At 71.6% G+C, this 103791-nt stretch carries 79 protein-coding genes, 1 pseudogene and 1 riboswitch; of the genes and pseudogenes, 48 read left to right on the forward strand and 32 right to left on the reverse strand.

The annotated features are described in order from the left end of the window. Positions 1-424, forward strand: a 424-nt coding sequence (locus Voc01_RS36545; RefSeq protein ID WP_203932244.1) for a cellulose binding domain-containing protein, incomplete at its 5' end; no start/stop codon positions are given. Positions 425-494: 70 nt separating this feature from the next. Here the strand turns inward: Voc01_RS36545 and Voc01_RS36550 are convergent. From Voc01_RS36550 to Voc01_RS36575, 6 genes are all read right to left on the reverse strand, one after another. Further along, positions 495-1961: a non-reducing end alpha-L-arabinofuranosidase family hydrolase gene (locus Voc01_RS36550; protein ID WP_239160741.1), complete on the reverse strand. Its 1467-nt coding sequence runs from the start codon at positions 1959-1961 to the stop codon at positions 495-497. A gap of 11 nt (positions 1962-1972) precedes the next feature. Beyond that, positions 1973-3115 (reverse strand): glycoside hydrolase family 10 protein, encoded by a 1143-nt coding sequence (locus Voc01_RS36555; RefSeq protein WP_203932246.1) that lies wholly within the window; start codon positions 3113-3115, stop codon positions 1973-1975. A 180-nt stretch (positions 3116-3295) separates the two neighbouring features. Beyond that, the gene (locus Voc01_RS36560) at positions 3296-5338 is read right to left on the reverse strand and encodes a family 43 glycosylhydrolase (RefSeq protein ID WP_203932247.1); all 2043 of its coding nucleotides are present in this window, start codon (positions 5336-5338) and stop codon (positions 3296-3298) included. Positions 5339-5347: 9 nt separating this feature from the next. Continuing rightward, positions 5348-7669: a beta-L-arabinofuranosidase domain-containing protein gene (locus Voc01_RS36565; RefSeq protein WP_203932248.1), complete on the reverse strand. Its 2322-nt coding sequence runs from the start codon at positions 7667-7669 to the stop codon at positions 5348-5350. Between the two features lie 11 nt (positions 7670-7680). After that, positions 7681-9492, reverse strand: coding sequence for a family 43 glycosylhydrolase (locus Voc01_RS36570; RefSeq protein WP_203932249.1), 1812 nt, complete (start codon positions 9490-9492; stop codon positions 7681-7683). Continuing rightward, entirely contained in the window at positions 9489-9662 is a 174-nt protein-coding gene (locus Voc01_RS36575) for a hypothetical protein (protein WP_203932250.1), read from the reverse strand. The genes Voc01_RS36570 and Voc01_RS36575 overlap by 4 nt, the downstream gene beginning before the upstream one ends. A gap of 339 nt (positions 9663-10001) precedes the next feature. On the opposite strand from Voc01_RS36575, the gene Voc01_RS36580 reads away from it, so the two are divergent. The 11 genes from Voc01_RS36580 (at position 10002) to Voc01_RS36630 (ending at position 22932) form a co-directional block, all read left to right on the forward strand. Further along, complete coding sequence (locus Voc01_RS36580; RefSeq protein ID WP_203932251.1) at positions 10002-11645, forward strand: glycoside hydrolase family 27 protein; 1644 nt, start codon at positions 10002-10004, stop codon at positions 11643-11645. 90 nt (positions 11646-11735) lie between these two features. Beyond that, positions 11736-12812: a LacI family DNA-binding transcriptional regulator gene (locus tag Voc01_RS36585; protein ID WP_203932252.1), complete on the forward strand. Its 1077-nt coding sequence runs from the start codon at positions 11736-11738 to the stop codon at positions 12810-12812. Between the two features lie 38 nt (positions 12813-12850). Further along, entirely contained in the window at positions 12851-14299 is a 1449-nt protein-coding gene (locus Voc01_RS36590; protein ID WP_203932253.1) for a rhamnulokinase, read from the forward strand. A gap of 38 nt (positions 14300-14337) precedes the next feature. Next, a complete protein-coding gene (locus Voc01_RS36595; RefSeq protein WP_203932254.1) occupies positions 14338-15147 on the forward strand; it encodes a DeoR/GlpR family DNA-binding transcription regulator in 810 nt (269 codons plus the stop codon). Positions 15148-15389: 242 nt separating this feature from the next. Then, positions 15390-16472, forward strand: coding sequence for an ABC transporter substrate-binding protein (locus Voc01_RS36600; RefSeq protein ID WP_203932255.1), 1083 nt, complete (start codon positions 15390-15392; stop codon positions 16470-16472). Between the two features lie 67 nt (positions 16473-16539). After that, positions 16540-18105 carry a sugar ABC transporter ATP-binding protein gene (locus Voc01_RS36605; RefSeq protein ID WP_203932256.1) on the forward strand — a complete coding sequence of 522 codons (1566 nt, stop codon included), beginning with the start codon at positions 16540-16542 and terminating at the stop codon, positions 18103-18105. Further along, positions 18098-19057 (forward strand): ABC transporter permease, encoded by a 960-nt coding sequence (locus Voc01_RS36610; protein WP_203932257.1) that lies wholly within the window; start codon positions 18098-18100, stop codon positions 19055-19057. The genes Voc01_RS36605 and Voc01_RS36610 overlap by 8 nt, the downstream gene beginning before the upstream one ends. A 37-nt stretch (positions 19058-19094) precedes the next feature. Then, entirely contained in the window at positions 19095-20099 is a 1005-nt protein-coding gene (locus tag Voc01_RS36615) for an ABC transporter permease (protein WP_239160742.1), read from the forward strand. Beyond that, on the forward strand, positions 20096-21136 hold the full coding sequence (locus Voc01_RS36620) for a Gfo/Idh/MocA family protein (RefSeq protein ID WP_203932258.1): 1041 nt from the start codon (positions 20096-20098) through the stop codon (positions 21134-21136). Before Voc01_RS36615 ends, Voc01_RS36620 begins: the two co-directional genes overlap by 4 nt. Positions 21137-21139: 3 nt before the next feature. Continuing rightward, a complete protein-coding gene (locus tag Voc01_RS36625) occupies positions 21140-22198 on the forward strand; it encodes an aldose epimerase family protein (protein ID WP_203932259.1) in 1059 nt (352 codons plus the stop codon). A gap of 8 nt (positions 22199-22206) precedes the next feature. Further along, positions 22207-22932, forward strand: coding sequence for a hypothetical protein (locus tag Voc01_RS36630; protein ID WP_203932260.1), 726 nt, complete (start codon positions 22207-22209; stop codon positions 22930-22932). 77 nt (positions 22933-23009) lie between these two features. Here the strand turns inward: Voc01_RS36630 and Voc01_RS36635 are convergent, their stop codons facing one another. The 4 genes from Voc01_RS36635 to Voc01_RS36650 form a co-directional block, all read right to left on the reverse strand. Beyond that, positions 23010-23951: a sugar ABC transporter substrate-binding protein gene (locus Voc01_RS36635; protein ID WP_203932261.1), complete on the reverse strand. Its 942-nt coding sequence runs from the start codon at positions 23949-23951 to the stop codon at positions 23010-23012. A gap of 82 nt (positions 23952-24033) precedes the next feature. Next, positions 24034-24792 (reverse strand): ATP-binding cassette domain-containing protein, encoded by a 759-nt coding sequence (locus Voc01_RS36640; protein WP_203932262.1) that lies wholly within the window; start codon positions 24790-24792, stop codon positions 24034-24036. Further along, positions 24789-25826, reverse strand: a complete 1038-nt coding sequence (locus Voc01_RS36645; protein ID WP_203932263.1) for an ABC transporter permease — start codon at positions 25824-25826, stop codon at positions 24789-24791. Before Voc01_RS36645 ends, Voc01_RS36640 begins: the two co-directional genes overlap by 4 nt. 217 nt (positions 25827-26043) lie before the next feature. Further along, complete coding sequence (locus Voc01_RS36650) at positions 26044-26748, reverse strand: FadR/GntR family transcriptional regulator (RefSeq protein ID WP_203932264.1); 705 nt, start codon at positions 26746-26748, stop codon at positions 26044-26046. A gap of 318 nt (positions 26749-27066) precedes the next feature. Here Voc01_RS36650 and Voc01_RS36655 point away from each other — a divergent pair, with 318 nt between their 5' ends. From Voc01_RS36655 to Voc01_RS36665, 3 genes are read left to right on the forward strand one after another with little or no spacing between them, the layout of a single operon-like run. Further along, positions 27067-28386: an enolase C-terminal domain-like protein gene (locus Voc01_RS36655; RefSeq protein ID WP_239160743.1), complete on the forward strand. Its 1320-nt coding sequence runs from the start codon at positions 27067-27069 to the stop codon at positions 28384-28386. A gap of 25 nt (positions 28387-28411) precedes the next feature. Then, entirely contained in the window at positions 28412-29446 is a 1035-nt protein-coding gene (locus Voc01_RS36660; RefSeq protein ID WP_203932265.1) for a zinc-dependent alcohol dehydrogenase, read from the forward strand. Continuing rightward, positions 29446-30207: an SDR family oxidoreductase gene (locus tag Voc01_RS36665; RefSeq protein ID WP_275423788.1), complete on the forward strand. Its 762-nt coding sequence runs from the start codon at positions 29446-29448 to the stop codon at positions 30205-30207. The genes Voc01_RS36660 and Voc01_RS36665 overlap by 1 nt, the downstream gene beginning before the upstream one ends. Here Voc01_RS36665 and Voc01_RS36670 read toward each other — a convergent pair. From Voc01_RS36670 to Voc01_RS36695, 6 genes are all read right to left on the reverse strand, one after another. Next, positions 30156-30902, reverse strand: coding sequence for a FadR/GntR family transcriptional regulator (locus Voc01_RS36670; protein WP_239160744.1), 747 nt, complete (start codon positions 30900-30902; stop codon positions 30156-30158). The genes Voc01_RS36665 and Voc01_RS36670 overlap by 52 nt on opposite strands. A 7-nt stretch (positions 30903-30909) precedes the next feature. Next, positions 30910-32202: an enolase C-terminal domain-like protein gene (locus Voc01_RS36675; protein ID WP_203932267.1), complete on the reverse strand. Its 1293-nt coding sequence runs from the start codon at positions 32200-32202 to the stop codon at positions 30910-30912. Positions 32203-32408: 206 nt separating this feature from the next. After that, positions 32409-33587, reverse strand: a complete 1179-nt coding sequence (locus Voc01_RS36680; RefSeq protein ID WP_203932268.1) for a mandelate racemase/muconate lactonizing enzyme family protein — start codon at positions 33585-33587, stop codon at positions 32409-32411. A 29-nt stretch (positions 33588-33616) separates the two neighbouring features. After that, positions 33617-34432 (reverse strand): carbohydrate ABC transporter permease, encoded by an 816-nt coding sequence (locus Voc01_RS36685; protein WP_239160745.1) that lies wholly within the window; start codon positions 34430-34432, stop codon positions 33617-33619. An 11-nt stretch (positions 34433-34443) separates the two neighbouring features. Continuing rightward, positions 34444-35379, reverse strand: coding sequence for a carbohydrate ABC transporter permease (locus tag Voc01_RS36690; RefSeq protein WP_203932270.1), 936 nt, complete (start codon positions 35377-35379; stop codon positions 34444-34446). 17 nt (positions 35380-35396) lie between these two features. Beyond that, positions 35397-36611: a sugar ABC transporter substrate-binding protein gene (locus Voc01_RS36695; RefSeq protein WP_203932271.1), complete on the reverse strand. Its 1215-nt coding sequence runs from the start codon at positions 36609-36611 to the stop codon at positions 35397-35399. Positions 36612-36793: 182 nt separating this feature from the next. Between Voc01_RS36695 and Voc01_RS36700 the strand changes: the two genes are divergently transcribed. Further along, the gene (locus tag Voc01_RS36700) at positions 36794-37852 is read left to right on the forward strand and encodes a LacI family DNA-binding transcriptional regulator (RefSeq protein WP_203932272.1); all 1059 of its coding nucleotides are present in this window, start codon (positions 36794-36796) and stop codon (positions 37850-37852) included. Between the two features lie 17 nt (positions 37853-37869). Here Voc01_RS36700 and Voc01_RS36705 read toward each other — a convergent pair whose 3' ends face one another. Next, positions 37870-38730 (reverse strand): PaaX family transcriptional regulator, encoded by an 861-nt coding sequence (locus Voc01_RS36705; RefSeq protein ID WP_203932273.1) that lies wholly within the window; start codon positions 38728-38730, stop codon positions 37870-37872. Positions 38731-38833: 103 nt separating this feature from the next. Between Voc01_RS36705 and Voc01_RS36710 the strand changes: the two genes are divergently transcribed. Continuing rightward, positions 38834-40150 (forward strand): extracellular catalytic domain type 1 short-chain-length polyhydroxyalkanoate depolymerase, encoded by a 1317-nt coding sequence (locus Voc01_RS36710; protein ID WP_239160746.1) that lies wholly within the window; start codon positions 38834-38836, stop codon positions 40148-40150. A 55-nt stretch (positions 40151-40205) separates the two neighbouring features. Here Voc01_RS36710 and Voc01_RS36715 read toward each other — a convergent pair whose 3' ends face one another. The 3 genes from Voc01_RS36715 to Voc01_RS36725 all read right to left on the reverse strand — a co-directional run bounded on the left by Voc01_RS36715 (position 40206) and on the right by Voc01_RS36725 (position 46650). Further along, complete coding sequence (locus Voc01_RS36715; protein ID WP_203932275.1) at positions 40206-41528, reverse strand: ricin-type beta-trefoil lectin domain protein; 1323 nt, start codon at positions 41526-41528, stop codon at positions 40206-40208. Positions 41529-41553: 25 nt separating this feature from the next. Further along, entirely contained in the window at positions 41554-43029 is a 1476-nt protein-coding gene (locus tag Voc01_RS36720) for an arabinofuranosidase catalytic domain-containing protein (RefSeq protein ID WP_203932276.1), read from the reverse strand. A gap of 72 nt (positions 43030-43101) precedes the next feature. Further along, positions 43102-46650, reverse strand: coding sequence for a ThuA domain-containing protein (locus Voc01_RS36725; protein WP_203932277.1), 3549 nt, complete (start codon positions 46648-46650; stop codon positions 43102-43104). 404 nt (positions 46651-47054) lie between these two features. On the opposite strand from Voc01_RS36725, the gene Voc01_RS36730 reads away from it, so the two are divergent. The 6 genes from Voc01_RS36730 to Voc01_RS36755 all read left to right on the forward strand — a co-directional run bounded on the left by Voc01_RS36730 (position 47055) and on the right by Voc01_RS36755 (position 55191). Next, complete coding sequence (locus Voc01_RS36730; protein WP_239160747.1) at positions 47055-48575, forward strand: sugar ABC transporter ATP-binding protein; 1521 nt, start codon at positions 47055-47057, stop codon at positions 48573-48575. Further along, positions 48572-49558: an ABC transporter permease gene (locus tag Voc01_RS36735; protein WP_239160748.1), complete on the forward strand. Its 987-nt coding sequence runs from the start codon at positions 48572-48574 to the stop codon at positions 49556-49558. The genes Voc01_RS36730 and Voc01_RS36735 overlap by 4 nt, the downstream gene beginning before the upstream one ends. A gap of 2 nt (positions 49559-49560) precedes the next feature. After that, a complete protein-coding gene (locus tag Voc01_RS36740) occupies positions 49561-50532 on the forward strand; it encodes an ABC transporter permease (RefSeq protein ID WP_239160749.1) in 972 nt (323 codons plus the stop codon). A gap of 11 nt (positions 50533-50543) precedes the next feature. After that, positions 50544-51728, forward strand: coding sequence for a substrate-binding domain-containing protein (locus Voc01_RS36745; protein ID WP_239160750.1), 1185 nt, complete (start codon positions 50544-50546; stop codon positions 51726-51728). Between the two features lie 3 nt (positions 51729-51731). Further along, a complete protein-coding gene (locus Voc01_RS36750) occupies positions 51732-52583 on the forward strand; it encodes a sugar phosphate isomerase/epimerase family protein (protein WP_203932279.1) in 852 nt (283 codons plus the stop codon). 229 nt (positions 52584-52812) lie between these two features. Continuing rightward, positions 52813-55191: an RICIN domain-containing protein gene (locus tag Voc01_RS36755; RefSeq protein WP_203932280.1), complete on the forward strand. Its 2379-nt coding sequence runs from the start codon at positions 52813-52815 to the stop codon at positions 55189-55191. 8 nt (positions 55192-55199) lie between these two features. Here Voc01_RS36755 and Voc01_RS36760 read toward each other — a convergent pair whose 3' ends face one another. Further along, positions 55200-55964: a FadR/GntR family transcriptional regulator gene (locus Voc01_RS36760; protein WP_203932281.1), complete on the reverse strand. Its 765-nt coding sequence runs from the start codon at positions 55962-55964 to the stop codon at positions 55200-55202. A gap of 158 nt (positions 55965-56122) precedes the next feature. Between Voc01_RS36760 and Voc01_RS36765 the strand changes: the two genes are divergently transcribed. From Voc01_RS36765 to Voc01_RS36815, 11 genes are all read left to right on the forward strand, one after another. After that, on the forward strand, positions 56123-57367 hold the full coding sequence (locus Voc01_RS36765) for an ABC transporter substrate-binding protein (protein WP_239160751.1): 1245 nt from the start codon (positions 56123-56125) through the stop codon (positions 57365-57367). Positions 57368-57371: 4 nt separating this feature from the next. Continuing rightward, on the forward strand, positions 57372-58388 hold the full coding sequence (locus Voc01_RS36770) for a carbohydrate ABC transporter permease (protein WP_239160752.1): 1017 nt from the start codon (positions 57372-57374) through the stop codon (positions 58386-58388). Next, positions 58388-59209 carry a carbohydrate ABC transporter permease gene (locus tag Voc01_RS36775; RefSeq protein WP_203932283.1) on the forward strand — a complete coding sequence of 274 codons (822 nt, stop codon included), beginning with the start codon at positions 58388-58390 and terminating at the stop codon, positions 59207-59209. Before Voc01_RS36770 ends, Voc01_RS36775 begins: the two co-directional genes overlap by 1 nt. A gap of 1 nt (position 59210) precedes the next feature. Further along, positions 59211-60449 carry a mandelate racemase/muconate lactonizing enzyme family protein gene (locus tag Voc01_RS36780; RefSeq protein WP_203932284.1) on the forward strand — a complete coding sequence of 413 codons (1239 nt, stop codon included), beginning with the start codon at positions 59211-59213 and terminating at the stop codon, positions 60447-60449. 3 nt (positions 60450-60452) lie between these two features. After that, positions 60453-61289, forward strand: a complete 837-nt coding sequence (locus Voc01_RS36785) for an RNA polymerase sigma factor (protein WP_203932285.1) — start codon at positions 60453-60455, stop codon at positions 61287-61289. Positions 61290-61407: 118 nt separating this feature from the next. Beyond that, positions 61408-62811, forward strand: coding sequence for an endo-1,4-beta-xylanase (locus tag Voc01_RS36790; RefSeq protein WP_373873916.1), 1404 nt, complete (start codon positions 61408-61410; stop codon positions 62809-62811). A 149-nt stretch (positions 62812-62960) separates the two neighbouring features. Further along, on the forward strand, positions 62961-65783 hold the full coding sequence (locus tag Voc01_RS36795) for a PQQ-dependent sugar dehydrogenase (RefSeq protein ID WP_203932286.1): 2823 nt from the start codon (positions 62961-62963) through the stop codon (positions 65781-65783). Between the two features lie 29 nt (positions 65784-65812). After that, positions 65813-67516 carry a ThuA domain-containing protein gene (locus tag Voc01_RS36800; protein WP_203932287.1) on the forward strand — a complete coding sequence of 568 codons (1704 nt, stop codon included), beginning with the start codon at positions 65813-65815 and terminating at the stop codon, positions 67514-67516. Between the two features lie 20 nt (positions 67517-67536). After that, positions 67537-70386, forward strand: coding sequence for a glycosyl hydrolase family 95 catalytic domain-containing protein (locus Voc01_RS36805; RefSeq protein WP_203932288.1), 2850 nt, complete (start codon positions 67537-67539; stop codon positions 70384-70386). A gap of 128 nt (positions 70387-70514) precedes the next feature. Next, a complete protein-coding gene (locus Voc01_RS36810; RefSeq protein WP_203932289.1) occupies positions 70515-75443 on the forward strand; it encodes a diguanylate cyclase domain-containing protein in 4929 nt (1642 codons plus the stop codon). Between the two features lie 57 nt (positions 75444-75500). Continuing rightward, positions 75501-76508: an aldo/keto reductase gene (locus Voc01_RS36815; protein ID WP_203932290.1), complete on the forward strand. Its 1008-nt coding sequence runs from the start codon at positions 75501-75503 to the stop codon at positions 76506-76508. On the opposite strand, the gene Voc01_RS36820 is transcribed toward Voc01_RS36815, so the two are convergent. Together Voc01_RS36820 and Voc01_RS36825 are read right to left on the reverse strand one after the other, a co-directional pair. Then, the gene (locus tag Voc01_RS36820) at positions 76502-77509 is read right to left on the reverse strand and encodes a LacI family DNA-binding transcriptional regulator (protein WP_203932291.1); all 1008 of its coding nucleotides are present in this window, start codon (positions 77507-77509) and stop codon (positions 76502-76504) included. The genes Voc01_RS36815 and Voc01_RS36820 overlap by 7 nt on opposite strands. A 35-nt stretch (positions 77510-77544) precedes the next feature. Beyond that, positions 77545-78537 (reverse strand): coiled-coil domain-containing protein, encoded by a 993-nt coding sequence (locus Voc01_RS36825; RefSeq protein ID WP_203932292.1) that lies wholly within the window; start codon positions 78535-78537, stop codon positions 77545-77547. A gap of 10 nt (positions 78538-78547) precedes the next feature. Continuing rightward, a riboswitch (cyclic di-AMP (ydaO/yuaA leader) is annotated at positions 78548-78682 on the reverse strand. A gap of 246 nt (positions 78683-78928) precedes the next feature. On the opposite strand from Voc01_RS36825, the gene Voc01_RS36830 reads away from it, so the two are divergent. Continuing rightward, the gene (locus Voc01_RS36830) at positions 78929-80914 is read left to right on the forward strand and encodes a prolyl oligopeptidase family serine peptidase (RefSeq protein ID WP_203932293.1); all 1986 of its coding nucleotides are present in this window, start codon (positions 78929-78931) and stop codon (positions 80912-80914) included. Positions 80915-80929: 15 nt separating this feature from the next. Here Voc01_RS36830 and Voc01_RS36835 read toward each other — a convergent pair whose 3' ends face one another. Genes Voc01_RS36835 through Voc01_RS36850 form a run of 4 tightly spaced genes read right to left on the reverse strand, consistent with a single transcriptional unit; the run spans position 80930 to position 85135 of the window. Beyond that, the gene (locus tag Voc01_RS36835) at positions 80930-82150 is read right to left on the reverse strand and encodes an MFS transporter (protein WP_203932294.1); all 1221 of its coding nucleotides are present in this window, start codon (positions 82148-82150) and stop codon (positions 80930-80932) included. After that, complete coding sequence (locus tag Voc01_RS36840) at positions 82143-83780, reverse strand: HEXXH motif domain-containing protein (protein WP_203932295.1); 1638 nt, start codon at positions 83778-83780, stop codon at positions 82143-82145. Before Voc01_RS36840 ends, Voc01_RS36835 begins: the two co-directional genes overlap by 8 nt. After that, positions 83770-84924, reverse strand: a complete 1155-nt coding sequence (locus tag Voc01_RS36845; RefSeq protein ID WP_203932296.1) for an FxsB family cyclophane-forming radical SAM/SPASM peptide maturase — start codon at positions 84922-84924, stop codon at positions 83770-83772. Before Voc01_RS36845 ends, Voc01_RS36840 begins: the two co-directional genes overlap by 11 nt. Before the next feature lie 46 nt (positions 84925-84970). Continuing rightward, positions 84971-85135 (reverse strand): hypothetical protein, encoded by a 165-nt coding sequence (locus Voc01_RS36850; protein ID WP_203932297.1) that lies wholly within the window; start codon positions 85133-85135, stop codon positions 84971-84973. Between the two features lie 121 nt (positions 85136-85256). Here Voc01_RS36850 and Voc01_RS36855 point away from each other — a divergent pair, with 121 nt between their 5' ends. The 3 genes from Voc01_RS36855 to Voc01_RS36865 are packed head-to-tail and all read left to right on the forward strand — an operon-like array spanning position 85257 to position 87956. Continuing rightward, positions 85257-86516 (forward strand): DegT/DnrJ/EryC1/StrS family aminotransferase, encoded by a 1260-nt coding sequence (locus Voc01_RS36855; protein WP_203932298.1) that lies wholly within the window; start codon positions 85257-85259, stop codon positions 86514-86516. Beyond that, positions 86494-87225 carry a hypothetical protein gene (locus Voc01_RS36860; protein WP_203932299.1) on the forward strand — a complete coding sequence of 244 codons (732 nt, stop codon included), beginning with the start codon at positions 86494-86496 and terminating at the stop codon, positions 87223-87225. Before Voc01_RS36855 ends, Voc01_RS36860 begins: the two co-directional genes overlap by 23 nt. Further along, the gene (locus tag Voc01_RS36865; protein WP_203932300.1) at positions 87222-87956 is read left to right on the forward strand and encodes an amidohydrolase family protein; all 735 of its coding nucleotides are present in this window, start codon (positions 87222-87224) and stop codon (positions 87954-87956) included. The genes Voc01_RS36860 and Voc01_RS36865 overlap by 4 nt, the downstream gene beginning before the upstream one ends. Here the strand turns inward: Voc01_RS36865 and Voc01_RS36870 are convergent. Next, complete coding sequence (locus Voc01_RS36870; protein WP_203932301.1) at positions 87934-88824, reverse strand: dihydrodipicolinate synthase family protein; 891 nt, start codon at positions 88822-88824, stop codon at positions 87934-87936. The two genes, Voc01_RS36865 and Voc01_RS36870, sit on opposite strands and share 23 nt — an antisense overlap. 51 nt (positions 88825-88875) lie before the next feature. On the opposite strand from Voc01_RS36870, the gene Voc01_RS36875 reads away from it, so the two are divergent. Further along, a complete protein-coding gene (locus tag Voc01_RS36875; protein ID WP_203932302.1) occupies positions 88876-90099 on the forward strand; it encodes a response regulator in 1224 nt (407 codons plus the stop codon). On the opposite strand, the gene Voc01_RS36880 is transcribed toward Voc01_RS36875, so the two are convergent. Further along, positions 90089-91042 carry a helix-turn-helix transcriptional regulator gene (locus tag Voc01_RS36880; RefSeq protein WP_203932303.1) on the reverse strand — a complete coding sequence of 318 codons (954 nt, stop codon included), beginning with the start codon at positions 91040-91042 and terminating at the stop codon, positions 90089-90091. The two genes, Voc01_RS36875 and Voc01_RS36880, sit on opposite strands and share 11 nt — an antisense overlap. A 63-nt stretch (positions 91043-91105) precedes the next feature. Between Voc01_RS36880 and Voc01_RS36885 the strand changes: the two genes are divergently transcribed. Continuing rightward, a complete protein-coding gene (locus Voc01_RS36885) occupies positions 91106-92011 on the forward strand; it encodes an alpha/beta fold hydrolase (RefSeq protein WP_239160753.1) in 906 nt (301 codons plus the stop codon). Between the two features lie 8 nt (positions 92012-92019). Here the strand turns inward: Voc01_RS36885 and Voc01_RS36890 are convergent, their stop codons facing one another. The 3 genes from Voc01_RS36890 to Voc01_RS36900 all read right to left on the reverse strand — a co-directional run bounded on the left by Voc01_RS36890 (position 92020) and on the right by Voc01_RS36900 (position 95103). Further along, on the reverse strand, positions 92020-93078 hold the full coding sequence (locus tag Voc01_RS36890) for a dihydrodipicolinate synthase family protein (protein ID WP_203932305.1): 1059 nt from the start codon (positions 93076-93078) through the stop codon (positions 92020-92022). Further along, positions 93078-94040, reverse strand: coding sequence for an NAD-dependent epimerase/dehydratase family protein (locus tag Voc01_RS36895; protein WP_203932306.1), 963 nt, complete (start codon positions 94038-94040; stop codon positions 93078-93080). The genes Voc01_RS36890 and Voc01_RS36895 overlap by 1 nt, the downstream gene beginning before the upstream one ends. 106 nt (positions 94041-94146) lie before the next feature. Then, positions 94147-95103, reverse strand: a complete 957-nt coding sequence (locus Voc01_RS36900; RefSeq protein ID WP_203932307.1) for a Gfo/Idh/MocA family protein — start codon at positions 95101-95103, stop codon at positions 94147-94149. Between the two features lie 114 nt (positions 95104-95217). Here Voc01_RS36900 and Voc01_RS36905 point away from each other — a divergent pair, with 114 nt between their 5' ends. The 8 genes and pseudogenes from Voc01_RS36905 to Voc01_RS36940 form a co-directional block, all read left to right on the forward strand. After that, a complete protein-coding gene (locus tag Voc01_RS36905) occupies positions 95218-96465 on the forward strand; it encodes an extracellular solute-binding protein (RefSeq protein ID WP_203932308.1) in 1248 nt (415 codons plus the stop codon). Beyond that, complete coding sequence (locus tag Voc01_RS36910; protein WP_203932309.1) at positions 96465-97349, forward strand: carbohydrate ABC transporter permease; 885 nt, start codon at positions 96465-96467, stop codon at positions 97347-97349. The genes Voc01_RS36905 and Voc01_RS36910 overlap by 1 nt, the downstream gene beginning before the upstream one ends. Next, the gene (locus Voc01_RS36915; protein WP_203932310.1) at positions 97346-98218 is read left to right on the forward strand and encodes a carbohydrate ABC transporter permease; all 873 of its coding nucleotides are present in this window, start codon (positions 97346-97348) and stop codon (positions 98216-98218) included. The genes Voc01_RS36910 and Voc01_RS36915 overlap by 4 nt, the downstream gene beginning before the upstream one ends. After that, positions 98218-98922, forward strand: a complete 705-nt coding sequence (locus Voc01_RS36920) for an amidohydrolase family protein (protein WP_203932311.1) — start codon at positions 98218-98220, stop codon at positions 98920-98922. Before Voc01_RS36915 ends, Voc01_RS36920 begins: the two co-directional genes overlap by 1 nt. After that, positions 98919-99638 (forward strand): amidohydrolase family protein, encoded by a 720-nt coding sequence (locus tag Voc01_RS36925; RefSeq protein ID WP_203932312.1) that lies wholly within the window; start codon positions 98919-98921, stop codon positions 99636-99638. The genes Voc01_RS36920 and Voc01_RS36925 overlap by 4 nt, the downstream gene beginning before the upstream one ends. Then, positions 99635-100768, forward strand: a complete 1134-nt coding sequence (locus Voc01_RS36930; RefSeq protein WP_203932313.1) for a DegT/DnrJ/EryC1/StrS family aminotransferase — start codon at positions 99635-99637, stop codon at positions 100766-100768. Before Voc01_RS36925 ends, Voc01_RS36930 begins: the two co-directional genes overlap by 4 nt. 95 nt (positions 100769-100863) lie before the next feature. Then, positions 100864-103182 (forward strand): NHL repeat-containing protein, encoded by a 2319-nt coding sequence (locus Voc01_RS36935; RefSeq protein ID WP_203932314.1) that lies wholly within the window; start codon positions 100864-100866, stop codon positions 103180-103182. 335 nt (positions 103183-103517) lie between these two features. Further along, positions 103518-103791, forward strand: a pseudogene (locus Voc01_RS36940) (beta-xylosidase); the annotation flags it as partial.

A 103791-nucleotide genomic window follows, 5' to 3' on the forward strand; every position in this document is an offset into this window, starting at 1 on the left:
TTGCGCGTTCCAGGCCGGCAGCTTCCAACCGCAGCTGGCCTACAGCCTCGCCAACGGCGTCGCACCCCCGCAGGACGTCCCGACCGACCCGTCGAGCTCCTCGTCGTCACCGAACACCCAGCCGGGGGCGTGCGCGGCGACCTACCGGATCGACAGCCAGTGGAACACCGGCTTCGGCGCGACCGTGACCGTCCGTGCCGGTAGCACGGCCATCAACGGCTGGACCGTGCGGTGGACGTTCGCCAACGGCCAGACGATCACCCAGATGTGGAACGGCACCGACAGCCCGAGCGGCGCCTCCCACGCCGTGCGCAACGTGTCGCACAACGGCTCGTTGGGCGCCGGCGCCACCACCACGTTCGGCTTCAACGGCAACTGGAGCGGCACCAACTCCGTCCCCACGCTCACCTGTACGAGCCCGTAGGACACACTGAACGACAAGAGCGGGCGGGTGCCGGAAGGCACCCGCCCGCTCGCTCGTGTCGGAACCGAGGTCAGCGCCTCAGGGTGAGCAGGCCCGGCCGGTAGGGCAGGCGACCGTAGTCACCACCGGAGCTGGGGGAGCGGCCCTGGTACAGCAGTTGGAGGTTGCAGGCGTCGACGGTCATGGTCTGGTCGGCGTTGGTGCGGATCAGCTCTCCGTGGCTGATGTCGTTGGTCCAGGTGGCGCCGCTGTTGGCCTTGCCGGCGAACGGGTTGCTCTCCGACGCGGCCTGCGGGGTCCACGAACCGTTGAGGCTGCTGGAGGTGAACGAGCGGAAGTACCGCCCGTTGGCCCCGATCGCCTCGACGAGCATCAGGTACTGGTTCTGGCCCGCGATCTTGTAGACCTGGACCGCCTCGAAGAGGTTGTTCGTCGAGTCGGTCATGATGACCGTGGAGGTGGAGCCGAAGCTGCCGGGGAAGTTGCCGATGGGCATGCTGGCCCGGTAGATGCGGCCGTTGTCGCCGGCGAAGAACAGGTACATGTTCTGGCTGTCACCGATGACGGCCTGGTCGATCGGGCCGGTCTGGGAGTTGGAGATGCTGCCGGAGAACAGGGTCTGTGGCGCCGACCACGAGTTGACGTTGGTCGGGTCGGTCGACGTGCGGTAGGAGAACGCCGGGCCGCCCCACTGGTAGGCCAGCACCCAGATGTTGCGGGGGGCGAAGTAGAACAACGACGGTGCCACCGCGGCGAACGGCATCGCGTTCTGGCTGGCCGATGCCATCTCCGACCAGTTGGTGAACAGGCCGAAGTTCATCGAGCCCCACGTGGACCCGTTGTCGTGGTTCGTCGCGTAGACGAGCTGCCGGCCGTTGTAGGGGGCGTGGGTGAAGTCCTTGAGGGAGACCCATCCCGACCTCGGGTTCGCCAGAACCCCGGTGGAGTTCCAGCGGTACGTCGACGGAAGGGAGCACCCGGTTCCCGGGTCGGGGTTGGGGTTGCCGCTGCCCACCTGGACGAGCTGCCACTGCTGGTTGGCGCCGTTCCAGTCGGCGTACTGCACGATGTTGCCGCCGTCGGCGGTGGACGCGCCCTGTACCTCGAGAACCTTGTTGCTGTTGCGGTTGATGAACCGTACGTAGCCGCCGTCGGAGTCGGCGAGCCGGAACTGCTGGTTGGTGCCGTTGAGGTCCGACCACTGGACGATCGACCCGCCGTCGGCGGTGGAGAAGTTGTAGACGTCGAGGACCTTGCCGGAGTGGCGGGACTTGATGCGGTAGTAGCCGCCGCCGGAGTCGACGAACTGCCACTGCTGCTGGTTGCCGTTGTTGCGGGCCCATTGCGTGATGCGGGCGCCGTCGTTGGTGGCCAGGTTGTACACGTCCAACGCCTTGCCGCTGTTGCGGTTGACCAGGACGTACCAGGCGTTGGTGTCGACCGTGGCCGCCGCGGCCGGTGGGGCCTCGACCACGGCGACGACGCCGGTTGCCACGACGGCCGCCACGAACGGGGCGAGCCTTCGGAGGATCTTCATTGCTTTCCTTTCTATCCGACCCGGACGAGTTGCCATGGAGGGTTGGCGCCGTTCCAGTCCGGGTACTGGACGACGTTGGCACCGTCCGATGTGGACGTTCCCTGCACCTCGACCGGCCCCGGCGGGTCGGACGAGCCGCCGTTGAGCGCGTCGAGGGTCGCGGTGTATGCGGCCTTCCTGTTGCCGGACGCGTCGAACAGCAACGCGTTCTGGCCGGTGCGCCAGGAGTCGCTGTCACGGATGCCCGCGACGGTGATGCCGGTGCACCGTGACACGGCCAGGCACGCCCGGGTGACGTGGGCGTAGGCGTTGGCCTGGTCCGGGCCGACGATGTCGAGCGCGGTGATCTCCACGTCGACGCCGAGGTCGGCGAACCGCTGCAGGTTCGCCTGGTAGTCGCCCGGCGCGGAGTTGGTCAGGTGGGACTGGAACCCGACGCAGTCGATGGGGACGCCGCGGTTCCTGAAGTCGGCGACCATGTCGTAGACGGCGGTGCTCTTGGCGTTGACGCCATCGGTGTAGTAGTCGTTGTAGCACAGCTTCGCGGTCGGGTCGGCGGCCCGCGCGGCGCGGAAAGCGTCCTCGATCCAGTCGTTGCCGGTGCGCTGCAGGTTCGAGTCGCGCCGCGACCCGCGTCCGTCGTCGGCGAACGCCTCGTTCACGACGTCCCAGGCGAAGACCTTGCCGCGGTAGTAGGAGGTCACCTGCGTCACGTGGTTGTTCATCGCGGTGCGCAGTTGGCCGCCGGACAGGCTCCGCGTCCAGCCGGGCTGTTGCTGGTGCGAGAGCAGGACGTTCCCGCGGACCTTCTGGCCGCGGGCCAGGGCGCGGTCGACGATCTGGTCGGCGCGGGAGTATGAGAATCCGCCCCGGGTCGGTTCGGTGGCTTCCCACTTCATCTCGTTCTCGGCGGTGACCGAGGTGAACTCGCGGTCGAGGATGCCGGTGTAGCCACTGTCGCCGAGCCTGCCGGCGGCGACGGCGGCGCCGAAGTAGCGTCCCGTCTCCGCGGCGGAGGCGCCGAGCGTCGACGCGGCTGAGGCGGGTGCCGGCGCCACGACCGTGGCGCCGGCACCGGCCAACGCGGCTATCAGCAGTGGCACGGACGCCCGGAGCAGCGACCGTCTCCGGCCCGGTGGTGGCGACTGGGGCATGGGCTGGCCTTCCTGGGGGGAGTGGGACAGAGCCGCCCGCGCGACGGAGGTCGCGGTGCGGCGGTGAGATCCGGCCGCGCGGTCGGCGTCCGCGCGGCCGGATCGGCCGGTGCGCGGGCTCGCGCCGCGCACCGGGGTCCGGGTCTGCCGCCGCGCGTCCCACCCGCGCGGCGGCGAGGGTCAGGGCGTCGACTGGGTGAAGGACCGCACGGTGACCGCACCGCCCAGGGACTGGGTGGCGTAGTTGAACATCGCGTACCGGTAGCCCATGAAGAACTGCCAGGTGTTGTCCAGCGTCAACGCGTTGCCCAGCGACGTGAAGTTCACCCCGTCGGTGCTGTACGAGAACCGGGCCTGGCGCCCGGATCCGGGGCGGATGTCGGCGGTGGCGCGCAGCCAGATCCGGCCGCCGGAGATGTTCGCGCCGGCGATCTCGGTTCCGGTTCCGGTGGTGGCCCAGCTGCTGTTCATCGTGAGGCCGTTGGTCATCACCACGCGGGTGGCGCCGTTGTCGCGTTTGACGCCGACCCAGGCCGAGGTCTGGCGCAGCATCGCCAGGCCGGCGCGGTCACCGTTCTGCATCGTCGAGTAGTCGAGCTCGATCGTGGCCGTCGAGGTCGGTCCCTGGATGCGGTGGGTCAGGGTGTTGCGGGCCGCGTACAGGTCGTTGGTGACCGTCGCGGTCTGCAGCCGCAGGCCGTTGCCCGCCGACCAGCGTGAGTTGTCGGGGTTGTGGTTCCACTCCCACTGCGGTCCGAGCGCGGTGGTGGTGAACGTGTCGGTGCCGATCATCGGCTTGACGGTCTTGCCGTTGCTCGGGATGTTCGGCTTCGGGTACGTCTGGCCCCACCCGCCGTTCACGGTCTGGATGGTCGGCCAGCCGTCACCGGTCCACGAGATCGGCGCGAGGGCCGGCACGCGGCCGCCGGGGTAGGCGTCGACGAAGGACATGTAGTACCAGTCGCCGTTCTGCGTCTGCACCAGGCCGCCCTGGTGCGGCACGCCGCCGCCGGAGATCGGGCCCGGCATGTTCAGCAGCACCTGGCGCATCTCGTACGGCCCGAACGGGCTGCTCGACCGGAGCACGTACTGGCCGTTGGCGGGCCGCGTCAGCCAGATGTAGTAGTAGCCGTTGCGCTTGTAGAAGCGGGCACCCTCGAGCGTCCCGACGCTGGACGGGGTCTGGAACACCTGCTGCGCGCGGACCTGGCCGAGCCCGTCGGCGGTCAGCTGGGCGACGCTGATCGTGCCGTTGCCGTAGGCGACGTACATGGTGTCGTTGGTGTCGACGAGCAGCCCGGCGTCGTAGTAGCAGTTGTTGATCTGCGACCGCTTCGACCACGTGCCGTCCACCGCGGAGGCGGTGTAGACGTAGGTGCGGTTGAACTCGATGCAGCCCATCCAGTAGTAGGTGCTGTTGCTCGGGCGGTAGTTCAGGGTCGACGCCCAGATGCCCTTCACGTAGGCGCGTCCGCCGTTGAGGTCGTAGGCGCTGGAGCCGAAGTCCAGGCTCGGCACCGAGTGACCGGCGTACTCCCAGTTCACCAGGTCGTAGGAGCGCAGGATCGGCGCGCCGGGGGAGTAGTGCATCGTGGAGGCGGAGTAGTAGTACGCGTCACCGACGCGGATGATGTCGCCGTCGGCGAAGTCCTGCCACACCACCGGGTTGTTGTAGGTGCCCGGGTTGGGGTTGGGGTTGGTGCCACCCACCGGGACGAGCTGCCACTGCTGGTTGGTGCCGTTCCAGTCGCTGTACTGGACGATGTTGCCGCCGTCGGCGGTGGACGCGCCCTGTACCTCGACGGCCTTGTTGCTGTTGCGGTTGATGAACCGCACGTAGCCGCCGTCGGAGTCGGCAAGCCGGAACTGCTGGTTGGTGCCGTTGCCGTCGGCCCATTGGACGATGGAGCCGCCGTCGGCGGTGGAGAAGTTGTAGACGTCGAGGACCTTGCCCGAGTGGCGGGACTTGATGCGGTAGTAGCCGCCGCCGGAGTCGACGAACTGCCACTGCTGGTTGTTGCCGTTGTTGCGGGTCCACTGGGTGATGCGTCCGCCGTCGTTGGTGGCCGAATTGTAGAGGTCGAGGGCCTTGCCGCTGTTGCGGTTGACCAGCACGTACCAGGCGTTGGTGTCGACGGTGGCCGCCGACGCCGGCCCGGCACCGACGGTCACGACAGTGCCGGCGAGCATGAGCAGCGCGACGGCGAGGATGCGGAGTTTCATCTCGTCCTCCTAGCGGGTGAGTCGCCAGCGGGTGTCGGCGGCGCCGCTGTCGGGTTTCTGGACGGCCTGCGCGCCCCACGCGGTGGAACCGTTGAGGATGCCCAGGAGCTTGCCGCTGTTGGCGTTGCGGATGCGGTGGGTGCCGTCGCCGTTGTCGACAAGGGTCCAGCGGTGGTCGGCGGTGCCGTTGTCTGCCCACTGCAGGACGCGGGCGTTGTCGGCGGTGGACATGTTCTCCACGCCGAGGACCTTGCCGCTGTTGGCGTTGCGGAACCGCACGGCGGAGCCGTCGGTGACGATCTCCCAGTTGTGGTCGGCGGTGCCGGTGTCGCCCCACTGCACCGCAAGCCCGCCGTCGGCGGTGGACATGTTCTGCACGCCGAGCACGAGGCCGGTGCCCGCGTTGACGAGCCGCACCGTGCCGCCGGATCCGCCCGTGCCGGTGTTCCAGTAGACGGTGTAGTTGTGGCCGTGCGCGTCGTAGAACGGGCCGAGGGGGACGGTGGCGCCGTTGGCGGTGGCCGTGAACGCGAGGCTGCTCGTGCTCGTCCGGGTGACCGAGCCGGTGGTGAGGCTGGGTGGACCCGACAGGGTCGCGTTGCCGTAGTTGCCGCTGAGGACGACCGGTCCGTAGGTGAGCGCCGCCACGGCGGCGTTGTCGTTGGTGGGCCGGGTGACGACCTGCATCGGCAGCCGGACGGTCACGGTGTCGCCGTTGGACCAGGCGCGGGTGAGGGTGGCGTAGGTGCCCGGTGTCGTCGCGATGCTCTGCGCCGTGCCGTTGACGGCGACCGTCGCACCGGAGGTCCAGGCCGGGATGCGTACGCGCAGCGTGAACGTGCCGCTGCCGCCGACCGTCAGGGTGGTGGTGTCGGAGACGGGGTACGTCGTGCTCTGCGTCAGCGTGATGCCGCGCTGCGACCACGTGAGCACCGACGGGACGAACAGGTTGACGGTGACGACGTCGCCGTTGTGGAAGTAGACGGAGTCCATGAGCGCCGTGTTGACCTCGATACCGGTGCCCTGGCAGCACCAGAAGGAGGAGTAGTCGGTGCTCCAGGTGCCGCCGCCCCACGCGGGTCCCACCCCCCGCCGCCCGCCGGGACGCAGTGGGGTGAAGTACGTGATGTGCCCGTGGCCGTCGGCGGGGTTCTGCGCGCCGACGAGGTGGTTCAGCAACGCCCGTTCGTAGAAGTCGACGTACGCGACGCGGTTGGGGTCGAGCAGCCACAGCTCCCGGGTCAGCTTGAGCATGTTGTAGGTGTTGCAGTGCTCGCACGTGTCGTTGGTCAGGTAGCCCGCGATCGCGTTCGGCGGACGGAAGTGCTCGGCCTGGCTGTTGCCGCCGATCACGTAGCTGTGCGCGTTGACGGTGATGTTCCAGGCGTTGGTGGCGATGTCGCGGTACCGGGTGGTGCCGGTCGCCTTGTACTCGCGCGCCGCGCCGATCCACTTGGGTACCTGGGTGTTGGCGTGCAGGCCGTTGAGCTGGTCCTGGCCCGCGGCCAACGGGTTGAAGACGGCCGCGTGGTCGAACCGTTGCGCGACGGTGAGCCACCGTCCGTCGCCGGTCTGCTGGTAGATGTCGGCCAGGACGGCGTTCATCCCGCCGAACTCGGTGCCGAGCATCGACTGCATCTGGCTCGAGCTGAGCCGGGCGGTGCGGGTGTCGACCCACCCGGCCAGCGCCAGCAGCACCGTGCGGGCCTGCGTGTTGCCGGTGTACCGCCAGACGTCGAGCAGCCCGGCGAGCGTCTTGTGCACGCAGTAGTAGGGCACGTTGCCGTTGGACAGCGTCCGCGCCTCCAGGGCGGTGAAGTCCGACTCCGGGAAGCCGGACAGGTAGCCGGCGGTGAAACCGGCCGCACCGTTGTTGGCCTGACACTTCGCGAGCTCGGCCACCATGTAGGTGGCCTTGTCGCGGCACGTCGTGTCGCCGAGCACCGCGTAGGCCTGCGCCCACGCGGTGAGGAAGTGCCCCTGCATGTGGGTCCGGAACGGGAACGACGGGGCGTCCCAGCCGCCGTTGGACGCGGCGCCGTTGGTCGACAGCCGGTGGTTGGCGCGGAAGTTGTACAGGAGCCGGTCGACGTCGACGAAGCGGAGGTAGCTCAGCGTCCGCGTCTGGTTGTCGTAGAGGCGGCCGGCGGTGAGCCGCACCTGGCCCGGGTCGAACGGGTACGCCGACACGCCGATGTCGGCGCGGGCGGGTGGCACGACCGCCGCCGCGGCGGGGTGGCCTCCGAGGAGGGCCGACCCGCCGGCGGACGCGGCGGCGGTGACACCGGCGGCCTGGAGCAGCCGGCGGCGGCTGAGTGACGAGGATGACATGGTGGGATCCCTTACTGCATCGAGGCGTCGTCGACGAACAGGGAGTCGGTTCCGGCCGCCGTCTCGACGTAGACGGTGGCGCCGGTCAACGTCCCGGACCAGGAGACCGACGCGGTGCCGGTCAGCTGCGTCCATCCGCTCGTGCTGAGCGTGGCCGCCGGGGTCAGCTGCACGTAGCTGGTGGTGCCGTTGGCGGTCAGGGCGAGGGTCACCTTGGCGCTCGGTGTGCCGCTCTGCGCCCGCACCCACACGCTCGTCGTGTACGACCGGCCGTTGGACAGCTGCGCGGTGACGTTCTGGCTCGGGCCGTTCCACGACGCGGTGCGTCCGGTGATCCCGATCGAGCGGCTGCCGCCGTGGACGGTGCCGGTCTGCGACGTCAGGGTTCCGCTGCCGAACACGCCCCAGCCGGTGGTGCCGCCCTCGGCGTCGCCGTTGGTGAGGAGGTTCCCGCCACCGCCGGTGGAACCGGCGAACTGCCACCAGTTGACGTTGAACAGCGTGCCGCTGCCGCCGGCGAAGCGCAGGTACAGGTCGTGGGTGCCGGTGGCGCCGCTGACCGGGCAGGTGACGGTGGTCCAGGTCTGCCAGCCGCCGGTGGCGGGCACGGTGCACGTTCCGACGACGGTGCCGTTCACGCCGTCCAACCGCAGTTCGATGCGGCCGCCGGCGGCGGCCGACGCGACCCGCGCGGTGAACGAGGTGGCGCCGGCGCCGAACGCGGCGCCCTTGACCTTGATGTGGTCGCCGTTCTCGATCCAGCCGACGTTCAGGCCGCCCTCGGTGGAGACCTCGGTCTCGATGCCGGAGGACCAGGCGATCGTCTCGGCCTCCTGCCGAACGTACGGGTTGAGCGTGCCGACCTGCGGCGCCCCGGTGGTGGTCATGTTGATCGTCGGGATCGTGCCGTTGGCGTTGTAGGTGAACCGTTCCACGGCGACCGAGCGGGTGTACCCGCCGCCGCCGGGCAGCGCGCCGTTGTGGTAGAAGAAGTACGAGCCGCCGTTGAAGTCGATGACGCCTGCGTGGTTGGTGAAGCTGCCGCCCTGGCGGGGCATCACGGTGCCGCGGTAGGTCCACGGTCCGGTCGGCCCGGGCGCGGTCGAGTAGCCGATGAACTCCGAGCAGCACTCGGCGGCGAACACGTTGTAGTAGGTCCCGTTGCGCTTGTAGACCCAGGGCCCCTCCTCGTAGAGGGTGGGGCGGCTAGCGTTCCCGCTGCGGGCGCCGAATCCGGCCGTGGTCAACGGGATCTGGGTGGGCCCGCCGGAGAACGAGGTCATGTCGGCGTTCAGCCGCACGTACCAGAGGTTCGGGTTGCCCCAGTAGAGGTAGGCCTGCCCGTCGTCGTCGATGAACACGTTCGGGTCGATCTCGCCGTTCTCGACGAGCGGGCGGCCGATCGCGTCGCGGAACGGCCCGGTCGGGCTGTCGGACACGCCGACGCCGATCGCCATCCGTCCGGTCGAGCGGTTCTTGACGGGGACGTAGTAGTAGAACCGGCCGTTGCGGTACGCGACGTGGCCGGCCCACGCGTCGGCGCTGGCCCAGCTGAACGTGGCGAGGTTCATCGGGGAGCCGTGGTCGGTCCAGTTCACCATGTCGGCGGAGGAGTACACGCGCCACTCGCGCATGGTGAAGTAGGTGGAGCCGTCCTCGTCGTGCCCGGTGTAGAGGTAGACGCGTCCATTGTGGACGATCGGCGCGGGATCGGCGGTGTAGATGGTCTGCACGATCGGGTTGTCGGCTCGTGCGGCGACCGGCGACAGGGCGATCGCGCACAGAACGCTCACCGCGATGGCGATGATTCGTCTGGTGGTCACGGGGTCTCCTCGGCTGTGCCCGGGTGGGTGCGTGCGGCCTCGGCGGCGCGCGAGGGGCGGCCGGTGTCGCCGCGGCCGCCATCCGCGACGACGCCGGCCACAACCAGCAACAGCGGCACGGCGGTCGCCGCCGGGCCGGGTGAGGGTCCACCCGATCCGGTTTCCACCATGACAACCTCCGTGCTGTGTGCTGGCGGATCGTGTTCCGTGTACGGCGGAGCCACGTCCACTGCGGGACGTTGGCTATGTGAGCGTTAACAGACGAGCGTGGCGCGACGGTGGGGGACCGCGCGTCGGCCGGCTCGGTGGTGGGTGGCGGGAAGCCGGCTCCTCATGGACTGTTATCGATGATGGTCGAGCGCGTCAAGAGATGGCGACAATGTTTCGCGAAAGTGGCGTTGTTCAGTTCGGCGCTCCGGCGAAGTCTTCCATCGCGGGACTTGAATGTGTCAAGCCTGTTACGTACGATGGGCCACGAAATGTTATCGCTAACATTCGCGGAGGTGGCGATGCAACGCGCCAGTGCGACCCGAAGGACGGTGACGGCCGTCGCCGTGATGGTGCTCCTCGCCTGTTGCCTCGTAGGCCTGCGGGCCACTGCCGCCCACGCGCTGAACAACGGCGTGGCCCGCACCCCGCCGATGGGCTGGAACTCGTGGAACACCTTCGGCTGCAACATCAACGAGGCGCTGATCCGGCAGCAGGCCGACGCGCTGGTGAGCAGCGGCCTGCGCGACCTCGGCTACCGGTACGTCGTCGTCGACGACTGCTGGTTCAACCCGAACCGCGACTCCGCCGGCAACCTGCAGGGTGACCCCGGCCGGTTCCCCAGCGGCATGAAGGCCCTCGGCGACTACCTGCACGCCCGTGACCTGAAGTTCGGCATCTACCAGGTGCCGGTCGACAAGACCTGCGCGCAGTACTTCGGTTCCTACCCCGGCGCGACCGGCAGCCAGGGCCACGAGGCGCAGGACGCGCGGCAGTTCGCCGCCTGGGGCGTCGACTTCCTCAAGTACGACTGGTGCTCGCCCAACGGGTCCATCGACCAGCAGGTCGCCACGTTCGCGAAGATGCGCGACGCGCTGGCCGCGACGGGTCGCCCGATCGTCTACAGCATCAACCCCAACAGCATCCACGCCAAGACCGGCCCGCTGCGCAACTGGGGCGACGTCGCGAACATGTGGCGCACCACCGAGGACATCACCAACACCTGGAACTCCGGGCAGACCAACGGCTACCCGATGGGCGTCCAGAACATCGTCAACGTCAACGTCCCGCTGGCCTCCTACGCCGGTCCCGGGCAGTTCAACGACCCCGACATGATGGAGGTCGGCAACGGCGGGATGACCGACACGGAGATGCGCTCGCACTTCGCCCTGTGGGCCGTGATGGCGTCGCCGCTGATCGCGGGCAACGACATCCGCTCGATGTCGGCGCAGACGCTGGCGATCCTCAGCAACCGCAACCTCGTGACCATCAACCAGGACTCGCTGGCCCTGCAAGCGGTCCAGGTCTCCAACGACGGCACCCGGCGGGTCCTGGCCAAGCGCCTGGCCAACGGCGACGTCGCGGTCGCGCTGTTCAACCAGGGATCGTCCACCACCACGGTGTCGACCACCGCGGCAGCGGTCGGCAAGTCGGGCAGCTCGTTCTCGCTCCTCGACGCCTGGACGAACTCCACCAGCACCACCACCGGCGCGATCTCGGCGAGCGTCCCGGCGCACGGCACCGTCGTCTACCGGCTCTCCGGCGGCGGCACCACCGACCCCCAGCCGACCTCGTTCGCCCTGGCCAGCGCCGCCTCCGGCCGGTGCCTGGACATCCCGAACAGCGCCACCGCCAACGGCACCCAGCCGATCATCTGGGACTGCTCCGGCGCGGCCAACCAGCGCTTCACCCTCAACGGCCAGACCCTGCAGGTCCTCGGGAAGTGCCTGGACGCCCCGCTGAACGCCGCCGCCGGTGCGAAGGCCCAGCTGTGGGACTGCAACGGTGGCACCAACCAGCAGTGGACGCAGAACGCCAACGGCACCATCAGCAACAACCAGTCGGGCCTGTGCCTGGACGTCAACAACGCGGCCACGGCCAACGGCACCACCGTCATCCTGTGGACGTGCACCGCCGCGGCCAACCAACGCTGGACCCGGCGGTAGTCCTCCAGCCGCCGCGGCGCCCACTGGTGCCGCGGCGGCACCGACGGCGCGGACCTGCGTCCGACGGCTGCGCCGCCGTACACTCCGTTCGTGATCGAGGGGAGCGGACGGCGACCGCGCGGGGGAGCGCGCCGCGGAGACGTCCCGATCACCACCATCGCCGAGCTCGCCGGCGTCTCGCCTCCGACCGTGTCGAAGGTCCTCAACGGCCGGCACGGCGTCGGCCTCGAGACCCGGCGCCGGGTGGAGGCACTGCTGCGAGACCACGGATACCGCCGCCCGTTGCCGACCACGTCGACGCCGTGCGTCGAGGTCGTCTTCGACCGGATGCTCGGCTCGATCGCCGTCGACATCCTGCAGGGTGTCGGCGAGGTCGCGGGCGAACAGGACTGCACCGTCGGGTTCACCGACGTGCGCCGGCACCTCGACGCCGGCGAGCCGTGGCTCGACGCGCTGCTGCGCCGGCGGCCCACGGCGGTCATCACGGTGTGCTCCCTCGCCACCGTGGAGCACAGCGAGCGGCTGGCCGCCAGCGGCATCGGCCTGGTGGCGATCGACCCGATCGGGGAGCTGGCCACGACACCGGTGGTCGGGTCGAACAACTGGAGCGGGGCGCTCACCGCCGTGCGCCATCTGCTGGACCTCGGCCACCGGCGCATCGGCGTGCTGACCGGACCGGTCCGCGACCTGTCGGCCCGCGCCCGGCTCGACGGCGCCCGCGCCGCGCTCGACCACGCGGGCATCGCCGCCACCGACGAGCTCGAACGGCAGGGCGTGTTCACCGTCGACGACGGGCTGCGGCTCGGGGCGGAGCTGCTGGCCCTGCCCGAGCGGCCGACGGCGATCGCGTGCGGCGACGACCTGCAGGCCCTCGGTGTCTACGAGGCCGCGCGGCGGGCGGGCCTGCGCATCCCGGAGGACCTCAGCGTCGTCGGGTTCGACGACGTCGACCAGGCCGCGTGGACGGCGCCACCGCTGACCACGGTGCGGCAGGAGTTCGCGTTGATGGGCGCGACGGCGGCCCGGCTGGCGCTCGAGCTCGCCGCCGGCCAGCTGCCGGCCCGGCAGCGGCACGAGCTCGACACCGTCCTCGTCGTGCGGGGGAGCACCGCAGCGCCACCGGACCGGTCCGGCGGCACGGACCGAGCGGGCGGGTGCGCCGACTGATCGGGCGGCACGGCGGGCGGCGCGGCTAAGCTCTGGCGGTGCCCGTGTTCCTTGCCGTCGACCTCGGTGCGGAGAGTGGCCGGGTGCTGCGCGGCTCGCTCCGTGACGGCCGGCTCACGGTGCGGGAGGTCCGCCGGTTCGTCAACCGTCCGGTCGCGTTGCCGCAGGGGCTGCACTGGGACGTTCTGGCGCTGTTCGCCGACCTGTCGGCGGGGCTCGACGCGGCGGTGTCGGAGTCGGGGTCCCCGGCCGACGGTGTCGGCATCGACGCCTGGGGCAACGACTTCGCCCTCCTCGACCGGGACGGGCGGCTCATCGGGAACCCCTGGCACTACCGGGATCCACGCACGCGCGCCAGCACGGCGCTCGTCGCCGCCCGGGCCGGCGCGGGCGCCATCTACCGGACCACCGGCACCCCGCCGTTGCCGATCAACACGGCGAGCCAGCTCGTCGCGATGGAAGGCTCGCCGCAGCTGGAGATGGCGCGACGCCTGGTGATGCTGCCGGACCTGTTCGGCTACTGGTTGACCGGGCGGCTCGCCACCGAGCAGACCATCGCGAGCACGAGCCAGCTGCTCGACGTCGCGACCCGTACCTGGGCGGTCGACGTCATCGACAAGCTCGGCATCCCGCCCCGGCTCTTCGACTTCGAGGTGGTGCCCGCGGGCGTCCGCGTGGGTGGGCTGCGCGCCCATCCCGGCGTTCCACTGTGGACGGTGGCCGGCCACGACACCGCGTCGGCCGTGGCCGCGGTTCCGGCCGCGGCGCCGACGTTCGGCTACATCTCGTCCGGTACGTGGTCGCTCGTCGGGTTGGAGCTGACCGCACCGGTGCTCACCGACGCGGCGATGGCGGCCGGGTTCTCCAACGAGGCCGGCGTCGACGGCACGATCCGGTTCCTGCGCAACGGGACCGGCCTGTGGCTGCTCCAGCGGTGCCGGGCGGCGTGGGACTCGCCGCCGTACGCCGACCTGGTCGCCGCGGCGGCCGACGCACCCGCCTTCCGCGGGCTGGTCGACCCCGACGATCCGCGGTTCGTCTCGCCGGCGGACATGCCGGCGCGGATCGCGGCGAGCTGCCGCGAGACCGGTCAGCCCGTGCCGGACGACCGGGCCGCGGTCGTGCGCTGCATCCTGGAGAGCCTGGCCTGCAAGCACCGGTGGACACTCGAACGCGCCGAGGAGCTGTCGGGCCTGCGGGTCGACGTCGTGCACATCGTCGGTGGGGGCGCCGCGAACCCGTTGCTGTGCCAGCTCACCGCGGACCTGACCGGCCGGCCGGTGCTCGCCGGTCCGGTCGAGGCGACGGCGGTGGGCAACCTGCTCACGCAGGCCCGGGCGACGGGTGCGCTGACCTCGTTGACCGAGCTGCGCGACGTGGTGGCACGATCTCTCCCGCCGCGCCGGTTCGAGCCGCACGGATCCGACGCGGTGGAGACCGCGTACACGCGTTTCTGCGCGCTGCTGGACAGCGGTGACAGGATCTGACATATTTTGCCAAGGCGCGGACCGGGGAGGTGTCGTCAGTGCTGATCGCTGAGCGTCGGCGGCGGCTGCTCGAGCACGTACGCGACCGCGGCTACGTCTCGTTCCGCGAGCTCGCCGACGCGCTGCACATCTCCGAGTCGACGGTGCGCCGGGACCTGCGTTCGATGGTCTCCGACGGGCTGCTCACCGCGACCCGCGGCGGCGTGGGTCCCGCCTGGCCGGCGGCGGCGCCGCCCGGCGGTCCGACCGCGGTCCACGACCGTGCCGGCGCGGCCACGGACCCGCGCGGCGACGACGGTTCCGACCCGCAGCGCGCCGGGCGGGAGGCGATCGCCGCCGCGGCGGCGGCCCTGGTGGCGCCGGGCAGCGCGATCCTGCTCGGCCCCGGCCGGACGACCACCGCGCTGGCCCGCAACCTCGCCGCGATCAGCCACCTCACCGTCGTCACCAACTCGGTCACCGTCACGGACGCGCTGGTCCCGGCGCCGCAGATCGACGTGCTGCTGATCGGTGGCGCGCTGCGCCGCTCGATCGGCGCGGTCGTCGGGCCGATCACCGAGCAGGCGCTGCAGGGGTTGCGTGGCGCCCAGGTGTTCCTGTCCGGCGAGGGCGTCACCGCCGAACGCGGACTCACCACGCCGAACGTCTTCGCGGCCGCGACCGACCAGGCGATGATGGCCGCCGGCAGCCAGGTGGTGGTGCTGGCCGACCACACCAAGCTCGGCCGCGACACCATGTGCCAGACCGTTCCCAGCGACCGGATGGACATCCTCGTCACCGACGAGCGGGCCGACGGGGCCGTGGTGCGCCGGCTGCGGGCCGAGGGCATCGACGTCCGGATCGCCTGACCGCGGATCACCGGCCGGGGATCGCCGGCCCGACGATCCCCGGTTGCGGCGCCGCGCGGCCCGGGACGGCGGAAGTTCGTCGAATGTCCTGTCACCGGCGTCGACGCACTTGACAGAACTTGGCATCTTGCGACTACTATCCGACCACGTTCAGTCAAACTCTTTCATCTTGTGGCGTCGACGGCCCCTTCCCGCGGGCTGCGGCGCCCGCTCCGCCGTACCTATGGAAAGGGAGGCATCCGATGCCTCGGTCCAGACACCTCTTCCGCGGCACCGCCGTCGGCACCGTCCTCACCATGCTCGTACTCGGTGCCGGTGCCTGCACCAAGGGCGCCGACGACAACGAACAGACCGGCGCCCAGGGCGACTCGGCCCAGCAGGTCCAGGCGACCTCCGGGGCGAGCGGATGTACGCCGGACAAGTACAACGGCGGCGTTCCCAAGCTCGACCTGAAGAACATCACCGTCGGCTTCGCCCAGTCGGAGAAGGAAGCCAACCCCTTCCGGATCACCGAGACCCAGTCCATCAAGGACGAGGCGGCCAAGCGCGGCATCAAGCTGATCACGACCAACGCCCAGTCGGACCTCAACAAGGAGATCGCCGACATCCAGGGCATGATCGCGCAGGGCGCCAAGGCGCTGATCATCTCGCCACTGAACTCCGAGGGCCTCGACCCGGCGCTGAAGGCGGCGCAGGACGCGAAGGTGCCGGTCATGACGATCGACCGGTTGCTGACCACGAAGACCGCCTGCAAGGACTACCTGGGCTGGATCGGCTCGGACTTCGTCAAGCAGGGTGAGCGGGCCGCCGACGCGATGATCAAGGCGACCGGCGACCAGGGTGACGTGGCGATCCTGCTCGGCGCGTCCGGGGTCAACGTCACGGTCGACCGGACGAAGGGCTTCAAGGACCAGCTCGCCGCGAAGGGCTCCAAGCTGAAGATCGTCGCCGAGCAGACCGGCGACTTCACGCGGGAGAAGGGCCAGAAGGTCACCGAGCAGCTGATCTCGGCCAACCCGAACATCACCGCGATCTACGCCGAGAACGACGAGATGGCGCTGGGCGCCGTGGCGGCGCTCAAGGGAGCGAACAAGAAGCCCGGCGACGTCAAGATCATCACGATCGACGGTACCAAGGGCGCGGTGCAGGGCATCATCGACGGCTGGATCGCCGGGGTCATCGAGTCGAACCCGCGCTTCGGTCCCCTCGCCTTCCAGGCGCTCGAGGACTTCTACAGCGGCAAGGGCGTCGCGGAGAAGACCATCATCTCCGACAAGGAGTACACGAAGGAGAACGCGCAGGCCGAACTGGTCAACGCGTACTGACGACAGACCGTCCGCCGGACCGCGGCCTGTCCACGGTCCGGCGGGCTCGACGCGGAGCGTGAGCCGCATGACGACCCCCACCATCGACGTCCGGTCGGTGAGCAAACAGTTCGCCGGCGTGCGCGCCCTCGACGGAGTCTCGGTGCGGCTGAACGCCGGCGAGGTGCACGCGCTCGTCGGCGAGAACGGCGCCGGCAAGTCCACCCTGATCAAGCTCGTCACCGGGGTGTACCGGCCGGACGAGGGCGAGGTGCACTACCTCGGCGAACCGGTCGCGTTCGCCCGGCCCCGGGACGCGCAGGCCGCCGGGATCAGCACCATCTACCAGGAGGTGAACCTGGTGCCGCTGCAGAGCGTCGCCAGCAACCTGTTCCTGGGCCGGGAGCCGAGGAACCGGCTGGGCCTGGTCGACCGCCGGCGGATGTACCGGGACGCGCGGGACACGCTCGTCCGGTACGGCATCACCGTCGACGTCCGGCGCCGGCTCGGCGAGCTCGGGCTCGGCGTCCAGCAGATGGTCGCGGTGGCCCGGGCGCTGTCGACCGACGCCCGCGTGGTCATCATGGACGAGCCGACCTCGTCGCTGGAGCCGCGCGAGGTCGACCTGCTCGCCGGGCTGGTCGAGGTGCTGCGCCGCCAGCAGGTCGCGGTCCTGTACGTCACGCACAAGCTCGACGAGGTCTTCCGCTTCTGCGAGCGGGTCACCGTGCTGCGTGACGGCCGGCTGGTGCACACCGGCCCGGTCGCCGACACCACGCGGCTGCGGCTGGTGGCGACCATGCTCGGTCGCGACATCGACGAGGTACGCGAGCACGGCGCCACCACGTTCACCGACGAGCACCGCGACACCACCGGCGCGCCCGTGCTGCAGGCGGCCGGGCTCACCCGTCGGCCACTGCTCGACGACGTCACCGTCGAGGTGAGACCGGGCGAGGTCGTCGGCCTGGCGGGGCTTCTCGGATCGGGGCGCACGGAGACGGCGAAGGCGGTCTTCGGTGTCGACCCGGTCGACAGCGGGTCGGTCAGCGTCGGCGGACGCGCGCGGCGGCGGTGGTCACCGGCGTCGGCGATCCGTGACGGCCTCGGCATGATCCCCGAGGACCGCAAGGCGGAGGGCATCATCGCCGACCTGTCCGTGCGCGACAACATCGTGCTGGCGGCCCTGCCGCGGCTGACCACCGGTGGGTTCCTGTCCGAGCGGCGGCAGGCCGAGCTCGTCGACACGTTCGTCACGCGACTGCGGATCAAGGTGGCGAGCACCGACCAGAAGGTGCGCGAGCTGTCCGGCGGCAACCAGCAGAAGGTGCTGCTGGCCCGGATGCTGTGCCTGCACCCGAAGGTGCTCATCCTCGACGAGCCGACCCGTGGCATCGACGTCGGCGCCAAGTCGGAGATCCAGTCGCTCATCGACGAACTGGCCGAACAGGGCCTCGGGGTCCTGCTGATCTCCTCCGAGCTCGAGGAGGTCGTGGAGGGCGCCGACCGCGTGCTGGTCCTCCGCGACGGCGCGGTCGTCGGCACGTTGCGCGGAGACGACATCAGCGAGGACCGCATCATGCGCACCATCGCCACCGCGTCGCGGGCGGAGTCGTCGGAGGCTGAGTCGTCAGAGGCGGGGGACGACGATGACTGACAGCCTCGCGGCGCGCCGGAAGGGCGTCGACGTACCGGACCTCGTCCAGCGGACCGGGGTCTACGTGGCGACCGCGCTGCTGCTGGTCTTCAACCTGGTCTTCACACCGAACTTCGCCACGGTGACCAACCTGCGCCTGCAACTGGTGCAGGTCGCGCCGGTGGCCATCGTCGCCATCGGGATGGCGCTGGTCATCGCCACCGAGGGCATCGACCTGTCGGTCGGTTCGACGATGGCGATCAGCGCCGCGCTGCTGCCGCTGTACATCGGCTACGGCGTGTGGGCGGCGATCGCGGTCGCGCTGCTGGCCGGCGTCGTCGTCGGTCTGGTCAACGGGTCGCTCGTGGCCTTCGCCGGCATGCAGCCGATCATCGCGACGCTCGGCCTGCTCGTGGCCGGCCGCGGGCTGGCGCTGGTCTTCACCAACGGCCGGCTGACGGAACTGTTCGACCCGACCCTGGACTCGCTCGGCAACGCCGCGGTGCTCGGCGTCCCGATCAGCGTCCTGATCGTGGTGGTGGTCACGGCCGCCGCGGGGCTCGCGGTCCGCCGGGCCGCGTTCGGACGGCGCGTGCTCGCGGTCGGCGGAAACCGGGCGGCCGCCACGCTCGCCGGGCTCCCGGTGAAACGGACGCTGGTGACGGTCTACGTGGTGAGCGGGCTGCTCGCCGCCGGCGCCGGCGTCCTGAGCACCGCGCGGCAGGGCGCGAGCGACCCGTCGTTCGTCGGGCTGCTCATCGAACTGAGCGCCATCACGGCGGTCGTCGTCGGCGGCACACCGCTGTCCGGTGGCCGCGTCCGCATTCTCGGCACACTGATGGGAGCGCTGCTGATGCAGCTCATCACGGCAACGGTGATTCAACAGAACCTGCCGGACTCGGCGGCCCGCATGATCCAGGCGGGCATCATCGTCGCGGCGGTGTACGCGCAGCGCGGCCGGAGCCGGGCTTGAGGCCCCGCGTCCACCGGACCGGGTCCGGAGAGCACCCGTGAGCGCGGCCGAGACGGCGGTCGCGACCCCGCCCCGGCGGCTGGCCCTGTCGACGCACGGCCGGCGGTGGCCGGCCGAGCGCGCCGGTGCGCCGATCGTCCTCGCGCTGGTGCTGGTCGGTGGTTCGGTGGCATTCGGCGACAGCTTCGCCAGCGCGCAGAACCTCGGCAACATCGCGCTCGACGGCTCCTACCTGCTGCTGATCGCCATCGGGATGACGTTTGTCATCCTCAGCGGCGGCATCGACCTGTCGGTCGGCTCGCTGCTGGCATTGTCGGGCGTGCTCACCGCCTACGGCGCCCGCTGGGGCAGCGTCGCGGCCATCGCGTTGCCACTGCTGGTGTGCGCGGTCTTCGGTCTGGTCAACGGGACGCTGATCGCGCGGGCGCGGATCGCGCCGTTCATCGTCACGCTGGCCGCGCTGCTCTTCGCCCGGGGACTGGCGTTCGCCGTCGCCGACGAGGGGAACACGGTCTTCATCATCCCGGCGGACCTCACGCTGACGCGGCTGGGCCAGGCCCGCTGGCTCGGCCTGCACGCGCCGGTCTGGATCGCGCTGCTGGCGTTCGCGGTCGGTGTGGTCGTGCTCAACCGGACCCGGTTCGGGCAGTCGGTGTTCGCCGTCGGCGACAACCAGGAGGCGGCCGAGCTGATGGGCGCACCGGTCGCGCGGGTGCGGCTGCTGGTCTACGTGATCAGCGCGGTCCTGACCGGGATCGCCGGCGTCCTCGTGGCGGCGCAGACGCAGTCGGGGCTGCCGACGATCGGCGAGGGGCGTGAGCTGGAGGCGATCGCCGCGGTGGTGATCGGTGGGACGCTGCTGTCCGGCGGCGCCGGCTCGCTCAGCGGGACCCTCGTGGGGGTGCTGCTGCTGAAGGTGATCCAGAACCTGATCAACCAGGTCGGCACGCTCACCTCCTACTACCAGCAGGTCGTCAGCGGGACGTTCCTGATCGTGGTGGTGCTGGTGCAGTCGCGGCTGGCCCGGCGGAGGCCCCGGTGAACCGGGCCGCGGCGTACGCTCCCGGCGTGGTCCGGCGCGACCGCGTCACGGGCCCACCGGTGCGGGTCGCCGTCGTCGGAACGGGCGAATGGTGGGGACGCCAGCACGCGGAGCTGTTCGCCGGACGCACCGACGCGTCGCTGGTCGCGGTCGTCGGACGGGACCCGGCCCGCACCACCGCGCGGGCGCTGGAGTTCGGGACGCGCGCGTACGTCGACGTCGAGGAGATGCTCGACCGCGAACGACCCGACCTGGTGACGGTCTGCCTGCCGAACGAGGCCCATTTCGCGCCGACGCTGCAGCTGATCCGGTGCGGGGTGCCGCTGCTGGTGGAGAAGCCGTTGGTGTTCTCGGTGGAGGAGGCCGACGTCCTGGTCGCGGAAGCGGCGGCGCGCCGGTTGTTCGTCGGCATCAACTTCAACCACCGGTACGCCCGGCCGGTGCGGCTGGCGGCCGACGCCATCGCCCGCGGCGACCTGGGCCGGCTCGCGTTCGCCACGTGGCGTTTCGGCGGCGAGGCGGGCTCCGGCCGGCATCCGCACGCCAACCTCATCGAGACCCAGTGTCACGGCTTCGACATGCTGGAGCACCTGTGCGGACCGGTCACGTCGGTGATGGCGCAGCTGGCCGATCCCAGCGGGAACGGCTGGTCGACCCTGGCGGTCGCGCTGCACTTCGACAACGGCGCGGTCGGCAGTCTCATCGGCAGCTACGACTCGTCGTACGCCTACCCCGACACCCACGTCGTGGAGCTCAACGGCACCGCCGGGCGGGTGCAGATCCACGACACCGTGCGTCGGTTCAGCCTGCAGCGCGCGGGTGACGAGACCGCGCACGTCTGGCAGGCGGGATACTTCAACGACACCGACCGCAGTTTCCACGCTACGTTCGACCGGCACGTCGACGACGTGTTCGCGGCGCTGCGCGAGGGGCGGCAGCCTCCGGTGCCGATGGCCGCCGGACGGCGTGCCGTCGTCCTCGCCGAGGCGGTCGTCCGGTCCTTCGAGACGGGCACGCGGGTGTCCACTGTGGAGTAGCGCATGTACGCACGAGAAGACTTCGGCAGCACACCGGAGGGCGGGGTCGACCGGTTCACGCTCACCAACGGCAGCGGCACGCGGGTGCAGATCCTGACCTACGGCGGGATCATCCAGACGATCGAGGTCCCCGACCGGCGTGGCCGGATGGCCAACGTCGCGCTGGGTTTCGGCACGCTCGCCGACTACGTCGAGCGCAGCCCGTACTTCGGGTGCGTCGCGGGCCGGTACGCCAACCGCATCGCGCTGGGCCGGTTCACCCTCGACGGCGCCACCTACCACCTTCCCACCAACGACGGCCCGAACAGCCTGCACGGTGGCGCCGTGGGCTTCGACAAGCGCATCTGGGCGGCCACCCCGTTCGAGCGGGACGGCACGGTTGGCCTGGCGATGCGCCACACCAGCCCGCACCTCGACCAGGGCTACCCGGGCACGCTGACCGCGACGGTCACGTACACGCTCTCGCCAGACAACGCCCTGCGGATCGACTACGGGGCCACGACCGACCGGCCGACGGTCGTCAACCTCACCAACCACACCTACTTCAACCTCGCCGGTGAGGGCCGGGGCAGCATCGAGGGGCACGTGCTGCGCATCGACGCCGGCAGGTACACGCCGGTCGACGCGACGCTGATCCCGACCGGTGCGATCGACCCTGTCGCCGGAACGCCGATGGACTTCACCCGGCCGACCCCGGTCGGCGAGCGGATCGGCGCGGACTTTCCGCAGCTGGCGATCGGCCGTGGCTACGACCACAACTGGGTCCTCGACCGCGGTGCGGGCGCCGGTCTGGTGCCGGCGGCCACGGTGGTCGAACCGGAGAGCGGGCGCGTGCTGACCGTCCTGACCGAGGAGCCCGGGATCCAGTTCTACTCCGGCAACCTCCTGGACGGGACGCTGACGGGAACGGGCGGCGGCGTCTACCGGCGGCATGACGGGCTCGCTCTGGAGACCCAGCACTTCCCCGACTCCCCGAACCATCCGACCTTTCCCACCACGGTGCTGCGTCCGGGGCAGGTCTACCGGACCGCCACCGTCTACCGGTTCGGTACGAGCCGATAATCCAGGTCATGCTCGGACTGCTCGGTGACGTGCTCGGCTGGCTGGTCGTCGCGGGGATCGCGGCGGCCAGCGGCTGGGCCGCGCGTCAGGTCATCCGCGCGGTGGGTCGGGCACCGGGACGCAACGCGCTGATCCACGTGCACGAGGCGGGCGCGGTGGCGATCGCGGTCCGCGGGGTGATCGACGGCCCGCCCGTCGTGCGTGGGCCGCTGACCGGCGTGCCGTGCGCGCTGGCGACGGCGTCGGTCACCGCTGCCGGCGAGCTGCTTCCGGTGTGGCACCGGACGATCGCCGGGGACCTCCGGGTCCGGTACGACCACGAGATCCGCACCCGGCCGAAGCAGGTCACCGACCGGTCCGGGACGCTGACCGTGCGCGCCGACCGGATCGTCGTCGACGTGCCGGTGGGCCGCGTCACCGGGTTCCCGACCGACAGTGGCGTCCTGGACCGGCTGTCCGCGCTCGGGCTGCCCCCGGCCGTGCGCGGGCGGATCGACGCCGATCCCGGCCGCTTCGCGGTCGCCGAGCACGTCCTGTCGCCGGGCGAGGTCGTCCACCTGACGACCGGGCCGGCACCGAGCCTGCCCCCGGACCCGCCGTTCCACCTCTCGCCCGGCGCCCGCGGGTTCGTCGCGGCAGGTCTCGGAATCTTCACCTGGTTCCTGGTGGCGGTGGTGCTGTTCGGGCTGGCGTGCGCGGGGTCCATCGCGTTCGCGTTGATCACCGGGCAATAGGGGCAAGCGGCGATCCACTGTGGAGCGACGCGGACCCTCCCGGCCCGGTGGGTGCCGGGCCGGGAGGGGCGTCGGTCCTACTTGAACTGGCTGACGTTGTCCTTGGTGACCATCTCCGTGCCGGTGTCGACGGTCGCCGCGACCTGCTCGCCACGGGCGGCGGCGACGGCGGTCTCGATACCGAGGGAGCCCATCTTGGCCGGGAACTGCGCGACGGACGCGGCCTGCTCGCCGCTGGCGATCGCGGTCAGCTCGTCGGGGGAGGCGTCGAACCCGACCACGGTGATGGCACCCGGCTTCTTGTTGGCGGCCTTGACGGCCTGCAGGGCGCCGGTGATGGGCGGTCCGCAGGCGCCGTAGATGGCGGTGACGTTCGGGTTGGCGGTCAGGATGTCCTGCGCCGCGTTCAGGCCCTTGGTCTGGTCGCAGTCGGTGGCGGGCTCGGCGACGATCGTGGCCACGGTGCCCAGCCCCTGCTTGAGACCCTTGACGCGGTCGTCGAGCGAGGGGTTGCCCAGCCGGCCCTGGAGGATGGCGAGGGTGGCGCCGGGCGACAGCTTCTTCGCCAGCCACTCGCCGGCGAGCTTGCCCCCGGCGAGGTTGTCGGTCGCCACCACCGACGACTTGCCCTTCCAGCCCGGGATGTCGTTGTCGACGAGCACGACCTTGATGCCCGCCTTCACCGCCTTGTCGAGTGCGCCCTGGACGTTGGGGCTCGTGGGCGTCACGGCGATCGCCTTCACGTCCTGGGTGATCATGTTCTCGATGATGGCGATGACGCCCTCGTCGTCGGTGCCGCTCTTGCCCTGGCCGAAGACCACCTCGACGTCCTTGTGGTCGGCGTCGTACTTCTTGACCGCGTCGACCATGGTGTCGTAGAAGTCCACCGGGAACTTGGTGATGAACCCGACCTTGATCGAGTCGGAGCCGGCGGCCGGGTCGTCGGAGCCGCAGCCGGCCGACGCGAGGGTGACGGCGAGCATGAGGGCAGGCACAAGCAGGGATCGGATGCGTTTCATGTCTGTCGGTCCCTTCGGGATGACATGGGATGGGGAGGTGCCGCGGGCACTCGACGCGTGCCCGCGGGGTGGGGTGGTGGCGTCAGGCGCCGACGATCAGCGAGACGATCCGCTGACGGGTTTCCGGGTTGGGCACTTCCTCGCCGACCTTCCGTCCCCGCCTCATGACGGCGGCCCGGTCGGCGATCTCGATCACGTGGTCCATGGCGTGTGAGATGACGATGACCGCCCTGCCCTCGTCCCGGAGCCGGACGATCAGGTCGAGGACGCGCCGGGACTCGCGGAGTCCGAGCGCTGCGGTCGGCTCGTCGAGGATGACGATGCGGGAGTCGAACGCGGCCGCGCGGGCGACGGCGATCGCCTGGCGCTGGCCGCCGGACAGCAGGCCGACGGTCGACTGGCCGGCGTGCACCTGGACCTGCAGCCGGCTGAGGACGTCGGCGGTGGCCTCAGCCATCGCGCGCCGGCGCAGCACCCGTAGTCCGCGGGGAAGCCACCGTGGCCCGGCCGCCTCCCGCCCGGCGTAGAAGTTGGCCGCCGGGTCGAGGTTGTCGAACAGCGCCAGGTCCTGGTAGACGGTCTCGATGCCGTGCGCGCGGGCCGCCGCCGGTGAGTGGAGGTCGACCGGCGTTCCGTCGATCTCGATGCGTCCGGAGTCGAGCCGGTGCACCCCGCTGATGCACTTGATGAGCGTCGACTTTCCGGCGCCGTTGTCGCCCAGCAGGGCGAGCACCTCGCCGTGGTGGACCTCGAGGTCGACGCCGTCGAGCGCGACGACGAGCCCGAACCTCTTGACCGCGTCGACCACGCGGAGCGCCGGTACCCGGTCGGTGGCGGTCATGACTGCACCGCCCGCATCACCCGGAACCGCCGCTCCAGCGCGCCGCGGACGACGTCGAGCTCCACGGCGACCAGGATGACCACGCCGATGACGATCGGCTGAATGAAGGCGTCGACGTTCATGAGGTTCATGGCGTTGCGGATGACCCCGATCATGAAGGCTCCGACGAGCGCGTTGCCCACCGTGCCCCGTCCGCCGAGGAAGCTGGCCCCGCCGATCACGACCGCGGCGATCGCGTCGAGCTCGGCGAGCTCCCCGAACGTCGGTGACCCGGCGTTGAGCCGGCCCGAGGTGACGATCGCCGCGATGCCGGCGAACAGGCCGCTGAGCGCGTACACCGAGATGAGCACGCCGTTGACGGGGATCGCCGACCGGCGCGCGCCCTCGGGGTTGCCGCCGACGGCGTAGATCCAGCGCCCCCACACCACGCGCGTGGTCAGGAACAGCACCGCGAGGGCGAGCGCGGCGACGAGGAACGCCGAGTACGGCAGCCACCCGATCGAGCCCCCGCCGATCTGCTGGACGATGTCGGGCATTCCCCGGTGCGGCTGGCCGCCGGCGAGCCACAGCGCGAGGCCGTGCGCCACGCTCAACGTGGCCAGCGTGACGATGAACGGATGCGGCAGGCGGCCCCACACGAGCCCGGTGCCGTTGACCAGACCGACGGCCAGCCCGGTGCCGAGCATCGCGAGCACGACCAGCGGTGTCGACGCGACGGCCTCGAACGTGAGCGCGCCGACCACCGCCGCGAGGGCGATCGTCGAACCGACGGACAGGTCGATGCCCCGCGTGACGATGACGAGCAGTTGCGCGATCGCCAGGATCGCGATGACCGCGGTCTGCGCGAGCACGTTGCCGAGGTTGCGGGTGGTGAGGAAGACCGGCGACAGCGTGCCCGCCACCGCGATGACCGCGACGAGCATCAGCACCGGACCGGTGCGGATCAATGCGAGCGCGACGCTCGGCCAGGTGGGGCGCCGCGACGGCGGATCCGTCTTCGCGGCGGTGTCGGGTGGGGTGGTGCTCACGGCCATGCGTCCTCCTCGTCGCGGACCGCGCACGGCGACGGTGGGCACGGACGGACGGTGTGCCTCAACCCGCCGGATTGATAAGATGTTTTATACGCGGCGGGCGACGGGCCGTCTAGCCTCCAAAAGGCTCGGGCGACTGTTTTCCGAGTTCATAGCGCGGCAATGCGGGTCAAACGGTCAGTGAGTCTGGGGCGAGCACCTCCCGAGGGCGGCGGATTCATCAGATGTTCGAGCTGTCGATCGACTGTTCGCTGAGGACGGCGCGCAGCCACGACTCGGACGTGTTCACGTGGACCAGGGCGCTCGCCTGGGCCAGGAGCTGGTCGCGGGAGCGCAGGGCGCGATAGATGGCCCGGTGCTCGTCGAGGGTGACGTGGGCGGAGTTGGCCTCGATGAGCCCGCGCCACACCCGTGCCCGCACGGTGCGGTCGGACAGGCCGTCGAGCAGCGAGGTGAGCGTCTCGTTGCCCGTGGCGGCGATGACGGTGCGGTGGAAGGCGATGTCGTACTGGATGAGCAGCTCGGGATCGGCCGCGGCGGCGCGCATGTCCTCCAGGATCTGGCCGAGCTCGTCGAGGGCGGCGTCGGACATGCGGGTCGCGGCCAGCCCGGTGGCGGCCGGTTCCAGGAGCCGCCGGACCTCCACGACCTCCAGCAGCGTGTCGTCGCGCAGCAGCTCCACGGCGAAGCGGAGCCCTTCCAGCAGCAGGTGCGGGGCCAGGCTGGTCACGTACGTTCCGTCGCCGCGCCGCACGTCGAGCACCCGGGCCATCTCCAGCGCCTTCACCGCCTCCCGGACGCCGCTGCGCGACAGCCCGATCTGTGCGGCGAGCTGCTGTTCCGGGGGAAGCCGGGTACCGGGCGGCAGCTCGCCCGACCGGATCATGTTCCGGATCTTCGTGATCGCCTCGTCGGTCAGTGCCACGTGGTTCTCCCTCGGTGAGATCTGCCGAGACATCTTATCTTCGTGCGGTCCGGGTGGGTCTTCGGTGAAAGCGTTCCAGCACCGCTCGGCCGCACCGCATCGTTTATTCGCGGTCCTGAACAGCGGTTAACCCGTTTCCGGGGCGGTGGCGGCGCGGTTGGTTCTGGACAGCGACGTGGCGGTGGCCTATAAAGACATCAGACGTATCCCGAATCTACGCGGTGATCGACGTCGAGACCGGCCGGATCCCGCCGGGCATTCCACGGTTGCTGACCACCCTGTGTCCGACGCCGGACCCTACCCCCGCAGGAGTCGACGGTGACTGAGCTGATCTCGTCCATCGAGACCCATGACATCCGTTTCCCCACGTCGCGGGAGCGCGACGGGTCCGACGCCATGAACCCGTTCCCCGACTACTCGGCCGCCTACATCGTCCTGCGGACCTCCGACGGAGCCGAAGGGTACGGGCTGGTCTTCACCGTCGGCCGCGGCACGGAGGTGCAGGTCGCCGCCGTCGAAGCGTTGAGCGACCTGGTCGTCGGTCACGCCGTCGCCGACGTTCTGGCCGACCCGGGCGCCGTCGCCCGACGGCTGACCGGTGACAGCCAGATCCGGTGGCTGGGCCCGTACAAGGGCGTCGTCCACATGGCGGCCGGCGGCATCGTCAACGCGATCTGGGACCTCGCCGCGAGGCGCGCGGGCAAGCCCCTGTGGAAGCTGCTCGCCGACCTCTCACCGCGGCAGCTGGTCGCGCAGGTCGACTTCCGCTACCTCCGCGACGCGCTGACCGAGGACCAGGCCCTGGACATCCTCGAGGCCGCCGAGGCGGGACGGGCCGACCGGGAACGGTCGCTGCTGGAGGACGGGTACCCGGCCTACACCACGACCCCGGGCTGGCTCGGATACGACGAGGACAAGCTCGTGCGGCTGTGCCGGCAGGCCGTCGCGGACGGGTTCTCCCTCATCAAGCTGAAGGTCGGAGCGGACCTCGCCGAGGACCAGCGGCGGCTGCGGCTGGCCCGGGAGGCGGTCGGCCCGGACATCCGCATCGCCGTGGACGCCAACCAGATCTGGGGTGTCGACGAGGCCGTCCGGTGGATGGAGCAGCTCCGGCAGTTCGACCCCTACTGGATCGAGGAGCCCACGTCGCCCGACGACGTCCTCGGTCACGCCGCGGTCCGGCGGGCGCTCGCGCCGATCCGGGTGGCGACGGGCGAGCACGTCCAGAACGCGGTGGTGTTCAAGCAGCTGCTGATGGCCGAGGCGGTCGACGTGGTGCAGATCGACGCCTGCCGGGTCGGCGGCGTCAACGAGAACCTCGCGATCCTGTTGCTGGCGGCCAGGTTCGGGGTGCCGGTGTGTCCGCACGCGGGCGGTGTCGGGCTGTGCGAGCTCGTCCAGCACCTGGCGATGTTCGACTACGTCGGGGTCAGCGCGACGGTGCGCGACCGGTCGATCGAGTACGTCGACCACCTGCACGAGCACTTCGTGGATCCGGTGCGCATCCGCGACGGCCGCTACGTGACCCCCACCGCCCCCGGGATGAGCGCGCAGATGCACGCCGGCTCCCTCGACGCCTTCCGCTTCCCCGACGGTCCACAGTGGACATCGACGTCGCCGTTCGTACCCGCCGCATAGGCTGACACAGCTGAGGAGTTCCGACATGGTGCACGACGGCCGAGGTGCCTTCTACATCGGCGACCGGAACTTCGTCGTCAGGCGGGCCGAACCGGTGCCGCCGGCGGCGGGGGAGGTGCGGATCGAGGTCGCCTACACCGGGATCTGCGGTACCGACCTCCACATCATGCACGGGGCGATGGACGCTCGCGTGGCGCGGCCGGCGGTGCTCGGCCACGAGATGGCGGGCCTGGTGGCCGAGCTCGGCGACGGCGTGACCGGATGGTCGGTCGGCGACCGGGTGACCGTGATGCCGCTCGCGTGGTGCGGCGGATGCCCGGCCTGCCGCGCGGGACACACCCACATCTGCCACCGGCTGAACTTCATCGGCATCGACTCGCCGGGCGCCATGCAGTCGTCCTGGACCGTTCCGGCGGCGCGCCTGGTACGGCTTCCCGAGCACCTGTCGCTGCGTGACGGGGCGCTCGTGGAACCCACCGCCGTCGCGGTGCACGACGTGCGCCGGTCGCGCCTGCGTGCCGGCGAACGCGCCGTCGTGGTCGGCGCGGGACCCGTCGGACTGCTGATCGCCTGCGTCGCCCGGCAGGCGGGCGCCGAGGTCGTGGTCGTGGAGCTCGAACGGCACCGGCGCGCGGTCGCCGAGGAGCTGGGGCTGCGCGCCGTGGACCCGACCGCGACCGACGTCGCCGCGATGGTCCAGGAGTGGACCGACGGCGCCGGAGCCGAGGTCACCTTCGAGGTGTCCGGATCGGCCGGGGGCGTGCGGACGGCCGTCGAGACGCTCGGGGTGCGCGGCCGGCTGGTCGCCGTCGCGATCCACCCGAGCCCCCGCGAGGTCGACCTGCACCGGGTCTTCTGGCGCGAGCTGGAGATCATCGGCGTCCGGGTGTACCAGCACACCGACTTCGAGGAGGCGGTCCGGCTGCTGGCCGACGGCGCGGTCCCCGCCGCACGCCTCGTCTCGGAGGTGGTGCCGCTGGACGACGTCATGGCGGCGTTCGCCGCGCTCGAGAGCGGAACCGCCATCAAGGTTCTCGTCGACTGCGGGACCGGTGCGTGATGGATCTGTTCGACCTCACGGGACGGCTGGCCGTGGTCACCGGGTGCCGGCGGGGGATCGGCCTGGCGATGGCCGGGGCGCTCGCCGCGGCCGGTGCCGACATCATCGGCGTCAGCGCGTCGCTGGAGTCCGACGGCGGCGCCGCGGCGGAACGGGTCACCGCGCTCGGCCGGTCGTTCACCCCGTTCCGCGTGGACCTGTCGGACCGGTCGGCGACCGCCGCGCTCGTGGCGACCCTCGCCGCCGGTGGACGGCCCGTCGACATCCTCGTCAACAACGCGGGAACCATCCGCCGGGCACCGGCGGTCGACCACGGCGACGCGGACTGGGACGAGGTGCTCGAGGTCGACCTGTCCGCGCCGTTCGTGCTGGCGCGCGGGATCGGCCGGGGCATGGTCGAGCGGGGACGCGGGAAGGTCATCTTCACGGCGTCGATGCTGAGCTTCCAGGGTGGCATCAACGTCGTCGGCTACGCGGCGGCCAAGTCGGCCATCGCGGGCCTGACGCGCGCGCTGGCCAACGAGTGGGCCGGCCACGGCGTCAACGTCAACGCGATCGCGCCCGGGTACATCGCGACCGACAACACCAGGGCGCTGCGCGAGCAGCCCGAGCGCAACCGCGCGATCCTCGAACGCATCCCCGCCGGCCGGTGGGGGAGCCCGGATGACCTGGCCGGCGCCACGGTCTTCCTCGCCTCCGACGCGGCGGCCTACGTCAACGGCACGGTGCTGGCCGTCGACGGCGGTTGGCTGTCGAGGTGACCGCGTGACCCGGTCATCGCGCGCACCGCGTCCTCGACCTCGATGATGTGCGCCGCGGCCCGGAGGCGGGCGCGTTCGCTGTCCCCGTCGACGATCGCCTGGTAGATCAGCTCGTGTTCGGTGACGGTGCGCAGGTTCGCGGCGGGGTCGAGGCGGCCCCGCCACAGCCGGGCCCGCACCGTGTTGCCGGACATGTTCTCCACCAGCGCGGCCAGCACGGGGTTCCCGCAGCGCGACGTGATGAGGGCGTGGAAGGCCCGGTCGTTGGCCATCAGCCGGTCGGCGTCGATGGGGTCGGCGCGCACCAGGTCGTGCGCCTCCGCCAGGAGGTCGCGCAGGCCGGCGAGATCGGCCCCGGTCAGCCGGCGTACGGCGAGCGCGGTCGCCTCCGGCTCCAGCAACCGGCGGACATGCAGGAACTGCAGCTCGCCGTCCTCGCGGTGCAGGTCGGCGACGAAGGCCATGCCGTCGAGGAGAAGGCCCGGCTGCAGGCTCGTGACGTAGGTGCCGTCGCCCTGCCGCGTCTGCAGCACCTTGAGGGAGCTGAGCGCGCGGACCGCCTCGCGCAACGTGTTCCGTGACACGCCCAGGAGGGCGGCGAGGTCCTTCTCGACCGGCAGCTTGTCGCCGGGCCGCAGCTCTCCCTCGATGAGCATCCGCTTGATGTTCTCGATGGTCGTCTCGATGGCACCCACGCCGCTCCTACCGCCGGGTCGCGACCTGACGCCAGTGGGCGCCGTCGGGATAGCGGTACGTGGCCAGCGCCTCGGGGTGCATCCGGGCGCTGTAGCCGGGGTCGGTCGGCAGCCGGTACCACGCCCGGTCGACGACCGCGGGGCTGCTGAAGTGCTCGTGGAGGACGTCGACGTGCTCGACGAGCCGCCCGACCATGCTGCCGCTCACGCAGATGAAGTCGATCATGGCGATGTGCTGGACCAGTTCGCTCAGCCCGACGTCGCCGCCGGGGAAGCACACGGGAACGCCGAACTTCGCGGCGAGCAGCAGTACCGGCACGATCTCGTTGACGCTCACCAGCCGACCGGGGTCGATCCGGCAGTAGTCGACGGCGCGGGCCTCCACCATGCGCCTGACCGTGCCGTGGCTGTGGCAGCCGCCGCCCGTCGCCACACCGACCGCCGACAGGGCCGCCCGGATGGAGGCGTGCCCGGCGACGTCGTCCGGGTCCGTCGGCTCCTCTATCCACAGTGGACCGAACTCGGCCAGCTCGGTGCCGTGCCGGATGGCTTCGGGCACGTCCCACCGGTGCCGGGCGTCGACGAGCAGCGTGGCGTCGGGGCCCAGCGCCGCGCGGGCGGCGGCCAGTCTCCGCCTGGCGCTACCGACCGAGCCGCCGACCTCGACCTTGACGGCGTGCCAGCCGTCGGCGACCGCGGTCTCGTAGGACGCCCGCAGGTGCGTGTCGGTGTGGCCCGGCGGGCGCGGGAGGCTGGTGTACGCCGGATACCCGACGCGGGCCAGGTGCCGCACCCGCTGCGCGCGGGTGGGCGCGAGCCGCTCGAGCATCTCCAGCGCCTCCTGCCGGGGCAGCGCGTCGGACAGCTGCCCGAAGTCGCACGCCGCCACCAGGTCGGCCGGTTCCATCTCCGCGACCAGGCGCCACACCGGCTTCCCCGCGTGCCGGGCCACCAGGTCCCAGACCGCCGTCAGCACCGCCGTGGTGGCCGACCGGGACACCCCCGCGTCCGCGTCGGGTCCGCCGGCCCCGACGAGCCCGCGGTACGTCGGGCCCAGCGACGCGGCCACGTCGTCCACGTCGCGGCCCACCAGCGGCGCGGCGACCCGGCGCGCCGCCGCGACGCACCGCGGGTTGTCGCCGCCGGCCGTGGACGCGAGGCCGTGGCCGGCCAGGTCGGTGTCGGTCCAGACCGCCACGTACACGACGGAGTGCCCCGCGTCCGGATGCGTCGGTGGGGGTCCACTTCGGACGGTGGGAAGACGGACGTCGACGACGTCGACCGCGGTGATCGTGGGCATGGCGCGAACTCCGGTAGGTGCGCAGATTGATCCCATGAATAGGTCGACCGAACGCTATGAGGCGACGACCGAGACAGTCAAGCTGGCGCGGGATCCGTGATGAAACAGGGGCTTGCGGTGGCTGCCGGGCATCGGAACCGTTGCCGTTCCCGGCTGGACGGATGTAGACATGGGATGAATGTGGGCGTAGTTTCCGGGCGCGGCCGTCATCCCCGCCCGGCGCCGGTCGGCACGCCGCGGTCCGTGCGCGCCAGCAGCTGCCGTCCCGCCCCGTCGGGCCGTACCGACGGTCCGTCGCCCACCTCGTCGTGCGGCCGCGGGAACGTCGGGGCGATCGCGGCCTCGTCGACCCGGACGCCCAGCCCGGGCGTGTCCGACAGGACGAACGCGCCGTCACCGATCGACACGTCGACGGAGACACCGACCGGCGGTCGCAGGTCCTGGAGCTCGCTGACGAGGTGGTTCGGCGCCGACGTGGCGGCGTGCAGCAGGGCGACCGGTGTGTTGCCGATCGGACTCACCGGCAGGTCGTGGGCGTGTGCGAACGCGGCGACCCGGAGGAAGTGGGTGACGCCCCACACCGCGGCGATCTGGACCACGTCGACGGCGCCGGCGGCGACCAGCGGGCGGAACTGCTCCAGTCCGGTGAGGTTCTCACCCGTCGCGACAGAGGCGTGAACCGCCCGGCTGACCACCGCGAGGCCCTCGGCGTCCCAGCGCCGCACCGGCTCCTCGATCCAGGTGAGGTCCAGGTGCCGCTCGATCTCCCGGACGTGCCGTACCGCCTGCTTTCGGTTCCACGACTCGTTGACGTCGAGCATCAGGCTCGGCCGCGAGCCGTGCGCCGCGTCGGTCAGGACGTCGCGCACCAGGGTCAGCCGGTCGCGGTCGCGCTCGATGTCCAGGCCGCCCTTGAGCTTGGCCGCGCGCAGGCCGTACCCGGCGAACGTCTGGTAGAGAGAGGCGAGGTCGCTGTCGCTCAGCCCGATGTCGAGACCGGAGGCGTAGGCGGGGACGGTGCGGTCGCGTCCGCCGAGCAGGCGCCACAACGGCTCGCCGGCCGCCTGTGCCTTGATGTCCCACAGGGCGGTGTCGAAGGCGCCGATGGTGCCGAAGACGGCGCCGGCGTGCCCGGCCTTGAAGGTGCGCCGCAGCATGCGGTCGTAGAGCGCGGTCACGCCGCGCGGGTCCTCGCCGTCGAGGGCGGCGAACACCGAGTCCGCCTGCACGTGCGGGCCCAGGCCGACACCGGTGATGCCCTCGTCGGTGTCGACCAGGACGATCGGCACCGACACGGTCCCGTCGGCGTAGACGCCGTTGGCGTCGCCGATCGGCCGACCCCACTCCTGGACCGTGGTCATGGTCCGGTACCCGGTGATCCGCATGTCAGTCCTTCGGTGCGATGGGCAGGGCACTACTTGACCGCTCCGCCCGTGGCGCCGGCGGCGATGTACCGCTGGGCGACGACGAGCAGGACGACGGCGGGAATGGACGCGAGCACCGCGGTGGCCATCACGGCGCTCCAGTTGGACACGTGCGCGCCCAGGTAGGTGTAGATCCCGAGCGTGACCGGCACGACGGTGCCCTTGGTCGTCAGCGTCAGGGCGAAGATGAAGTCGCTCCAGGCGAACAGGAACGCGAACAGCCCGACGGTGATCAGCGAGTTGCGGCTGATCGGCACCACCACCGACAGGAACGAGCGGATCGGGCCCGCGCCGTCGACGCGGGCCGCCTCGACGATCGAGGGCGGCACACCGAGCATGAACGAGCGCAGGATGAGGATGCCGAACGGGATGGCGTTGGCGGCGTTCGCGACGACCAGGCCCGGAACGGAGTTCAGCAGACCGAGCCGCTCGTAGAGGGTGTACAGGGCGTTGGCGATCACGATGCCGGGGATCATCTGGGAGAGCAGCACGGCCAGCAGCGCCCAGCTGATCCACCGGAACCGGAACTGCGCCAGCGCGTAGCCGCACGGCGCGGCGACGGCCACCGTGAGCACCACGGTGCCGGAGGCGACCAGCAGGCTGGTCACCAGGTTGTGGCCCTGGTCCTGCAGCGCCGCCCGGTAGCCGTCGAGGGTCGGCTGCGCCGGGAACCAGGTGGTGGACAACGTGTTGCCGTTGGGCTGCAGCGAGATGTTCACCATCCAGTAGACGGGGAACAGCATGACGGCGAGGAGAACCAGGGCGACGGCGGTGCGGACGCCTCCGCGGACACGGTGCGCGGTCACGGATCTGTTCATCAGTCGTGGATCCGGCGTCGGGTGGCGCGCAGGTACACGACGGCGAACGCCAGCGAGATCGCGATGAGAATGTTGCTCAACGCGGCGCCCTCGCCGAACGCGAACTCGACGAACGAACGCTCGTAGGACTGGGTGGCGATGGTCTCGGTGGCGTTGGCGGGGCCACCTCCGGTCAGGCCGAGGATGATGTCGATCACCTTCAGGGTGTAGATGACGCCGAGCATCAGGACGATGGCCACGACCTCGCGCAGGTTGGGCCAGGTGATGTGCCGGAACGCCTTCCAGCCGGTCGCGCCGTCGAGGGCACCTGCCTCGTACAGCTCCGTCGGGATGTCCTGCAGGCCGCTGTAGAGCAGGGTGAGGTTGAACGGCACGCCGAGCCAGATGTTCACCAGGATCACCGTGACGAGAGCGACCTCCGGTGAGGTCAGCCAGGGGACCGGCGAGTCGATGACGCCGACGCGCTGGAGCAGGACGTTCAGGATCCCGCTGTCCTGGTCCAGGATCGCCCGCCACGCGGCGCTGCCCACGATCAACGGGATGAGCCACGGGAGCAGGAACAGCGCGCGGACCAACCGGTTGAGCGGAAAGGCGCGGTGGAAGAAGACCGCCAGCGCGAGGCCGATCACGAACTGGCCCACGATCGAGCCGGCCGTGAAGACGACCGTGTTGACGACGGCCCGGGAGAACACCGCGTCGTCGACGACAGCGGCGAAGTTGCGCAGGCCCACCCATGGCGCCTCGCCGGTGAAGAACGTCCGGAGGCTGTAGTCCTGGAAGCTCATGACCAGGTTCTTGGCCACCGGGTAGCCGAACAGGACGGCGATGGCCAGGGCGGCCGGCACCACGAACAGGATCTCGGCGACCCGCTCCCCGCGCCGGCCCCGGGTCGGGGCCGGCGCGGAGGTCGCCGGGGTGGCGTTGCGTCGGGTCATCTCGGTCACGGGACGGGCTAGCCGCCGGCCTTGGCCATCGCGTCGGCCGGAGCCGCCTGGCCGGTGAGGACCAGCTGCATCCCGGAGAAGATCACCTTCGCGGTGTCCGGCCACTTCTCGCCGAGCTTTCCGGTGCGCGCGCGGGCCTTCGCCACCGCGTCGGTGAAGCCGGCCATCGCCGGTACCTCGCTCTTGAACCTGTCGGCGAGCGCGAGCCGGGTGGGCACCAGGCCGCCGTCCTTCGCCCGGGCGAGCTGGTTCTCGTCGGTGTTCATGCACTTGACGAGCTCGGCCGCCTTGCCCATCCGCGCCTTGTCGCCGGTGAGCGGAACGGTCCAGGCCTCGCCGCCGAGCGGCGCGGTCGACGTCTGTCCGGGTGTGTTGACGGGGAACGGGACGACGCCGAAGTTGACCTTCGCCTTCTCCAGGGTCGGTATCTGCCACGGCCCGTTGAGCATCATGGCGGCCTTGCCGGCGATGAACTGGTCGTTGACGTCCGCCTGGGTCCAGGTGACGACGCTCTTGGACGTCACGCCGCTGTCGACGAGGTCCTTCCACAGCTGCAGCGCCCCGGCGACCTGCGGGCTCTTGAGGTTGGTCTCGTCGCCGCCGTTGGTCCACATCGGGGGAAGGAACTGCCAGGCACCCTCGAAGTCGGCGGTGGCGTTGAACGCGAAGCCGTACCGGTCGCCGGCGGTCAGGGTCTTCGCCGCGGTCTTCAGCTCCGCCCAGGTGGTGGGCGGGGTGACGCCGGCCTTCGCGAGGATGTCCTTGTTGTAGAAGATCGCGATCGTGTTTGCGGCCGGCTGCAGGCCGTACAGCTTGCCCTTGTACGTGGCGGCCGACACCGGACCGGCCGCGTAGCCGTCGGCCTTGATGCCGTAGTCCTCGAGCGGTGTGAGCGCGCCGGTCGCGGCGATCTGCTGGATGTCGGGGTTGTCGAGCATCAGCACGTCCGGCAGCGTCTTCGACGAGGCCTGCTGCAGCACCTTCTGGATCAGGGTCGGGCCGGGTACGGCGGTCCGTTCGACCTTGCCCACCCCGATCGCCGTGCCGCACTTGTCGAGCAGCGCGCGTACCTGGGAGGTCGTCGGTTCGTCGGTGTAGTAGTCCAGCACGGTGAGGCTGTCGACGGCGCCGTCGGAGGAGGATCCGTCGTCGTCGCCGCAGGCGGTGAGGGTGAGAGCTGCCAGGGTGGCCGCGGCCGCGACAGCCGCCATTCGTCTTCTCATCGGTACAGCTCCTTAGCTGACTCGATAGCACATCGGTATAGCGCTTAACCGCCTGGTCGAAGGGTGGCTTCAGAAATGGGGCGGCGGATGGTTAAGCGCTATACCTGACTCGCGGTAGAGTCTGGGAGCCAGCCGGAGGGTTGTCAACACGTCCGTTCGGACAGGAAGTCGGGGTCGCGCGAATGGCAGTCACGATGCGTGAGGTGGCGGAGGCCGCGGGGGTGTCGATCGCCACCGTCTCGTTCGTGGTCAACAACACCAAACCGGTGACCCCCGAGACCCGGCAACGGATCGAACGGGCGATGGCCGAGCTCGGCTTCCGCCCCAACGTCGTCGCACGCGCCCTGGCCAGTCGCCGGACCCGCATTCTCGCGCTCGCGACCCCGTTCTCGCGCCTGTGGCTGGGGGCCGCGACCCGGGAGTTCATCCTCGGCGCCGCCACCGCGGCCAAGGAGTCAGGGCACCACCTGGTGATCTGGCCGGTGGGCAACGACGGCGACGAGCTGGTCACGCTCGTCGGGCAGAAGCTCGTCGACGGGGTGCTGCTCATGTCCGTGGCGCTGGACGATCCGCGGGTCGAGGCGCTGCGCGGGTTGGACACCCCGTTCACGCTGATCGGCCGCACCCGCGACGTCAGCGGGCTGCACTACGTCGACATCGACATCGCCGCCTCGATGCGGGTGGCCATGGACCACCTCGCCGACCTGGGGCACCGGCACATCGCGTTCGTCAACGGCAACCGCGAGGAGGAGGGGGTCGCCGGCTTCGGTCCGTACGTGCGCTCCGAGGCGGCCTACCGGGAGCTGGCCGACGAGCGCGGCATCGCCCCGGTGGTGCTGTACTGCCGGTCGACCGTCGTCTCCGGCCGCGAGGCCGCCCGCGAGCTGCTGGCCGTGGCACCGGAGACCACGGCGGTCATCGTCCAGGACGAGGCGGGCGCCGCCGGTCTCGTCGCGGAGCTCAAGCGGCTCGACCGGCCGGTGCCCGGCCGCATGTCGGTGCTGTCGATGCTGAGCTCGGCCGACTTCGCCGAGATGTGGGACCCGCCGCTGACCACCATCAGCACGCCGGGCCTGGAACTGGGGCGGCTCGCCGTCGAGGCGCTGCTGCTGCGGCTGGACGACCGGCCGCCGGTGGCCGCCGCGCTGCGCACCGGTGCGCTCGTGCCCGGCGGAACCACCGGCCCGGCTCCCGCCGACGCACCGGTACCGGGGCGTTCGGCCACGCGCCGGAGGACATGACCCGCGACGGCCGACGGTCAGGGCCGGCCGTCGTCGACGGGGGCGTCGATGGAGTCGACCGCCCGCTCGGCGACCCGCCGGGCCCGGGGCTGCAGGCGGCCGTGGGTGCGGTGGAAGACCTCCTGCGCCGCGACCGCCGGCCAGTCGGGCGGCAGGTTGTGCAGGGGGATCCGCGGGTCGTCGCGCAGCAGCAGCAGCCAGTCGCTGAGCAGCAGGAGATGGCGGGTGAGGTCGTCGGTGGCGTCGGGCAACGGCCGCCGGGTGTCCCACCGGCGCAGGAAGTCGTGGTAGCGGGCGGCGATCGTGGGCAGGTCGTAGGCGTCGCGCACCATCCGGTCGGCGTCGACCGGCTCCACCGGCTCGGCCCGGAAGGCCAGCACGTGGTCGCGCAGCTGGGGGTCGGAGAGCAGCGGGGTGACGTCGACGGCGCCCGGCGCGATCCACAGCCCGCTACGCAGCATCCCGAACCCGGCCCAGCGCAGCCGCGAGCGCAGCAGGTGCCGTTCGTCGCGCCGTGACTCCGGCAGCGAGAACCCCAGCAGCGTCCAGTGGCCGCTGGTGTCCCGGTTGACCGCGCCCCAGCGCCACATGCGCTCCTCTCCCTCGCGCAGCACGGCGGCGGCGCGCGGGGTCAGGCCGAGGTAGACCCGGCGCCCGCGGCGGTGCCGGACCAGCAGGCCGCGGCCGACCATCCGGGCCAGCGTCGAGCGGGTCGCGTGCTCGGAGACGCCCAGGTTGCCCATCACGGTCACGAAGGTGCCCGAGAAGATCGCGAGGTCCCGGTCGAGCGCGGTGCTGCCGAGCAGCGTGAGCAGGAGCGTCTGCGGACGAACCTCCAGCGGCGTGCCCGCGGTCGTCCGATCGATCGTCGTCGTCACCCGCACAGGATAGGCAGTGCGCAAGACGATGTTGGGCATTCAATTGACGGTCGTCACTGTCATGCCTACCGTTGGACACTGATACCTATCGATGGAGGTAGCTATGAGAAGAACCAGGGCGGTGGCCGCGGCCATCGCCGGCGCCCTGCTCCTCGTCACCGGCGTGACCGTCCTGTCGCCACCGGCGGCCGCCGCGTCGTTGGTGGAGGTGACCGGCTTCGGCACCAACCCCGGCGGCATGCGCATGCACGTCTACGCCCCCGACACCCGCCCGGCCAACCCCGCGATCGTGGTGGCCATGCACGGGTGCGGCGGATCCGGTCCGGGCTTCTACTCGGGCAGCGAGTTCGCCTCGCTCGCCGACCGGTACGGCTTCGTCGTCATCTACCCGACCGCGACCCAGCAGGCCGGCTTCGGCAACTGCTTCGACGTGTGGTCCGACGCGTCCAAGCGCCGCAACGGCGGTAGCGACCCGGTGTCCATCATGTCGATGGTCACCTACGTCCAGCGGCAGTACGGCGGCGACCCGCAGCGGGTGTTCGCCACCGGCAGCTCGTCCGGCGGCATGATGACCCAGGCGCTGCTCGCCCTGTACCCGGACGTGTTCAAGGCCGGAGCGGCGTTCATGGGCGTCCCGTTCAACTGCTTCGCCGGCGCGGCCGACTTCCCGCCCTCGTCGAGCCGGTGCACCGGCGGCAGCATGAACCGGACCCCGCAGGAGTGGGGCGACGCGGTGCGCCAGGCGTACCCGGGCTACACCGGTGCCCGTCCGCGGGTGCAGCTGTGGCACGGGACCAACGACACGCTCGTCCCGTACTCGCTCCTGCAGGAGGCGATCGAGCAGTGGACGAACGTGTTCGGCCTCAGCCAGACACCGACGTCGACCGACACCCCGCAGGCCAACTGGAACCGGCGCCGCTACGCCGACGCGTCCGGAACCGTGCGGGTGGAGGCGTACAGCATCCAGGGCGCGGGCCACAGCCTGCCGAGCGGTGGCATGGCGCTGGCGGCCGTGCAGTTCTTCGGGATCGACAGGTCGACCCCGGGATCGCCGTCGTCCTCGTCGTCCTCGCCGTCGGCGTCGTCCTCGTCGAGCGCGCCGGGCACCGCCACGTGCCGGGTCGCCTACCGGCCGGACAGCTGGGGCAACGGTTTCACGGCGGCGGTCACCGTCACCAACGCCGGAAGCACCGCGATCAACGGCTGGACGCTGCAGTGGGCGTGGCCGGGGAACCAGCAGGTGACCAACTCCTGGAACGCCACCGTCACCCAGAGCGGCAACCAGGTCAGTGCCCGCAACGCCACCTGGAACGCCACGATCAACCCGGGGCAGAACGCGTCCTTCGGGTTCCAGGCCACCTACAGCGGAAGCAACACCGCGCCGACGCAGTTCGTGCTCAACGGCGCACCCTGTAGCTGATGTACGCGTACGGCCCGCGGCACACCGCCGCGGGCCGTACGTCGGGGGGTTTCCGTCAGGCGCGGGACCAGCGCTGGTTGGCGCCGCCGTGACAGGTCCACACGATCGCCGCGGTGCCGTTGGCGGTGCCGGCGCCGTTGACGTCCAGGCACAGCCCGGTCTGCGCGTTGGTGACCGCGCCGCCGGCGTTGAGGCTCCACTGCTGGTTGGCCCCACCGGTGCAGTCCCAGATCCGTACGCGCGTGCCGGCGGCGGCGTTGGCGGGCGCCTCGAGGCACTTGCCCATCACCTGCAGCGCGGCGCCGTTCTGGGTGAACTGCTGGTTGGGGTTGGTGTGGCAGTCCCAGATCTGGGCCTGGGTGCCGTTGGCGGTGGCGGAGTTGGGGATGTCGAGGCAGCGGCCGGAGGACTCGCTGCGCAGCCGGTTGCCGGTCGGTCCCGGATCCGGGGTGCCGCTGCCGAACTGCGCGATGAACCGCCACGCCTCGCCCTTGGTCCACGTCCGGGTGCCGTCCTCACAGCCGGAGCATCCGTCGACCGGACCGGGCCCGTGTCCACCGTCGAACGCGGCCCACTGCACCGGGTAGCCGGCCCGGCAGGAGTAGGTGGTCGTGATGTGCCGGCCGCTGCCCTGCGTCGGCTCGGGGGCGTTCTGCGCGGCGCAGCCGTTGTTACCCAGGAACCTGTCGCGCAGCGACCGTCCCTGCGAAATGTTGAGGACGTTGTCGGAGATTCCGTGGATCCCGAAGTACCCGATCGGCTGGGTGCCGCCGCTGCAGCCGCTCAGCTGTGCGCCGGCGTAGACCACGACGGCGCGGAAGACGGTGGCGCGGGCGCACGCGATCGCGTAGCTCATGCCGCCGCCGTAGCTGAACCCCATGGCGAACCGCTGGGTCGTGTCGACGCACAGCGCGTTGTCGATCAGCCGGTTCATGTCGTCGACGAACGTGAGGTCCTCACCACCGGAGTTGGCCCAGCCGTTGCCAAGGCCCTGCGGCGCCACGAGGATGGCGGAGTTGTTCGACTGCTCCTGCATCCCGTAGTAGGACCAGGAGCTGCCGCTGGTTCCACCGGAGGCGACGTCGTTCATGGTGCCGCCGCGCCAGTGGAAGCCGAAGATCAGGCGGTACTGGGTGCTGTTGTTGTAATTGGCGGGCACCCGCAGGATGAAGCTGCGTGACTTGCCGCCGCTCTGGATCGTGTGGGTGCCGCTGGCGAGCCCCGGCGCCCGGCCGCAGCCCGCCGTCGCGGCCAGGGTGCCGGCATCAGCGGCGGCGGGGGAGGCCGAGGCCGCCCCGGCGCCCGCGAGGCCGGCAGCGGCCAGCACAGTCGTGGCGGTGACGGCGAGGCCCGCCCACCACCGGTGATGATGTCTCATGTGCGTGCTCCAATCGGTTCGGGGGTCAGCGGTAGCCGGCGGCGACAATGTTGGCGTGCACGGCGTTGTCGGTGGCGTCGGACGGGTACCCGGCGACCATGGCGCCCTCGTAGAAGGTGCCGGCGCTGAGGTTGGCGCCACCACCGGGCTTGCAGCAGTCACCGCCGCTGCCGAGGATGATCGCGCCCTGCTTGCGCATGGGGCTGTAGCCCGACGGGAGCGAGCCGTCCCACATCGTGATCAGAGAGCCCGACTGGGCGTTGCTGCCCTTGATCGCGAAGCGCGTGGTGCCGTTGTTCTTCAGCATCGCCGTGACGAACTTGTGCGGCAGCGCCCGCTGGTTGGGGTTCCACGACTGGCTTCCGCCGGGGTAGAGGCCCCACTCCAGGTCGGCCTGGACCCAGGGGCCGCTGCCGGAGCATCCGCCGAACCAGCACTGGGTGCTGAAGTTGATGGCGTCCATCGCGCCCGCGGCGTCGGCCGCGCGGGTGGTCTCGCTGTTGCCGTAGTCGAAGCAGCAGCCGCTGTTGACGTGGGTGCCGCTGGTCACCATGTACATGCCCTCGGGCGCGCTGCCGGTCGGCACGCCGGTCAGGTGGCCGTCGCGCCAGTAGCTGTTGCCGGGGTTGATGTACAGGGAGTACGCCTTGCTGCCCCCGACCGTCAGCGACTCCGAGGTCGCCGACGCCGGCCGGCTCTGGGTCGATCCGGGTACCACGGTGGACCCCTGGTACCACAGGTCGTTCCCGCGACCGGACTGGTCGTAGACCACGGTGACGACGCACGACGTGCCGGCGCAGAACGAGTCCTGGGTCGCCGCGTTGGCGGTTCCGCCCGCGGTCAGCACGGCGATGTCGCGGGTCGTGTTGTCCGACGCGCGCCGGACCTGGTACAGACGGCCGGCGTAGGCGCCGTACAGGGCCCGGACGGTGCTGTGGGCGGCGATGCACGGCGTGCCGCCGGACGCGTAGATGTCGCACGGGGCGGTGCCGGAAGGCGTCGGCGGCGGATCGGTCGAGGGCGAGTCCCACTGCTGGTTGCCCTGGCCGTTGCACGACCACAGGATGATCCTGGTTCCGTTCGCCGTCCCGGCGCCGTTGGCGTCCAGGCACAGGCCGGACTGTACGCCGGTGATCGTGCCGTTGGAGTTGACCGTCCACTGCTGGTTGGTCTGGCCGTTGCAGTCCCAGACGATGACGGCGGTTCCGTTGGTCGTGCCCCGCCCGTTGGCGTCGAGGCACTTGTTGCCGTACACCATGAGCTGCCGGCTCGTGGTGTAGGTCCACGTCTGCCCGGTGGCGCTGTTGCAGTCGTACAGCTGGGTCTGTGTGCCGTTGGCGGAGCCGGGTGCGTCGAGGCAGCGGCCCGAGGCGACGCCCTTGATGGTGGCGCTCTGTCCGGGCTGGATCGGCGCGGCCGCCGCGACGCCGGAGACGAGGGTGAGCAGGACGGCGGCGCCGAGAACGGTCAGCCGCCTCAGGGGGAGGTGTGGAAGGGCCATGGGGGTCCTTACGTGTCGTGGGGGAGGGGGTGCCCGGCGAGGCCGCGCCGGGCACCCCGGGGGAGGCGCCGGCTAGGCGAGGGTGAACCGCCACTGCTGGTTCGTGCCGTTGTGGCAGCCCCACTGCAGCAGTCGCGCCCCGTCGGTCGTCGCGCCGCCGTTGACATCGACGCACTGTCCACTGACGACACTCTTCACGGTGTAGACGCCCGACGTGGCGGTCGGTACGACCTGGAACTTCTGCTGGTTGCCGTTGTTGCAGGTGAGCTGCTGCAGGAACGCGCCCTGAGCGGTGGACCCGTTGATGAGGTCGAGGCACTTGCCACTGTGGACGGCCCGCAGGGAGACCGCTCCGTTACCGGCGTCGACGGCCTGCCACTTCTGGTTGTTGCCGGTGGTGGCCGTCCACTGCACTACCTGGGCCGCGTCGGCGGTGGAGGCGCCGCTGACGTCCATGCGCTTGTTGCTGTGCATCGCCGTCACGGTCCAGGTCCGCCCGGCGACGCCTCCGTCGGAGACCGGTTGACCGACCCCGTTGCCGCCGAAGGTGAACGAGTCGAGGTCGAACCAGTTGTTCGAGCTGCCCTTGAACACCATGTACAGCGCGTGGCTCCCGGACAGGGCCGCCGTGCTCACCGGCGACGTGGACTGGTACGTGTCCCAGCCACCGGTGGCGGGCACCGGCGTGGTGGCCAGCAGCGTTCCGGTCGGTGAGTCGGCGCGCAGCTCGATCGTCCCGCCGCCGCCCGGCGACGACAGCCGGTAGCTGACGGAGGTGATGCCCGACAGGCTCATCGGGCTGAACGACACCCAGTCGTTGTTGGAGATGTCGCCGACGCGGTTGCCGCTCTCCGCGGCGGCCTGTGCGACGATGCGCACCCCGGACTGGCCGGTGTAGTACTCGGCCTGCTTGTGCTTCGGCTGCAGGACCACCTTGGCGTAGCCGGTGAGCGGTGCCGCCCCGCCCGCGCCGCCGCTGTCGGTGTACCGGGCGTTGAGGACGTAGTAGAGGTTGGCGCCGTCGGGGTGGCCGCCGAGGAGGTCGGTGGGGATGGTGCCCGAGCAGCCCGGGTAGTCCGTCGTCTCGTGCTCGTGCTCCGCGTGACCGAGGGCCGGGTTCACCAGAACCCTGCTGCAGTCGACGGTTCCGCCGTCCGGATCGGTGACCGTGACGGTGTAGGACACCCGGTCGCCGAAGTTCAGCATGCCCCCGTTGGGCGGCACGGTGATGGTGACGACCGGTGCGCTGTTGCCGACGGTGATCGGCACGTTGACGAAGGCCGTCTTGCCGCCGCTGTCGGTGACCCGTAGCTGTGCGGTGTAGTTGCCGTTGACGGTGTAGGTCTTCGACGGGTTGGCCGCCGTCGACGTGGTGCCGTCGCCGAACGTCCACAGGTAGCTGAGGGTGTCGCCCGGGTCGGGGTCGGTGGTACCGGCGCTGCTGAACTGGACTGTCAGCGGCGCCGACCCGCTGGTGGGTGTGCCGGTCGCCCGCGCGATCGGCGACCGTCCACCCTGGATGTAGTCGATGCGGTAGAGGCCGGAGTCGTTGTTTCCACCGCCGAAGCTGGAGCCCCACTCGAGCAGGTACAGGGAGCCGTCGGGGCCGAACTCCATGTCCATCGGCTTGTTGAAGTTGCCGCCGGGCAGGAACGGGTTGGTGCGGGTGACGGCCGTGTTCGAGTCGAAGTGGATTTCCTTGACGTACTTGCGTTCCCACTCGTAGAAGAAGTGGACGCCGTCGTAGTACGGCGGGAACTTCGTCTGCGACGGGTTGGCGGCGTTGTAGCGGTAGACGGGTCCGCCCATCGGCGCCGAGCCGCCGGTGCCGAGCTCCGGGAACGTCGGCGAGGCGCCGTAGCCGTACCACATGTTCGGCGCGACGACCGGCTTGAGGTTCGTCAGGCCGGTGTTGTTCGGGGAGTTGTTGACCGGCGCTGAGCAGTTGAACTTGGCGCCCACGACGCCGGTGTCGGGGTTGTACGGCGCGTACGGCTGGTTGTCGCCGTGGCAGAACGGCCAACCGTAGTTGCCCGCGGACTTGATGACGTTCAGCTCGACGAGTCCTTCGGGGCCGCGGTTGGTCGTGGCGCCGCCGCGGTCGGGTCCGTAGTCGGCCAGGTACACCCAGCCGGTGGCCGGGTCGATCGAGAAGCGGAACGGGTTGCGGAAGCCCATGGCGAACACCTCGGGCCGGGTCTGCGCGGTGCCCTGCGGGTACAGGTTCCCCGACGGGATGGTGTATCCGCCACCGGCCGAGGGCCGGATGCGCAGCAGCTTGCCGCGCAGGTCGTTGGTGTTGCCCGCGGTGCGCGCGGCGTCGAGGTTCGCCTTGCCCGACCGCCAGTCCAGCGGGGCGTAGCCCTGCCAGTTCGGGTCGAGGTTGGGCGGGGTGTCGTCGCCGGTGCCGATGTAGAGGTTGCCGTCCGGGCCGAACTTCATGTAGCCGCCGGTGTGGCCGGGTTCGGGGAACGTACGGTCCCGGTACGCCGGGATGTCGATGATCGTCACGGCGCTGGTCGCGATCAGCGAGTCACCGCTCAGCGTGTAGCGGGAGACCCGGTTGACGTCGGTCGTGCTGCTCGCCGGCGAGTGGTACAGGTACACGTAGCCGTTGCTGGCGAAGTTGGGGTCGAGTGCCAGCCCGGTGAGACCGTCCTCGCCGCCGGTGTAGACGCTGAGCGTCCCGGCGGTGACGGTCGAGTTCGTCGACGGCTTGAAGATCTTCACCTGCCCGCCGCGCTGGACGTAGAGCACGCGTCCGTCCGGTGCGACGGCGAGAGCCATCGGGTCGGAGGTGTTGTCGTCGAGGGTGCGCTTCTCGAAGTTGCTCCACACGGTGCCGCCGCAGTCGCCGGGCACGTTGCCGGCCGCCCACTTGACGCCGCCGAGGACGTGGTTGCGGAAGTTGGCCTCGCTGTAGGAGGCGATGGCGTGACCCATGCCGGTGGCCCACACCCGCCCTCCGGCGGTGTTGCGGCACCAGGAGATCGGGTGGTCGGGACCCATCGCGCGCGACCCCGGGTTGTAGGTGCGCTCGTCGGCGGTGACGAGGACATGCGCGTCACCCCGGATGTTGCGGTCGAAGTTGTACCACTCCTCGCTGCGGCTCCAGCGGGCCGGCAGACCGGCCGTCGACGGGTGGCTCGTGTCGGCCACGATCGCGGTGCCGGGCAGCACGCCGGGGGAGTGCTCCGGCATGTGCGCGCCGGCGTTGACGGTCTGGTCCCACCACGGGTACTCGCCCTCGATGCCCATGTCGGTGGCGTTGTGGATCGCGACGATGCCCTTGCCGCTGGCCAGGAAGCCCTCCACCGCCTGGCGCTGCGCCGCCGAGGTCCACACCATGCCCGAGGTCTGGAACATGATGAGCACGTCGAAGGTGGCGAGGTTGGCCGGGGTGAAGACGCTGGCGTCCTCGGTGTGCACGAGCTCGAAGTTGTTGGCGGCCGCCTGGTCCTGGAACATGCTGACCCCGGCCGGGATCGAGTCGTGGCGGTAGCCGGTCGTCTTGGTGAACAACAGGGCGCGGAAGGCCGGTGCGGCCGACGCCGGCGCGACGAGCGCCAGCGACAGCAGCAGGCCCGCGATCGCGCCAATGATCAGAGTCTTGCGACGCATGCCGTCTCCTCGTTCGGCGGGTAACGGTCCGCGACCACCGGCACGAGTCGGCGCCCGCGCCTGGCGCGGGAAAGCCGTTCGTGTGCCGTCAGATCGTCATGCCGTCCGCCGTGACGGGCAGTCAGGTCTCTCCGGGCAGCTCTCCGAGAAGGGCCGAAGCGTCACATCAGATGCGACTCGTCCGTGGTCTGCGGGGCAAGCATGCCGAAACATATCGGAAGAAGTCAATGCGACTCTCGTGGGAGGGGTCCCATAACACTTATCGCACAACGAGTTGAGCATTGCCGGCGGTCAGAGCGGCGTTTAGTCTCGATGCCGCGTACGCAGCTATTCGGCGACAGCTGCGGGCGGAAGCCCGTGCGATCAACCGATCCGTCGAATATATGCCACGTAGGAGCCCTTCCGTGTCCAGTCAGCTCCCGTCGCCGCTGCTCGCTGTCCGGGGTGTCGGCAAGTCCTTCCTCGGCGTCCGTGTGCTCGCCGGTGTCGACCTCGACGTGCGGCCGGGCGAGGTGCACGCCGTCGTCGGGGAGAACGGCGCCGGCAAGTCCACGCTCATGAAGGTGGTCTCCGGCGTGTACCAGCCCGACGAGGGCACCGTGGAGCTCGACGGGCGGCCGCGGGCCTTCCACGGTCCCCGCGACGCGCAACGGGCCGGCATCGGCATCGTGCACCAGGACTTCACGCTGCTCCCCGAGCGCACCGTCGCCGAGAACGTGTACCTCGGCCACGAGCCGCTGCGGCGCGGGTTCGTCGACCGCGGGGCCATGCTCCGGGGCGCGGCGGACCTCCTCGCCTCGGTCGGGGCGGGGTCGCTGCCGCCCGACGCGCGCGTCGGAGGGCTGGGGGTCGCGCAGCAACAGGTCGTGGAGATCGTCAAGGCGCTCGCTCTCCGCGCGCGGCTGCTGATCCTGGACGAGCCGACCGCCGCCCTCGCCGGCCACGAGGTGGAGCAGCTGTACGCGCTGGTGCGCCGGCTGCAGGAGCGGCGGATCGGGGTCCTGTACATCTCCCACCGCCTCACGGAGGTCTTCGACCTCTCCGACCGGATCACCGTCCTCAAGGACGGTCGCCGGGTGACCACAGTGGACACCGCGGCGACCAGCGCCGACGAGCTGGTGCGGCACATGGTCGGCCGGGAGGTGGCCCACTACTTCCCCGCGCGGGCGACGCCGGAGGAGATGGGGCCGGTGCGGCTCACCGTCCGCGACGGCGGCAACCGGAAGCTGCGCGGGCTCGGGCTGCGCGTGCGGGCCGGTGAGGTGCTCGGAATCGGCGGCCTGCAGGGCTCCGGGCGCTCGTCGCTGGCGCGCGCGGTGTTCGGCGTCGTCCCGTTCACCACCGGCGAGGTCACCGTCGACGGCACCGCGCTGCGGGTCCGGTCACCGCGCGACGCGATCCGGGCGGGCATCGCCTACGTCACCGAGGACCGCAAGGGAGAGGGCATCGTCGCGCGGCAGTCGGTCCTCGACAACGCGCTGCTGGCCGGGCGGGCCGTCGCGGGCGTCCGCGCCGGATGGGCCACCCGCGCCACCCGGGTCACGCGGGTCCGCGACCTGCTCGCCGCCGTCGAGGTGCGCGCGGCCGCGGACTCCCAGGAGATCCGCTTCCTGTCCGGCGGCAACCAGCAGAAGGTCGTCCTGGCCCGGTGGCTCGCGCTCGGTCCGCGGATCCTGCTCTTCGACGAGCCGACCCGCGGGATCGACGTGGGCGCCAAGGCGGCCATCCACGACCTCGTCCGGCGCCTCGCCCGCGACGGTGCGGCGGTCATGATGATCTCCTCCGAGCTGCCGGAGCTGCTCGGCATGAGCGACCGGATCCTGGTCATGCGCGAGGGGCGGGTCGCCGGCGAGCTGCCGGCCGGCGCGAGCGAGGAGGACGTCGTCGCGATGGCGGTCGGCGCCGGGCGGGACCGGGCCGCGTGAACGGCACACTGTCCCTGCCGCGCCGGCCGGCCCTGCCGGCCGGGCTGCCGGGTGTCTTCCCCGCGCTGGCGCTCACCCTGGCGACCGGCTGGCTCGTGGTCGCAGTCTCCGGCGGCCAGCTGTTCAGCGTGCCGACGACGGTCAGCCTGCTGCACGTCGCCACCGGTCTCGGGCTGGTCGCCGTCGGTCAGACCCTGGTGATCATCGGCGGGTCGCTGGACCTGTCCGTGGCGTACGTGGTGAGCCTCAGCACCCTCGTCGCCGCCGAGACGATGAACGGCAGCGACGGCGCGATGCTCGCCGGTGTGGGGCTGGCCCTGGCGGTCAGCGCCGCGATCGGGCTGTTCAACGGGCTTCTGGTCACCCGGATGCGGATGAACGCGTTCATCGCGACCGTGGGTGTCGGGCTTCTGCTCAAGGGCTACCTCGACAACGGCTACGACGGCCCCGCCGGGAAGACCGCACCGGCGCTGGTGCAGACCCTCGGGTACCAGCGCGTCGGGCCGGTTCCGCTGGCCTTCCTGCTGCTTCTCGCGGCGGCCGTCGCGGCCGGGATCGCCCTGACGCGTACCCGTTTCGGCCACCACCTGGTCGCGGTCGGCGGTGACCCGGAGGTCGCCCGGCTCTCCGGGGTGCGCACCGGACGGGTTCTCGTCACCGCACACGTGCTGTGCTCGGTCTGCGCCGGGCTCGCCGGGATCTACCTCGCCAGCCGGCTCGGTTCGGGCGCTCCGCGGGTGGGCACCGAAGGGCTGTTCGACCTCGAGTCGATCGCCGCCGTGGTGCTCGGCGGCACCGCTCTCGCCGGCGGGCGCGGCGGCGTCGCCGGCACGGTCGGCGGGGTGCTGCTGCTCGCCAGCATCGACTCCATCTTCAACCAGCTCGACGTCGACACGTTCTTCAAACAGGTGGTCCGCGGGGTGGTCATCATCGGTGCCGTCGCCGTCTACGCCCGGCGGGCATCGCGACGGACGGGGTGGTAGCCGTGCGGAGCACCGTCGTGGCGCGGCTTCCGCGCGTACGCGCCGGCGGCATCCTGCCGATCGTCGCCGTTCTCGCCGTCCTGCTCGTGCTGATGGCCGTCCGTCAGCCCGACTTCCTCGCCCCACCGTCGCTGATGTCGTTCCTGGGCCGGTCGACGCCGATCGTCCTGCTGGCCGCCGGCCAGTACTTCGTGCTCGTCTCCGGCGAGTTCGACCTGTCCGTCGGCTCCCTGGTGACCGCGCTGGTGGTGGTCGCCGCGCGGCTGATCGACAGCCAGCCCGCACGCACCTGGCCGGTGGTCGCGCTGCTGCTCGCCGGGGGCGTCGCCGTCGGTCTCGTCAACGGCCTGGTGACGACGCGGCTGCGGGTCCCGTCGTTCATCACCACGCTCGGCATGTTCCTGATCCTCGTCGGCGCCGTGTACCTGTGGTCGGACGGGTCGCCGAAGGGCGGCCTGTCCGAGGAGTTCCGCCGGTTCGGCCGGCGGGCGTTCGAGGACGTGCCCGTGCTGGGCCGCGTCCCGTACGCGCTGCTGGTGCTGTCGGCGGCCGGGGCGCTCGCCGTCGTGGTGGCCCGGTCCGACTTCGGCCGGACCCTGGCGGCGGTCGGCGGCAACCCGCGGACCGCGCGGCTGAGCGGCGTGCGGGTGTGGCGGGCGAAGACCCTCGCGTTCGTCCTCAGTGGACTGTCGGCGGCACTCGCGGCGATCCTCCTCGGCGGGTACAGCGGCGTGTCGTTCCAGGCCGGCGCCGGCCTCGAGTTCGCCGCGATCACCGCGGCGGTCCTCGGCGGCGTCGCGCTGGGCGGCGGCCGCGGGTCGGTGGTCGGCGCGATGCTCGGCGCGCTGACCCTCGAGACGCTCTTCGCGCTCATGAACTTCTACGGCGTCTCCGGCGCCTTCAGATCCACCGTCCAGGGCGCGATCATCCTGCTCGCCGTGGCGGTCTCGTCCGCGCGTTCCTCATCGACGTAAAGGGAGAACCCATGAGACGTTCCATGACGGCCGTGGCGGCGGCAGCCCTACTGCTGCTCGCCGGCTGCGCCACCGACGACCCGACCACCGCCGGCCCGGGCACCGCGTCGCAGTCGGCCGGGTCGGGCACCGGCAGCCAGTCGAAGTTCTTCGTCCAGGCCGACTACGACCGGGAACTGGCCCTCCTGGACGCGACGCCGACCGGGCCCGCCGACAAGCCGTGGGAGCAGGCGCTCAACCCGGCGATGGTCGACACCGCGAAGTTCAGGAAGCCCGGACCGTACAAGCTCTGCTTCTCCAACGCGGGGCTGAACAACCCCTGGCGGCAGGTCGGTTTCAAGACCATGCAGGCCGAGGTCGAGACGCACGGCGGCGCGATCAGGGAGTTCGTCCACGTCGACGCCGAGGGCAAGGACCAGAAGCAGATCGCGGACATCAACGACCTGCTGGGCAAGGGCTGCGACGCGCTGATCGTCTCGCCGAACACGACCGCCACGCTCACGCCCGCCGTCACCGCCGCCTGCCAGAAGGGGCTTCCGGTCATCGTGTTCGACCGCGGGGTCGACACGACGTGCCCGGTGACGTTCATCAACCCGATCGGCGGCTACGGCTTCGGCCACGTCGCCGCCGGGTTCGTGACGGAGAAGATGAGGCGGGGCGGCAAGGTGCTGGCGCTGCGCATCCTGCCCGGCGTCGACGTCCTGGAGACCCGGTGGTCGGCGGCGAAGGTCGCCTTCGACAGGGCGGGCGTGAACGTGGTCGGTGTCGAGTTCACCGACGGCGATCCGGCGAAGACCAAGAAGATCGTCGACGACTACATCCAGCGGTACGGCACCATCGACGGCGTCTGGATGGACGCCGGGGCGGTCGCGGTGGCGGCGGTCGAGGCGTTCGTGGACGCGGGCAAGCCGGTGCCGCCGATGAACGGCGAGGACCAGCTCGACTTCCTGAAGGTATGGAAGGAGAAGAAGCTCACCGCGATCGCGCCGACGTACCCCACCTACCAGTGGCGCACCCCGGTGATCGCCGCGTTGAGGGTGCTCGGCGGCGAACCGGTGCCGAGCCCGTGGAAGCTGCCGCAGCCGACCATCACGGCGGACACCCTCGACGGGTACGTCGACCCGACGATGCCGCCGCTGCACTACGCGATGTGCGGCTGTACCAAACTGCCCGGTTACCCGCAGCGCTGGAAGTAGAGCGTGCGCACCATCGGCGTCAACCCGTGGGTGTGGGCCTCTCCGGTCGACGACGGGGCCCTGGCCGAGCTCGTCCCGCGCATCGCCGCGTTCGGGTTCGACGCCGTCGAGCTGCCCATCGAGCGGACCGGCGACTGGGATCCGGCCCGCACCCGCGACCTGCTGGCGGCGCACGGGTTGGCCGCGGTCGGCGTCTGCGCGGTCACCCCGCCGGGACGCGACCTCGTGTGCGCCCCGCCGGACGTGGTCGAGGCGACCGCGGCCTACCTGATGTCCTGTGTGGACAGTGCGGCGGCCGTCGGCGCCGGCTGCGTCGGTGGTCCGGTGTACGCCGCGGTGGGACGGACCTGGCGCATGACGGCGGGGGAGCGGGCGGCGTGCTACGCGGAGTTCCGCCGCGCCCTGCGGCCGGTGGCCGACCACGCGGCCGAGCGGGGCGTCAGCATCGGGGTGGAGGCGCTGAACCGGTACGAGACGAGCGTTGTCAACACCGTCGAGCAGACGCTGGATCTCATCGACGGGCTGCCCGCGAACGTGGGTCTGATGCTCGACACGTACCACCTGAACATCGAGGAGGCCGATCCCTACGCGGCCGTGGCCGCGGCCGGTGAGCGCATCACGCACGTCCAGGTGAGCGGGACCGACCGCGGCGCTCCGGGCGCCGACCACTTCGACTGGCCCCGATTCCTCGCGGCCCTGGACGCGACCGGGTACGCCGGCGCCGTGTGCATCGAGTCGTTCACGGCGGACAACGAGACCATCGCCACCGCCGCGTCGATCTGGCGCCCGCTGGCCCCGTCGCAGGACGCCCTCGCACGGGACGGCCTGACGTTCCTACGGCACGTCATGCGCTAAATCGACGGGGGTCACTTGACGAAGAGAACGTTAACATTCTAAGGTTTGCACACGCTTTTCGTAATACGTCATATGAATCTGCCTCCCGCTCGTCGCCAGTCGTGGCCGCCACCGCGACCGGTCGATCACGCCCGACGGTCGGATGGATCGCCGACCATCCGATCGTCGGTACCGGGACTCCGTCGCCGGGTCCCGTGATCACCCACCCCCACCCTGGTAGGAGGATTCCGTGTTCGTATCGTCCTCCGCGGTACGACGGCGGCTGCTGGCCGCGACCGCCACCGCGGCGGTCGCCACCGCTACCGTCCTGACCCCGGCCGTCCCCGCCTCGGCGGCGGTCACCACCCTGTACGTCGCGCCCTCGGGCACGGGCACCGCGTGCACGAGCGCGCAGCCGTGTTCGTTGACGCAGGCGCAGTCGAGCGTCCGGTCGCTGAACGACGCGATGTCCGACGACATCGTCGTCGAACTCGCCGACGGCACGTACCGGCTGTCCGCACCGATGCGGCTGACCGCCGACGACTCCGGATCCAACGGCCGCACGGTGATCTGGCGCGCCGCGGCGTCGGCCCGCCCGGTCATCAGCGGATCCCGGGCGGTCACCGGATGGTCGGTGGCCGACCAGGGCCGCAACATCTGGCGTGCCAGCGTCACCCCCGGGTTCGACTCCCGTCAGCTCTACGTCGACGGTGCCGTCGCCACCCGGGCCCGTACCCAGGTGAACCGCGCCGACTTCACCGCCTCCAGCACCGGGATGCGGTTCACCAACAGCGCACTGTCGTACCTGAACACCGTGGCCAACCAGAACCGGGTCGAACTGGAGGCGGTCAACTCCTTCACCGACCGGTACTCGCCGGTGCAGAGCATCAGCGGGAACTTCCTGACCATGCAGCAGCCGGCGTGGAACAACAACAACTTCGGCTACGACACCTTCACCAGCCCGCACCGGGCCGGTCCGATGTACCTGACCAACGCCTACGAGTTCCTCGACGCGCCGGGCGAGTGGTACCTGAACCCGGTGACCGGGGTCCTGTACTACATCCCGCGGTCCGGCCAGAACATGTCGACCGTCTCCGTGGAGCTGCCGGCGCTGCAGTCCCTGGTGAGCATCGGGGGCACCTACAGCGCGCCGGCCCACCACATCACGTTCAGCGGCATCACGTTCAGCGGCACGAGCTGGCTGGGACCGAGCAGCAGCCAGGGCTTCGTCGACCAGCAGACCGGCGCCTACATCTCCGGCACCTGGAGCTGGCCGGCGTTCACGGCGTGCCACAACGGATGCCCGCAGTTCGAGGCGACCCGGCCGAACTGGTCACAGATGCCGGCCGCGGTGCAGATCTCGGCCGCCAACACCGTGACCCTCAGCGACTCGCGCTTCGTCAACCTCGGGCAGACGGCCATCGGCATCGGCAACGACGCCAACGGCCACACGAGCGGTGTGGGCCTGGGCGCCAGCGGCATCACCGTGACCCGCTCGGAGATCGCGCAGAGCTCGGCGGGCGGCATCGTGGTCGGCGGCGTGCGCGCCGACGCGCACCACCCGGGCGACCAGCGGATGGTCAACCGGGACATCACGATCAGCAACAACCGCATCCACGACCTCGGGCTGGAGTACCGGGGCATCGTCTCGGTGCTGGCGACCTACGTCACCAACGCCACCATCTCGTACAACGAGGTCTACAACCTGCCCTACACCGGCATGTCGATCGGGTACGGCTGGGGCTCCAACGACGCCGGGGGCAGCAACCACTACGCCGACCGCGGCCTCTACAACTACCAGCCGCGGTACTCGACGGCGACCACCGCGTCGAACAACCGGCTCGTCGGCAACTACGTGCACGACGTCATGCAGCAGATGAACGACGGCGGGTGCATCTACACGCTGTCGGCCAACCCCGGCGCGGTCATCAGCGACAACTACTGCCTCCGTACCAACGGCTACTTCGGGATCTACTTCGACGAGGGCTCGCGCTACTACACCGCGACCCGCAACGTCTTCTCGTCCATCGGCACCTGGGCCACCGCCAACTACTGGTTCGCCGAGAACATGGGCAACTTCACGGTCACCGGCAACTGGACGACGAACGGCAGCACGAACGTCACCAACGGCGACCGCGGCAACGTCGTCAACAACAACGTCACCGTGACCAACGGCGCCTGGCCCGCGGGTGCCCAGTCGGTGATGGCGGGGGCCGGACCGCAGGGCGGAACCCCGCAGCCGTCGGGCAACCGGGTGGTGGGGGTGGCGTCCGGACGCTGCCTCGAGGTCCCCAACTCGGCCACCACCAACGGCACGCAGACCCAACTGTGGGACTGCTCCGGCGGCGCCAACCAGAACTGGACCTACACCTCGGGCAGGCAGCTGATGGTGTACGGCACCAAGTGTCTGGACGCGAACGGGCAGGGCACCACCAACGGCACCACCGCGATCATCTGGGACTGCAACGGCCAGCCGAACCAGCAGTGGAACGTCAACGCCAACGGCACCATCACCGGCGTGCAGTCGGGGCTGTGCCTGGACGTGAGCGGCGCGGGCACGGCCAACGGGTCGAAGGTGCACCTGTGGGCCTGCCACGGCGGCACGAACCAGCAGTGGACCCGTCGGTGAGCGACGGGTCAGCGCCGCAGCCGGGTCGGTTCGTCCGGTCCGCTGCGGCGCACCACCCACGCCTCGGTGATGTGGGTGAACATCGCCGCCGCCGCGCCGTCGGGGTCGCCAGCGGCGATCCGCTCGTAGATACGCCGGTGGCCGCGGTTCGAGGCCACGCAGAGCGCGCGCTCCGTGCGTCCCATGTAACGGGCGGTGTGCGCGACCTGGCTCTCCAGAGCGCGCACGACGGCGCGGGCGACGCGGTTGCCCGAGGCCTGCATGACGGTGTCGTGGAAGAGGCGGTCGCGCTCGTGGTAGGCGGCAGGGTCGTCGACGAGCTCGTCCATGCGGTCGACCAGCGCCCGCAGCTGCCCGACGACGTCGGCGTCGGCCAGCCGCGCGGCGACGTTGGCCATGTCGGACTCGAGCACGCGCCGGGTGACGACGACGTCGTCGAGGATGTCGAGGCTCTCCTCGACGGCGATGGTGGCGCCGAGCACGAGCTCGTCGAGCATGTTCCACATCGCCGGCGGGGTGACCATCGTGCCGCTGCCCTGGCGGACCTGCACGAGTCCCTTCTCCTGCAGGATCTTCACCGCCTCGCGGACGACGGTGCGGCTGACCGAGAACGTCGAGCACAGCACCGGCTCGGTGGGCAGCGCCGTGCCGGACGGATGGACGCCGCGGACGATCCGCTCGACGAGCTCCGCCGTGACCGCCGCCGCCAGGTTTCCCGGTCGCCGGGTCCAGGACGGGGACGCGTCGGCGCCCGGCTGCGCTACTGCCGTCATTTCACCCTCCGGGGACTGCGGGCGACCACGAGCGCCTACAGCCTACAGGGGGCCGTCCGCGGCATCATACGTCATACCATTGAAGGTGATCGATCCCCCTCCGGAGGGTGGACATGAAGCAGCGAGCACCACGGCGGGCAGGACGGTCTGCGGTCCTGATGCTGGGCGTGGCCCTGGGTGTCGCCCTGACGGGCTGCGGAAGTGCCGCCGGACCCGACGCGTCACCGAAGTCGGGCGGCCGGCTCGTCGTGTGGGACTGGAAGTCCGGCGAGTCCACCGCGGCGTCGTACATCAGCAGGGCGAAGGCCGACTTCGCCAGGAAGCACCCCGATGTGACGGTCGAGTTCGTCGCGCAGCCGTTCGAGCAGTACTACACGCTGCTCGGCGCCGCGGTACAGGCCGGCAAGGGGCCCGACGTCATGCTCTTCAACGGCGGCGGACAGATCCGCGACCGGGCCGACTCGCTGGTGCCGCTCGACGGGTACGTCGGCGCCGACCGCCAGCGCCTGGCCGGCTGGGCGGCGTTCACGAAGGACGCCAGGACCTACGCCGCCCCCGTGACCCTGCAGGGACATCCCGTCTACTACAACAAGGCGCTCTACCGGAAGGCGGGCCTCGACCCGGAGCGCCCCGCCGGCACCTGGGCCGAGTTCCTGTCCAACTGCGAGACCATCGCCAGCCGGACCGGCGCCAGATGCTTCGCGCAGGGCAACAAGGAGGGCATCGGCATCCAGTTCTTCCTCTCCGGATTCGGGTCGGGCATCCTGTCGCCGCAGGAGTACGACGACTGGGTCGCCGGGAAGCGCAACTGGGCCTCACCGAACGTCAGGAAGGTCTTCGCACTCTGGAAGGAGATCGGCGACCGCGGCCTGAACAACGACGGCGCGAACTCGACGGCGATGTTCAACGACGCGTTCGCCGTCTTCAACTCCGGCAAGGCCGCACACGTCATCGGCCTGATGTCGGACGTCGGGCACTGGAAGGACTTCGCCGAGTTCATCGGCGCGGGCGACGTCGGCGTCACGAAGGCACCGGTGGTGACGGCCGGAGCGGCGCCGAGCCTGCCCTACGACGGCGGCATCGGCTACGCGGTCGCGAAGTCGGCGAAGGACCCGAAGGTCGCGGCGGAGCTGGTGCGGTCGCTCACCTCGACCGACGCGTTGAAGGCCTTCTACGGCGACGCCGGCGCGATCGCCGCGGACACCACGGTCGACGTGTCCGGCGCCGGGCCGGCCGTCGCCACCATCGTGTCGGAGACGAAGGGCGGCAAACCGGCGCTGCACGTGGCCCTGTCCTCGAAGACGATCGACCTGATGGGCCGGCTGTCGCAGCAGTTGCTGAGCGGTTCGGTCACGGTGGACCAGGCGGTCGACCAGTTGGCGAAGTCGGACCAGGCGGGCTGACCCTGTGGCGATCCAGGGCCGGTCGCCGGTCGCCGGTCCCGCCGGCGGGGGGCCGGCGGCGATGTCGGCGGACGCCGTGCCGGCGGACGCCGTGGCGGACCGACGCGGCGACGTTCGGCGCGCCGGCCCCCCGCGGGCGCCGGGCCGGTTCGCGGCCGGTCGGCGCGCCGAACGGTTGGCGCCCTACGTCCTGGTGGCGCCCGCCGTCCTCGTGATCGTGGCCCTGCGGTTGTGGCCGTTGCTGCTCGGGGTGAACTTCTCCTTCACCGGGGACGGAGACCGCAACGGCACCGCGGTCGGCTTCGACAACTACGCCGAACTGTTCGGCGACCCGCTGTTCCGTACGGCGCTGCGCAACGTGGGCCTGCTCGTCCTGCTGCTGCCCGTCGCGGTGGCGATCCCGGGCGCGCTGGCGACGTTCATCTACCTCCGGGTTCCCGGACACCGCCTGTTCCGCGGCGTCTACTTCTTCCCGGCCGTCCTCTCGCCGGTGATCATCGGCGCGATCTTCAACCTGCTGCTGGCATTCGACGGCCCGCTGAACAAGCTCCTCGGCGGGGTCGGCCTCGGACCGGTCGACTGGCTCGGCGACCCGCGGGTGGCGATCTTCGCGGTCGTCGGCGTGCACGTGTGGGCCACGTTCGGGATGGCGCTCGTGGTGTTCCTGGCCGGCTTCGCCACCCTCGACAGCGCGCTGCTCGACGCGGCCCGGGTCGACGGCGCCTCGCTGGCGCAGACCGTGCGGCACGTCATCGTCCCGGGCCTCACCCGGACCATCCAGTTCGTGTTCGTCACCACGATGATCGGGATGCTGACGTCGATGTTCGGGCTGCTGTACGTCATGACCGGCGGCGGCCCGGAAGGGTCGACCTACCTCCCCGAGTACTACATCTGGATCCAGCAGGGCCAGATGAACCGGCCGGCCCTCGCGTCGGCGGCCTCGACGGTGCTGTTCCTCCTCATGCTCGTGGTCGGTCTGCTCCAGATCGCCGTGCTGCGCCGGGCCGGGAAGGAGGACTGATGCGCCGCTGGAGCGGGTGGCTGATGGCGGTGCCGATGGCGGCGCTCGCCGTGGCGACGGTCTACCCCCTGCTGTTCACCGTCAACGTCGCGATGAAGACCCGCCGCGAGTACGTCCTCGACCGGTTCTCCCTCGCCGCCGATCCCCGGTGGGACAACATCGCGACCGCGTGGACGGGCGTCGGCATGGCCCGGTACTTCCTGAACTCGGCGGTCGTCGTCGGGTGCTCGGTGGCGCTGCTGCTGCTCATCGGCTCCATGGCCGGGTTCGCGTTGAGCCAGTTGCGCTTCCGGGGCTCCACGACGCTGTTCCTGGTATGCCTGGCGGCGCTGTTCGTGCCGTTCCAGGTCATCATGGTGCCGCTGGCGCGGATCCTGGCCGACGCCGGACTGGTCGACACCTACCCGGGGCTCGTGCTGGCCTACGTCGCGCAGTTCCTGCCGTTCACCGTGTTCCTGATGACCAGCTACTACCGGGGCGTACCGACCGAGATCGTCGACGCAGCGCGGATCGACGGGAACACCCCGTACGGCGTCTACCGGCGGATCATGGTGCCGATCGGCGCCCCCGCGCTGCTGTCGGTGGGCATCCTCGACGCGTTGTTCTGCTGGAACGACGTGCTCATCGCCCTGCTGCTGATGCCGTCGGCCGGGCACCGGACGGTCATGGTCGGCGTGACGTCGCTCCGGGGCCAGTACTCGGCCGACATTCCCACGTTCGCGGCCGGCGTCCTCATCGCGGCGGTGCCGGTCCTGGTCACCTACCTGTTCCTGCAGCGGCAGATCACCGACGGCGTCACCGCCGGTTCGACGAAGGGCTGACATGCGGATCACCGGATACCGGACGTTGACGACGGTGCAGGACTGGGGACGGCCGGTCGGCGACGCCAACGGCGTCTACGCCGACGGCGTCGTGCCGGTGCCCGTCGTGGTCGTCGAGACCGACGAGGGCATCACCGGCATCGGCCTCGGGCCGCACGTGGAGGCCGACACGGTCTTCGCCGCCCTGGACGGTCAGGACCCGCGCGCGGTCGTCTCCCTCTACGACCGCATGCTGCGCCAGACCTTCAAGGCCGGCCACGCCGGCGTGGTCTTCGGCACGATCGGCGCGTTCGACACCGCGCTGTGGGACATCAAGGCACAGGCGGCGGGCGAGCCGCTGTGGCGGCTGCTGGGCGGCAACGACCGCGTCGTCGAGGCGTACGCCTCGGGGCTGGACATCGACCTGACCGACGAGGAACTGGTGGCCACCTACGAGGTCTACGGTGCGCGCGGGCTGCGGGCGGCGAAGCTGAAGGGCGGGCTCGACATCGAGCGCGACCTCCACCGCCTGACCCTCGTGCGCGACGTGCTGACCGACGCGGCGCACGGCGCGCGGCCGGGGCTGATGCTGGACGCGAACGAGGCGTGGAGCCGCAAGCAGGCGGTGCGGCACGTCCGGGAGATCGAACGGGTGCTCGATCTCACCTGGATCGAGGAGCCGGTCCGGCGCTGGGACGCCGACGGCCTGGCGGTGGTCAGCCGGGGCGTGCGGGCATCGGTCGCGAGCGGGGAGAACCTGACCGGGCTGGAGCAGTTCCGTCCACTCATCGCGGCCGGCGGGCTCGACGTCGTCCAGACCGCCGCCGTCTGGGGGATCACCCACTTCCTGCGGGTGGCGGCGCTGGCACACGCCCACGACCTCCCGGTCAGCCCGATCGGCAACACGCCGGTCGCCCTGCTGCACGCGGCGACGTCGGTGCCCAACCACATCGCGAGCGAGCTGCAGAACCTGCGTCCGCCGACCGGGCTCGTCCTCGACGTGCACGTCGAGGACGGCACGTTCGTGCTCGGGGACTCGCCGGGGCTGGGCGTGCGGATCGACGCGGCGGCGATGGACGCGGCGGCGGTCGGCGCGCACCGGCCCGTACCCGGGACGGACGGGCCGCACGTGCGGCCCGAGCAGGCCGGCCGGAGGTTGCTCGCGGTGTCCAACGGTGGCGGCGCACCGGTGCCGCGCAACGCCGTCGACGTCGGACCGGCTCTCGCTGCCGTCGAGACGCCGCCGGCGGTGCGGGGGTGACGCGTGACGCCGCTCGCTGGTACCCACGAGCTCGGCCTGCTCGCCGCCGCCCAGTCCGGCGACCGGCGCGCGCTGACGGAGCTCGTCACCACGTACCTGCCGGTGGTGTACACCACCGTGCGCAGGGGACTGGGTGGCCTGCCGGACGTCGACGACGTCGTGCAGGAGACGATGCTGCGGGTCCTGCGGGAGCTGCGGTCGTTGCGTACGCCCGAGAGCTTCCGGCCCTGGCTGATGGCGATCGTCATGCGCCAGGTCAGCACGTTCCGCCGCCGGTGGCGGGCGGAGACCGACCGGACCGTCGCCCTCGACGAGGCACTCGACGTGTCCGTGGCGGCCGCCGAGGACGTGGCCCTGCTCCGCCTGGAACTGTCGGTCCAGCGGCGGTACCTGGCACGCGCCGGTCGGTGGCTCGACCCGGACGACCTCGTGCCGCTGTCGTTGTGGTGGCTCGAGGGTGCCGGCCGGCTGACCCGCGGCGAACTGGCGTCGGCGTTGGGAAAGAGCGTGGCGCACGCGGGGGTGTGCGTGCAGCGCACACGCGACCGGCTGATCCTCAGCCGGTCCGTCGTGGCCGCGCTGGACGCGTCGCCCCGGTGCGGTGGTCTGGTGGCGACGCTGGAGGGCTGGGACGGCGTGCCCGGCCCGCTGTGGCGCAAACGGATCCTGCGGCACGTGCGTGTGTGCTGCGCCTGCGAGCGGGCGTCGGCGCGGTTGCCGCCGCCGGAGCTGCTGGTCGAATGTCTCGCGTTGCTCCCGGAAAACTGTTATCCGGACGCGTTTCCGGAGTCCGGCGGTGGGTGCGGTCCGCACGCCGAGAATGACATGCAACATCGATAAATGTTTATTGATTGTGACGAAACAATCTGGCAATCTGCGTTACATCGAAGGCTAGCGCTTCCACCCGCGGGCCTCCATCGGGCCGGACCTACCGGCCCGGTTTCCAGAGAGGTGCACCATGAGCTTTTCCAGCGGGTCGAGACGCTACCTCCGCCGGGTGTCCCGGCCACTCCTGGCCGTCGGGCTGCTCGCGGCCGGCATGACCGCGGCCGTGGCGAGCCCGGCCGCCGCCGGCACCACGCTCGGCCAGGCGGCGGCGGAGAAGGGCCGCTACTACGGTGCCGCGGTCGGCACGTACAAGTTCAACGACACCACCTACATGAACCTCGTCAACCGCGAGTTCAACAGCCTCGTGGCCGAGAACGAGATGAAGTGGGACGCGACCGAGCCGCAGCAGGGCCGGTTCACCTACACCAACGGCGACCGGATCGTCAGCCACGCCCTGTCGCGCGGGATGACGGTGCGCGGCCACACGTTGCTGTGGCACGCACAGCAGCCCGACTGGGCGAAGAACATGTCCGGGTCGGCGCTGCGCAACGCGGCGATCAACCACGTCACCCAGGTCGCCACCCACTTCCGGGGGCAGATCTACGCGTGGGACGTGGTGAACGAGGCGTTCGCCGACGGTGGCAGCGGCGGCCGGCGCGACTCCAACCTGCAGCGCACCGGCAACGACTGGATCGAGGCGGCGTTCCGTGCCGCCCGTGCCGCCGACCCGAACGCCAAGCTCTGCTACAACGACTACAACACTGACGGGATCAACGCGAAGTCGACCGGCATCTACAACATGGTCCGCGACTTCAAGTCCCGCGGTGTGCCGATCGACTGCGTCGGCTTCCAGTCGCACCTCGGCAGCTCCGTGCCGGGTGATTACCAGGCCAACCTGCAGCGCTTCGCCGACCTCGGCGTCGACGTACAGATCACCGAGCTCGACATCCTGCAGGCCAACGCGAACGCCTACGCCGCCGTGACCCGGGCCTGCCTCGCGGTGTCGCGGTGCACCGGCATCACCGTGTGGGGCGTGCGTGACTGCGACTCCTGGCGCGGTGGCGACAACGCGCTGCTGTTCGACTGCTCGGGCAACAAGAAGGCCGCGTACAACGCCGTGCTGGACACGCTCAACGGTGGCATCACCCCGACCCCGACCGGCAACCGGCTGCGCAGCGAGGCCTCCGGACGCTGCCTCGACATCCCGAACTCGACGACGACGAACGGCACCCAGGTACAGATCTACGACTGCCACACCAACGCGAACCAGCAGTTCACCGTGAACGGCTCGGCGCTGCAGGTACTGGGCAAGTGCCTGCAGGCGCCCGCCAACGCCGCTGCCGGCACCCGCGTCCAGATCTGGGACTGCAACGGCGGCGCCAACCAGCAGTGGACCCTCAACTCCAACGGCACCGTGAGCAACGCACAGACCGGGCTGTGCCTGGACGTCAACGGCGCCGGCACCGCCAACGGCACCGCCGTCATCGTCTGGTCCTGCCACGGCAACGCCAACCAGCGGTGGGCGCGGGTCTGAGACCGGACCACCACCGGCGCCGCCGCGACGGCGTCGTAGCAGTCACCCCACCTGGAACGTGCCCCTGACCGGCACGTTCCAGGGCTGCCCCGGGGCCGCGGTGCCCCGCGCACGAATCCCCCAGCCGACGACAAGAGGTGTGACAGTCCATGAGAAACCGTGTGATGGCGGCGATAGCGGCCGCCGTCCTGTCGACCGCCGGGTTGGCGGTCCCGATCGTCGGACCGGCGTCGCCGGCCGCCGCGCACCCCGTCAACGCGTCCGACTTCAACCAGGTCGAACTCGCCCGCGGGGTGTCCGAAATGGGGGAGCCGATGTCGATGGCGGTCCTCCCGGACCGCTCGGTCCTGCACACCGCCCGCAACGGCGTCCTCCGCCGGACCACCGCGGCCGGCGTCACCAGCGTCATCGGCACCCTGCAGGTCTACACTCACGACGAGGAGGGTCTGCAGGGCGTCGGGGTGGACCCGGGCTTCGCCACCAACCGGTACATCTACCTCTACTACTCGCCGCCGTTGTCGACCCCCGGCGGTGACGCGCCGGCCACCGGCACCGACTTCTCGGCGTGGAACGGCGTGAACCGGTTGTCGCGCTTCACGCTCAACTCCGACTTCACCCTCAACACGGGCAGCCAGGTGACCGTGCTGGAGGTGGCCACGAACCGCGGCATGTGCTGCCACGTCGGCGGCGACATCGACTTCGACGCGGCCGGCAACCTCTATCTGTCCACAGGGGACGACTCGAACCCGTTCGACTCGGGCGGTTACACGCCGATCGACGAGCGCACCAACCGCAACCCCGTCTACGACGCGCAGCGCACCGCCGGCAACACCAACGACCTGCGCGGCAAGGTGCTGCGCATCAAGGTGAACGCGAACGGCACGTACTCGATCCCGTCGGGCAACCTGTTCCCGGTGGGCACCGCCGGTACCCGTCCCGAGATCTACGCGATGGGCCTGCGCAACCCGTTCCGGCTCAGCGTCGACAAGCCGACCGGCATCGTCTACGTCTCCGACTACGGCCCGGACGCCGGAACGTCCTCGTCCACCCGCGGACCCGCGGGCCAGGTCGAGTACAACCGCATCACGTCCGCCGGCAACTACGGCTGGCCCTACTGCACCGGCTCGAACACGACGAACGAGACCTACGTGGACTACACGTTCCCGTCCGGGCCGTCGGGGAGCCGGTTCAACTGCGCCGCGCCGGTCAACAACTCCCCGCGCAACACGGGGCTGACCAACCTGCCCGCCGCGCGCGCGGCGTGGATCAAGTACGACAACTGTTCGCTGGCCGCCTTCGGCTGCGGCTCGGAGTCGCCGATGGGCGGCGCCGTGTACCGCTACGACGCGGCGAACCCGTCGACGGTCAAGTTCCCGTCCGCCCTCGACGGGCACTACTTCGCGATGGAGTTCGGCCGGCGCTGGATCAAGACCATCGACGTCAACTCCGACGGCTCGGCCGGGCAGATCAGCGAATTCCCGTGGCGCGGCACGCAGATCATGGACAGCGCGTTCGGTCCCGACGGTGCGTTGTACGTGCTGGACTACGGCACCGGATGGGGGAGCGGCGACGCCAGCTCGGCCCTGTACCGCATCGAGTACAACCAGGCCGGAAACAACCAGGCGCCGATCGCCCGCGCGTCCGCCAACCGCACGTCCGGTGCGGGACCGCTCGCCGTCGACTTCTCCTCGGCCGGCTCCTCCGACCCCGAGGGCGGTGCCCTGACCTACGCGTGGAACTTCGGTGACGGCGGCACGTCCACGTCGGCCAACCCGAGCCACACCTTCACCGGCACCGGCCAGTACACCGTTTCGCTCACCGTGAGAGATCCCGCCGGGCTCACCGCGACCGCGTCGATGGTCGTCACGGTCGGAAACACCGCACCGACGGTCGTGCTGAGCGCGCCGGCCGACGGGAAGTTGTTCAACTTCGGCGACACCATTCCGTACACCATCACCGCGTCGGACCCCGAGGACGGCACCATCGACTGTTCCAAGGTGAAGCTGAGCTACCTCCTGGGCCACGACGAACACGCGCACGCGATCACCTCGAGCACCGGATGTTCGGGGACGTTGACGATCCCGGTGGACGGCGAGCACGACGACGCGGCGAACCTGTACGCGGTGTTCGACGCGGAGTACACCGACCGGGGCGCCAACGGCCAGCCCGCGCTGACCACGCACACCCAGCAGGTTCTGCAGCCGCGGCACCGGCAGGCCGAGCACCGTAGCACCCAGTCGGGCACCGCGCTCTACAGCAAGACGACCGCCGAGGGCGGCCAGACCGTCGGCGACATCCAGAACGGCGACTGGATCGCGTTCCAGCGGTACTCGCTCGCGGGCGAGACCGCGTTCACGGCCCGGGTGTCCTCCGGCGGTTCGGGCGGGACCATCTCGGTGCGCGCGGGATCGGCCACCGGCACGGTGCTCGGCTCCGTCACGGTGCCGGTCACCGGTAGCTACGAGACCTTCACCAACGTCTCGACGACGCTGTCCGGAGCACCGGCCGGCACGACCACGCTCTACCTGACCTTCTCCGGCGGCTCCGGGACCCTGTTCGACATGGACGCGTTCACGTTCGGCACGGCACCGAGCACCGGCGGCACCGGTCGGATCGTCGGCGCGAGCGGTTCGTGCGTCGACGTCAACGGGGCCAGCTCCGCCGACGGCGCGAAGATCCAGCTGTGGACGTGCAACAGCGGCACCAACCAGCAGTGGACCCGCAGCGGCAACACGTGGCGGTCACTGGGCAAGTGCATGGGCGTCACCGGCACCGCCGACGGCAGCCTCGTGCAGTTGCAGACCTGCAACGGATCCGCCGGCCAGAACTGGACGACGGGAGCCAACGGATCCGTGGTCAACGCCCAGTCGGCCAAGTGTCTCGACGCCAACGGCGGCAGCTCGGCCAACGGAACCCAGCTGATCGTCTGGACCTGCCACGGCGGCACCAACCAGCGCTGGACCCTGCCATGAGAGACCACGCCCTGAGAGGAACCCCGGCCATGCGACAACTCACACGCAGAGCCCTCGGCGTCGCGGCAGCGGCGTTGCTGATCCTGGCGGGCTCCGGTGGCACACCGGCGAACGCCGCCGACGCGCCGTACGACGTCCTGGTGTTCTCCAAGACCGCCGGCTTCCGGCACGACGCGATCGCGGTCGGTACCCAGATGATCCGGGACCTGGGCGCGGCCAACAGTTTCACGGTGACCGCGACCGAGGACGCGAACCAGTTCAACGCGACGAACCTCGCCCAGTTCGAAGCAGTCGTGTTCCTCAACACCACCGGCGACGTCCTCAACTCGACCCAGCAGACCGCCTTCGAGAACTACATCCGGGCCGGCGGCGGCTACGTCGGCGTCCACTCGGCCTCCGACACGGAGTACGACTGGCCGTTCTACGGTGAGCTGGTCGGCGCGTACTTCTCCTCGCACCCGGCGATCCAGGCGGCCACCGTGCGCACGGAGAACCGCGCCCACGCGGCGACCGCCGGGCTGGGCCCGACCCAGACGCGGACCGACGAGTGGTACAACTTCCGCACCAACCCCCGGTCGAGCGCGCGGATCCTGCAGACACTGGACGAGTCGAGCTACAGCGGCGGCTCGATGGGCGGGGACCACCCGCACACCTGGTGCAAGACCTACCAGGGCGGACGGTCCTTCTACACCGGCGCCGGGCACACCCAGGCCAGCTACACCGAGGCGGGCTTCCGGGCCCTGGTCCTGGGCGGCATCCGGTACGCGGCCAACCGCACGAAGGCCGACTGCCGGCCGGAGACCGGCTACACCACCCTCTACAACGGCTCCACCACCGGCTGGTCGCAGGCCGGACCGGGCAGCTTCACCAACAGCAACGGCACGTTGACGTCCACCGGTGGCCCCGGCCTCCTGTGGTACAGCACCAAGGAGTTCCGCTCCTATTCGCTGAAGCTCGACTGGATGATGCCCGGCGACGACAACTCCGGTGTGTTCGTCGGGTTCCCGGCCAGTAGTGACCCGAACTCGGCCCACAGCAACGGTTACGAGGTGCAGATCGACGCGACCGACTCCGCGGGCTGGACCACGGGTTCGGTGTACGGGGCGAGGCCGGCCGATACCGCGGCCCGCGACGCGGCGCTGAACCCGCCGGGTGAGTGGAACACCTTCGAACTGCTGGTCGAGGGGGAGAGGCTGCAGGTCTTCCTGAACGGGGTCAGAATCAACGACTTCACCAACACCGATCCGGCGCGGTCGTTGACCTCCGGATACATCGGCATCCAGAACGACGGTGCCGGCAACGACGTGTCGTACCGCAACATCCGGATCAAGGAGTCGGGCGGGACGACGAACCCGCGGGTCGGCCGGATCACGTCGGCCACCGGCAAGTGTGTCGACGTGGCCGGCAACAGCTCCGCCGACGGCACGAAGATCCAGCTCTGGACCTGCCACACCAACGCCAACCAGCAGTGGACGGTCAACGGCAGCACCCTGCGCTCGCTCAACAAGTGCATGGGCGTCGCCGGCGGCAGCACCGCGAACGGCGCGCTGGTGCAGCTGTCGACCTGCAACGGCTCCGGTGGACAGAACTGGACCGCGAACTCCAACGGCTCCCTGGTGAACCCGCAGTCCGGGAAGTGCCTCGACGCCAACGGCGGCAGCTCCGCCGACGGGACCCAGCTCATCATCTGGACCTGCCACGGCGGCGCGAACCAGCGCTGGACCCTTCCGTAGGCGTCGCAGGGAGACATCACATGACCGACATGACACGCCGGAGACTGCTCGCCGCCGGGGCCGGGGCCGCTCTCCTCCCGACGGGCTGGACCGCGGTCGCCCGGGCCGGCTCGGTACCCCCCGCGGACGTGCTGGCCGCCGGGGACCTGGCGCTGTGGTACGACGAGCCCGCGGGAACGGACTGGCTGCGGGCCCTGCCGATCGGCAACGGACGGCTCGGTGCCATGGTGTTCGGCAACATCGACACCGAGCGGCTGCAACTGAACGAGGACACGGTCTGGGCCGGGGGTCCCTACGACTCGGCCAACACCCGCGGGGCGGCCAACCTCGCGGAGATCCGGCGACGGGTCTTCGCCGACCAGTGGACCTCGGCACAGGACCTCATCAACCAGACGATGATGGGCAGTCCCGGCGGGCAGCTGGCGTACCAGCCCGTCGGCAACCTGCGGCTGGCGATCGGCAGCGCCAGCGGGGCGTCGCAGTACAACCGGACGCTCGACCTGACGACCGCCACGGCCACCACCACCTACGTGCAGAACGGGGTGCGCTACCAACGGGAGGTGTTCGCGAGCGCACCCGACCAGGTGGTGGTGGTCCGGTTGACGGCCGACCGGGCCAACGCGGTCAGCTTCACCGCCACGTTCGACAGTCCACAACGGACGACGGTGTCCAGCCCGGACTCCGCGACGATCGCCCTCGACGGCATCTCCGGTTCCATGGAGGGCATCACCGGCTCGGTCCGCTTCCTCGCCCTGGCGGGCGCCAGCGTCACCGGGGGAACGGTCAGCAGCTCCGGCGGCACGCTGCGGGTGTCCGGTGCCACGAGCGTCACGGTGCTGGTGTCCATCGGCTCCAGCTACGTCAACTACCGCACGGTCAACGGCGACTACCAGGGGAAGGCGCGCCAGTACCTCGCGGCGGCCCGGACCGTGGGCCTCGACCAGCTCCGGGCCCGGCACGTGGCCGACTACCAGGGGCTGTTCAACCGCGTGACGATCGACCTGGGCCGCACGTCGGCGGCCGACCAGACCACCGACGTGCGGATCGCCCAGCACGCGAGCGTCAGCGACCCGCAGTTCTCGGCCCTGCTGTTCCAGTTCGGCCGGTACCTGCTGATCTCGTCGTCACGGCCGGGCTCCCAGCCGGCCAACCTGCAGGGCATCTGGAACGACCAGATGGCGCCGTCCTGGGACTCGAAGTACACCATCAACGCGAACCTGCCGATGAACTACTGGCCGGCCGACACGACGAACCTCTCCGAGTGCTTCCTGCCGGTGTTCGACATGGTCAGGGACCTCGCGGTGACCGGTGCCCGCACCGCACAGGTGCAGTACGGCGCCGGTGGCTGGGTGACCCACCACAACACCGACGCGTGGCGCGGTTCGTCGGTGGTCGACGGCGCCTTCTGGGGCATGTGGCAGACCGGCGGTGCCTGGCTCGCCACGATGATCTGGGACCACTACCTGTTCACCGGCGACGTCGAGTTCCTGCGCACCAACTACCCGGCGATGAAGGGCGCCGCACAGTTCTTCCTCGACTCGCTGGTCACCCACCCGACGCTCGGGTACCTGGTCACCAACCCCTCCAACTCGCCGGAGCTGGCCCACCACGCCAACGCCAGCGTGTGCGCGGGGCCGACGATGGACAACCAGATCCTGCGGGACCTGTTCAACGGCGTCGCGCGGGCCGGCGAGGTCCTCGGCGTCGACGCCACGTTCCGCACCCAGGTTCTGGCGGCACGCGACCGGCTGGCGCCGACGCGGGTCGGCTCACGCGGCAACATCCAGGAGTGGCTCGCCGACTGGGTGGAGACCGAGCGCACCCACCGGCACGTCTCGCACCTGTACGGCCTGCATCCCAGCAACCAGATCACCCGGCGCGCAACGCCCCAGCTGTACCAGGCCGCGCGTCAGACGCTGGAACTGCGTGGCGACGACGGCACCGGGTGGTCGCTCGCGTGGAAGATCAACTACTGGGCACGCCTGGAGGACGGCGCACGCGCGCACAAGCTGCTCCGCGACCTGGTGCGGACCGACCGGCTGGCGCCGAACATGTTCGACCTGCACCCGCCGTTCCAGATCGACGGCAACTTCGGCGCCACGTCCGGCATCGCGGAGATGCTGCTGCACAGCCACTCCGGTGAGCTGCAGGTGCTTCCCGCACTTCCCGCGGCGTGGCCCGCGGGAAGCGTGTCGGGTCTGCGGGGCCGGGGCGGACACACCGTCGGAATCACGTGGACGGGCGGCCGGGCCACGGAGGTCACCGTGCGCCCCGACCGCGACGGCACCGTCGTGCTGCGCGCCGGCCTGCTCGCCGGCGAGTACACGGCGGTCGACGTCACCGACGGCTCCACCCCCGCGGCCACCCGGGTCGACACCGACGCCGTCCGGTTCACGGTCCGGGCCGGTCACACGTACCGGGTCCAGGGCAGCGGGATCCCGCAGCCCAGCGGGTACGTGAAGCTGGTCAACCGCCACAGCGGCCGGGTGCTCGGTGTCCAGAACGCGTCGCTGGCCGACGCCGCCGTGATCGTCCAGCAGACCGACACCGGTGCCGCCAGCCAGAGCTGGCAGGTGGTCGACGTCGGCGGCGGCTACGTGAAGCTGGTCAACCGCAACAGCGGCAAGGTCGTCGACGTCAACGGCGCGTCCACCGCCGACGGCGCGGCGGCGATCCAGTACCGCGACCACGGTGGCGCCAACCAGCAGTGGCAACTGGTCACCGGCGACGGCTACACGCGGCTGAGGAACCGCAACAGCGGCAAGGTGCTCGACGTGTACCAGCTGTCCACCGCCGACGGCGCGGCCATCGTGCAGTGGACCGACAACGGCGGCGCGAACCAGCAGTGGACCATGCCCGGTACCGGTTGAGGTGGGTGGTGAGCCTGGTGCCCGACCCGGTCGGGCACCAGGTGCCCACGGCCGCCACGCCGAATGACGAAGTTTTCGCCGCACCGCGTCGATGGGTCGTCAGGAGCGCGGCGTGAGCGGGGTGGGAGATGGCCGGCGGCGACGGCACGCATGCGGCCGACCGGGAGTGGTCCGGCGCGGACGAGACCCTGGTGCGCGAGAGCCCGCGCAGCCGGGTCACGCGGGTGCGGTTGCGGTCGGGCGGGCTGGTGATCCGCAAGCGACCGGTGGGTCCGGACGCCGCGCGGCGACTGCGGCACGAGACGGCGATCCTCACCCGCCTCGCCGGCCTCGACGGCGTACCCCGCCTGTACGAGGGCGACGGGCCGGCCGACTCGGTGGTCATGGTCGACACCGGCGGGGTGGCGCTGGCCGACCTGCTGCCGATGGACCCCGGACGGGTGCTGCCTCTGGCGCTGGACCTGGCCCGGGTCGTCGCCGGCGTGCACGGGCGCGGGGTCATGCACAAGGACATCAACCCGGCGAACGTCATCCTCTCCGGCGCACCGGCGCGGCCGGCGCTGGTGGACTTCGGTCTGGCCGTCACCTTCGCCGAGGACCGCCCGGAGTTCACCCACCAGAACGAGATGGTCGGGACGCTGCCGTACCTGGCGCCGGAGCAGACCGGCCGCACCGGCCGCCCGGTCGACCAGCGCGCTGACCTGTACGCGCTGGGCGCCACCCTGTACGAACTGGCCACCGGCCGGCCGCCGTTCGGCACCGGTGACCCGCTGCGCCTCATCCACGACCACCTCGCCCGGGTGCCGGCGCCGCCGCAGCTGTCGAACGCGGCCGTCCCGCCCGGGTTGTCCGAGGTGATCCTGCGGCTGCTGGAGAAGGAACCCGACCAGCGGTACCAGAGTGCCGACGGGCTGGCCTACGACCTGTCCCGCGTCATCGAGCTCGGCCGGCCGCTGGACCTGCTGGGAGAGCGGGACTTCCCGTCGCGGCTCGTCCCGCCGTCGCGGTTGGTGGGACGCGACCGCGAGGTCACGGCGCTGCGCGAGGCGTTCGCCGCCGCGTGCGGGGGATCGGCCGGCGTGGTCCTGGTCAGCGGCGCCCCCGGAACCGGCAAGACGGCCCTGACCGACGAACTGCGCGCGGTCGCCGCGGCCGCCGGCGGCTGGTTCGTCACGGGCAAGTTCGACCAGTACCGCCAGGACCAGGACAGCGACGCGGTCCGGCAGGCCTTCCGCGCCCTCGGCCGGCTCCTCCTCGCCGAGCCGGCCGCCGAGCTGGACCGGCTGCGGCCGCACATCCTCCAGGCCCTCGGCGCGAACGCCGGCCTGATCACCGCCGTCCTGCCGGAGTTCGCCCTCCTGCTCGGCGACCAGCCCGAGTTCGTCGAGACCGAACCGACGAGGACCGCGCAACGGCTGGCACAGGCCGCCCTCGACCTGCTGCGGGCCATCGGTTCGCCGCAGCGGCCGGTGGCCCTCGTCATCGACGACCTCCAGTGGGCCGCCGCGACGCCGATCGGGCTGTTCGACGTCGTGCAGAGCGACCCCGACCTGCGGGGCGTGCTCCTGGTCGGCACCTACCGGGAGGCCGAGGTCGACAGCACCCATCCGCTCGGCGCGCTGCTGACCCGCTGGACCGAGCTGGGGATCGCCGCGACCCGGATCCGGCTGGCGAACCTGCCCCCGGACGACCTGACCACCCTGCTGGCCGACATGCTGCGGCTCCCCCCGACCGGCGCCGCGGCGCTGGCCGGCGTCGTCGGGCCGCGCACCGGCGGCAACCCGTTCGACACCGTCGAACTGGTCAACGCCCTGCGCCGCGACGGCGGGCTCGTCCTCGGCCCCGACGGCTGGCTCTGGGACGCCGCCGCGGTGCGCCGGTACCTCGGTGACGGCGACGTGGTCGACCTCGTCGCCGCCCGGATCGACGAGCTGCCGGGACCGACGCAGCGGGTCCTCGGAATCATGGGCTGCCTCGGCGGCGAGGTGCGGCTGGACCTCCTCCGGGCCGCGACCGGGCTGGACAGCCGGTCCCTGGCCGACCAGCTGCGCTTCGCCTACGAGGACGGGCTGGTGGTCCGGGAGGCCGGCGCCGGCGCCGCGGTGCGGTTCCGGCACGACCGCGTCCAGCAGGTGGCACACGCCCGGCTGTCCGGTGCCGGGCGGGACATCCACCTCGGGCTCGCCCGTCGCCTCGCGGCGGCCGGGCACACCATCGCGGCCGCCGAGCAGTACCTGCCCGCGCTCGACATCGTCGGTGACCCGGACGAACGCCGGCAGGTCGTCGGGCTGTTCCGCGCCGCCGCCGCGAACGCCCGGCTCATGACCAACCACGCGGTCGTGGAGCGGTTCCTCACCGCGGCGATCTCGGTGCTGGACGCCGAGGGCACCGACGACCCGGACGGCCGGCTCGACCTGGAGCTCGACCGGCACGTCGCCCGGTACAGCCTCGGCCGGCTCGACGACGCCGATGTCAGCTACCGGCTCATCACCGACCTGCGGCCCGGACCGCTGCCGCTGGCCCGGGCGGCCGAGACCCAGGTCAGCAGCCTCACCAACCGGGGCCTGTGCGCGGAGGCGGTGGCACTGGGCCGCGACGTGCTGCACCGGCTGGGACACGGGGTGCCGGCCGACGACGAGCTCGGCGCGTCGATCGGCACGCTCCTGGCCGGCCTGGACGCCTGGATCGCCACCGACCCGGACGCGGTGGACGGGGCCCGGCCGGAGATCACCGACGAGCGCACCCTGGCGGTCGTCGGGCTGATCAACCGCATGCTCCCGCCGGCCTACTTCAGCCGGCCCGTGGTCATGGCCTGGCTGGTCCTGGAGTCGGGACGGCTGTGGGCGACGCACGGCCCGGCCGCCGCCCTGGTCGGTCCGCTGAGCCACGCGGCGTTCGTGACCTGCGCGCTGCGGGCCGACTACCGCACGGGCCGGCAGGTGGTCCGGCACGTCCTCGCCGTCAGCGCGGCGCGCGGGTACGAACCGGGCCGCTTCCAGGCGCAGTTCCTCTACGCCCTCGGCACGGTCGCCTGGTTCGAGTCGCCCGCGGAGTGCATCCGGCAGGCCCACGAGGCCCGCGACGGTCTGGTCCGCGGGGGCGACCTGCAGAACGCCTGCTACACCTACTTCGCGTCGCTGCCCCACTCGGTGGACTGCGCGCCGACGCTGGACGACTGCGCGGCGGAGGTCGAGTCCGCCCTGCGGTTCGCGGCCCTGACCGGCAACGCCCACGCCGCCGGCGTCTTCGGAGCCTTCCAGACGCTGGTGACGGCGTTGCGCGGCGCACCGGTCGAGCGGGTCGAGCCGCCCTACCGGGAGGACGACCTGACCGCGGTGGCGAACGACTCCGCCGCCCGGGCGCTGGTCGCGGCGATCTTCTCCCGACCGGCCGACGTCGTCCGCTACGCCGCGCGCGGGTTCGCCGTCTGGGAGTCGGTCCAGAACACGTACCCGACGCTCAACCTGCACCTGTGGCGGGCGCTGGCCGCCGCGCACGAGGTCCGGGCGGCCGGTCCCGACGACCACCGGCCGGCCCTGGAGACGCTGGACCGGTGCCGGGAGTGGCTCGCCGCGCGCGCAGCCGACAACCCGGACAGCTACCGACACCTCGTGCACCTGGTGGACGCGGAACGGGCCTGGGCGCTCGACGACTTCCGTGCGGCCGCCCGGGCCTTCGACGCGGCGCGCCGCGAGGTCCAGGACCGGGACCGGCCGTGGCACCGGCCGTACATCGCGGAGCGGGCGGCCCGGTTCCACCTCGACAACGGGCTCGACCACGGCGGTCGGGTGCTGCTCGCCGAGGCGCGGCACGGCTACGGCGTGTGGGGCGCGGCCGCCAAGGTCGACGCCCTCGACGCGGAGTTCCCCTTCCTTGCGGCGGGGTCCGGGCCCGGAGAACGGCCCGTGCCCGTGCCGGTCGGCTCGCCCGCCGACGCCGCGCACCGGCGGACCAGAATGTCCACCGACACGATCGACCTTCTCGGCATCCTCGACGCCGCCCGCGTTCTCAGCTCGGAGACCACCGTCGACCGGCTCCGGACCCGCGTCGTCGACGTGCTGAGCGTGCTCACCGGTGCCACGGCGGTCGGAATGGTGCTCCGCGACGACGACGGACAGGGGTGGCACCTGCCGGCCCCGGACGACGGCGACGGCACCGGACGGCCACACGTCGCGATCGCCGACGCCGGGTCGCTGGTGCCGCTGTCGGCGGTGCGCGTCGTGGAGCGCACCCGGGAGCCGCTCGTCGTCGACGACGCGACCGGGGACCACCGCTTCTCCCGCGACCCCTACTTCCGCGGCGTCGACCGGTGCTCGCTGCTCGTGGTCCCGATCGTGGCCCGCGGCGTGCCGCTGGCCATCGTGGTGCTGGAGAACCGGCTCAGCCGGCGGGCGTTCACCGCCGACCGCATCGACGCCGTCATGCTGGTCGCCGGACAGCTCGCCGTGTCGCTGGACAACGCGCTCGTGTACGCCTCCCTGGAGCGCAAGGTCAAGGAGCGGACCGCGGACCTGGCGCTGGCGAACGAGCGGCTGCGGGCGGCCAGCCTGACCGATCCGCTCACCGGCCTGGCGAACCGTCGGCGTCTCCTGGAGGTCCTGCACACGGAGTGGGCACGGGCGCAGCGGTCCCGGACACCGGTCGCCGTGGCCATCGTCGACATCGACCACTTCAAGCTCTACAACGACCACTACGGCCACCTGGCCGGCGACCGGTGCATCCGACGCGTCGCCGAGGTTCTGGTGCAGGGCGTGCGTAGCGGCACCGACCTCGCGGCCCGCTACGGGGGCGAGGAGTTCGTGCTCGTGCTGCCCGGTGCCGACGTCGCGAACGCCCACCGGGTCGCCGAGCGGATCCGGGCGGCGGTCGAGGCGCTGGCCGAGCCGCACGAGCCCAGCCCGTCGGGCCTGGTGACGGTCAGCATCGGCGTCTGCGCCGCGACCGTCGACGAGGGCAGCTCCCCCGACAAGGTGCTGGCCGCGGCGGACGCGCGGCTCTACACCGCCAAACGCGGCGGCCGCAACCAGGTGGCGGGTCACGCCCTCCTGAGCCGGTGACCAAGTCGTAAGCGCTTACGTGCCAACGGAAGGCGCGTCGGTGACCAGAATGGCGGCATGGAACACAGGTGTCTGGGTGCGAGCGGGCTGCTCGTCAGCGAGTTGTGTCTCGGCTCGATGACGTTCGGCGGCGAGGCCGACGAGACGGCGTCGCGGCAACTCCTCGACCACTACGTCGACGCGGGCGGCAACTTCATCGATACCGCCGACGTCTACGGGGGCGGAGTGTCCGAGGAGATCATCGGCCGGTGGCTGGCCGGCCGTGACCGCGACGCGCTCGTCATCGCCACGAAGTTCTTCTGGCCCACCGGCGGCGGCCCGAACGACCACGGCGCGGGCCGCAAACACATCGTCGCGGCGCTGCACGCGAGCCTGCGCCGGCTCGGAACCGACCACGTCGACCTGTACCAGGTGCACGCGTTCGACGAGACCACCCCGCTGGAGGAGACGCTGTCGACCCTCGACGGACTGGTGCGCGCCGGCACCGTGCGGCACCTGGGGGTCAGCAACTACGCCAGCTGGCAGCTGCAGAAGTCGGTGGACGTCGCGCGGCACCGCGGCTGGGAGCCGTTCGTGGCGTCGCAGCCGCTGTACAACCTCATCGACCGGGACATCGAACACGAGCTGATGCCCGTGTGCCGCAACGAGGGCGTGGGCGTCATTCCCTGGGCGCCGCTGCGCGGCGGGTGGCTGACCGGCAAGTACCGCCGCGGCATGGCCTCGGCACCGCCGGACACCCGGTGGGAGGCGGACAAACAGCCGTGGCTCGGCGACTGGGCGAGCAGCGTCGACGAACGCACCTGGACGGTGACCGACGCGCTGTTCGCTGTCGCCGAGGAGGTACGGCGCAGCCCGGCACAGGTGGCGCTGCGGTGGCTGATGCAGCGCCCGGGGGTCACCGCGCCCATCGTCGGTGCCCGGACCGTCGCCCAGCTGGACGACAACCTGGGCGCGTCGGGATGGTCGCTGTCCGACAAGCACATGCAGACCCTCACCGAGGCCGGCACCCAGCCGCCGCCGTACCCCCACGGGTACCTGGCCAACTCGCCGCGACGGCGTCAGTAGCGCCGCCCGGTCGCGACACCGGCCGAGCTGTCGCGCACCTGGAGCGTGGCGGGGAACACGCGCCGCCAGCCCGGGGCGAGGTCCCGGTCCAGGAGAGCCCGGGTGGCGGCGGCCGCCATCGCCTCGACCGGCTGGTGCACCGACGACATCGGCGGCACGGTGCAGACGGCGATCACACTGTCGTCGAAGCCCACCACCGCCACGTCCCGGGGCACCCGCCGGCCGAGGTCGGCCAGCGCCTGCATCGCCCCGGTCGCCATCAGGTCACAGGCGACGAAGAGCGCGTCGACGTCGGGGTTCCGTTCCAGCAGCCGCACCGTCAGCTCGTAGCCCGCCTCGCGACGGAGCTTGCCGACGGCCGAGATGTCGGCGAGACCGAGGTCGCGGACGGCGCTCAGGTAGCCCGCCCGCCGGGCGTCGGCGCACGGGTTGCCCTCCTGCCCGTGCAGCGCGGCGATGCGACGGCGGCCGGTGTCGCGCAGGTGCACCACCGCCGCGTACGCCCCGTCGGCGTTCTCCATGTCGACGAACGGAACGCCCGGGGCGGACGGACCCATCGACACCACCCGGTCACACCGCGCGTAGAACTCCGCCGCGAGCGCCGGCGACACGTTGATGAGTACGACACCGGCGCTCACCGAGTCGGCGATCTGCGCCAGCCGGTCGGCCGCGTCGGGCTTCTCGACCACGTGCACCCGCAGCTGGGCCTCACCGCCGGCCAGTTCCCGCAGGATCCCGGCGGTCACCCGCCCGTAGTAGGGGCTGTTGCCGAACGTCGCGGCGTCGTCGACCACGACTAGCTCGACCACGCTTCCATGGCCGAACGCCAGCGCCCTGGCCGCCGGATCGGGACGGTACCGGAGCCTGTCGATGACCTGCCGGACGTGCGCGCGGGTCTCGGGCGACACGCCGGGTGCGTCGTTGATGACCCGGGACACCGCCGCGGTGGAGACGTGCGCCGCGGCGGCGACATCGGCCAGGGTCGGCCGCTTCCCGGACATCTACGCGTTCCCGGACATCGACGAACGGGCCCGGATCAGTTCACCGACAGATGGACGTGGTTCGTGTGGTCGCAGCTCGGGTTGCCACACTGGCCGCCGTAGGTCTTCCAGCTCCCCGTCGCGGTCTGCCAGATGCGTCTGAACCAGATGACGTACAGCACGTTCAGTGACCGGGCGTTGGCGATGTAGAAGTTCGCGAGCCGGTCGCCGTAGTCCTTGTCGCCGCCGGAGGCGGTGCCGCCGAAACCACCCGAGCTGGCGGCCCAGTCGCAGGCGCGGCCTCTCGGGTGCTCACCACCGTCCTCGGCGCTGCGGTAGCACTTCACGTAACGGGTGAAGCCGGCCGCCTTCGTCTGGTTGTAGGCGTAGAGCAGCACGTTGGTGACGCAGCCACCTGTTCCGGACGGGTCCTTGTTGCTGCACGAGCCGGACTTCCCGCCCGGACCCGGTGGAACCTTCGGACCGGATCCCGATGCCGCCTGGCCCGGACCGCCACCCACCGCGGCCTCGGCCTCTTTCTTCTTCTTCTCCATCAGCACGAGCTGCTGTTCCTGCACGGCGATCTCGGCGTCGAGCGACTTCTTCTGCTCCGCCAGCTCGCGGTTCAGGTCGTTGTACGCGCGGATCTGCTTCGCGTTGTGCAGCGCCAGACCGTTGGCCGCGGTGGCCCGGTCGATGAACTGGGTCGTCGTCGCGCTGGACAGCAACTGCGCGGTGGTCGCCAGGCCGTTGTTACGGTAGGCGACCACGAGCAGGCCGCGTGTGGTGACGGACAGTGCGTCCACCCGCTGCTGGGTCTCGGCGATTTTGGCGGTGAGCTCGTTCTGCCGGACGCGGGACGCCTCCAGCGCGTTGCGCGCGTCGACGAAACCACGGTTGGCGGCCTCCAGGGCCGCCCTCAGCGAGTCCGGGGTAGCGCCGTTCTCGTCGGGTTCGGCCGCGGCGGGAGCCGCGACGAACACCGCCAACAGCGCGGGGAGAGCGGCGACCAGCCACCATCGCCGACTGCGTTTGTCGGTCAACAACATCCGGTGCAACTGTTCCTTCCGTCGGCCGCCGACCAGGTTAGCTGACGGGTTCGGGACGGAAGGGTGTCCCTACCACTCGCGCGGATTCACCCCGGTGGTTCCTGGGTCCCCGGCTCGCCCGCAGGCGATTGGGCGGCAGCTACCACCGGCACCGGAGGGCGCCGCCGAGCGGTAGCCGGGAGCCAGATTAACGAAGGTCGAGCCGCTAGTGCACCCCGGGCATCCCACTGCTACCGCGAGAAAACACAACGACACGAACCGTTACCGAACGCCTCACCGGCTGGCGTTCGGTCGTTACCGATGGTGACGATCGGGGATGCGGGCCGCGCGTCTCACCGCATACGGTCGGGAAGCGCGTGGCGAGCCCGATGCCGAACCGTAGGGTGGGTCGATGCGGGATCCGTACGAGTGGCTGGAAGACGTCGACGGCGAGCGGGCGCTGGCCTGGGTCGGTGCCCGCAACGCCGAGACACCGGCTCCGCCACCCGACCTCGTCGCCGGTGTACGCGCGATCCTCGACGACCGGCGGCGCGTCCCCCGGCCGACCTGGCACGGCGGGCACCTGTACAACCTGTGGCAGGACGCCGACCACCCGCGCGGGCTGTGGCGACGCACCACAGTGGACGGTTACGCGCTCGACGACCCGCCCTGGGAGGTCCTGCTCGACCTCGACGCGCTCGGCGCGGCCGAGGGGGAGAGCTGGGTCTGGGGCGGCGCCACCCACCGGCGGCCCGCCTACGACCGCTGCCTGGTGGAGCTGTCGCGGGGCGGCTCCGACGCGGCCGTGGTCCGCGAGTTCGACCTGGCCGCGCGGGCGTTCGTCGACGACGGGTCCGGAGCGGCCTTCACGCTGGCCGAGGCGAAGAGCGACGTGTCGTGGATCGACGCCGACACGGTCTACGTCAGCACGGAGCTCGACGGGGGCGGGCTGACCGCGTCGGGCTACCCGCGCACGGTGCGCCGGTGGCGCCGGGGCACGCCGCTGGCCGACGCCGAGCAGGTCTACGAGTGCGGGATCGGCGACGTGTCCGTGCGCGCCTGGCACGACCCGACACCGGGCTACGAACGCGGGTTCGTCGGTCACTACCGCGACTTCTACACCCGGCCGACGTTCCTCGTCGACGCCGACGGCAGCCTGCGCAAGCTTGACCTGCCCGAGGACGCCGACTGGAGCGCGCGTCGCGAGTGGCTGCTGGTCAAGCCGCGCGAGGCGTGGACGGTCGGCGGCGTCACCCACCCGGCGGGCGCGTTGCTGGTCACCCGCTTCGACGACTTCATGGCCGGCGACCGGTCGTTCACCACCCTCTACACGCCCGACGAGCGCAGCGCCCTGGTGCTGTGGCGCTGGACCCGCGACCACCTGCTGCTGGTCACGCTCGAGGACGTGCGGTCCCGCCTGACCCTGCTGGTGCCGGGCGAGTGGGCGCCCCGCCCGGCGTCGGCCGGCCCCGCCGGTCCACTCGACACGGTCTTCGTGACCGCGACCGAGCCCGACCTCGGCGACACGGCCCTGCTGTCGTCGATCGGCTTCCTGCGCCCGGAGACGCTGTCGATCGGCGAGCGGGTGCTGAAGCGGGCGCCGGCGTTCTTCGACAGCGGCGGCATGACCGTCGAGCAGCGCTTCGCCACGTCCGATGACGGGACCCGGGTGCCGTACTTCCTCGTCGGGCACCCGGACGCGACCGGTCCGGCGTGGCTGACCGCCTACGGCGGCTTCGAGGTCCCGAGCCTGCCCTCGTACGACGGTGTCGTGGGCCGGTTCTGGCTGGAGCGCGGCGGCCGCTACGCGGTGGCCAACATCCGCGGCGGCGGCGAGTACGGGCCGCGGTGGCACCTGGCGGCCCGTCGGGAGAAGCGGCCGCGCGCGTTCGAGGACTTCGCGGCGGTCGCCCGCGACCTGGCCGACTCCGGCGTCGCCCCGCCCGGACGGATCGGCGTGAGCGGCGGCAGCAACGGCGGCCTGCTCATGGGTGCCATGCTGACCCGCTATCCGGAACTCGTCGGTGCGGTGGTGGCGATCGCACCGCTGCTGGACCTGCGCCGGTTCCACACGCTTCTCGCGGGCGCCTCGTGGATCGGCGAGTACGGCGACCCCGACGACGAACGGGACTGGGCGTACCTGCGGACGTTCTCGCCGTACCACAGCCTGCGGCCGGACCGCCGCCACCCGCCGGTCCTGTTCCTCACCTCGACCCGCGACGACCGGGTGCACCCGGGGCACGCCCGCAAGATGCTCGCCCTCCTGCGCGAGCACGGGCAGGAGGGGTGGCTGTACGAGAACGTCGAGGGCGGCCACGGCGCGGCGGCCGACAACGCCCAGCGGGCGTACATGCTCGCCCTCGAGATCGACTTCTTCCGGCGGCACCTGGACCCGTGACCCGGAGCCGCCGCCTCACGGCACCGGGACGGCCGCGCGGCGGCCGGCCGCCAGCGCGCGGTGCCCGAGGAGGCAGGTCACCACCATCGCCCCGGCGAGCGCCCACCCGGTCACCCGGCTTCCCGCGGCGGCCAGCAGGTACCCGACGACGACCCCGCCGAGCGGGCCGAGCCCGTCGGTGACGAGGGCGACCGCGCCCAGCATGCGTCCGAAGGTCTCCTCGGGCACGGACCGCAGCCGGATGACGGTCATCGCCACGCTGCTCACCGCGCCGATGCCACCCACCGCCGCCCACGCCGGCGCCAGCGCGTACGGGTGCGGAACGGCCGCGACGACCACCAGCGCCACCGCCCAGCCCCACAGCGACAGCGCGTACACCCGCTCCGGCCCGAACCGGCGCAGCAGACGCGGGGCGGCGGCCGCGCCGAGCACGCCGCCGACACCGCTCGCGGCGAGCACCGCCCCGAGTCCCCATCCGGACTGCCGCTGCTCGGTCATCACCACGATCACGAGCAGGATCACGCCCTGGAACAACGCGTTGGTCAGGCCGGTGACGAGGGTCGAGATCCGGATGAGCGGCACCGCCCACATCCACCGGAAGCCCTCGACGACACCGGCCACCAGGGGCGTGCGCTCCCGCCGCGTCCGGGCCGCGAGCCGCCGCCGCGGCAGCGCGAGGAGGGCGAGCAGGCACACGACGTTCGACACCGCGTCGACCAGGAACGGCACCGCCCGGCCGACGGTCAGCAGGCCGCCGCCCAGGGTGCGGCCGAGCATGACCGCGACCGGTGTCTCCGCCTGGTACCAGGCGTAGGCGGTGGGGCGCTGCGCCTCGGTGGTCACGTCGCGGACGGCGGTGTACTCCGCCATGTTGAAGAACGTGGACGCCAGGCTGTCCAGGAACGCGGCGACGAACAGGACGGCCAGCGCCGCACGCGCGTCCACGAGAAGCGCGACGGCGGCCGAGACCGTCGCGACCAGGCTGAGCGCGCGACACGCGAGCATCGTCCGGCGACGGTCGACGAGGTCGGCGACCAGCCCCGCCGGCACCTGGCCGAGCAGCGCAGGCAGGCCGACGGCCAGCGCCATCCAGCCCGCGGTCGCCGGTGACCCGGAGATGGTCAGCGCCAGCACCGGACAGGCGACGCGCACGGCGGCCGTGCCGACCTCGGACAGGCCGTTGCCGCACCAGAGGATCAGGAATTCGCGGTTGCGCAGGACGGAGCGGTCATCCATCGCCGGTCGTGCCCGCGAACCAGCCGAGCAGCGCCGGCAGGTCGGCCGGTTCGCCGAGCCCCGCGTTCACCGCGCACACCACGTCGGCGCGTTCGCGCAGGACGGCCAGGGCCGGCTCCGGGACCACGTGCGCGACGGTGAGGGCCAGACGCGCCCACGCCGCCGGGTCGTCGGACCGCCCGGTCGGCGTCGTCGGATCGGTCGGCGTCGTCGGCTCCGGGCGCAGGAAGCCGGGTGTGGCGTCGACGCGGAACTCGCGCGGGACGTCGAGCCGGTCCCGCAGCCGCGGCTCCGGTAGCGGGCCCGGTGGGCGGCCGGCGCGCCACCGGTCCACGAGGTCGGCGACGGCGGCCGCGTCGACCGTGCGGTTGCGTACGCACCACGCCACCCGGTGGGCCAGCGACGAGTCGTCGGCGACGGTCGCCGCGTGGTCGGGCACCTTCTCGTCGCGGAACCGCGCCATCGACTCCGTCATCGCGGCGACGAAGACCCGGCCGGCCGGCGTCAGCAGCGGCGACGTGCGGACCTCGTCGAGCGCGCGGTCGACCTGGGCCCGCCACCGGGCGAACTCGACGTCGGCCGTGGGCGAGTCGTCCACCTGGCGCATCGCGCACCAGAACCCGGTGACACCGATGTGCGCGTAGATGCCCTGTAGGAGGCCGACGAGCGGGCGCGGGTCGTCGCGCCACGGCGCGTAGAGGTGCCGGGTGGCGTCGGGCTCGTGCAACCGCACCAGGTCGGTCAGGGCGGCCAGCTTGCCGTGCTGGAACTCGTGGATGAGGGCCAGCGCGAACTGCGCCCCGCCACGGGCGGCGCTCATGTTGACGCACCCGAAGGCGTCGTAGGAGGTGAAGCTGACGCCGACCGGGTGGGGGTCGGCGGTCAGCGGGACGACCGTGGCCAGGCCGGCCCGCATCGCCGCGGCGTAGGCGGGGAACCGGTCGAGCAGCAGCCGCCAGCCGGCGGCGAAGTGCTCCTGCCACGTCCGCGCCTGCGCGTCGGTCAGCCGGGGCGGATCGGCGCCGACCTGGCGGGCGCTGTACGGGTCGGACAGGTCCCGGTACGGGTCGAGGTCGTCGAGGACCACCTCGACGGTGCCGGCCGTCAGGCGGCGCAGCGGGAGGGTCTCCGCGCCGCCGTCGGCGGGCCGCGCCGTCGCGTCGTCGCCGATGACCAGGTCGGTGACGCCGTGCCCGGTGCCGGCGACCCGCAGCCCGGCGATGCCGGGCAGCAGCACCAGCCCGTCGCGGACGACCACCCGCACCGTGCCGCCGCGGCCGGTGGTGAGCCGGTGGGCGGCGACGAGCCAGCCGAGGTAGCCGAGGTCGACCCACAGCGGTGTCGCGTCGTCGTCGCCGTGCTGCGCGCGGTGCAGGGTCCGGGCGAGCCACGGGCCGACGTTGGGCCACCGCAGCACGGTGGCGATCTCCGCGGGCGGCAGACCGCGCAGGTGGTCGAACGCGGTGGCGAAGCCCGACGCGGCGACCGCGTCGGGGTGCCGCCGTCCCGCCGTCAGGTGCAGCACCCGCAGCAGGGCCAGCCGTTTCGCGTCCTGGCCGTCCCGGAGAGCGGCCATCGTCGCCGGGGTCTCGCGGCCGAGGCCGACGTCGTGTACGAGGTCATGCGACATGGGTTCGCCGTTTCCGCAGGATCGGGTCCAGTTCCGCCCGCACGGTCGCGCCGATGTGCCGGATGAGCGTCATCAGGTCGGGGCAGAAGACGGACGGGTTCCGGAAGCCGGTCGCCGGGTCGTACCGGTGGGTGTAGTTGCCGCCGCCGCAGACGTCGCGGAGGTCGCACGGGCGGCACCGGTCACCGAGCGCCGCCGCGCCGATCTGCCGGGCCACGATCGACGGCGCGGTCAGCGCGGCGTCCAACGGGTTGCCGCCGCCGCGCAGCGTCAGCCGGGTGGCGCCGGCGTAGGTCGTCTTCAACGCGTCGACCTGCTCCAGGGTGCCGTCGGTCTCGATGACGGCGACCCGCACCGGCGCCAGACCGATCGCCTCGGTGTCGGCCCGGCCGCCGAGCAGCAGCGTGAGGATCTCCTCGAACAGCCGGACCCGCGGCCGCGGCGCGTCGGCGCGGTACCAGCGGTCGAAGACCGTGACCAGCCACCGGCCGAACGCACCGGCCGGCCCGGGCGGGGGAGCGGCCCAGTTCGCGTGGGGCAGCAGGAAGTCGACGACCGGCGGGTTCAGCGCGGCGAGCGCGTCGTACGTCGTCACGGGGTCGTTGGACAGGTCGATCGTGCACAGCAGCCCGCCGAGCAGCCCGGCCTCGGCGAGCGCGGACACCCCGGCGACGGCCCGCCCGTAGCTGCCGCCGCCCGCCTTCGTGACGCGGTGCCGGTCGTGGCCGGCACGGTCGCCGTCGATGCTGACCGCGACCCGGATGCGGTTGCGGGCGAAGACGTCGACGAACGCGGGCGTGACGAGGACGCCGTTGGTCTGCAGGCCGAGCCGGAGCGACGTGACCGGCCCGACGATCCGGCGGGCCGTGGCGGCGAAGCGGTCCAGCCGCGCCGCGCCGGCCAGCAGCGGCTCACCGCCGTGGAAGACCAGCCCTGTGGCCGGCACGGCGTGCCGCTGGACGTGGTCGCGGATGCGGGTGCACGCCTCGGCGAACACGTCGTCGGCCATCACCGGTGGCTGCCCGCGCCAGCCCTGGTCGACCGACTCGTAGACGTAGCAGTAGTCGCAGGCGAGGTTGCAGCGGCTGTGCACCTTGACGACGAACTGGTTGAAGGCCGACGGGTGCCACCCGCCGGCCGTCAACGCCGTGACATCCAGCCCGTCGTCGGGCCAGGGGATCGGGGCCCCGTCAGCTGTCGTAGTCGACGAACGAGTTGAACCCGAGACCGCGCGACTCCCGGGCCTCGGGGGACGCCGCGCGCTCCAGGGCGTCGCGCAGCCCGGGGCTGGCGACGGCCATCAGCTCTTCCAGTTCGGCGTCGGTCAGTTCGGGCAGTGGCTGCACCGTCTCCATGTCATTTCTCCCCGTCGATGCATGAGGTCGGAAGCGTATCACCGCCGGCCCGACGCGTCCGTTGACACGGTGCCGCGCTGCGGGCTAATTTCGGCCCCGACCCAAATCTGAGGCGGTGGACATGACGCTCGCGCGCGACGGCGGGACGCCGGTGCGCGACACCCCGTTCCCCACGTTCGCCGACGCCTCCGGCCGGACGTTCGGGCCGGAGGAGGTCGCCGCCCTCGCCGACGTCGTCGGGCGGGGCACCCTGTGGCGGGTCGGCGGGGTCGAGGTCGCGGCGCTGGAGCGGGAGTTCGCGGCGTTCCTCGGCCTGCCGCACGCGGTGGCGAGCACGTCCGGCACGGCCGCACTGCACCTCGCGGTGGCGGCGGTCGACCCGGAGCCGGGCGACGAGGTCGTCGTCCCGCCGATCACCGACTTCGGAACGGTCATCGCGGTACTGGCCGCCGGCGCGGTGCCCGTCTTCGCCGACGTCGACCCGGTGACCGGGTGCCTGACCCCGGAGACGGTCGAGGCCGCGATCACCGACCGGACGCGGGCGGTCATCGTGGTGCACCTGTTCGGCGGGCCGGCGCCCGTCGACGGGATCGCCCGGATCTGCCGCGCCCGGAACGTCACGGTCATCGAGGACTGCGCCCAGGCGTATCTCACGGAGAGCCAGGGCCTCGCGGGTCTCACGGACAGCCGGGGCCTCGCGGGCACCCGCGGCGACATCGGGTGCTTCAGCCTGCAGCAGTCCAAGCACATCACCGCCGGCGACGGCGGCCTCACCGTCACCGCCGACCCGCACCTGGCCGGGCGGATGCGGTTGTTCGCCGACAAGGGCTGGCCCCGCGACACGAACGAGCGCACGCACCTGTTCCTCGGCTTCAACTACCGGATGACCGAACTGGTCGGCGCCGTCGCGCGGGTCCAGCTGACCCGGCTCACCGGCGTCGTGGACGCGCGGCGCGCCGTCGCCCGGCGGCTCAACGACGGCCTCGACGGCCTGCCCGGGCTCACCACCCCCACGCTCGACGGGCACAGCTTCTGGCTGTATCCGCTCGTCGTCGACCCGGCGGTCCTCGGTACCAACAGGGAGTTCGGCGCCGCCCTGGTCGCGGAGGGCCTGCCGGTGACCCCCGGCTACCTCGACCGGCCGGTGCACCTGGTGCCGGCGCTCACCGAACGCCGCACGTTCGGCACCTCGGGCTTCCCGCTCACCTCGCCGCCGGCCAGCCGCGACATGCGCTACGCGCGGGGCGACTGCCCGGTGGCCGAGCGCATGATCGACGAGACGCTGCTCGTGGTGGCCTGCAACGAGCGGTTCACCGACACCGACGTCGCCGACCTGGTCGAGGGGATCACCAAGGTCCATGCCGCATTCACCACGAACTGACCCGATCGCCCTCGACTGCGACGTCCTCGTCGGGGCGTGGCCGCCGCGGGCCGACCTCGACCTCTCGCCGGAGACGACGGCGACGACCCTGGCGCGCGCCGGAATCGCCGGTGCCCTGGTCTGTTCCGGCCGCGGCGCCTGGTTCGACGACCGGGGCGGCAACGACGAGACGATCGCCGCCTGCGCCACGCAGGGCTGGCTGCCCGCCGGCACCATCGACCTGCGCAACGCCCTGAACGCCGAGGCCGAACTCGACCGCCTGGTGCGCAACGACGTGCGCGCCGTGCGGCTGTTCGGCCCGCTGCAGGGCTGCGAGCCCGGCTTTCCCGGCTACTCGCACGTGATCGACGCGGCCGTACGGCGCCGCATGGTGCTGCTCGTGGAGGGTGACCTGCGCCTGCTGTGGCGCGGGTTCGCCGGCCGGGGCGCCACCGTGGTGTTCCTCGACGCCCACGCGTACCACGTGGCCGACTTCGTGCTGGCCGCCCGCGCCGAGCCGGGGTTCCTCGCGTCGACCCGCCTGCTCAACGCCCCGGACTCCATCGAACGCGTCGTCGGTGAGGTGGGCTCAGCGCGTCTCGTATTCGGTTCGCGGACGCCGGTGAGCGACACCTCGCCGGCCGTCCTGCGGATGCGCCGCGCCCGGTTGTCCGCCGCCGACTGGGCCGCCGTCACCGGCGGCACGCTCACCGCGGCGCTGCGCCGATGATCATCGATGTGCACGCACACTGGGGCCCCTGGTTCTTCCCGATGGACGTCGGCGACGTGGCCACCAACCTGCGGGTGATGGACGAGTGGGGCATCACCCTGCAGATCGTCTCCGCCGTCGAGGCCGTGGTGTACGACGCGCCCGGTGGCAACGCGAAACTCGCCGAGGTGCTGAGAACCGAGCCGCGGCTGCGCGGCTACGTGGTCGCCAACCCCAACGACCCGGCCGCCGCCGAGGCCGACCTCCGCCGGTACCTGCCGCGTGCGGAGTTCGTCGGGGTGAAGGTGCACACGACCTACCCGGGCCGCGCGATCGCCTCACCCCAGATGCGCGACCTGTTCGCCCAGCTGAACGAGCACGGAACCACAGCGCTTGTCCACACCTGGGGGCCCGACGTCCTCGACCTCGTGCCGCTGCTGGAGAACAACCCGAACGTCCGGGCGATCGCCGCGCACATGGGCGCGTTCCGGTTCGACCTCGCCGCCGAGGCCGCCCGCGCCTGCGACCGCCTCTACCTCGAACCGTCCGGCTCGATCGCCGACGCCGGCCAGGTCGCCCACGTCGCGGCCCGCGTGCCGGCCGGGCAGTTGCTGTTCGGCACCGACGCGACGCTCATCGACCCGGCCGTGTCGATCGGCCTGGTGACCGACGCCGACCTCGACGCGGCCACCCGCGAACGCCTGTACTGGCGCAACGCGGCGGACCTGTTCACCCTGCACGGAGCGCTCTGAGGACCCGCTCCCGGTCGTCGGCCGGAAGCGCCGGACCGTGCCGGTCGACGGCGTGGTCCGGCGGAATCCGGCCCTCTTCGGCCGCGATCCACAGCATCCGCTGCACGTAACCCTCCATCGGCTCGGTGAACGTCACCGCCGCCAACCGGTCCAGCCGCACCGAGGCGGTGACGAACCGGTCGAAGTCACCCCGGGCGAACGCGTCGAGCACCGCACCCGTCACCGGCACCGCCGCGGCGGCGAGCCCCACCAGCGCCGCCTGCGCGCCCCACATCAGCGACGGCCCGAACATGCGGTCCTCGCCGGTGACCGCGAGCCGGTCGGCGCCGGTGGTGGCCGCGATCGCCTCCTGGCACGCGATGGCGTCGCTCAGCAGCGCCACCTTGAGGCCGGCCACACCGGGATGGTCGAGCAGTTCGGCCCGCACCGTGGCCGGATACGGCCGCGTGTACAGGTCGAAGGCCAGCATCGGCAGCCCGGCCGCGCGCCACAGGGCGTCGTGGTGGGCCAGCGGGTCGGTTCCGGCCGGCGCGAACACGAGCAGGCCGTCGGCGCCGAGGTCCGCCGCCCGCTCGGCGTCGCGCGCGGCCGCCGGGCCGTCTCCACCCGTTCCCACGATCACGGGGACGCGCGTGAGCACGGCCCGGCGCACCACAGCTTCGCGGACAGCCGGGTGGAGGTAGGGCCCACGGCCCGTGTGGGCCAGGACGGCCAGCGCGTGCGCACCGTCGGCCACCAGCGAGCGGAGGTAGGCCTCCAGGACCGCCCCGTCGACCCGCCCGTCGGGGTCGGCCGGGGTGGCCGCGGCGGCCACCAGGCGCCAGCGCAGCCGGTCGCGCAGCGCCGCGGCCCGGTCGTCGAGCGTCATCTACCAGCACCTGCCTTTCGGGTTTACCGGCCCCGACCGTAACCTGTTCCCGTGGGTATCGAGATCGGCGTCGTCGGTCCGCACGATCTGGTCGACGACGTCGCCGCGATCTGCGAGGAGCAGCCGGCCGTGGTCGCGCACCGGTTCGACTACGACCACGAGTCGCAGGCCGTCGGTCTCGTCGAGGCGCGGGCCGGTTCGGTCGACGCCTGGCTGTTCACCGGCGTGGTGCCGTACACGATGGCGAGCGAGGCCGGTGTGCTCACCCGGCCGGCCACCTTCGTCGACTACACCGGCGCGACGCTCCTGCAGGCGATGGTGCGGCTGTTGCGCGACGGGCACGACGTCAGCCGCATGTCCATCGACACCGTGCCGTCGGCCGACGTCACCGCGACGCTGCGCGAGGCGGGCGTGCCCACCGCCGGCGTCCGGACGCTGCCCTACCAGAGCGGCGTCGACTCGGCCGACGTGGTCGAGTTCCACCGGCGGGCCCGCCGCGGCACGCGGGGCACCCACGTCGCCGTCACCTGTCTCAGCTCGGCGTACGAGGTGCTGGTGACGGAGATGCCGGCGCTGCGGCTGGTGCCGTCGGCGCACTCGGTGCGCATCGCCGCCCGCCAGCTGATGCTGCACGCCGACAGCCAGGCCCAGGAGGACGCCCAGCTCGTTCTCGGCCTGGTCGAGCTGCCCGGCGGCGACGACGGCCTGTCGAAGGAGGCGAACGCGCTCGCCGGGAGCGTGGCCCGCTACACCGGCGACACGTACCTGCTCGTCACCACGCGCGGGCCGGTGCACGCCGTGACGGGCGGGTTCACCTCGCTGCCGATGCTGCGGCGACTGGCCGACCGCCACGACGTGGTGCGGGTCGGGTTCGGTCTGGGGCGCAGCTCGGCCGAGGCGGAGACGCTGGCGCGGCGGGCGCTGGCGCGGGCCCGCCGGCTCGGCGACGTGGCGGCCGTGCTGTCGTTGCGCGGCGAGGCCGACGTGGTACTGGAGTCGGCGATGCCGGTCTCCGCCGGTGAGACCCGGCTGCCGGTGCTGGCCCAGCGGGTCGGCATCTCGGTGTCGACGCTGGAGCGGCTGATCGCCGCGCAGGAGGCGGCCGGTTCCGAGCCGCTGACCACCCGGGAGGTGGCGGCGCGCCTGGCGGTGCAGCAGCGCACCGCCCGCCGCATGCTGCACCGGCTGGAGCTGGCCGGGCTGGCCGAGCGCACCGGCAACCTGCTGTCGGGCGGCAGCGGCCGTCCGCTGACCGCCTACCGCATCACGGTCTGAGGTAACGCTCCACGAGCGCGGCGCCGATGGAGGCCAGCCGGTCGCGCACGTCCGGAGGGCCGGTGACCTCGACCCACTCGACCATCCCGGCGAGCTCGCCGGCGAGGGCGTACTCGTTGTAGCCACGGATCTCGACCTCGACGCGGCCGTCGGTCGTGGCGCCGCCGACCTCCAGCCGGTCGCCGAGCATCATCCGCAGGCGGCCCAGGCCGTCGGTGGCGCACACCGCCCGGATCCGCAGCGGCGTGCGCCGGCGGTCTATCTCGTCGGCGATCTCGCGCCAGGTGACGGCGAGGTCGAACTCCGCGGGCCGGTGCACGGGGTCGTCGATCGGGTCGGCCGCCGTCACGCGGTCGACCCGGAAGGTCCGCCGGCCGGCACCGGTGTGGCAGACGAGGTACCACCAGTGGCCCTTGGCGACGATCCCCAGCGGGTGGACGGTCCGCGCGGTGTCGGTGCCCGCGCCGTCGACGTAGCGCAGCCGCACCTGGACGCCGCGGATCACCGCGTCCTGAAGGTCGTCGAGGAAGCGGGGGGTCCGGCGCTCGACCCGCGGGTACCCCCACCGGGGCGGGTCCACGACCAACGCCGACGCCGCCGCCTCGGCCTGCGTCCGGAACGGCTCCGGCAGGGCCCGGACGAGCTTGCGCAGCGCCGCCTTCACGGCCGGTGTGGCGGCCGAGGCCGGGCCGGCGACCAGGAACAGGGCGCGGGCCTCACCCGCGGTCAACCCGGACAGGTCGGTGCGGGCGCCGCCGACGAGGCGCCAGCCGCCGCCCCGGCCCTGCGTCGAGTACACCGGCACACCGGCCATGGCCAGGGCGTCGAGGTCACGGCGGGCGGTGCGTTCGGAGATCTCCAGCTCCCGGGCCAGCTCAGCCGCCGTCACGTGCCCGCGTCGCTGCAGCAGGAAGAGGACGGCCATCAGCCGGTCGGCTCGCATGCCGACGACACTGCCCGGAAAACCGGTCAGGGGATGACCGGTTCCGGTCCGCAGGATGGCGGCATGTTCGAATCCACTCTCATTCCGGTCAACGGTGTGCGGCTCGAAGTGTTCGAGGCGGGCCGTGCGGGACGGCCCGTCGTGCTCTGCCACGGCTGGCCGGAGCACGCCTTCTCCTGGCGCCACCAGGTGCCCGCCCTCGCCGCGGCGGGCTACCACGTCATCGTCCCGAACCAGCGGGGCTACGGCGGTTCGTCCCGCCCGACCGACGTCACTGCCTACGACCTCGGGCACCTGACGGGCGACCTGGTCGCGCTCCTGGACCACTACGGATACGGGGACGCCACCTTCGTCGGCCACGACTGGGGCGCGATGGTGGTGTGGGGCCTGGCCCTGTTGCATCCGAAGCGGGTGAACAGGGTGGTCAACCTGAGCCTTCCGTACCAGGAGCGCGGCGAACGACCCTGGGTCGAGTTCCTGAAGGAGGTGGTCGGCGGCGGCTCCCACCTGGTCCACTTCAACCGGCATCCGGGGGTCGCCGACGCCGTGTTCGACGCGGACCCGTCCCGGTTCCTGCGCAACCTCTACCGGAGGAACGCGCCCGCGGGGATGCCGCTGATCGACCTCGCCGGACTGGAGACACCACCCGGCGAGCCCCTGATGAGCGACGACGAACTGGCCGTGTTCGTCTCCGCCTTCGCGTCCACGGGGTTCACCGGCAGCATCAACTGGTACCGGAACCTCGACCGCAACTGGCACCTGCTGGCCGACGTCGACCCGGTCGTCCGGCAGCCCACCCTCATGGTCTACGGCGACCGTGACACGGTCGCGAGGTCCGAACGGCTGTCGGAGTTCGTGCCGGACGTCGACGTGGTCGGCCTCGACTGCGGCCACTGGATCCAGCAGGAGCTGCCGGAGGAGACGAACCGGGTGATCCTCGACTGGCTGCGCCGGCGGGACGCGGCCTGACGTCGAGGTCAGGCGAGCCAGCGGTCGCGGTGCTCGGCGACGAACTCGTCGTCGGTCAGGTGCGGGTAGGCGGCGAGCACCCGGTCGATCTCGGCGAGCTGGCCGGGGGAGAGGTCCTCGGCCGGATCGAGGCACCGGCGTCCGGCCAGCAGACCCTGCCGGCGCAGCACCTCGTGGATGCCCGGGATGCAGCCGTGGAACCGGTTGGCGGCGTCGAAGAGGGCCGCGTTGGCGTCCGTGAGGTGCCCGTCGAGCGTCAGCAGCCGGCGCAGGGCCGCGTCGTCACCGGCGCGCGCCCGCCCGGCCTCGGCCAGCAGCTCCACCGCGCGCCGCGCCCACACCGCCCACTGCCCGAGGAGGCCGCCGACGAACGACACCGCGACGGTGCGACCGTCGACGACCACCCGGTGCGGAGCGACCAGGTCGGCCAGGATGTGGTCGTCGTTGCCGGTGTAGAGGGCCAGCTCGCCGGCGCGTCCGGAGCGGACCACGCCGTGCAGCACGTCGAGCGTGCGGTACCGGTCGAACGGCGCGACCTTGATGCCGACGACGGACTCGGTGGCGGCCAGCCGCGCCCAGAAGTCGCGCGACAGCTCGCGCCCGCCGACCGCCGGCTGCAGGTAGAAGCCGACGACGGGCAGTACCTCGCCGACCGCGCGGGCCCGGTCGAGCAGGCCCTGCTCGTCGAGACCGGGGTACGGGGGGAGCAGCACCACGTGGTACCCGAGCGAGGCGGCCAGCTCGGCCTCGGCGACCGCCTGGGCCGTCGGCCCGTAGACCCCGGCGACCAGCACCGTCTCCCGGGCGTACCCGGCCGCGACCTCGGCGGCGAGTTCGAGCACCGGCCGCAGCAGCCCGACCTCGGGGTCGTGGATGGCGAACTGGGTCGTGTGCACCCCGACGGCCAGCCCGCCGGCGCCGGCTTCCACGTAGTACCGGCTCAGCGCCCGCTGGCGCCGCTCGTCGAGCCGGCCGTCGGCGTCGAGGGCCAGCGGGTGGGCCGGGATGACGCAGCCGCGGGCGAACCCCGCCGGCACCCGCATCGCGTCGACGGCCGGGCTGGCCATCAGAACTTCCCGTCGCGGCGCTGGAAGCCGGTCGGCTTGCCCAGCAGCGGTCCGCCGTCGGCGACCCACGCCGCCGTCCACTCCAGCAGTTCGGCCACGCCGACGTCCGGCGGTCCGAACAGCTCGTGGCAGCGCCGGGCGTCGGACAGCAGCGCGGTCGGCGCCTCGGTGCCGGTGAACCCGGGCTCGCGGTCGAGCAGCCGGCCGAAGCGGGTCGCCAGGTCTCGGACCGACAGCAGCTCGGGTCCGGTGACGTTGAGCACCAGCGGTGGGACGCCCGTGTGCCGCAGTGCCCGCAGCGTCACCTCGTTGGCGTAGCCCTGCCACACCACGTTGACGTGCCCGGTGCCGACGTCGACCGGCTTGCCGTCGTGCACGGCCGTCGCGATGTCGATCAGCACGCCGTAGCGCATCTCGACGGCGTAGTTCAACCGGATCAACGCGGCCGGGGTGTCGGACCGGCCGGCGAGGTGGGTGATGACGCGCTCCCGCCCGAGGCACGACATCGCGTACTCGCCGACCGGCCCGACCGGCGTGTCCTCGGTGCATCCACCGGAGGACGGCGGCACGAGCGGGTACACGTTGCCGGTCGACAGCGCCACCAGCCGCGAGCCGCGGAACCGCTCGGCGACCCGGCCGGGCAGGTACGCGTTCGTGGCCCACGTGGCGGCCTCCCGGCCGGTGCTGCCGAACTTCGACCCGACCAGGAAGACCACGTTGGCGGCGTCGGGCAGCAGGCCGAGGGCCTCGTCGTCGGACACGTCGGCCTCGATGACGTCGGCGCCCTCGGCCTGCAGCGCCGTGGCCAACCCGGGCTCGGAGAACCGCGACACCGCGACGACCCGGGCGCCGGTGCCGGCCGCGGCGATGCCGCGCAGGGCCAGGCGCACCAGGCTCGGCCCGAGCTTCCCGCCGGCGCCCAGGACGAGCAGGTCACCGTCCAGGTCGCGCAGGTCGGTCACGAGGGCGTCCCGCGGCCGGGAGAGTCGTTCGTCGAGTTCGGCAGACGATCGCATTCGACCCCTCTCGGTTAACGGTCCCGACCGTAACCGGGTTCCGGCGCGATCGTCAAGGATCGACCGGTGCCGCCGCCCGGGCGGCGACCAGCGTGCGGAGGACGGCGCGGGTCTGCTCCCACGGCACCGGGCTGGGCGCGCCGCCGACCATCGTGAGGAACGCCGCGAGGGTGTCGCGGTAGCCCAGCGACACCTCGGCCGCGCCGCCCGCGCCGCCCGCGCCGCCCGCGCCGGCGGCATTGCCCGCGTCGCCCGTGCTGCCCGGGGCGAGCACGACGCCCTCGTCGCCGGCCGCCGTGTGCAGCGTGACGTCGTAGGACTCGGTGTCGCTGGCCCCCAGCACCTCCACGACGCCGGCCACCCCGTCGGCCCAGCGGAGCAGGAGCAGCCCGGTGTCCTCCGAGCGCAGCGTCGGGTACCGCCGCACGGCCCGCACCGCCGACACCAGCTCCACGTCGGCGCCGAGCAGGGCGACCAGGATCTCCACCCCGTGCAGGCCCATGGTGACCAGGGTCCCGCCGCCCTCGGCCGGGTCGTCCTGCCACGGGTTGTATCCGGTCGCCCAGAGCCCGACGTCGTGGCGCACGGTGACCCGCGCCGACGTGACGGCCGCCCGCGGCACCGACAGCCCGGCGAGTCCCGGCGCGAAGCGCAGCACCGAGGTCGACAGCACCCGGTCGGGCGCCTTGGCGACGACCTCGTCGAGCGCGGCCAGCTGGGCGGCGGTCGCCGCCGCCGGCTTGTTGACGAAGCACGGCAGGTCGCGGGAGAGCACCTCGGCGAGGGCGGCGGCCACCCCCGGCGTCGGCACCGTCAGCACCACGCCGTCGGGGTCGGTGGCGAGCAGCCCGGCGAGGTCGTCCGCGACCGGCACGGTCGGGTGCCGGTCGAGGAACCGGCGCAGCCGGGCGGGGTCCGACTCCCAGACGGTCAGGTCGGCGTGCCCGCGCAGGCCGGCCGCGTCGGTGTAGGGGTGGCTGGTGGCCAGCCCGGCAATCGCGATCCGCATTGGTCGAACCTAATGCCAGGTCACGGCACGGCGGCGACCCCGACGATGGTCTTGACGCCGCTCAATGTGCCGCCTAGGTTTCGGTCTGGGCCGGTATCCAGATGGGGGCGCGTCATGAGAAGAATCGCAGCGGCCGGGCTGGCCGCCTTACTGGTGGGCACCCTCGCGGCGTGCGGCGGTGACGACGACGGTGGCGGGTCGGGCGGATCGGTCACCCTCTGGATGTACCCCGTGATCGCCGACCAGGCGAAGAGCCAGGAGTTCTGGGCGAAGGTCGAGCAGGACTTCGAGGCCGCCAACAAGGGCATCGACGCGAAGATCGAGCTCCAGCCCTGGGAAGGGCGCCAGGAGAAGGTCACCACGGCGCTGGCCGCCGGCAAGGGCTTCGACCTCGTCGTGCTCGGACCCGACCAGATCCCGCAGTACGTCGAGCAGGGCACCCTGGAACCGGTCGACAGCGCGCTGGACGGGGCGAAGAACACGTTCGTCGAGACGTCCCGGAACGCGCTGTCGGTCGACGGCAAGCTGTACGGCGTCCCGATCTACAACACCTCGACGCTGCCGGTCTACAACAAGGCCCTGCTCGACAAGGCCGGCATCACCGACGTCCCCGACACCTGGGACGAGATCAGGGCCGCGGCGCCGAAGCTCGCCGCACAGGGCGCGGCGACGCTGAACTACGTCGGCGCTCCGGAGGAGACCCTGAACCTCACGTTCTACCCGTGGCTGTGGCAGAACGAGGGCCAGGTCTTCGCCAAGGACGGCAGGTCCGTCGCGTTCAACCAGCCGGCCGGCGTGGAGGCCCTGCAGTTCCTCCTCGACGTGCAGAAGGCCGGCGGCCTTCCGGCGGGTGCGGCCACCCAGAAGAGCACGCTCGACGGCAGCCCCGTGGTCACCGGCAAGGCCGCCATCATGCCGGTCGCCCAGCTGAGCCAGCTCGCGCCGATCCGCACCGCGCTCGGTGCCGACAAAGTAGTTGTCGGGCAACCGATCCAGGGTAGGAAGCGGGTCTCGTTCGGGCTGCCCGGTGGTGTCGTGATGTCCAAGCGGTCGGAGAACACCGCCGCGGCGAGGAAGCTCCTCGCGTACCTCGCCACTCCCGACGTGATCGGCGGGCTGGCGAAGGCGTCCGGGTTCATGCCGACCCGCACCGACGTGCAGGTGGCCGGCGACGACCCGGCCGCCAGACAGTTCGCCGAGGCGCTGCCGCTGCTCTACGCCGGCGACACCCACCCGAAGGCCCGGCAGGTCATGTCGGTGCTCGCCCCGCAGATCCAGGCCGCGTTGCAGGGTAGGAAGACCGCCAAGCAGGCGTTGGACGACGCCGCCAAGGAGGCGAACGCCCTCCTCGGCAACAGCTGATGAAGGCCGACCCGCCCTGGCGGTACCGGTGGCGCGAGCCGGCGGCCGGCCTGCTGTTCGTGCTGCCGATGCTGGTGCTGTTCGTCGTATTCAGGTTCGTGCCGGCGCTGGGCGCCGTCGGCATGAGCCTGACCGACTACAAGATCAGCGGGGACTGGGAGTTCGTCGGCGCCGACAACTACCAGCGCCTGATGGACGACCCCGTGTTCCACGCCAGCCTGCGCGCCACGCTGGTCTACGCGGCGGTGTACGTGCCGCTGACCGTCGTGCTGTCGCTCGCGACCGCGTTGATGCTGAACGCGATGGTGCGCACCGTCGGGCTGTTCCGCGGCGCGCTGTTCCTGCCGTACGTCACCAGCTTCGTGCTGGCCGGGGTCATCTGGCTGTGGGTGTACCAGCTCGACGGTCTGCTCAACGGTCTGCTCGCCAAGGTCGACGTCGGGCCGGTCGACTTCCTCGGCGACACCGCGCTGGTGCTGCCGTCGCTGGCCGTCGTGTCGGCCTGGAAGGGCTTCGGGTACTCGATGCTGATCCTCGTCGCGGGTCTCAAGGCGATTCCGACGGAGTACCTGGAGGCCGCCCGGATGGACGGCGCCGGCCCGTGGCAACGGCTGCGGTCGATCGTGCTGCCGCTGCTGCGCCCCGCGCTGTTCTTCGTGCTCGTGGTGGAGACGATCGGCGCGTTCCAGGTCTTCGACACGATCTACGTGATGACCGGCGGCGGACCCACCCGGGCCAGCTACACGCTCGTCTACGGGCTGTTCGACCAGGGTTTCCGGTTCTTCGACTTCGGCTACGCCGCCACGATGGGCGTGGTGCTGTTCCTCATCGTGCTCGCGTTCTCGCTCGTGCAACGGTTCGTGCTCGACCGGGAGGAGACATGACGCTCGCACCCGCCCGCGAGAAGCCCGCGACCGCCGTCGCCACCGCCGAGGTCCGCCGGCGCGCGCGTCCGCGCCAGCTCTGGCTGACCGGGCTGCTGACCGTGCTGTCGCTGTTGACGGTCGCGCCGTTCCTGGCGATGGTCGTCGTCGCGTTGTCGCCGGCGAACGAGCCGACCGTGCCGTACGCGTGGCCGCGGACGCTGACGCTGGACAACCTCTCGGCCGTCGTGTCGAGCTCCGGCTTCCTCCAGTGGACGGTCAACTCGATCGTCTACTCGGTCGTGTCGGTGGTGGTCATCCTGCTCACCGCGGCGATGGCCGGCTACGCGTTCGCGAAGAAGCGGTTCCCGGGCCGCGACGTGCTGCTGTGGTCGTTCATCGCGACCATCATGGTGCCGTTCCAGGCGATGCTGATCCCGTACTTCGTGCTGGTGTCCAAGATGGACGGTCTGGACACCTACTGGGGCCTCATCGTGCCGACGCTCGCGAACTCGCAGGCGGTGTTCCTGATGCGCCAGTTCATCCGGGGCCTGCCCGACGAGCTGTTCGACGCGGCGAAGGTCGACGGTGCGGGGGAGTGGCGCACGTTCTGGCAGATCGTGCTTCCGCTGACCCGGCCGATTCTCGCCACGCTCGGCGTGTTCGTGTTCCTGTGGCACTGGAACGACTTCCTGTGGCCGCTGGTCGTCGCGCAGTCCGGTGACATGCGCACGCTCACCGTCGGCCTCGCCACCCTGCACGGAGAGGACGTTCCGCTGGCGCAGCTCATGGCCGGCGCGACGGTCACCGTGCTGCCGTGCCTGCTGGTCTTCGCGCTGCTCCAGCGGTACCTGGTGACCAGCATCGCCACCACCGGTCTCAAGGGCTGATGGTCACCGACGCGCACCGCCTGCTCGGCCCGCTCCCGTTCGACGACGTGCCCTCGGCGACGGTGGCGGGGCTGGTGGCCGAGCTCGACCGGCTGGCCATCGGCCGCGCGTACGTCACCCACACCTGGAGCCTGTTCGCCGACCCGGCGGGCGGCAACGACGAGCTGTTCCGGGCGCGGCACGAGCGGCTGGCTCCCGTGCCGGTGCTGGTGCCGGGCTTCGTACCGTCCACGATGGACACCCTCGCGAGGTGGCGGTGGAACGGGGTGCGGATGGTGCGCCTGTGCCCGTCGCGGCACCGGTTCGACCTCGGCGGGCCGGTGGCGGCGCGGTGGCTGAAGGCGTTGGCGGCACAGGGTCTCGCGGTGGTGGTCGACCTCGACGAGACGACCCCGGCCGCCCTCCGGGCGTCGACCACCGAGTACCGCGACCTGACCGTGCTGGTCGTGAACCCCGGCTTCCGGCGCCTGCGCGAACTGCGCGAGCTGCTCCGGGCGACGAGGCGGCTGTATGTGGAGACGGGGACGCTCACCACCCAGGGTGGCGTCGAGTGGTTGCACGCCAACGGGGGAGCGGGCCGGCTGGTGTTCGGCACCGGCGCGCCGGTGCTCGACGACGGCGGCCCGCGGTTCCAGCTCGACCACCTCGACCTCCCGCCGGAGACCGTGGAGCACATCGCGTTCCGGACGCTGGACGAGCTGTGATCCTCGACGCGCACGGGCACCTCGGGCCCTGGGCCGACTTCCACATCCCGGCGCCGCGGGCCGGGGACCTCGTCGCCATGGCCGACCGCCTCGGTGTCACCGCGATCGGCGTCTCGCACCTGCTCGCGGTCGGCGTCGACGCGCCCACCGGCAACCGCCGCGCCCTGGAGGCCGCGGACGCGTTTCCCGGCCGGCTCAAGGTCTGGCTGGTCGCCAACCCGCACCAGCGTTTCGACGAGGGCCTGCTCGACCATCCCGCCGTGTGGGGCGTGAAGCTGCACCCCGACGTGCACCGCTGCGCGCTGACCGATCCCCGGTACGGGCGGGTGTTCGAACTCGGCGTCCCGGTCCTCGCGCACGGGCAGACCGGCACCCCGTGGTCGGACCCGGAACGGTTCGCCGAGGTCGGCCGGCGCCACCCGACCGTGCCGCTCCTGATGGGACACGCCGGGCTCCTCCCCGAGGGCTTCCACCGCGCGGCGCGGCTGGTGGCCGACGTGCCCTCGGTGTACCTGGAGACGTGCGGCTCGCGGATGACCGGCCGCTGGGTGGCCCGCCTCGTCGGGATGCTCGGCGCCGGACGGGTCGTGTTCGGCTCCGACGCCTCGTTCCTCGACCTGCGCGTCGGGCTCGGCCGGGTGCTGCTCGCCCCGCTCACCGACGACGACCGCGCCGTCGTGCTCGGCGGCACCCTCGGCGGGATCGTCGGGCCGTGACCCCGGTCCGCACGCGGCCGTGGCCGTCCTGGCCGCCGCCGCTCGACGACGACCAGCGCCGCCTGCTGCTCGCCGTCGCCGACAGCGGACGCTGGGGCGCCACGCAGGGCCCGCACGGCGACGCGTTCGCGCGGCGCTTCGCCGCGGCCTGCGACGTTCCGTACGGCGTACCGGTGACCAACGGCACGATGGCGTTGTTCGTCGCGTTGAAGGCGCTGGGGGTCGGGCCGGGCGACGAGGTGATCGTGCCCGCCTACACGTTCGTCGCGTGCGCCACCTCGGTCCTGCTCGCCGGCGCGGTCCCGGTGATCGTCGACGTCCACCCGGTCCACCTGCACCTGGACGCCGACGCCGCGCGGGCCGCGACCGGCCCGCGCACGGCGGCGCTGATGCCGGTGCATCTCGCCGGCAGCCCGGCCGACCTGGATCCGTTGCTGGCGCTGGCTTCCGCGCGCGGACTGGCGGTGGTCGAGGACTGCGCGCAGGCGCACGGCGCGTCGTACCGCGGCCGGCCCGTCGGTGGTCTCGGTGACGCCGGAACGTTCAGCTTCCAGTCCGGCAAGGCGATGACAGCCGGCGAGGGCGGCCTGGTCGTGTGCCGGCGGCCCGAGATCCGGGACCGCGTGTGGGCGCTCTGCAACGTCGGCCGCCGCCGCGGCGGGGCCTGGTACGAGCACCCCGACGTCGGCTGGAACCTCCGGCTCACCGAGCTGCAGGCCGCGCTCCTGCTGCCCTGGCTCGACCGCCTCGACGATGAGCTCGACCGGCGCGAGGCCTTCGCGGGGGCGGTATCGGCCGGACTGCGGCGGGCCGGCCTGCCGGTGGAGGTGGTGCCGCAGCCGCCGGGCACCACGCGCGACTCGCGGCACCTGCTGATGCTGCGGTGCGACGAGCCCGTCGACCGGGCCCGGCTGATCGCGGCGGCCGCCGCCGAGGGGCTGCCGCTGCACCGCGGCTACCCGCCGCTGGGTTCGCTGCCCGCCGTGGCGGACGGCCCGGCCCGGGTTACCGACTGCCCCGCCGCCGAGGCCGCGTCGCGGCGGGTGTTCTGGGTGGAGCAGCGGGTGCTGATGGCCCCGCCGGAGGAGGCGGCCGACGTCGTCGCGGTCCTCGCGACGGTTCTCGGATAACGGTCCCGTCCGCAAGTCGGAAACTATTGACGTCCGACTACGCGATCTCTAGGTTTCGGTCAGGGCCGTATTTGGACCACCGAGAGGAAGCCCTCATGAGGCGAACCCTGGCCGCCGCGACGACGGCGCTGCTCGTCGCGTCGGTCGTGACCGTGGCGACGGCACCGGCCGCCGCGGCAGCCGTGCCACCGCCCACCACCCCACCGACCGTTCCCGCGTCGGCCGCCGAACAGCAGCGGCTGGCCTCCCTCGGCGTCCCGTTGCAGGACGTGCTCCTCATCGGCGGCACCGTGGCTCCCGGGCCGTCGGGCACCCCGGTGCTGTGGAGCGTCTCGTCCGGCGCGCCGGCCCACCTCAACGCCGTCGACCCGGCGACCGGCACCGCCGTCGCCCGCTACGACCTGCCCGGCGCCGGCGGCTCCTACGCGATCGACGCCGCCCCCGACGGCACCATCTACGTCGGCACCTACAACGACGGCAGGCTGTTCCGGTGGACCCGCACCGGCGGCGTCGTCGACCTCGGCCGGCCGCTGGCCAGCGAGCACTTCATCTGGGACGTGAAGGTCGCCGCCGACGGCACCGTCTTCGGCGGCACGTTCGGCGGCGGAAAGCTGTTCAGCCGCTCGCCCGGGGGCCAGGTGCGCGACTACGGCAAGGTGCACCCGACGCAGGCGTACGGCCGCGCGATCGCGCTGTGGGGCGACAAGGTGTACGTCGGCTCGGAGGCGCCCGGATACCTCACCGAGGTCGACATCGCCAGCGGCGCCAAGCGCGTCATCCCGCAGCCGACCGGCCTCGACCCCGCGACCACGTGGGTGTACGACCTCGACGCGGTCGACGGCTACCTGTACGCGCGCTACGGCAGCGCCAACCCCGGTCCGCTGTACGTGTACGACATCGCGGCCGGGCAGTGGCACGACCGGCTCGACTCCGCACACGGCCTCGAGGTGAGCCCGTCCGACGGGCAGGGCGGCATCTACCTGCTCAAGAGCAACGGACTGGTGCGCTACACCCCGGCGACGAAGACCGTCACCACGACGCCGCTCACGGTCTCCGGCCGCATCGGCAACACCCGCGGCATCGGCTGGGCCGAACTGGGCCTGCCCGACTACCCCGGGCGCAGCATCGTCGGCCTGCTCTGGCGCGGCCTGATGTTCCGCTACAACCCGACCACCGGTGCCCACTCGTTCGTGCAGACCACGATCCAGGGCGAGCCGATCGAGATCACCGCGATCTCCGACGGCCCCGACGGGCGCGTCTACACGGGTGGCTACCTGAACGGTGGCTTCGCCGCGGTCGACCAGAACACCGGTGCGACCACCGAGTTCCACACGTTCGGCCAGAGCGAGGCGATGGTCAGCCACGGCGACAAGCTGTACGTGGGTGTCTACCCCGACGCCCGGCTCTACGGCTACGACCCGGGGAAGCCGTGGAACAGCCCGGACTACTCGCCCAGCCCGGAGCCGCAGCCGGCCGCCAACCCGGAACTGCTGTTCACGATGAAGCCCGAACTGCAGATCCGCCCGCGCGGCATGGTGTCCACGGGACAGTACGTGGCCGTCGGCACGATGCCCGAGATCAACCTCCTCGGCGGCTACCTCGTGATCTACGACCCGGCCACCGGCCAGCAGATCACCAAGGAACGCAACGTCTCCCAGGACCAGAGCATCGTCGACCTGGCCTACCGGGACGGCATCGTCTACGGCGCGACCTCGATCTACGGCGGGCAGAGCGCGACCGTGCCCACGACCACCGAGGGCAAGGTGTTCGCCTGGTCGATCGCGGAGAAGCGCAAGCTGTGGGAGGTCGTGCCGGCTCCGGGCAGGCCGGTGGTCTCCGGGCTGACGTTCGACGACGCCGGCCGGCTGTGGGGCACCGCCGCCAACGAGGTGTTCTCCCTCGACGTCGGCGCGGCGCAGGTGACCACGCGGTGGAGCTACGGCACCGGCACCCCGATCGTCGGCGACATCGCGTTCAACCCGGTCGACCGGATGCTGTACGCCACCGTCGGCGGGCAGAGCTTCGCCCGCATCGACCCGGCGACGGGACAGCGGTTCGTGCTGCGTGCCCAGGCGTCGCGGCACGTCGACGTCCACCCCAACGGTGACGTGTACGTCAACTCCGGCAACGGTCTCACCGAGCTGTTCCGGTACGACCTGCCCGGCGGGCCGTGCCGGCACCCCGACCCGGCGGCGACGGTCGCCGTCCGCGACGCCGACAGCGGCGTGCCGAACAGGCCGGTGGCGGGCGGCTGCACGATCGAGGACCTGTTCCTCGACGAGGCCGCGTGGCCGAACCGGGCCGCCCTGGTGCTGTACACGACGGTCTACGCGACCCTGCTCAGGGTGACCGGCGTCCTCACCGCCTCCGAGCGCGACCGCCTCGTCGCGGCCGCGAGACGCGCGACGATCTGACGGGAAGCGGCGGGTCAACGGGGTGCCGGCATCGCCGGCACCCCGTTTCCGGCTTCATGGTCGAACCGATTCGCATCGACGATAGTCGTCGTCGTAGCGGCGTCAAGCGTGCTTTGACACGGTCGGCGCCGAGTTCCGTTGACACGGGGAGTGGGCTGCCCTACCGTTCACACGAATCGATTCGACAACGTGGGCCCACCATCCCCCCGCCCCGCCCCGGGTCGCGATCCTCCAGCCCCCACGGCCACGTACCGGCACGCCGCGCACGCCGAGCGCGCCGCCGGTGCCCGGTGACGGTGCATCCCCTGTTCCGCCCGACGACAGAGGAGATCCCAGTGCACCTGCCCAACGTCCGGCGATGGCGCCGACCCGGTGTCATCGCCGCCGCCCTGACCCTCGCCGCCGGCGTCAGCCTGACCGCGACGTCGCCCGCGGCCGCCGCCGACGAGTCGATCAGCGTCAACTTCGCCACGACCTCCGGCGCACCGACCTACCGCGCGTCCGGCTGGATCTACGGCATGACGGAGAACGCCGCCAACCCGCCGGACCACTTCTTCCGCGACGTCCGGTTCCGGTTCATGCGCGCCGGCGGGGCGCAGCTGCCGGGCA

This window comes from Virgisporangium ochraceum (genome assembly GCF_016863655.1).
Lineage (GTDB): Bacteria > Actinomycetota > Actinomycetes > Mycobacteriales > Micromonosporaceae > Virgisporangium > Virgisporangium ochraceum.

Excerpts from the sequence above, each read along its gene's own strand:
- Voc01_RS36830 (WP_203932293.1), top strand. The coding sequence starts at position 78,929 with ATGCGGGATCCGTACGAGTGGCTGGAAGACGTCGACGGCGAGCGGGCG.
- Voc01_RS36630 (WP_203932260.1), top strand. The coding sequence starts at position 22,207 with ATGCTCGGACTGCTCGGTGACGTGCTCGGCTGGCTGGTCGTCGCGGGG.
- Voc01_RS36575 (WP_203932250.1), bottom strand. The coding sequence starts at position 9,662 with ATGGTGGAAACCGGATCGGGTGGACCCTCACCCGGCCCGGCGGCGACC.
- Voc01_RS36835 (WP_203932294.1), bottom strand. The coding sequence starts at position 82,150 with ATGGATGACCGCTCCGTCCTGCGCAACCGCGAATTCCTGATCCTCTGG.
- Voc01_RS36665 (WP_275423788.1), top strand. The coding sequence starts at position 29,446 with ATGGATCTGTTCGACCTCACGGGACGGCTGGCCGTGGTCACCGGGTGC.
- Voc01_RS36645 (WP_203932263.1), bottom strand. The coding sequence starts at position 25,826 with ATGGCCGTGAGCACCACCCCACCCGACACCGCCGCGAAGACGGATCCG.
- Voc01_RS36935 (WP_203932314.1), top strand. The coding sequence starts at position 100,864 with ATGAGGCGAACCCTGGCCGCCGCGACGACGGCGCTGCTCGTCGCGTCG.
- Voc01_RS36660 (WP_203932265.1), top strand. The coding sequence starts at position 28,412 with ATGGTGCACGACGGCCGAGGTGCCTTCTACATCGGCGACCGGAACTTC.
- Voc01_RS36850 (WP_203932297.1), bottom strand. The coding sequence starts at position 85,135 with ATGGAGACGGTGCAGCCACTGCCCGAACTGACCGACGCCGAACTGGAA.
- Voc01_RS36840 (WP_203932295.1), bottom strand. The coding sequence starts at position 83,780 with ATGTCGCATGACCTCGTACACGACGTCGGCCTCGGCCGCGAGACCCCG.
- Voc01_RS36565 (WP_203932248.1), bottom strand. The coding sequence starts at position 7,669 with ATGTCATCCTCGTCACTCAGCCGCCGCCGGCTGCTCCAGGCCGCCGGT.
- Voc01_RS36915 (WP_203932310.1), top strand. The coding sequence starts at position 97,346 with ATGACGCTCGCACCCGCCCGCGAGAAGCCCGCGACCGCCGTCGCCACC.
- Voc01_RS36775 (WP_203932283.1), top strand. The coding sequence starts at position 58,388 with ATGCGCCGCTGGAGCGGGTGGCTGATGGCGGTGCCGATGGCGGCGCTC.
- Voc01_RS36900 (WP_203932307.1), bottom strand. The coding sequence starts at position 95,103 with ATGCGGATCGCGATTGCCGGGCTGGCCACCAGCCACCCCTACACCGAC.
- Voc01_RS36560 (WP_203932247.1), bottom strand. The coding sequence starts at position 5,338 with ATGAAACTCCGCATCCTCGCCGTCGCGCTGCTCATGCTCGCCGGCACT.
- Voc01_RS36820 (WP_203932291.1), bottom strand. The coding sequence starts at position 77,509 with ATGTCCGGGAAGCGGCCGACCCTGGCCGATGTCGCCGCCGCGGCGCAC.
- Voc01_RS36800 (WP_203932287.1), top strand. The coding sequence starts at position 65,813 with ATGCGACAACTCACACGCAGAGCCCTCGGCGTCGCGGCAGCGGCGTTG.
- Voc01_RS36905 (WP_203932308.1), top strand. The coding sequence starts at position 95,218 with ATGAGAAGAATCGCAGCGGCCGGGCTGGCCGCCTTACTGGTGGGCACC.
- Voc01_RS36795 (WP_203932286.1), top strand. The coding sequence starts at position 62,961 with ATGAGAAACCGTGTGATGGCGGCGATAGCGGCCGCCGTCCTGTCGACC.
- Voc01_RS36810 (WP_203932289.1), top strand. The coding sequence starts at position 70,515 with ATGGCCGGCGGCGACGGCACGCATGCGGCCGACCGGGAGTGGTCCGGC.
- Voc01_RS36780 (WP_203932284.1), top strand. The coding sequence starts at position 59,211 with ATGCGGATCACCGGATACCGGACGTTGACGACGGTGCAGGACTGGGGA.
- Voc01_RS36640 (WP_203932262.1), bottom strand. The coding sequence starts at position 24,792 with ATGACCGCCACCGACCGGGTACCGGCGCTCCGCGTGGTCGACGCGGTC.
- Voc01_RS36745 (WP_239160750.1), top strand. The coding sequence starts at position 50,544 with ATGAGACGTTCCATGACGGCCGTGGCGGCGGCAGCCCTACTGCTGCTC.
- Voc01_RS36880 (WP_203932303.1), bottom strand. The coding sequence starts at position 91,042 with ATGCGAGCCGACCGGCTGATGGCCGTCCTCTTCCTGCTGCAGCGACGC.
- Voc01_RS36610 (WP_203932257.1), top strand. The coding sequence starts at position 18,098 with ATGACTGACAGCCTCGCGGCGCGCCGGAAGGGCGTCGACGTACCGGAC.
- Voc01_RS36715 (WP_203932275.1), bottom strand. The coding sequence starts at position 41,528 with ATGAGACATCATCACCGGTGGTGGGCGGGCCTCGCCGTCACCGCCACG.
- Voc01_RS36885 (WP_239160753.1), top strand. The coding sequence starts at position 91,106 with ATGTTCGAATCCACTCTCATTCCGGTCAACGGTGTGCGGCTCGAAGTG.
- Voc01_RS36860 (WP_203932299.1), top strand. The coding sequence starts at position 86,494 with ATGCCGCATTCACCACGAACTGACCCGATCGCCCTCGACTGCGACGTC.
- Voc01_RS36710 (WP_239160746.1), top strand. The coding sequence starts at position 38,834 with ATGAGAAGAACCAGGGCGGTGGCCGCGGCCATCGCCGGCGCCCTGCTC.
- Voc01_RS36720 (WP_203932276.1), bottom strand. The coding sequence starts at position 43,029 with ATGGCCCTTCCACACCTCCCCCTGAGGCGGCTGACCGTTCTCGGCGCC.
- Voc01_RS36605 (WP_203932256.1), top strand. The coding sequence starts at position 16,540 with ATGACGACCCCCACCATCGACGTCCGGTCGGTGAGCAAACAGTTCGCC.
- Voc01_RS36635 (WP_203932261.1), bottom strand. The coding sequence starts at position 23,951 with ATGAAACGCATCCGATCCCTGCTTGTGCCTGCCCTCATGCTCGCCGTC.
- Voc01_RS36700 (WP_203932272.1), top strand. The coding sequence starts at position 36,794 with ATGGCAGTCACGATGCGTGAGGTGGCGGAGGCCGCGGGGGTGTCGATC.
- Voc01_RS36805 (WP_203932288.1), top strand. The coding sequence starts at position 67,537 with ATGACCGACATGACACGCCGGAGACTGCTCGCCGCCGGGGCCGGGGCC.
- Voc01_RS36725 (WP_203932277.1), bottom strand. The coding sequence starts at position 46,650 with ATGCGTCGCAAGACTCTGATCATTGGCGCGATCGCGGGCCTGCTGCTG.
- Voc01_RS36790 (WP_373873916.1), top strand. The coding sequence starts at position 61,408 with ATGAGCTTTTCCAGCGGGTCGAGACGCTACCTCCGCCGGGTGTCCCGG.
- Voc01_RS36920 (WP_203932311.1), top strand. The coding sequence starts at position 98,218 with ATGGTCACCGACGCGCACCGCCTGCTCGGCCCGCTCCCGTTCGACGAC.
- Voc01_RS36815 (WP_203932290.1), top strand. The coding sequence starts at position 75,501 with ATGGAACACAGGTGTCTGGGTGCGAGCGGGCTGCTCGTCAGCGAGTTG.
- Voc01_RS36825 (WP_203932292.1), bottom strand. The coding sequence starts at position 78,537 with ATGTTGTTGACCGACAAACGCAGTCGGCGATGGTGGCTGGTCGCCGCT.
- Voc01_RS36870 (WP_203932301.1), bottom strand. The coding sequence starts at position 88,824 with ATGACGCTCGACGACCGGGCCGCGGCGCTGCGCGACCGGCTGCGCTGG.
- Voc01_RS36690 (WP_203932270.1), bottom strand. The coding sequence starts at position 35,379 with ATGACCCGACGCAACGCCACCCCGGCGACCTCCGCGCCGGCCCCGACC.
- Voc01_RS36910 (WP_203932309.1), top strand. The coding sequence starts at position 96,465 with ATGAAGGCCGACCCGCCCTGGCGGTACCGGTGGCGCGAGCCGGCGGCC.
- Voc01_RS36760 (WP_203932281.1), bottom strand. The coding sequence starts at position 55,964 with ATGACGGCAGTAGCGCAGCCGGGCGCCGACGCGTCCCCGTCCTGGACC.
- Voc01_RS36695 (WP_203932271.1), bottom strand. The coding sequence starts at position 36,611 with ATGAGAAGACGAATGGCGGCTGTCGCGGCCGCGGCCACCCTGGCAGCT.
- Voc01_RS36765 (WP_239160751.1), top strand. The coding sequence starts at position 56,123 with ATGCTGGGCGTGGCCCTGGGTGTCGCCCTGACGGGCTGCGGAAGTGCC.
- Voc01_RS36675 (WP_203932267.1), bottom strand. The coding sequence starts at position 32,202 with ATGCCCACGATCACCGCGGTCGACGTCGTCGACGTCCGTCTTCCCACC.
- Voc01_RS36890 (WP_203932305.1), bottom strand. The coding sequence starts at position 93,078 with ATGGCCAGCCCGGCCGTCGACGCGATGCGGGTGCCGGCGGGGTTCGCC.
- Voc01_RS36555 (WP_203932246.1), bottom strand. The coding sequence starts at position 3,115 with ATGCCCCAGTCGCCACCACCGGGCCGGAGACGGTCGCTGCTCCGGGCG.
- Voc01_RS36580 (WP_203932251.1), top strand. The coding sequence starts at position 10,002 with ATGCAACGCGCCAGTGCGACCCGAAGGACGGTGACGGCCGTCGCCGTG.
- Voc01_RS36680 (WP_203932268.1), bottom strand. The coding sequence starts at position 33,587 with ATGCGGATCACCGGGTACCGGACCATGACCACGGTCCAGGAGTGGGGT.
- Voc01_RS36550 (WP_239160741.1), bottom strand. The coding sequence starts at position 1,961 with ATGAAGATCCTCCGAAGGCTCGCCCCGTTCGTGGCGGCCGTCGTGGCA.
- Voc01_RS36865 (WP_203932300.1), top strand. The coding sequence starts at position 87,222 with ATGATCATCGATGTGCACGCACACTGGGGCCCCTGGTTCTTCCCGATG.
- Voc01_RS36625 (WP_203932259.1), top strand. The coding sequence starts at position 21,140 with ATGTACGCACGAGAAGACTTCGGCAGCACACCGGAGGGCGGGGTCGAC.
- Voc01_RS36600 (WP_203932255.1), top strand. The coding sequence starts at position 15,390 with ATGCCTCGGTCCAGACACCTCTTCCGCGGCACCGCCGTCGGCACCGTC.
- Voc01_RS36855 (WP_203932298.1), top strand. The coding sequence starts at position 85,257 with ATGACGCTCGCGCGCGACGGCGGGACGCCGGTGCGCGACACCCCGTTC.